Source organism: Pseudogemmobacter sp. W21_MBD1_M6 (genome assembly GCF_052119585.1).
GTDB lineage: Bacteria > Pseudomonadota > Alphaproteobacteria > Rhodobacterales > Rhodobacteraceae > JBGQOJ01.
On sequence record NZ_JBGQOJ010000004.1, the window covers coordinates 1 to 112251 of the forward strand.

At 60.7% G+C, this 112251-nt stretch carries 112 protein-coding genes, 1 tRNA gene and 1 pseudogene (1 of these 114 only partly in view); 54 read left to right on the plus strand and 60 right to left on the minus strand.

Annotated features, from left to right (window positions below):
- Nucleotides 1-68 precede the first annotated feature (68 nt).
- The 3 genes and pseudogenes from ACEN2R_RS06560 to ACEN2R_RS06570 all read left to right on the plus strand — a co-directional run.
- Complete coding sequence (locus tag ACEN2R_RS06560; RefSeq protein ID WP_442040448.1) at nucleotides 69-857, plus strand: RelA/SpoT domain-containing protein; 789 nt, start codon at nucleotides 69-71, stop codon at nucleotides 855-857.
- A gap of 84 nt (nucleotides 858-941) precedes the next feature.
- Nucleotides 942-1097 carry a hypothetical protein gene (locus ACEN2R_RS06565; protein ID WP_442040450.1) on the plus strand — a complete coding sequence of 52 codons (156 nt, stop codon included), beginning with the start codon at nucleotides 942-944 and terminating at the stop codon, nucleotides 1095-1097.
- 93 nt (nucleotides 1098-1190) lie between these two features.
- Nucleotides 1191-1894: pseudogene (locus ACEN2R_RS06570) on the plus strand (DDE-type integrase/transposase/recombinase); the annotation flags it as partial.
- Nucleotides 1895-2143: 249 nt separating this feature from the next.
- On the opposite strand, the gene ACEN2R_RS06575 reads toward ACEN2R_RS06570, so the two are convergent.
- Complete coding sequence (locus ACEN2R_RS06575; protein ID WP_442040452.1) at nucleotides 2144-2653, minus strand: hypothetical protein; 510 nt, start codon at nucleotides 2651-2653, stop codon at nucleotides 2144-2146.
- A 393-nt stretch (nucleotides 2654-3046) separates the two neighbouring features.
- On the opposite strand from ACEN2R_RS06575, the gene ACEN2R_RS06580 reads away from it, so the two are divergent.
- From ACEN2R_RS06580 to ACEN2R_RS06590, 3 genes are all read left to right on the plus strand, one after another.
- Entirely contained in the window at nucleotides 3047-3745 is a 699-nt protein-coding gene (locus ACEN2R_RS06580) for a response regulator (RefSeq protein ID WP_442040454.1), read from the plus strand.
- Nucleotides 3746-3914: 169 nt separating this feature from the next.
- A complete protein-coding gene (locus ACEN2R_RS06585; RefSeq protein ID WP_442040456.1) occupies nucleotides 3915-4955 on the plus strand; it encodes an FIST N-terminal domain-containing protein in 1041 nt (346 codons plus the stop codon).
- Nucleotides 4948-7170: a PAS-domain containing protein gene (locus ACEN2R_RS06590; RefSeq protein ID WP_442040458.1), complete on the plus strand. Its 2223-nt coding sequence runs from the start codon at nucleotides 4948-4950 to the stop codon at nucleotides 7168-7170. Before ACEN2R_RS06585 ends, ACEN2R_RS06590 begins: the two co-directional genes overlap by 8 nt.
- On the opposite strand, the gene uxuA is transcribed toward ACEN2R_RS06590, so the two are convergent.
- Genes uxuA through uxaC form a run of 9 tightly spaced genes read right to left on the minus strand, consistent with a single transcriptional unit; the run spans nucleotide 7167 to nucleotide 15945 of the window.
- Nucleotides 7167-8360, minus strand: coding sequence for a mannonate dehydratase (gene uxuA / locus ACEN2R_RS06595; protein WP_442040460.1), 1194 nt, complete (start codon nucleotides 8358-8360; stop codon nucleotides 7167-7169). The genes ACEN2R_RS06590 and uxuA overlap by 4 nt on opposite strands.
- Nucleotides 8357-9805, minus strand: coding sequence for a mannitol dehydrogenase family protein (locus ACEN2R_RS06600; RefSeq protein ID WP_442040462.1), 1449 nt, complete (start codon nucleotides 9803-9805; stop codon nucleotides 8357-8359). The genes uxuA and ACEN2R_RS06600 overlap by 4 nt, the downstream gene beginning before the upstream one ends.
- Nucleotides 9783-10511, minus strand: coding sequence for a 2-dehydro-3-deoxy-D-gluconate 5-dehydrogenase KduD (gene kduD / locus ACEN2R_RS06605; RefSeq protein WP_442040464.1), 729 nt, complete (start codon nucleotides 10509-10511; stop codon nucleotides 9783-9785). The genes ACEN2R_RS06600 and kduD overlap by 23 nt, the downstream gene beginning before the upstream one ends.
- Nucleotides 10508-11332, minus strand: coding sequence for a 5-dehydro-4-deoxy-D-glucuronate isomerase (gene kduI, locus ACEN2R_RS06610; RefSeq protein ID WP_442040466.1), 825 nt, complete (start codon nucleotides 11330-11332; stop codon nucleotides 10508-10510). The genes kduD and kduI overlap by 4 nt, the downstream gene beginning before the upstream one ends.
- 12 nt (nucleotides 11333-11344) lie before the next feature.
- Entirely contained in the window at nucleotides 11345-11656 is a 312-nt protein-coding gene (locus ACEN2R_RS06615) for a cupin domain-containing protein (RefSeq protein WP_442040468.1), read from the minus strand.
- A gap of 9 nt (nucleotides 11657-11665) precedes the next feature.
- Nucleotides 11666-12946: a TRAP transporter large permease gene (locus tag ACEN2R_RS06620; RefSeq protein WP_442040470.1), complete on the minus strand. Its 1281-nt coding sequence runs from the start codon at nucleotides 12944-12946 to the stop codon at nucleotides 11666-11668.
- A gap of 2 nt (nucleotides 12947-12948) precedes the next feature.
- Complete coding sequence (locus ACEN2R_RS06625) at nucleotides 12949-13470, minus strand: TRAP transporter small permease (protein ID WP_442040472.1); 522 nt, start codon at nucleotides 13468-13470, stop codon at nucleotides 12949-12951.
- Between the two features lie 59 nt (nucleotides 13471-13529).
- Nucleotides 13530-14510: a TRAP transporter substrate-binding protein gene (locus ACEN2R_RS06630; RefSeq protein ID WP_442040474.1), complete on the minus strand. Its 981-nt coding sequence runs from the start codon at nucleotides 14508-14510 to the stop codon at nucleotides 13530-13532.
- Nucleotides 14511-14538: 28 nt separating this feature from the next.
- A complete protein-coding gene (uxaC, locus tag ACEN2R_RS06635; protein WP_442040476.1) occupies nucleotides 14539-15945 on the minus strand; it encodes a glucuronate isomerase in 1407 nt (468 codons plus the stop codon).
- 114 nt (nucleotides 15946-16059) lie between these two features.
- Between uxaC and ACEN2R_RS06640 the strand changes: the two genes are divergently transcribed.
- Both ACEN2R_RS06640 and ACEN2R_RS06645 read left to right on the plus strand, forming a co-directional pair.
- The gene (locus ACEN2R_RS06640; protein ID WP_442040478.1) at nucleotides 16060-16761 is read left to right on the plus strand and encodes a GntR family transcriptional regulator; all 702 of its coding nucleotides are present in this window, start codon (nucleotides 16060-16062) and stop codon (nucleotides 16759-16761) included.
- Nucleotides 16758-17657: a sugar kinase gene (locus tag ACEN2R_RS06645; RefSeq protein ID WP_442040480.1), complete on the plus strand. Its 900-nt coding sequence runs from the start codon at nucleotides 16758-16760 to the stop codon at nucleotides 17655-17657. Before ACEN2R_RS06640 ends, ACEN2R_RS06645 begins: the two co-directional genes overlap by 4 nt.
- Before the next feature lie 94 nt (nucleotides 17658-17751).
- Here the strand turns inward: ACEN2R_RS06645 and ACEN2R_RS06650 are convergent, their stop codons facing one another.
- Nucleotides 17752-18186, minus strand: coding sequence for a c-type cytochrome (locus ACEN2R_RS06650; protein WP_442040482.1), 435 nt, complete (start codon nucleotides 18184-18186; stop codon nucleotides 17752-17754).
- A 267-nt stretch (nucleotides 18187-18453) separates the two neighbouring features.
- Between ACEN2R_RS06650 and idi the strand changes: the two genes are divergently transcribed.
- Nucleotides 18454-18993, plus strand: a complete 540-nt coding sequence (gene idi, locus ACEN2R_RS06655) for an isopentenyl-diphosphate delta-isomerase (protein ID WP_442040484.1) — start codon at nucleotides 18454-18456, stop codon at nucleotides 18991-18993.
- On the opposite strand, the gene ACEN2R_RS06660 is transcribed toward idi, so the two are convergent.
- The 7 genes from ACEN2R_RS06660 to ACEN2R_RS06690 form a co-directional block, all read right to left on the minus strand.
- Nucleotides 18968-21382 carry a GcvT family protein gene (locus ACEN2R_RS06660; RefSeq protein WP_442040486.1) on the minus strand — a complete coding sequence of 805 codons (2415 nt, stop codon included), beginning with the start codon at nucleotides 21380-21382 and terminating at the stop codon, nucleotides 18968-18970. The two genes, idi and ACEN2R_RS06660, sit on opposite strands and share 26 nt — an antisense overlap.
- Nucleotides 21383-21540: 158 nt before the next feature.
- Nucleotides 21541-22854, minus strand: a complete 1314-nt coding sequence (gene hisD, locus ACEN2R_RS06665; protein WP_442040488.1) for a histidinol dehydrogenase — start codon at nucleotides 22852-22854, stop codon at nucleotides 21541-21543.
- 3 nt (nucleotides 22855-22857) lie between these two features.
- Nucleotides 22858-23544 (minus strand): aspartate/glutamate racemase family protein, encoded by a 687-nt coding sequence (locus ACEN2R_RS06670; RefSeq protein WP_442040490.1) that lies wholly within the window; start codon nucleotides 23542-23544, stop codon nucleotides 22858-22860.
- A gap of 3 nt (nucleotides 23545-23547) precedes the next feature.
- Nucleotides 23548-24561 (minus strand): D-cysteine desulfhydrase, encoded by a 1014-nt coding sequence (locus ACEN2R_RS06675; protein ID WP_442040492.1) that lies wholly within the window; start codon nucleotides 24559-24561, stop codon nucleotides 23548-23550.
- 132 nt (nucleotides 24562-24693) lie between these two features.
- Nucleotides 24694-25959 (minus strand): ABC transporter permease, encoded by a 1266-nt coding sequence (locus tag ACEN2R_RS06680; protein ID WP_442040494.1) that lies wholly within the window; start codon nucleotides 25957-25959, stop codon nucleotides 24694-24696.
- A complete protein-coding gene (locus tag ACEN2R_RS06685) occupies nucleotides 25956-26762 on the minus strand; it encodes a taurine ABC transporter ATP-binding protein (protein WP_442040496.1) in 807 nt (268 codons plus the stop codon). The genes ACEN2R_RS06680 and ACEN2R_RS06685 overlap by 4 nt, the downstream gene beginning before the upstream one ends.
- Nucleotides 26763-26865: 103 nt before the next feature.
- On the minus strand, nucleotides 26866-27858 hold the full coding sequence (locus ACEN2R_RS06690; RefSeq protein WP_442040498.1) for a taurine ABC transporter substrate-binding protein: 993 nt from the start codon (nucleotides 27856-27858) through the stop codon (nucleotides 26866-26868).
- Between the two features lie 492 nt (nucleotides 27859-28350).
- On the opposite strand from ACEN2R_RS06690, the gene ACEN2R_RS06695 reads away from it, so the two are divergent.
- A complete protein-coding gene (locus tag ACEN2R_RS06695) occupies nucleotides 28351-29736 on the plus strand; it encodes an aminotransferase family protein (protein ID WP_442040500.1) in 1386 nt (461 codons plus the stop codon).
- A 52-nt stretch (nucleotides 29737-29788) separates the two neighbouring features.
- Here ACEN2R_RS06695 and ACEN2R_RS06700 read toward each other — a convergent pair whose 3' ends face one another.
- Both ACEN2R_RS06700 and ACEN2R_RS06705 read right to left on the minus strand, forming a co-directional pair.
- On the minus strand, nucleotides 29789-30202 hold the full coding sequence (locus tag ACEN2R_RS06700; RefSeq protein WP_442040502.1) for a helix-hairpin-helix domain-containing protein: 414 nt from the start codon (nucleotides 30200-30202) through the stop codon (nucleotides 29789-29791).
- Between the two features lie 224 nt (nucleotides 30203-30426).
- The gene (locus tag ACEN2R_RS06705) at nucleotides 30427-30606 is read right to left on the minus strand and encodes a hypothetical protein (protein ID WP_442040504.1); all 180 of its coding nucleotides are present in this window, start codon (nucleotides 30604-30606) and stop codon (nucleotides 30427-30429) included.
- A gap of 148 nt (nucleotides 30607-30754) precedes the next feature.
- Here ACEN2R_RS06705 and pdxR point away from each other — a divergent pair, with 148 nt between their 5' ends.
- The 3 genes from pdxR to ACEN2R_RS06720 all read left to right on the plus strand — a co-directional run bounded on the left by pdxR (nucleotide 30755) and on the right by ACEN2R_RS06720 (nucleotide 35278).
- Nucleotides 30755-32215: a MocR-like pyridoxine biosynthesis transcription factor PdxR gene (pdxR, locus tag ACEN2R_RS06710; protein WP_442040506.1), complete on the plus strand. Its 1461-nt coding sequence runs from the start codon at nucleotides 30755-30757 to the stop codon at nucleotides 32213-32215.
- 120 nt (nucleotides 32216-32335) lie between these two features.
- Nucleotides 32336-34111, plus strand: a complete 1776-nt coding sequence (xsc, locus tag ACEN2R_RS06715; RefSeq protein ID WP_442040508.1) for a sulfoacetaldehyde acetyltransferase — start codon at nucleotides 32336-32338, stop codon at nucleotides 34109-34111.
- On the plus strand, nucleotides 34112-35278 hold the full coding sequence (locus tag ACEN2R_RS06720) for an acetate/propionate family kinase (RefSeq protein WP_442040510.1): 1167 nt from the start codon (nucleotides 34112-34114) through the stop codon (nucleotides 35276-35278).
- 7 nt (nucleotides 35279-35285) lie between these two features.
- Here ACEN2R_RS06720 and ACEN2R_RS06725 read toward each other — a convergent pair whose 3' ends face one another.
- A complete protein-coding gene (locus tag ACEN2R_RS06725) occupies nucleotides 35286-36149 on the minus strand; it encodes a phosphate acyltransferase (protein WP_442040512.1) in 864 nt (287 codons plus the stop codon).
- Nucleotides 36150-36311: 162 nt separating this feature from the next.
- Here ACEN2R_RS06725 and ACEN2R_RS06730 point away from each other — a divergent pair, with 162 nt between their 5' ends.
- The 3 genes from ACEN2R_RS06730 to ACEN2R_RS06740 are packed head-to-tail and all read left to right on the plus strand — an operon-like array spanning nucleotide 36312 to nucleotide 40776.
- Nucleotides 36312-39155, plus strand: a complete 2844-nt coding sequence (locus ACEN2R_RS06730; protein WP_442040514.1) for a molybdopterin oxidoreductase family protein — start codon at nucleotides 36312-36314, stop codon at nucleotides 39153-39155.
- Nucleotides 39152-39901: a 4Fe-4S dicluster domain-containing protein gene (locus ACEN2R_RS06735; RefSeq protein WP_442040516.1), complete on the plus strand. Its 750-nt coding sequence runs from the start codon at nucleotides 39152-39154 to the stop codon at nucleotides 39899-39901. Before ACEN2R_RS06730 ends, ACEN2R_RS06735 begins: the two co-directional genes overlap by 4 nt.
- A complete protein-coding gene (locus ACEN2R_RS06740; RefSeq protein ID WP_442040518.1) occupies nucleotides 39901-40776 on the plus strand; it encodes a dimethyl sulfoxide reductase anchor subunit family protein in 876 nt (291 codons plus the stop codon). The genes ACEN2R_RS06735 and ACEN2R_RS06740 overlap by 1 nt, the downstream gene beginning before the upstream one ends.
- Here the strand turns inward: ACEN2R_RS06740 and ACEN2R_RS06745 are convergent, their stop codons facing one another.
- The 3 genes from ACEN2R_RS06745 to ACEN2R_RS06755 are packed head-to-tail and all read right to left on the minus strand — an operon-like array spanning nucleotide 40777 to nucleotide 42853.
- Nucleotides 40777-41574, minus strand: coding sequence for a metal ABC transporter permease (locus ACEN2R_RS06745; RefSeq protein ID WP_442040520.1), 798 nt, complete (start codon nucleotides 41572-41574; stop codon nucleotides 40777-40779).
- Nucleotides 41574-42365 carry a metal ABC transporter ATP-binding protein gene (locus ACEN2R_RS06750; protein WP_442040522.1) on the minus strand — a complete coding sequence of 264 codons (792 nt, stop codon included), beginning with the start codon at nucleotides 42363-42365 and terminating at the stop codon, nucleotides 41574-41576. Before ACEN2R_RS06750 ends, ACEN2R_RS06745 begins: the two co-directional genes overlap by 1 nt.
- Entirely contained in the window at nucleotides 42362-42853 is a 492-nt protein-coding gene (locus tag ACEN2R_RS06755) for a transcriptional repressor (protein ID WP_442040524.1), read from the minus strand. The genes ACEN2R_RS06750 and ACEN2R_RS06755 overlap by 4 nt, the downstream gene beginning before the upstream one ends.
- Before the next feature lie 72 nt (nucleotides 42854-42925).
- On the opposite strand from ACEN2R_RS06755, the gene ACEN2R_RS06760 reads away from it, so the two are divergent.
- From ACEN2R_RS06760 to ACEN2R_RS06785, 6 genes are all read left to right on the plus strand, one after another.
- Entirely contained in the window at nucleotides 42926-43840 is a 915-nt protein-coding gene (locus tag ACEN2R_RS06760; RefSeq protein ID WP_442040526.1) for a zinc ABC transporter substrate-binding protein, read from the plus strand.
- Nucleotides 43841-43933: 93 nt separating this feature from the next.
- Entirely contained in the window at nucleotides 43934-44713 is a 780-nt protein-coding gene (locus tag ACEN2R_RS06765) for an SDR family NAD(P)-dependent oxidoreductase (protein ID WP_442040528.1), read from the plus strand.
- Nucleotides 44713-45627 (plus strand): 2-dehydro-3-deoxygalactonokinase, encoded by a 915-nt coding sequence (locus ACEN2R_RS06770; protein ID WP_442040530.1) that lies wholly within the window; start codon nucleotides 44713-44715, stop codon nucleotides 45625-45627. Before ACEN2R_RS06765 ends, ACEN2R_RS06770 begins: the two co-directional genes overlap by 1 nt.
- Nucleotides 45624-46223 (plus strand): 2-dehydro-3-deoxy-6-phosphogalactonate aldolase, encoded by a 600-nt coding sequence (locus ACEN2R_RS06775; protein WP_442040532.1) that lies wholly within the window; start codon nucleotides 45624-45626, stop codon nucleotides 46221-46223. Before ACEN2R_RS06770 ends, ACEN2R_RS06775 begins: the two co-directional genes overlap by 4 nt.
- 2 nt (nucleotides 46224-46225) lie before the next feature.
- The gene (locus ACEN2R_RS06780) at nucleotides 46226-47086 is read left to right on the plus strand and encodes an SMP-30/gluconolactonase/LRE family protein (RefSeq protein ID WP_442040847.1); all 861 of its coding nucleotides are present in this window, start codon (nucleotides 46226-46228) and stop codon (nucleotides 47084-47086) included.
- Nucleotides 47087-47103: 17 nt separating this feature from the next.
- Nucleotides 47104-48063, plus strand: a complete 960-nt coding sequence (locus ACEN2R_RS06785; RefSeq protein WP_442040534.1) for an aldose epimerase family protein — start codon at nucleotides 47104-47106, stop codon at nucleotides 48061-48063.
- Between the two features lie 46 nt (nucleotides 48064-48109).
- Here ACEN2R_RS06785 and ACEN2R_RS06790 read toward each other — a convergent pair whose 3' ends face one another.
- Nucleotides 48110-49330, minus strand: a complete 1221-nt coding sequence (locus ACEN2R_RS06790; protein WP_442040536.1) for a urate hydroxylase PuuD — start codon at nucleotides 49328-49330, stop codon at nucleotides 48110-48112.
- 100 nt (nucleotides 49331-49430) lie between these two features.
- On the opposite strand from ACEN2R_RS06790, the gene ACEN2R_RS06795 reads away from it, so the two are divergent.
- Nucleotides 49431-50423, plus strand: coding sequence for a LysR substrate-binding domain-containing protein (locus ACEN2R_RS06795; protein WP_442040538.1), 993 nt, complete (start codon nucleotides 49431-49433; stop codon nucleotides 50421-50423).
- On the opposite strand, the gene uraH is transcribed toward ACEN2R_RS06795, so the two are convergent.
- Nucleotides 50347-50712, minus strand: a complete 366-nt coding sequence (uraH, locus tag ACEN2R_RS06800; protein WP_442040540.1) for a hydroxyisourate hydrolase — start codon at nucleotides 50710-50712, stop codon at nucleotides 50347-50349. The genes ACEN2R_RS06795 and uraH overlap by 77 nt on opposite strands.
- 170 nt (nucleotides 50713-50882) lie before the next feature.
- On the opposite strand from uraH, the gene puuE reads away from it, so the two are divergent.
- The 4 genes from puuE to ACEN2R_RS06820 are packed head-to-tail and all read left to right on the plus strand — an operon-like array spanning nucleotide 50883 to nucleotide 55025.
- Nucleotides 50883-52301: an allantoinase PuuE gene (gene puuE, locus ACEN2R_RS06805; protein WP_442040542.1), complete on the plus strand. Its 1419-nt coding sequence runs from the start codon at nucleotides 50883-50885 to the stop codon at nucleotides 52299-52301.
- Complete coding sequence (locus tag ACEN2R_RS06810) at nucleotides 52298-53119, plus strand: bifunctional allantoicase/(S)-ureidoglycine aminohydrolase (protein WP_442040544.1); 822 nt, start codon at nucleotides 52298-52300, stop codon at nucleotides 53117-53119. Before puuE ends, ACEN2R_RS06810 begins: the two co-directional genes overlap by 4 nt.
- Nucleotides 53116-53619, plus strand: coding sequence for an ureidoglycolate lyase (locus tag ACEN2R_RS06815; RefSeq protein ID WP_442040546.1), 504 nt, complete (start codon nucleotides 53116-53118; stop codon nucleotides 53617-53619). The genes ACEN2R_RS06810 and ACEN2R_RS06815 overlap by 4 nt, the downstream gene beginning before the upstream one ends.
- A 47-nt stretch (nucleotides 53620-53666) precedes the next feature.
- Complete coding sequence (locus ACEN2R_RS06820) at nucleotides 53667-55025, plus strand: uracil-xanthine permease family protein (protein WP_442040548.1); 1359 nt, start codon at nucleotides 53667-53669, stop codon at nucleotides 55023-55025.
- Nucleotides 55026-55114: 89 nt separating this feature from the next.
- On the opposite strand, the gene ACEN2R_RS06825 is transcribed toward ACEN2R_RS06820, so the two are convergent.
- From ACEN2R_RS06825 to bhcA, 5 genes are all read right to left on the minus strand, one after another.
- Complete coding sequence (locus tag ACEN2R_RS06825; protein WP_442040550.1) at nucleotides 55115-56101, minus strand: type I glyceraldehyde-3-phosphate dehydrogenase; 987 nt, start codon at nucleotides 56099-56101, stop codon at nucleotides 55115-55117.
- A gap of 72 nt (nucleotides 56102-56173) precedes the next feature.
- The gene (gene bhcD / locus ACEN2R_RS06830; RefSeq protein ID WP_442040552.1) at nucleotides 56174-57139 is read right to left on the minus strand and encodes an iminosuccinate reductase BhcD; all 966 of its coding nucleotides are present in this window, start codon (nucleotides 57137-57139) and stop codon (nucleotides 56174-56176) included.
- A 52-nt stretch (nucleotides 57140-57191) separates the two neighbouring features.
- A complete protein-coding gene (gene bhcC / locus ACEN2R_RS06835) occupies nucleotides 57192-58355 on the minus strand; it encodes a 3-hydroxy-D-aspartate aldolase BhcC (protein ID WP_442040554.1) in 1164 nt (387 codons plus the stop codon).
- Between the two features lie 13 nt (nucleotides 58356-58368).
- The gene (gene bhcB, locus ACEN2R_RS06840) at nucleotides 58369-59340 is read right to left on the minus strand and encodes a beta-hydroxyaspartate dehydratase BhcB (protein WP_442040849.1); all 972 of its coding nucleotides are present in this window, start codon (nucleotides 59338-59340) and stop codon (nucleotides 58369-58371) included.
- Complete coding sequence (gene bhcA / locus ACEN2R_RS06845; RefSeq protein ID WP_442040556.1) at nucleotides 59340-60530, minus strand: L-aspartate--glyoxylate aminotransferase BhcA; 1191 nt, start codon at nucleotides 60528-60530, stop codon at nucleotides 59340-59342. The genes bhcB and bhcA overlap by 1 nt, the downstream gene beginning before the upstream one ends.
- A 191-nt stretch (nucleotides 60531-60721) precedes the next feature.
- Between bhcA and bhcR the strand changes: the two genes are divergently transcribed.
- Nucleotides 60722-61540 (plus strand): HTH-type transcriptional regulator BhcR, encoded by an 819-nt coding sequence (gene bhcR / locus ACEN2R_RS06850; protein ID WP_442040558.1) that lies wholly within the window; start codon nucleotides 60722-60724, stop codon nucleotides 61538-61540.
- Here the strand turns inward: bhcR and ACEN2R_RS06855 are convergent.
- From ACEN2R_RS06855 to ACEN2R_RS06875, 5 genes are all read right to left on the minus strand, one after another.
- Entirely contained in the window at nucleotides 61537-65130 is a 3594-nt protein-coding gene (locus ACEN2R_RS06855) for a hydantoinase B/oxoprolinase family protein (protein WP_442040560.1), read from the minus strand. The genes bhcR and ACEN2R_RS06855 overlap by 4 nt on opposite strands.
- Before the next feature lie 51 nt (nucleotides 65131-65181).
- Complete coding sequence (locus ACEN2R_RS06860) at nucleotides 65182-65817, minus strand: nucleoside/nucleotide kinase family protein (protein ID WP_442040562.1); 636 nt, start codon at nucleotides 65815-65817, stop codon at nucleotides 65182-65184.
- On the minus strand, nucleotides 65814-66584 hold the full coding sequence (locus ACEN2R_RS06865; protein WP_442040564.1) for an ATP-binding cassette domain-containing protein: 771 nt from the start codon (nucleotides 66582-66584) through the stop codon (nucleotides 65814-65816). The genes ACEN2R_RS06860 and ACEN2R_RS06865 overlap by 4 nt, the downstream gene beginning before the upstream one ends.
- A 14-nt stretch (nucleotides 66585-66598) precedes the next feature.
- Nucleotides 66599-67678, minus strand: a complete 1080-nt coding sequence (locus ACEN2R_RS06870) for an ABC transporter permease (RefSeq protein ID WP_442040566.1) — start codon at nucleotides 67676-67678, stop codon at nucleotides 66599-66601.
- A gap of 108 nt (nucleotides 67679-67786) precedes the next feature.
- A complete protein-coding gene (locus ACEN2R_RS06875; protein WP_442040568.1) occupies nucleotides 67787-68812 on the minus strand; it encodes a substrate-binding domain-containing protein in 1026 nt (341 codons plus the stop codon).
- A 189-nt stretch (nucleotides 68813-69001) separates the two neighbouring features.
- Here ACEN2R_RS06875 and ACEN2R_RS06880 point away from each other — a divergent pair, with 189 nt between their 5' ends.
- Nucleotides 69002-70201 (plus strand): ROK family transcriptional regulator, encoded by a 1200-nt coding sequence (locus tag ACEN2R_RS06880; RefSeq protein ID WP_442040851.1) that lies wholly within the window; start codon nucleotides 69002-69004, stop codon nucleotides 70199-70201.
- 49 nt (nucleotides 70202-70250) lie between these two features.
- On the opposite strand, the gene proB is transcribed toward ACEN2R_RS06880, so the two are convergent.
- Nucleotides 70251-71411 carry a glutamate 5-kinase gene (proB, locus tag ACEN2R_RS06885; RefSeq protein WP_442040570.1) on the minus strand — a complete coding sequence of 387 codons (1161 nt, stop codon included), beginning with the start codon at nucleotides 71409-71411 and terminating at the stop codon, nucleotides 70251-70253.
- A gap of 289 nt (nucleotides 71412-71700) precedes the next feature.
- Between proB and ACEN2R_RS06890 the strand changes: the two genes are divergently transcribed.
- The 3 genes from ACEN2R_RS06890 (at nucleotide 71701) to ACEN2R_RS06900 (ending at nucleotide 72927) form a co-directional block, all read left to right on the plus strand.
- A complete protein-coding gene (locus ACEN2R_RS06890) occupies nucleotides 71701-72129 on the plus strand; it encodes an RbsD/FucU family protein (RefSeq protein WP_442040572.1) in 429 nt (142 codons plus the stop codon).
- A 112-nt stretch (nucleotides 72130-72241) separates the two neighbouring features.
- Nucleotides 72242-72433, plus strand: coding sequence for a PLD nuclease N-terminal domain-containing protein (locus ACEN2R_RS06895; protein WP_442040574.1), 192 nt, complete (start codon nucleotides 72242-72244; stop codon nucleotides 72431-72433).
- Nucleotides 72434-72543: 110 nt separating this feature from the next.
- Nucleotides 72544-72927: a response regulator gene (locus ACEN2R_RS06900; RefSeq protein ID WP_442040576.1), complete on the plus strand. Its 384-nt coding sequence runs from the start codon at nucleotides 72544-72546 to the stop codon at nucleotides 72925-72927.
- Nucleotides 72928-72977: 50 nt separating this feature from the next.
- On the opposite strand, the gene ACEN2R_RS06905 is transcribed toward ACEN2R_RS06900, so the two are convergent.
- The 4 genes from ACEN2R_RS06905 to ACEN2R_RS06920 all read right to left on the minus strand — a co-directional run bounded on the left by ACEN2R_RS06905 (nucleotide 72978) and on the right by ACEN2R_RS06920 (nucleotide 76633).
- Entirely contained in the window at nucleotides 72978-74054 is a 1077-nt protein-coding gene (locus ACEN2R_RS06905; RefSeq protein WP_442040578.1) for an AI-2E family transporter, read from the minus strand.
- Between the two features lie 127 nt (nucleotides 74055-74181).
- On the minus strand, nucleotides 74182-75894 hold the full coding sequence (locus ACEN2R_RS06910; RefSeq protein WP_442040580.1) for a sensor histidine kinase: 1713 nt from the start codon (nucleotides 75892-75894) through the stop codon (nucleotides 74182-74184).
- A gap of 26 nt (nucleotides 75895-75920) precedes the next feature.
- Entirely contained in the window at nucleotides 75921-76478 is a 558-nt protein-coding gene (locus tag ACEN2R_RS06915; protein ID WP_442040582.1) for an RNA polymerase sigma factor, read from the minus strand.
- The gene (locus tag ACEN2R_RS06920) at nucleotides 76475-76633 is read right to left on the minus strand and encodes a NepR family anti-sigma factor (protein WP_442040584.1); all 159 of its coding nucleotides are present in this window, start codon (nucleotides 76631-76633) and stop codon (nucleotides 76475-76477) included. The genes ACEN2R_RS06915 and ACEN2R_RS06920 overlap by 4 nt, the downstream gene beginning before the upstream one ends.
- 107 nt (nucleotides 76634-76740) lie before the next feature.
- Between ACEN2R_RS06920 and ACEN2R_RS06925 the strand changes: the two genes are divergently transcribed.
- The gene (locus ACEN2R_RS06925) at nucleotides 76741-77553 is read left to right on the plus strand and encodes a response regulator (RefSeq protein ID WP_442040586.1); all 813 of its coding nucleotides are present in this window, start codon (nucleotides 76741-76743) and stop codon (nucleotides 77551-77553) included.
- A gap of 80 nt (nucleotides 77554-77633) precedes the next feature.
- Here the strand turns inward: ACEN2R_RS06925 and ACEN2R_RS06930 are convergent, their stop codons facing one another.
- A complete protein-coding gene (locus tag ACEN2R_RS06930) occupies nucleotides 77634-77804 on the minus strand; it encodes a DUF1328 domain-containing protein (RefSeq protein WP_442040588.1) in 171 nt (56 codons plus the stop codon).
- Nucleotides 77805-77973: 169 nt separating this feature from the next.
- On the opposite strand from ACEN2R_RS06930, the gene ACEN2R_RS06935 reads away from it, so the two are divergent.
- From ACEN2R_RS06935 to ACEN2R_RS06960, 6 genes are all read left to right on the plus strand, one after another.
- Nucleotides 77974-78279, plus strand: coding sequence for a DUF883 family protein (locus ACEN2R_RS06935; protein ID WP_442040590.1), 306 nt, complete (start codon nucleotides 77974-77976; stop codon nucleotides 78277-78279).
- Nucleotides 78280-78289: 10 nt separating this feature from the next.
- Nucleotides 78290-78643 carry a hypothetical protein gene (locus tag ACEN2R_RS06940; protein WP_442040592.1) on the plus strand — a complete coding sequence of 118 codons (354 nt, stop codon included), beginning with the start codon at nucleotides 78290-78292 and terminating at the stop codon, nucleotides 78641-78643.
- Between the two features lie 116 nt (nucleotides 78644-78759).
- The gene (gene ltnD / locus ACEN2R_RS06945; RefSeq protein WP_442040594.1) at nucleotides 78760-79662 is read left to right on the plus strand and encodes an L-threonate dehydrogenase; all 903 of its coding nucleotides are present in this window, start codon (nucleotides 78760-78762) and stop codon (nucleotides 79660-79662) included.
- Nucleotides 79662-80912, plus strand: coding sequence for a 3-oxo-tetronate kinase (gene otnK / locus ACEN2R_RS06950; protein WP_442040596.1), 1251 nt, complete (start codon nucleotides 79662-79664; stop codon nucleotides 80910-80912). Before ltnD ends, otnK begins: the two co-directional genes overlap by 1 nt.
- Complete coding sequence (otnC, locus tag ACEN2R_RS06955; protein WP_442040598.1) at nucleotides 80909-81556, plus strand: 3-oxo-tetronate 4-phosphate decarboxylase; 648 nt, start codon at nucleotides 80909-80911, stop codon at nucleotides 81554-81556. Before otnK ends, otnC begins: the two co-directional genes overlap by 4 nt.
- Nucleotides 81556-82320, plus strand: coding sequence for a hydroxypyruvate isomerase family protein (locus ACEN2R_RS06960; RefSeq protein ID WP_442040600.1), 765 nt, complete (start codon nucleotides 81556-81558; stop codon nucleotides 82318-82320). Before otnC ends, ACEN2R_RS06960 begins: the two co-directional genes overlap by 1 nt.
- A 15-nt stretch (nucleotides 82321-82335) precedes the next feature.
- On the opposite strand, the gene ACEN2R_RS06965 is transcribed toward ACEN2R_RS06960, so the two are convergent.
- The 3 genes from ACEN2R_RS06965 to ACEN2R_RS06975 form a co-directional block, all read right to left on the minus strand.
- Complete coding sequence (locus tag ACEN2R_RS06965) at nucleotides 82336-83409, minus strand: 2Fe-2S iron-sulfur cluster-binding protein (protein WP_442040602.1); 1074 nt, start codon at nucleotides 83407-83409, stop codon at nucleotides 82336-82338.
- A 3-nt stretch (nucleotides 83410-83412) separates the two neighbouring features.
- Nucleotides 83413-84648: an aromatic ring-hydroxylating oxygenase subunit alpha gene (locus tag ACEN2R_RS06970; protein ID WP_442040604.1), complete on the minus strand. Its 1236-nt coding sequence runs from the start codon at nucleotides 84646-84648 to the stop codon at nucleotides 83413-83415.
- 181 nt (nucleotides 84649-84829) lie between these two features.
- Nucleotides 84830-86863 (minus strand): oxidoreductase, encoded by a 2034-nt coding sequence (locus ACEN2R_RS06975; protein ID WP_442040853.1) that lies wholly within the window; start codon nucleotides 86861-86863, stop codon nucleotides 84830-84832.
- Nucleotides 86864-87025: 162 nt separating this feature from the next.
- Here ACEN2R_RS06975 and ACEN2R_RS06980 point away from each other — a divergent pair, with 162 nt between their 5' ends.
- The 3 genes from ACEN2R_RS06980 (at nucleotide 87026) to ACEN2R_RS06990 (ending at nucleotide 88635) form a co-directional block, all read left to right on the plus strand.
- A complete protein-coding gene (locus ACEN2R_RS06980; protein WP_442040606.1) occupies nucleotides 87026-87679 on the plus strand; it encodes a TetR/AcrR family transcriptional regulator in 654 nt (217 codons plus the stop codon).
- A gap of 207 nt (nucleotides 87680-87886) precedes the next feature.
- Nucleotides 87887-88213 (plus strand): arsenate reductase family protein, encoded by a 327-nt coding sequence (locus ACEN2R_RS06985; protein ID WP_442040608.1) that lies wholly within the window; start codon nucleotides 87887-87889, stop codon nucleotides 88211-88213.
- 95 nt (nucleotides 88214-88308) lie between these two features.
- Nucleotides 88309-88635, plus strand: a complete 327-nt coding sequence (locus ACEN2R_RS06990) for a ribonuclease E inhibitor RraB (protein WP_442040610.1) — start codon at nucleotides 88309-88311, stop codon at nucleotides 88633-88635.
- A gap of 62 nt (nucleotides 88636-88697) precedes the next feature.
- Here the strand turns inward: ACEN2R_RS06990 and ACEN2R_RS06995 are convergent, their stop codons facing one another.
- Complete coding sequence (locus ACEN2R_RS06995; RefSeq protein ID WP_442040612.1) at nucleotides 88698-89549, minus strand: fumarylacetoacetate hydrolase family protein; 852 nt, start codon at nucleotides 89547-89549, stop codon at nucleotides 88698-88700.
- A 263-nt stretch (nucleotides 89550-89812) separates the two neighbouring features.
- Here ACEN2R_RS06995 and ACEN2R_RS07000 point away from each other — a divergent pair, with 263 nt between their 5' ends.
- The 5 genes from ACEN2R_RS07000 to ACEN2R_RS07020 are packed head-to-tail and all read left to right on the plus strand — an operon-like array spanning nucleotide 89813 to nucleotide 93628.
- Complete coding sequence (locus ACEN2R_RS07000; RefSeq protein ID WP_442040614.1) at nucleotides 89813-90526, plus strand: GntR family transcriptional regulator; 714 nt, start codon at nucleotides 89813-89815, stop codon at nucleotides 90524-90526.
- A 43-nt stretch (nucleotides 90527-90569) separates the two neighbouring features.
- Nucleotides 90570-91622: an aldo/keto reductase gene (locus ACEN2R_RS07005; protein WP_442040616.1), complete on the plus strand. Its 1053-nt coding sequence runs from the start codon at nucleotides 90570-90572 to the stop codon at nucleotides 91620-91622.
- Nucleotides 91612-92043: an RbsD/FucU family protein gene (locus ACEN2R_RS07010; RefSeq protein ID WP_442040618.1), complete on the plus strand. Its 432-nt coding sequence runs from the start codon at nucleotides 91612-91614 to the stop codon at nucleotides 92041-92043. The genes ACEN2R_RS07005 and ACEN2R_RS07010 overlap by 11 nt, the downstream gene beginning before the upstream one ends.
- The gene (locus ACEN2R_RS07015) at nucleotides 92040-92885 is read left to right on the plus strand and encodes an amidohydrolase family protein (RefSeq protein WP_442040620.1); all 846 of its coding nucleotides are present in this window, start codon (nucleotides 92040-92042) and stop codon (nucleotides 92883-92885) included. The genes ACEN2R_RS07010 and ACEN2R_RS07015 overlap by 4 nt, the downstream gene beginning before the upstream one ends.
- A complete protein-coding gene (locus ACEN2R_RS07020; RefSeq protein WP_442040622.1) occupies nucleotides 92882-93628 on the plus strand; it encodes an SDR family NAD(P)-dependent oxidoreductase in 747 nt (248 codons plus the stop codon). Before ACEN2R_RS07015 ends, ACEN2R_RS07020 begins: the two co-directional genes overlap by 4 nt.
- A gap of 64 nt (nucleotides 93629-93692) precedes the next feature.
- Here ACEN2R_RS07020 and ACEN2R_RS07025 read toward each other — a convergent pair.
- Nucleotides 93693-93769: transfer RNA gene (locus ACEN2R_RS07025), tRNA-Met, on the minus strand.
- A 151-nt stretch (nucleotides 93770-93920) separates the two neighbouring features.
- Here ACEN2R_RS07025 and ACEN2R_RS07030 point away from each other — a divergent pair.
- Both ACEN2R_RS07030 and ACEN2R_RS07035 read left to right on the plus strand, forming a co-directional pair.
- Nucleotides 93921-94076, plus strand: a complete 156-nt coding sequence (locus ACEN2R_RS07030; protein ID WP_442040624.1) for a hypothetical protein — start codon at nucleotides 93921-93923, stop codon at nucleotides 94074-94076.
- 147 nt (nucleotides 94077-94223) lie between these two features.
- Complete coding sequence (locus ACEN2R_RS07035; RefSeq protein WP_442040626.1) at nucleotides 94224-96230, plus strand: bifunctional DedA family/phosphatase PAP2 family protein; 2007 nt, start codon at nucleotides 94224-94226, stop codon at nucleotides 96228-96230.
- Here ACEN2R_RS07035 and hemC read toward each other — a convergent pair.
- On the minus strand, nucleotides 96227-97174 hold the full coding sequence (gene hemC / locus ACEN2R_RS07040; protein ID WP_442040628.1) for a hydroxymethylbilane synthase: 948 nt from the start codon (nucleotides 97172-97174) through the stop codon (nucleotides 96227-96229). The two genes, ACEN2R_RS07035 and hemC, sit on opposite strands and share 4 nt — an antisense overlap.
- Before the next feature lie 104 nt (nucleotides 97175-97278).
- Here hemC and hemE point away from each other — a divergent pair, with 104 nt between their 5' ends.
- Nucleotides 97279-98310 carry a uroporphyrinogen decarboxylase gene (hemE, locus tag ACEN2R_RS07045; protein ID WP_442040630.1) on the plus strand — a complete coding sequence of 344 codons (1032 nt, stop codon included), beginning with the start codon at nucleotides 97279-97281 and terminating at the stop codon, nucleotides 98308-98310.
- 67 nt (nucleotides 98311-98377) lie between these two features.
- Here hemE and hemF read toward each other — a convergent pair whose 3' ends face one another.
- Nucleotides 98378-99271 carry an oxygen-dependent coproporphyrinogen oxidase gene (gene hemF, locus ACEN2R_RS07050; RefSeq protein WP_442040632.1) on the minus strand — a complete coding sequence of 298 codons (894 nt, stop codon included), beginning with the start codon at nucleotides 99269-99271 and terminating at the stop codon, nucleotides 98378-98380.
- A 129-nt stretch (nucleotides 99272-99400) separates the two neighbouring features.
- Between hemF and ACEN2R_RS07055 the strand changes: the two genes are divergently transcribed.
- Entirely contained in the window at nucleotides 99401-99772 is a 372-nt protein-coding gene (locus tag ACEN2R_RS07055) for a hypothetical protein (protein WP_442040634.1), read from the plus strand.
- On the opposite strand, the gene ACEN2R_RS07060 is transcribed toward ACEN2R_RS07055, so the two are convergent.
- Genes ACEN2R_RS07060 through clpS form a run of 3 tightly spaced genes read right to left on the minus strand, consistent with a single transcriptional unit; the run spans nucleotide 99769 to nucleotide 101972 of the window.
- Nucleotides 99769-100578, minus strand: a complete 810-nt coding sequence (locus ACEN2R_RS07060) for an SDR family NAD(P)-dependent oxidoreductase (protein WP_442040636.1) — start codon at nucleotides 100576-100578, stop codon at nucleotides 99769-99771. The genes ACEN2R_RS07055 and ACEN2R_RS07060 overlap by 4 nt on opposite strands.
- A 40-nt stretch (nucleotides 100579-100618) precedes the next feature.
- Nucleotides 100619-101626 (minus strand): class I SAM-dependent methyltransferase, encoded by a 1008-nt coding sequence (locus ACEN2R_RS07065; RefSeq protein ID WP_442040638.1) that lies wholly within the window; start codon nucleotides 101624-101626, stop codon nucleotides 100619-100621.
- Between the two features lie 22 nt (nucleotides 101627-101648).
- The gene (gene clpS / locus ACEN2R_RS07070; protein WP_442040855.1) at nucleotides 101649-101972 is read right to left on the minus strand and encodes an ATP-dependent Clp protease adapter ClpS; all 324 of its coding nucleotides are present in this window, start codon (nucleotides 101970-101972) and stop codon (nucleotides 101649-101651) included.
- A 131-nt stretch (nucleotides 101973-102103) separates the two neighbouring features.
- Here clpS and ACEN2R_RS07075 point away from each other — a divergent pair, with 131 nt between their 5' ends.
- From ACEN2R_RS07075 to ACEN2R_RS07085, 3 genes are all read left to right on the plus strand, one after another.
- The gene (locus ACEN2R_RS07075; RefSeq protein WP_442040640.1) at nucleotides 102104-102802 is read left to right on the plus strand and encodes an HAD family hydrolase; all 699 of its coding nucleotides are present in this window, start codon (nucleotides 102104-102106) and stop codon (nucleotides 102800-102802) included.
- Between the two features lie 249 nt (nucleotides 102803-103051).
- A complete protein-coding gene (locus ACEN2R_RS07080) occupies nucleotides 103052-104566 on the plus strand; it encodes a D-alanyl-D-alanine carboxypeptidase family protein (RefSeq protein WP_442040857.1) in 1515 nt (504 codons plus the stop codon).
- Nucleotides 104567-104624: 58 nt separating this feature from the next.
- Entirely contained in the window at nucleotides 104625-105314 is a 690-nt protein-coding gene (locus ACEN2R_RS07085; RefSeq protein ID WP_442040641.1) for a fumarylacetoacetate hydrolase family protein, read from the plus strand.
- On the opposite strand, the gene ccoS is transcribed toward ACEN2R_RS07085, so the two are convergent.
- The 8 genes from ccoS to ccoN all read right to left on the minus strand — a co-directional run.
- A complete protein-coding gene (ccoS, locus tag ACEN2R_RS07090) occupies nucleotides 105311-105469 on the minus strand; it encodes a cbb3-type cytochrome oxidase assembly protein CcoS (protein WP_442040643.1) in 159 nt (52 codons plus the stop codon). The genes ACEN2R_RS07085 and ccoS overlap by 4 nt on opposite strands.
- Before the next feature lie 4 nt (nucleotides 105470-105473).
- Entirely contained in the window at nucleotides 105474-107639 is a 2166-nt protein-coding gene (locus ACEN2R_RS07095; protein WP_442040645.1) for a heavy metal translocating P-type ATPase, read from the minus strand.
- Nucleotides 107640-107642: 3 nt separating this feature from the next.
- Nucleotides 107643-108095: a FixH family protein gene (locus ACEN2R_RS07100; RefSeq protein ID WP_442040647.1), complete on the minus strand. Its 453-nt coding sequence runs from the start codon at nucleotides 108093-108095 to the stop codon at nucleotides 107643-107645.
- Between the two features lie 2 nt (nucleotides 108096-108097).
- Nucleotides 108098-109519, minus strand: a complete 1422-nt coding sequence (gene ccoG, locus ACEN2R_RS07105; protein WP_442040859.1) for a cytochrome c oxidase accessory protein CcoG — start codon at nucleotides 109517-109519, stop codon at nucleotides 108098-108100.
- Nucleotides 109520-109760: 241 nt separating this feature from the next.
- On the minus strand, nucleotides 109761-110624 hold the full coding sequence (gene ccoP, locus ACEN2R_RS07110; protein WP_442040649.1) for a cytochrome-c oxidase, cbb3-type subunit III: 864 nt from the start codon (nucleotides 110622-110624) through the stop codon (nucleotides 109761-109763).
- A complete protein-coding gene (locus ACEN2R_RS07115; RefSeq protein ID WP_442040651.1) occupies nucleotides 110621-110848 on the minus strand; it encodes a cbb3-type cytochrome c oxidase subunit 3 in 228 nt (75 codons plus the stop codon). The genes ccoP and ACEN2R_RS07115 overlap by 4 nt, the downstream gene beginning before the upstream one ends.
- Nucleotides 110849-110857: 9 nt before the next feature.
- The gene (gene ccoO / locus ACEN2R_RS07120) at nucleotides 110858-111583 is read right to left on the minus strand and encodes a cytochrome-c oxidase, cbb3-type subunit II (protein WP_442040653.1); all 726 of its coding nucleotides are present in this window, start codon (nucleotides 111581-111583) and stop codon (nucleotides 110858-110860) included.
- Nucleotides 111584-111596: 13 nt separating this feature from the next.
- A protein-coding gene (ccoN, locus tag ACEN2R_RS07125) for a cytochrome-c oxidase, cbb3-type subunit I (RefSeq protein ID WP_442040655.1) crosses the window boundary here: on the minus strand, nucleotides 111597-112251 show its final stretch. Its footprint extends 938 nt past the window's final position; the window shows 655 of its 1593 coding nt (coding positions 939-1593); its start codon lies beyond the right edge, outside the window; it ends in the stop codon at nucleotides 111597-111599.

Below are 112251 nucleotides of genomic sequence, written 5' to 3' on the forward strand. Positions count from 1 at the left end.
GGCTCTAAGGAGGACAATAAGCGAGATGACTGGGAGGTGTTGGCGAATGGGCTGGACTTCGGCTTGCTATGACCGTGCATGATGTAGTAGGTTGCCGCGTAATTTTTGATGACCTAGAGAGCTTGTACAAGTTCAGAAGTGCTTTTAATCGTTCAAGATTTTACCATAAACGGCGACAGAAAGCCCGTCACGACGGTTCCAAAGTGGATGCATATAATTACATAGAAACCCCCAAGGCCTCGGGATACAGGGGAATTCATGATGTATTCGAATATCGTGCGAAGCAGTCTGGGCCAAGCCGAGCTGTGGGTGGTGAAAAATGGAATGGCTTACACATCGAGATCCAGTATCGGACGCGGGTCCAACATGCTTGGGCAACGGCAGTTGAAATATGTGATAATTTTACTGATAATCACGGGAAGTTCTCGAATGCTCCTGAAGATTATCTAAGGTACTTCATCCTCGCGAGCGAAATCTTGGCCCGTCATTTCGAGCCTACTGCATCTCGGCAGCTGAATTTGACTGATGTGGAGCTCAAGAGCGAGTTTTTGGTGCTTGAGGGTCAGCATGGTATGCTGCGGACGCTTGTGGGTGTACAGCCATCTCAAGCGGAGTTTTCATTTAGTAAGCACACTTTGCTCATTTTTAACGAGGGCTCCGATGGAACGGAAGTCCGAACCTACCCAGATTTCCGGGCGGCTATCAAGGCATATTTTGAGCTGGAAAGAGTAAAGTCAGATGGCGTTGATGTCGTTCTTGTCGCGGCGGACGACCCGGAAAGTGTTCGATTTGGATTTCGAAATTATTTTTCCGATGCTCGTGAATTTGTCAGCATGATGGATGCAGCAATGGCCTAAATTGCCCCTATCACAACAGCCCCCCTACCCAGAAAACTGAGGAATTCCATGCATCTAAAATGATGTCATAAAAGGAGTTTCATCATGTTGCCTACCGCAGTCATCTGGGTCCTGAGGGCCTTGATCGTCAATCCAGTATCAGCCCACTTTTCAATCAAGCGACGCGCCTTCAACCTTGGCTGGAAGGGGGAGGTCACCCTGTGCATCGTCCTTGCCATCCTGCTCTCTCGGGCGGGGTAACCGTCATGGACAACCTCAAGCTTACAATCGGGGACACCGTGACGATCGCGGCCTTTGATGACGTCCCGGAACACCTCTTTACGATCCAAACCCTATGGCCGCCCACGGATGACGGAGGAACTGAAGGAAGTCGGCATCGATGTGGGCCATCCGTTGCCCGGCAGCGGTCTGCCTGCAAACCGCGAGAGGGGGCGTGTCGGACGCCCCCTCTCGGCAGAATGCTTCGCAGTCGCCTGCCGGGCAATGGATGCGTGACAACGGGATCTCCGTTGAAAGAACGCGCAAGTTCAAGGCGACCACCGACAGCGATCACACGTTCAACATCGCCCCGGACCTGCTGAAACACGACTTCAGTGCGGCCGGGCCGAACCAGAAATGCCCTCTCATGGTTTGCAGGCAAACCATTGCCGGGTAGCAGGCGGGCGACATCAGCTACATCTGGACCCGCGAGGGGTGGCTGTATCTCGCGGTGATCCTCGACCTGCACTCCCGCCGCGTGATCGGTTGGGCTGTCAGCAACCGGATGAAGCGTGATCTGGCGATCAGGGTCCTGAAAATGGCCATTGCCTTCCGAGCTCCGCCCAAGGGCTGCATCCATCACACCGACAGAGAATGCGGCAGTCGAGACGTTCTTCAAGAACATCAAAGCAGAGCTGATCTGGCGACGGTCATGGGAAACCCGGCGGCAGGCTGAAATGGCAATCTTCGAATACATCAATGGCTTCTACAATCCACGCCGACGACACTTAGCATTGGGTTGGAAAAGCCCTGTCGCCTTCGAACGGAAAGTGGCCTAAACGAGCACTTGGAGCGGCGCTAAAGCGTGACAGGTCCACTCTTGCGCGGTCTTGTCACCACGCAGCGCCTCAAGCGCTAGTGTGGCCTAAAACTTGCCTGAAAATCTACGTCTCGTCATCACCTGTGTATCCTGTCTTCATGATTAGATACATCTTGGCACGCTGCCCAGTTTTGCCGGAGCACTTCAAATAGACCGAACACCTATTTGCCCAAAAGTTGGGGAAATTCAGGGATTTCGCGCTGTGCGATCAATAGTTGTATTTACCGTCGCTCTTGCCGTGACCCTTTCCCTTTCCTTCGTTTTCGGTCCCGTTCCCGCCGCCTTTGCCTTTGCCGACACCGCAATTCCCGGTGCAAGCATCGCCGTTGTCGCCACCGTTGTCGTCGCCATTGCCATTCCCGCTATCGCCCGCTCCGCTGTCGCCTGAGCCGCCGCCATCCGAACCGCTGTCGCCGCTATCGCCCGAACCACTTGCAGAACCGCTCAAGTCGAAGTTCGCATCGTGCATACCATCACCGATATCGCGGGAAAGTGACCATACGCCGCCGCTGACGGATGCGACAATGGCCAGCGAAAGCGCGACAGCGCCAAAGACCACGACAACATACTCTACAGTGACGGCACCGTCCTCGTTTCGGAAAAACCCGGGGCGGCGGGCCGTGCCGGACAGCCGATTTTCGACACTGGGCCGGGCATCGCTGTCGCCTGTGCGCACACTGCCCCCACCCGCAAAAAATGCCCGCCCGATGTGTCGCATGATAGTCGTGCCTTCCGCTTGATCGAGAGGGCGCCTGTGTGACGCAGCCAACCACAACCGACGATCAACGCGGCTGCGGGCAGACTTGAAAACATCATGACTCTTTAAACAGACAACCCTCGGGGCGGGTTGAAATGCGATCAGCGCGACGGGTCAAACGACTGGCAAAATGCCGAACCGAAAAGACCGCCACACCATACTATTAACACAACCCTTGGGTTAGCCAAAGTTCCGGGCTTTTCTAGCGCTGGAATATGTTCTAATTTTGTCACCATGCTTTTAGCGCGCGGCGCCAGCACATCGGCGATATTCGCATCTACTGCTTTAGTCGCACTGCCCTGCCCCCAACGATGTGCTAGGATTTAAGGACTTCCAATACGAAAGCCGCCAACAATGCACGTTGCCGCTACGCCCATATGCCCGAAGCTGCGGAATGTTCTGGTGATCGACGATCACCCGTTGTTCTGCGAGGCGTTGTCGATGACCCTGCGGAACGGTCTGGCGGTCGATCGGATATCTGTTGCGAACAATCTGCAGGATGCCCTGTTTCAGTTGCAGGGCGGGCTATCGCCGGATGTGATCCTGCTTGACCTCAATCTGCCTGATGTCGATGGGCTGGACGGGTTGGTCCGGCTGAAAATGGCCAGGCCCGACACACCGGTCGTCGTCGTGTCGTCGCTGTCGGAAAACGCGATGATCACCATGGTGATGCGCGAAGGGGCCGCCGGTTTCATCCCGAAAGATTCACCAAAAGACACGATCACGCAGGCCTTTGCCACCATCTGGAACGGGGGATCGTACACCCCCGATGACTATGTCGCGCCAGATGAAAGCATGATGCAGAAAGACAACCGCGACGCCGTTGCGCGGCTGGTCACCCTGACTCCGCAACAATCGTGCATTCTGCGCCTGATCTGCGAGGGTAAACTGAACAAACAGATCGCCTATGACCTGTCGATCGCCGAAACAACCGTAAAGGCGCATATGACGGCGATCCTGCGAAAGCTGGGCGTGCACAGCCGGACGCAGGCGGTTCTGGTTGCGCAACAAGCAAGGTTCGACACGATCCTGAATACGGGTATACTGGATTAAAGGGTTTGAAAATCTGGCATGGGAGGCGGCGTTGACAGGGGGGGTTGATCCTGTTGGGGCGTTGTCCGGATTTGGGAGTGTTGTTCGACGGGCATCGTCAGGTGCCCCGGATCCGTATGATGCGGTGCGTGACATTCACACTCAACTGGGTAACGCAAAGTTTGCGTTGGTGACGATCTTTCTGTCACCAGCCTATTTCCGGCCGGATACCGCACAGGCGATCAATACGATCTTCGGGTCGACGCCCGTCATCGGCTGCACAACCGCCGGAGAGATCACACCCCTTGGCGTCAAAGACGGGCACATGGTTGCTGTCGGCTTTCCGGACAACTGCTTTTGCGCTGCGACGCGGTTTGTTGTCGAACCCAGAACCACAAGAGACCCCAGTATGACAGAGGTGGTGCTGGAACAGTTGAACGAAGTCGCCCGCAAACAGCCCGATTGGGGCAATGAATTCGCGTTTTTGCTGAATGACGGGCTTGCCCGAAACGAAGACCGCGTTGTCTCGCTGGTCAATCCGGCGCTGGGGATGGTTCCGTTGTTCGGCGGCTCTGCCGGCGACGGGCTCAGTTTTAAAGAGACCGCCGTTTTCGCCAACGGGCAATTCCATCAACATGCCTCGCTTTTGACGGTGTTCCGCACAAGATGCCCGATCAAGGTCTTTCGGTTCGATCACTTCGGGCCGACCGCGACCCGCATGGTCGTGACCAGGGCCGACCCCGAAAAGCGTCTGGTCAGCGAGATCAACGCCGAACCCGCAGCCGCCGAATACGCGCGGATGGTGGGCAAAGACCCCGGTCAGCTTTCGCCCTTCGTCTTTGCGGCCAGCCCGGTGATGGTGCAGGTCGGCGGCCAATATCACGTCCGCGCCATCCAGAAGGTCGAGGACAACGGCGACCTGCGGTTTTTCAGTGCGATCGACGAGGGGCTGGTTCTGACGGTCGCGAAGTCCGAGGACATCGTGCTGCATCTGGAACGGGAACTGGCGAAATTGTCCCAGAACGGTCGCCCCGACGCAATCGTTGCCTGCGAATGTATCCTGCGCAAGCTCGAGATTGACCAGCGTCAGGCCAAGCGTAAAATCTCGGCCATCATGACCGATTACAACGTCATAGGTTTCAACACCTACGGCGAGCAATTCAACATGCTGCACGTCAACCAGACATTCACCGGCGTCGCGATCTATCCTCCGGCAGCGATTGATGACTGACGCGCAATCCATCGTTTCGATCCTGAACCCGGACGACTCTCTGGCACGCCAGAATGTCAAGCTTCAGCGCATTGTCGATGTCCTGATGCAGCGGGTCGAGTCCGGTGGCAGCGACGGGTTCAACAGCTATTCACACTTCCAAACCGCCGTCGCGCTTGAGGCGCAGGTCCGCGCCCGCACCAAGGATCTGGAAGACGCGCTGGCGCAGTTGAACCAGTCTAAGGGCCGGCTGGCCGATGCCAAGCAAGAGGCGGAAACAGCCCGAGAGGATCTTTCCGGCGCGCTGGAAGCCGTGAAAGAGGGCTTTGCCCTGTTCGATGCGGAACAACGCCTGATCATGACGAACAGCCGTTTTGCCCGAATGTTCCCCGATGTGGTCGTCCACATTGCCCCGGGTCTTGATTTTCATCGCTACATCGACCTGATCTCGACCAGTTCCTCGCTGGTTTTATCCGACGGCATGACCCCCGCAGCATGGCGCGCGGCGCGGGTTCTGAAACACAATCTGGCCCATGCGAATTTCATCGTACAACTGCGCGGGGATCGCTGGATTCAAGTCAGCGAACAGCGCACGCCGAACGGCAGCACTGCGGTCCTGCAAACAGAAGTCACCGACATGGTGCGCCTTGAACGGCAGGAACGCGAAAGGCTGCTGGACGATCAGGCCAGGATCGTCCGCGCGACACTGGACCACATCAATCAGGGGGTCTGTATCTTTGACGCAGAGGACCGGCTGGCGGGGTGGAACAATCGTCTGCACGTCCTCATGTCGCCGCCGATGGAGCTGATGCGCGCCGGCACCGGCTTTGCCAGTTTTGTCGAGTATTTCAATTCGTCGCGGATATTCGGGTCCGAAGAGAGGCCGCAAAAGGTCGTCGAATGGGTCAACCAGCGCCGCAAAAGCGGCTCTCTCAGGCTGGAATTAAGCCGACTGGACGGCATCATTCTTGATGTCTTTTGCGAGATGACCCCCGATTTCGGCTTTGTGATCAGCTTTACCGATGTGACGTCCGAACGCGCAACCACCGTGGCCCTGCACGAGGCGAACGAGACCCTGGAACACCGTGTCGTCGAACGCACCACCGAACTGCAACAGGCGCGCGACGCGGCAGAGCGGGCAAACACGTCGAAGTCCAGATTTCTGGCCGCTGCCAGCCACGACCTGCTTCAGCCGTTGAACGCGGCTAAACTGTTCATTTCCTCGCTTGAAGAAACCAGGCTTCTGGCCGGACAAGAGATCATCACAAGCCGCATCAAAAGCGCATTCGACAGCGTCGAGACGATACTGGGCGCGCTGCTTGATATCTCGAAGCTGGATGCGGGCACCTCTGCCACCATTTCCATCTTTCCGCTCAGCAGGCTTTTGCGCCCCTTGGAGGAAGAATTCCAGGCCATCGCCAAGGCAAAAGGGCTAAGCTTTTCAGTGATTGATTGCGGACTGGATGTCGAAAGCGACGCGGCCTACTTGCGCCGGATCATCCAGAATCTTGCGTCGAATGCCATCGCCTATACGGACAGCGGCAAGGTTCTGATCGGCGTGCGCCGACGCGGCACCAACGTCGAGATAGAGATCCATGACACCGGTCCCGGCATTCCCGCAGACCAGCAGGAGCGCGTGTTTCACGAATTCCACCGGCTGACCCGGCAAAAGGACAGCAGCCATGGCATGGGTCTGGGTCTGGCCATCGTGCGCCGCGCCTGTGACCTGCTGCAACACGATCTGAAACTTGAAAGCACCGAAGGGTATGGCACAAAGTTCACAGTCACGGTGCCCTGTCACATGCCAAAGACCGATGGGCATGCGCCCGCGCCCCGCCGCCCGCAATCGCAATCGGCAGATCTGACGGATATGATCACCCTGATCATCGAAAACGAGACCTCTGTGCGGCTGGGTATGACGATGTTGCTGGACAGTTGGGGCGCCAGCCCGATCGAGGCGGCAAACCTGAAACAGGCCGACCGCGTCATCAGCGAACTCGGCGTGACCCCCGATGTCATCCTCGCCGACTATCATCTGGACGAGGGCCTGAACGGCCTTCAGGCCATCAAAGCGCTGCGCATCCGCTACGGCAGCATTCCCGCCGTGCTGATTACGGCGGATCATTCCGCCGAACTTGTGGTCCGCGCAAAGGCCGACGACGTGGTCGTTCTGAACAAACCGCTTCAGCCTTTGCGCCTGCGATCCATTCTAAGCGGGCTTAAGGCACGTATCTAGGCCCAGGACACTTTCGGGTGGGACAATGCGCGGATCACCCCGCGTAACTCTGCCAGACCCCGCATCCGGCCCGCCAAAGGATAGCCGGGATGGGTATCGCGGTCTGCATCCGACAAAATCTCGTGCCCGTGATCGGGGCGGAACGGGATGGCCCAATCGGCGCGGCCCGCCTCATTGCGGCGGCGTTCTTCGGCCAATAGCGCCGCGATCAGATCGACCATATCGGTGTCCCCGTCCAGATGCGCCGCCTCCTCGAATGATCCGTCGGGGTCTTTGGTGACATTGCGCAAATGTGCAAAATGAATGCGCGGCGCGAACTGCCGTGCGATGGCGGGGACATCATTGGCCGGGTTCGCCCCCAAAGAGCCGGAGCACAGCGTCAGACCGTTCGCCGTGCTGTCCACCGCGCCCATGATCCAGCCGATGTCTTCCGCGTTCGACACGATCCGCGGCAAGCCGAGAATGTCGCGCGGCGGATCGTCAGGGTGCACGCACAGGCGCATTCCCAACTCTTCAGCGGTCGGCACGACCTCTTGCAGGAACCGCGCATAGTTGGCCCGCAGTTCGGCGCGGCCAATCCCTTCGTACAGCGTCAACGCCGCCCTTAGCCCGTCAACATCATACCTGTCATAGGCCCCCGGCAAGCCCGACATGATCGACGACAAAAGCGCGTCGCGGTCGGCCTCTGACGATTGCTGGAACCAGATCGCGGCAGCGGTCAGGGTTTCCGGCAGATAATCGGCCTCTGCCCCGGCGCGTTTCAGCATATGCACCTCGAACGCGGCCATGCGCGGCGACGAGAACCGCAAACAGGTGCCCCCGCGCCTGACCGGCGACTGAAGGTCGGTTCGGGTCCAGTCCAGAAGCGGCATGAAGTTGTAGCAGATCACCTTGATGCCTTCGGCGGCAAGGTTCGCCATGGATTGCCGATAGTTGGCAAACAGCGCGACAAGATTGCCCTCGCCGCGCTTGATCCGCTCATGGATCGGCAGGCTTTCCGCCACGTTCCAGTCAAGCCCCGGCGCCGCCTTGCGGATCCCGTCGCGCCGCGCCGCGATGGTGGCACGCGGCCAGACCTCGCCGTAAGGGATTTCGTGCAGGGCAGTCACAATGCCCGTGGCACCGGTCTGTGCGATTTCATCCAGCCCGATGCGGTCGAATGGGCCATACCAGCGCCAGCTTTCGATCATGCCGCGCCCCCCTCTATTGTGCGCCTTGCGCCACTGCGGACAAGCGCAAGATAGGCCTCTGTCAATTCGGGCTTAAGCGCGCGGGCAAGGTCGGATGGGAAAATTTCGGACAGGGACAGCAGCGCCGCAACCTTGCCGCCTGCATCACTTTGCCCGTCAGATACCGCACGCAGCCGCGCCGCTAGCGGGTCTTTCACCTCTATCGGGTTGCCGCCTTCGTCTACACCGCCCACATACCGCATCCACGCCGCCACAGCCAGGATCAGACCGGGGCTTGCACGCCCGGCCTTCAGGTTGTCAGTCAGCGTTCCCAGAATCCGCTGGGGCAACTTCTGGCTGCCATCCATCGCGATCTGCCACGTCCTGTGGCGAATGGCAGGGTTCGAATACCGCTTGAACAGCGCCTCCGCATAGGCGTTCAGGTCTTCGCCCGCAGGCGGGGTCAGCGCGGGAATGATCTCGTTCGCCCAAAGCCGCCGGACATAGGCCTGAAACACAGGATCGGCCATCGCGTCGGAAATCGTCTCGTGGCCCGCCAGATACCCCAGATAGGCAAGCGACGAATGCGTGCCGTTCAACATCCGCAGCTTCATATGCTCGAACGCAGTCACGTCGGGCACCAGTTGCACACCGACAGCCCCCAGATCAGGGCGGGCGTCATTGACGAAATTATCCTCGACAACCCACTGCCGAAATGGCTCTGCCATGACGGGCGCAAGGTCAAGCTGGCCAGTCATCCGCGCCTGCCTATCTATATCGCCAGGTTTTGTCGCAGGAACGATCCGGTCAACCATGGTCGACGGGAACCGCCCTTTGGTCTTTATCCAGTCGGCAAGCGCAGGATCAATCGCGCGGGCAAGGTCAAGAACCACGCCCCGCACCACAGAACCGTTTTCAGGAAGATTGTCGCAGGTCATAACGGTAAAGGGCGGCAGGCCGGCGTCGCGCCGACGCTGCATCCCTCGCACCAGATAGCCAAGCGCCGACACAGGCAGCGGATTGGCGATATCGTGAACAATATCGGGATGCGTCCGGTTCAGCGCACCTGTCGAAGGTTCGTGGCAATAGCCTTTTTCAGTGACGGTCAGCGTGACAATACGGATGCGCGGATCGGCCAGCAGGCCCAGAACCTGTTCGGGGTTCTCGCGCGCGACCAGAACATCCTGCACCGCGTTCATCACCTGCGGCACGTCGCCGTCCGGCCCAAGGGTCAGAACGGTATAGGCGCAGCCCTGCGGCACAAGCGCGTCGCGCATGGTCGGGTTTTGAAGACTGACACCGACAATGCCCCAATCCCCGCCCGAGGCCGCCATCGCCTCGGCGATATAGACCGCGCCATGCGCCCGAAAGAACGCGCCCAACCCAAGATGGACAATGCCAAGGCCGGGGCGGTTTTGGCCGGATGCCGTCAGGCGTGGAAATTCAGCGGGCAAGCCAGCCTCCATCTACGTTAAGAACAGTGCCGTGAATGTATTTCGCGGCGGGCGATGCAAGGAAAACCGCTGCCTCGCCGATGTCGTCCGCCTCGCCCCAGCGACCGGCCGGAATGCGGTCCAGAATGGCAGCATTGCGGGCCGGATCCGCGCGCAGGGCGTCGGTGTTGTTGGTGACGATATAACCGGGGGCAATGGCGTTCACGTTGATCCCCTTTGCCGCCCATTCATTGGCCAGCAGTTTGGTGATGCCCGCGACGCCGTGCTTGGATGCGGTGTAGGACGGCACGCGGATGCCGCCCTGAAACGACAAAAGCGAGGCAATGTTCACAATCGCAGCAGGGCCGCCACGGGCAATGGCCGCCTTGCCGAAGGCCTGACAGGTGAAGAACACCGCCTTCAGGTTTACGTCCAGCACTTCGTCCCAGTCGCTTTCGCTGAAATCAACAGCATCGGCGCGGCGGATGATCCCGGCGTTGTTCACCAGAATGTCGATCTGGCGGTCTGCAAAAACATCCCGCGCCGCCATAGGGTCGGCAAAATCCAGGCGCAGTTCCGTGGCGTTGCCGATCAGCCCGACGGTTTGCGCACAGGACGAACGCCCGGCGCAGATCACATTGGCACCCGCACGGCCCAGTGCCACCGCGATGGCCTGCCCGATGCCGGTATTGGCCCCCGTCACAAGCGCTGTGCGCCCCGCCAAAGAGAAAGCGTTCAACGCAATGTCTCCATGCTGACCATCTCGACATCGCGGTAATCCACGTTGTCGCCCGCCATCGCCCAGATGAACGTGTAGGCACCGGTGCCCGCGCCGCAATGGATCGACCAGGGCGGCGACAGCGCCGCATCCTCGTTCTTCATCAGCAGGTGGCGGGTCTCGTCCGGCTCTCCCATAAAGTGGAAGACGCGGGCATCGGGGGCCAGATCAAAATACAGATAGGCCTCCATCCGGCGATCATGCACATGGGCGGGCATTGTGTTCCAGACAGATCCGGGCGCGAATTGGGTATAACCAACGACCAGTTGGCAGGACTCCATCACATCGGGGTGGACGAACTGGTTGATGGTCCGCTTGTTGCTGCTTTGCGCCTCGCCAAGCTCTAGCTTTTTGGCCTCGGCGATCGGGATCAGCCGCGCGGGAAAGGCGCGATGGGCGGGCGCGGACAGGATATAGAACCGACCCGCGCCGGTAAATTCAACCGCACCGCTTCCCATGCCAAGATACAGCACATCGCCCTTTGACAAGGCGTGCGTCTCGCCCCCCGCCGTGACCGTTCCGTCGTCCCCGATATTGACCACCGCCATTTCGCGACGGTCAAGGATCGACGGCGTGCCGCATTCCTTTACCTCGTCCAGCGTCAGGGACTTGCCCGCAGGAACGGCACCCCCGACGATCATCCGGTCGTAGTGGCTGTAAACCAGCCGCACCTCGCCTTGACGGAACAGGTCGCCGATGTGGAAATTGTCGCGCAGCGCGGTCGTGTCCATCGCCTTGGCGGCATTCGGATCAATGGCGTAACGGGTTTGAACGGTCAGCATAACGGTATCCTTTTAAAGAAAGTCGTCGCGGCGCGGCGTGAAGGTGTCGATCAGAACACCGGCTTTTTCACAGTGGCAGCCGTGTTCGGCATTGGACGGGATGACAAAGCTGTCGCCTGGCCCAACGGTGATTTCCTTGCCCGCAACGGTGAAAACGAATTGCCCCGACTGGACATAGGTGGACTGGATATGCGGATGATGGTGAAGCTTGCCGCGGGCGCCTTCGTCAAAGGTAAATGACACCACCATCAGCTCCGGTGCCTCGGACAGAACCTTACGGATGACACCGGGGTCGGCGGCGACAGCGGGAAATGTGTTCAGCATGGGGTATCCTTAGTGGAACAGGGCTGGCAGCCAAAGCGACAGCGAGGGGATATAGGTGACCAGCATCAGGGTCGCGAAGGCCGCGCCATAGAACGGCCCGATGGTGCGCACCGCCTGCCAGACCGGAATGCGCCCCACCGCACAGCCCACGAACAGCACAGCCCCCACGGGTGGCGTGCACAGGCCGATACCAAGGTTCAGGATCAGGATAACGCCAAAGTGGACCGGATCAATACCGAAGGCCACAGCGACCGGCAGGAAGATCGGCGTGGTGATAACGATCAGCGGAGACATGTCCATAAAGGTGCCAAGGATCAGCAGCACGACGTTCATCAACAAAAGGATCACGATCGGATTGTCCGACACTCCCTGAAGCAGCAGCACCATAGAGGTGGGCACCTTGAGATAGGCCAACAGCCAGCCGAAGGATGCAGCGCATCCGATGACCATCAGAACCATCGCCGTTGTCCGCACCGCAGCCTTTGTTGCCTCGATGAAATCGTGAAAGCTAAGCGACCGGTAGACAAAGAAGGTGACCAGCATCGCATAGACCACCGCGATATTCGAACTTTCCGAGGCGGTGAAGATACCCGACCGGACGCCACCGAAGATGATCGCGATAAGGATCAGACCAGGGGCTGCGGATGCCAGGATTTGCAGCAGGGCACGCCCCCCCGGAAACGGCTCTGTCGGGTAACCGCGCTTGCGGGCCACATACCAGGCGGCGCACATCAGTGACAGCGCAAGGATAAAGCCGGGGATGATGCCTGCGGTAAACAGGTCGGCGATGGAAATCTTCCCCCCCGCCGAGATCGAGTAGATGATCATGTTGTGCGACGGCGGAATAAGTAGGGCGATGATCGACCCCACAACCGTGATGTTCACCGCATAGTCCACGTCATAACCGCGCTCTTTCATCTGCGGCACCATCAGGCCGCCGACAGCGCTTGCATCGGCTGCGGCGGAACCGGACACGCCCCCGAACATAACAGAGGCCAGAATATTAACCTGCCCCAACCCGCCCCGAAGGTGGCCGACCATGGCACCGGCCAACGCCACAAGCCGCCGCGCAATATCGCCCCGCACCATCAGATCACCGGCAAAGATGAAGAACGGGATCGCCATCAATGCAAATACCGACACGCCGGAATTCAACCGCTGGAAAACAACGACCGGCGGCAGTCCCAGATAGGCAACCGTGACAAAGCTGGACACACCCAGACAAAAGGCGACCGGCGTGCCGATCAGCAAAAGAAATACGAATGTTCCGAACAGAACCCAGAGTTCCATGATCAATCCTCCAGCTCTGTTTCGCCAAACCGGGCGGTCGGCAGTCCTGCGGCGCGGCGCGCGACCCGTTCCACCGAGAACAGGATCACCAGAATGCCGCCCGCAACGATGGGAACGAAATCGAACGCGCCCGAAATTCCAAGGCTGGGCAGCTTGTTGCCAGCGGTCTTTGCGGCAAGTTCCCAGCCGAACCAGACCATGCCGCAGCCAAAGCCCGCGACAACAAGGTCCGACAGGGAATGCAGGAACAGTTTCGCTCGTTCGGGAATGACGTACAGCAGGATGTCGAACGACAGATGATACCCTTCGCGGATACCGACCGCGGCGCCCAGAAAGATGAACCACCCCATGATCATCACCGATGCGGGTTCGGTCCAGGGCAGGCTATCGTTCAGGATATAACGCCAGAACACCTGCGCGGCGATAAACACCGTCATCATGACCAGCCCGATGCCCGCGACCCACAACGCGGTCTGCGCAAGGACGCTGGTCGCCCGCGCCACGGTTTTCATTTGATCTTGCACGCCCGCCCCCCATTCATTGAAACGGCCCGCAAGGATATCCCTGCGGGCCGGATGCCAGCCTATTCAGTCGCCTGAATGCGCTTGACCATGTCCTTCAGTTTGTCCGAAGTGACATATTTCTCGTAGACGGGAACCATCGCCTCGATGAACGGGGTCTTGTCGATGTCGGTGATGATTTCGCTGCCCGCAGCGCGGACTTTGTCCTCGGATGCCTTTTCCTGAGCAACCCAGAGATCGCGCATTACCGGCACGGAATCAACCGCCGCCTGCTTGACCAGCACCTGATCCTCTGGCGTCAGTTTGTCCCAGGACTTTTTCGACATCACCAGAACTTCGGGCACGATCAGATGCTGGTCCAGCGTGTAGTATTTCGCGACCTCGAAATGGCCAGAGCTGTCATAGGACGGCCAGTTGTTCTCGGCACCGTCGATAACGCCGGTCTGGATCGAGGAATACACCTCGCCGTAAGGCATCGGGGTCGCATTGGCGCCCACCGCGCTGACCATGTCGACGAACATATCCGACTGCATCACGCGAAACTTCATGCCCTTCAGGTCGGCCATCGATCTGATCGGCTTTTCCGAATTGTAAAAGCTGCGCGAGCCGCCGTCGTAAAAGGCCAGACCGATCAGGTCGTGATCGCTGAACGCATCAAGGATCTGCTGGCCGATGGGGCCGTCCATCACATTGTGCATATGCTCCACCGAACGGAAGATATAGGGCAGCGACGGCACTTGGGTTTCTTCGATGATGTTGTTGAACGGTCCAAGGCTGACGCGGTTCAGGTCGATCACACCGAACTGGGTCTGCTCGATAGTGTCTTTTTCCTCGCCCAACTGGGCAGAATGGAAAACCTCGACGCAGACGCGCCCGTCGGTCCGCTCTTCCAGCATCGCGCCCATGGCATTGACGGCGGCAACCGTCGGATAACCATCGGGGTGCGTGTCGGACGACCGAAGCGTCACTTCGCAGGCCGTCACAGCCGTTGCCATCGCGGCACTGGCGAGAAGGCCCGCCATAATCGTCTTTACATAGCTCATTGTTTATCTCCTCCCAAAGAATGGCCCGTCAGAGCCGGTACGCTTGCTTTGCAAGCCGGTATGCAAGGTCATGTGCGACCTCGAATGCTTCATCCTCTGCCAGCCGCCCTGTCGCGACCAGCGTCGCAAGATAGGCGCAGTCCACCCGCCGCGCGACGTCGTGTCGTGCAGGGATCGAGCAAAAGGCGCGGGTGTCGTCGTTGAACCCGACCGTGTTGTAAAAGCCGGCGGTTTCCGTTGTCGCCTCGCGAAAGCGGCGCATGCCTTCGGGGCTGTCAAAGAACCACCATGCCGGACCCAGCTTCAGCGCGGGATACACACCGGCCAGGGGCGCCAGTTCGCGGGAATAAGCGGTCTCGTCCAGACCGAACAGGATCACGCTAAGGCGCGGGTCGGTCCCCATCGCGTCCAGCAGCGGTTTCAGCGCGCGGACGTAATCGGTGCGGGTCGGAATATCGAACCCCTTGTCGCGGCCAAAGCGGGCCAGCATCGGGGCCGAATGGTTGCGATACGACCCCGGATGGATCTGCATGACCAGCCCGTCATCAAGGCTCATCCGCGCCATCTCGGTCAGCATCTGGCCACGGAACGCATCCGCCTCTTCGGCGGAACACAAGCCCTGCAATGCCTTCGCGAACAATAGCGCCGCCTGATCCTGCGACAGATCCTCGGTCCGTGCCGTAGCATGGCCGTGATCGGTAGAGGTGGCGCCGTAACTTTTGAAAAACGCCCGGCGGGTGCGGTGTGCGGCCAGATAGCCGGCCCATGTTCCCGTATCCTCGCCGGTCAATGCTCCCAGCTGCATGACGTTATCGGCAAATCCGGCAAACTCGGGATCGACCACCGCGTCGGGACGATAGGCGGTCACGACACGCCCCTTCCAGCCAGAGGCGCGGATCATCTCGTGCCACTTCAGATCGTCCAGTGGGCTTTCGGTTGTGGCAATCGCCTCGATCGCGAAACGATCAAACAGTGCACGGGGGCGGAATTCCGGCTTGGTCAGGCTATCGGCGATATGGTCATAGGTGGCGTCCGCCGTGCTGGCCGACAACCGCGTGGTCAGCCCGAACACATCCTGAAACGCATGATCCAGCCACATCTGCGAGGGCGTCGCCCGCAGCAGGTGGAAATTCTCTGCGAACACCCGCCAGATCTTGCGCCCGTCGGTTTCCGTAGCCCCGCCATCCACGCGCGGCACACCAAGCTGTTCCAGCGGAATGCCCTGCGAGAACAACATGCGGAACACGTAATGGTCCGGCGTGACAAACAACTGGGCGGGGTCGGGGAACGGGTTGTTTTCGGCAAACCAACGCGGGTCGGTATGGCCATGGGGGCTGACAATCGGAAGCGCCTTGACGGTGTCATACAAGGCCCGCGCGATTGATCTGCTGCGGTCATCCAGCGGAAACAAGCGGTCCGGATCCAATTGCGCCATTGCCGACATCCCCCCTTTGACATAGCCGATCCACAAATTAAAGTGGAACTGGCTGGCTGGATAATCTAGTATGTTAGAATATCGGATGTGTCAATCGCACCTAGAGGAGTAAATATGTCAGAGAGCCTTCAGCTTCGCACGATAGAGCCGATTGTCAGGGCCTCGGTGTCCGATCAGGTGTTCGATGCCCTTCACAGTCAGGTTCTGTCGCTGGAACTGCCCCCCGGGTCGAAATTGTCCGAGGCCGATGTTGCAAAACAGATGGGCGTGTCACGGCAGCCGGTGCGCGACGCCTTCTACCGCCTGTCAAAGTTGGGGTTCCTGTTGATCCAGCCGCAGCGGGCAACCACCGTCAGCCAGATTTCGGCCCGCGATGTGATGCGGGCCCGTTTTGTGCGCACGTCCATCGAAATCGAGACGGTCCGAAAAGGCTGCGAGGTTCTGACAGAGGCCGACCATGCCGCGCTGGACGCCCTGCTTGATCAACAACAAGCGGCCGTAGACGCCGGTGACAAAAGCGCGTTCCACCTGTTGGATGACCAGTTTCACAAGGAAATCTGCGATCGTACGGGGCTGTCTTTTGTCTGGGACATCATCCGCGAAAACAAGGCCCACACCGACCGCGTCCGGTTTATGTCATTGTCCTTCGCCTCTCAGACCGCGCTGGACGACCACAAGGCCATCCTGAACGCGATGAAAATGCGGGATGTTGAAACTGCCACCAGATCCATGCGAGAGCACCTCTCGCGGATAGAGGGGATCATTGACCGGTTAAGGTCCGAAAACCATTCTTGGTTTCTGGAGGAAGACCTATGACCAAACGTTTGGTTTCAATCGGGGAATGCATGGTCGAACTGGCCCCCTCTGCGGCAGACCAGTTCAAAATGGCGTTCTCCGGCGATACGTTGAATACCGCGTGGTATGCCCGCCGCTTGTTGCCGGCCAGTTGGCAGGTCGACTATGTCACAGCCGTCGGAACCGACGCCATATCCAGCCGGATGGTGGATTTCTTTGCCTCCAGCCGAATTGGAACCGGGCACATCCGGCGCGAACCGGACCGGACAGTGGGCCTGTACCTGATCGAGCTGACAGACGGAGAACGCAGTTTTGCCTATTGGCGCAGCCAAAGTGCCGCACGACTGTTGGCGCAAGATCCGGCGCATCTGGCACAGGCGTTTGACGGCGCCGATGTCCTATACCTGTCCGGCATCACGCTGGCGATTCTCGACGCTGAAGGCCGCAAAACCCTGATGGCCGCGCTGGACGCCGCACGCGCGAACGGTGCCACCGTCGCGTTCGATCCGAACCTGCGCCCACGCCTGTGGCCCGACACCCAAACCATGTGCGATGCGGTCACCGAGGCCTCGATGCGCGCCGACATCGTTCTACCCTCGCACGAGGACGAGGCGAGCTATTTTGCCGATACATCGGTCGAGGCGACCGCAAAACGCTATGCCGCCTGCGGTGCAGGAATCGTCATCGTCAAGAACGGCAGCGGCCAAATTCTGGCGCATGATACCGGCGTCACCACCACCCATGATCCCGTCACCGATGCAAAAGTCGTGGACACAACCGCCGCCGGCGACAGCTTTAACGCGGGATTTCTGGCGGCGTATCTGACGGGCGGGTCATTGGGCGATGCGGTGGACGCAGGCAAGCATCTTGCCGCAAAAGTCATCGGCGGGCATGGCGCGCTGGTTGATATTGCCTGATCCCGGATAACGATCAAAGGCCCCGACTGACGTTCAGAAGGGGCCATTGTATCAGTGTTTCAGATATCTGCCCGCCAAGGGGCGCGCGCCCGAATCAGGACGGGCCGACGCTGGCAAGATAGGCATAGACGTCTTCCATGCCTTTGTTCAGCTTGAACGCCATTTTGCTTTTGGCGCCATCATCGCCGGTCGCCTCTTTCAGAAAGCCGCTTGGGTCCTGAACATATTTCACAAAATTCACCTCATCCCAGACCACGGCCTTTTCACCGGCCGCCGCCATCGAACTGGAATAGCCTTTGAAACCCGGCACCGCGCCCGCAGTCCGGCCTGCGATGCCATACAGGTTCGGGCCAACTTTTCCGCCCTTCACAATGGCTGTGCCGTCATCGGCCGTGACCGAATGACAGGCTTTGCATTTCTTGAAGACATCCTCGCCGGCCTCTGGATCCCCCGATCCAGCATGGCTGTCGGCAAAAGCAGGGGCGGCAAGCAAAGTCGCCGCGACGATAAGAGCAAATTTCGAGGTCATAGACATCTCCATGGGGTATACGATTTCCTTGTTATACATAATCTTACGCAGCAAGAGTCAAATAGGATGAAAGTGGCATAGCCCGAAAACACGCGGCACAGCCAATATTTTCGTTCAGAAACAAAAAGATACAGCGCTCACGTCTTGGTGCGTGACGTTTCGACGCGTAAACCCGCACCAAAAACCCGTTCGCGCCCGCCCCACCGACCATGTTAAAGGCCATCGCAAACACACCGTATCTGACCGAACCAACCATGAACGCATGACATGACCGATATGATTCCGGCCTGGGTGAACGGCACATTGACGCCCGTCGAAAAACTGAAGGTTCATCAAAAGGGCCTGCGGCACAAGGCCGTTTCCGTCTTTGTCATGGCCGGCGACCGTGTGCTGATCCAGCGCCGCGCGCTGTCGAAATACCATACCCCCGGCCTTTGGGCCAACACCTGCTGCACGCATCCGGCATGGAACGAGGCGGCATTGGATTGCGCGGTTCGCCGTCTGCGAGAGGAGCTGGGCATCACCGGCCTTGCCCCCCTGCACCGCGACACCGTTGAATATCGCGCGGACGTGGGCGGCGGGTTGACAGAGCACGAGCTGGTCGAGATTTTCCTTGCCCCCGCCCCTGCCACATTGACGTGGGATCTGAACCCGAACGAGGTCGAGGCCGTGCGATGGATCACTCTGCCGGCGCTGGCGGCAGAGGTCGCCGCCGCACCCGACCTGTTCACCCCCTGGCTGCGGATCTATCTGGACCGGCACCGGGACACCATCTTTGGCCCTAGGCCCGCAGGCGCTCGCCCTTAGGATCGAACGGCGGCTCTGGCAACAACACCGCGCGATGCGGCCTGCCCAGAATGGCGATGCTGACCTCGTCGCCCGCCTTCAGCGCACCCGCCTTGATAAACCCCATCGCCAGCGACTTGCCGACGCAATAGCCGTAAGCCCCCGACGACACCCGCCCCACCGGCGATCCGTCAGGCGTGAAAACCGGCTCGCCGCCCGTGGCATCCGCGTCAACTGCGTCGATCTCGAACATCACCAACTGTTCGCGCGCGGGGCGGTCCATCACTGCGGCGCAGGCCGCCTTGTTCAGAAAGTCCTTTTCCATCCGGATCAACCGGTCAAGCGCCACCTCTTGCGGCCAATACTCCGGCGAATATTCGCGGCCCCAGCTGCCATAGCCCTTTTCCACGCGCAGCGACATCAACGCACGGCTACCGACAGGACCTGCGCCAAACTTTTTTCCCGCCTCCAGCAACGCCTGATACAACGGCACCTGATGGTCGGTATTGCAATGCAGTTCCCAGCCAAGGTCGCCGGTAAACGACACCCGGATCGCCACGACAGGCAGGCCCGCAACCTTGATCCGCGCGGACCGCAGGAACGGAAACGCAGACGTCGCCAAATCCGTATCAGTCAAACCTTGCAACAATTCACGGCTTTTTGGGCCAGCAACATTAAAACCGCACATATCAATGGTTCTGGACGCAAACTGCGTTCCCTCTGGCAAAGGCCGCGCATCGAAGAACCGCTTGTGATAGCGTTCCGCCATGCCCGACCCCACGATCATGAATTCGTCCGCCGCCAGACGCGTCACGGTAAAATCGCCTGCGATGCCGCCGTTCACCCCGATCAAGGGCGTCAGACAGGACCGGCCCACCGCCTTTGGCATCCGGTTGGCGAACAGCGCGTTCAGCCAATCCTCTGCCCCCGCCCCCTTTACCTCGTATTTGGCAAAGTTCGAGATATCGATGATCCCCGCCCTGTCACGCAGCATCCGGCACTCTGCCCCCACAGGCTCGAACCAGTTCTGTCGCGTAAACCCGTGGGTTTCCAGCACGCCGGGTTTGTCCGCGAACCACAGAGGATGCTCCCACCCGTAGTTCAGGCCGAACACGCCGCCCATCGCCGCCTGCACCGCATAAGCGGGGCGCACCCGCACTGGCCGCCCCGCTTCGCGCTCTTCGTGCGGAAAGTGGATCTTGAACCGGTTGGAGTATTGGTCGCGCACCCGCGCCTTGGTGAACGCCTTGTCGGCCCAGTCGCCGAACCGCGCCACTTCCCAGGCGAACATGTCGTATTGGCTTTCGCCCGAGATGATCCATTGGGCAGACATCAACCCCATGCCGCCCGACTGGCTGAACCCCGGAATGATCCCGTTGCAACAGAAATAATTCCTTAGATCGGGGTGCGGCCCGAACAACACATTGCTGTCGGGTGACCAGATCATCGGCCCGTTGATCACCCGCTTGATCCCCGCCGTGCCGACCACAGGCACGCGGTCGATCGCGCGCATCATATTCTCCTCGATCCGCCCCAGATCGTCGGCAAACAGCTCGTGCCCGAACCCTTGCGGCGTGCCGTCCTCGGCCCAGAACTTCATGTTCTTCTCATAGGCGCCCACCAGCAGGCCCTTGCCTTCCTGCCGCAAATAATACTCGCCATCGCGGTCCGCCACCGAAGGTAAACGCCGATCCATCGCCGCAATTTCGGGAATGGTTTCGGTGACGAAATACTGGTGCTCGGTCGGCATCAACGGCAGTTCGATCCCCGCCAGCGCCGCAACCTCGCGCCCCCAAAGGCCCGCCGCATTGATCACCCACAGGGTGTGGATATTGCCGTTCGGTGTTTCGACGATCCAGCTTCCGTCTGGCTGCTGGATCGTCGCGGTCACAGGGCAGAACCGGTGGATTTCCGCACCCTTCGCCCGTGCGCCCGCAGCATAGGCCTGCGTCACGCCGCTGGGGTCCACGTTGCCGCCATCGGGTTCGTACATGATGCAGCGAACCCCGTCGAAGTTCACCAGCGGGTGCAGGCGCTCTGCCTCGTCGCGGCTGACCTCGTGAAAGTTCATCTTGTAGTATTTCGCCTTGGCCGCTTGCAGGCGCAGCTGATGCTCTCGTGCCTCTGTCTGCGCCAGATACAGCGATCCCGGCTGGAACACGCCGCAGCCCTGACCCGTCTCTGCCTCCAGCTGTTTATACAGGGTCATCGTATAGTGCTGGATGCGGCTGATGTTGGTCATGTCATGCAGCCCGTGGATATTCGCCGCCGCGTGCCATGTGGACCCCGACGTCAGCTCTGATCGCTCCAGCAGGACCACATCGGTCCACCCGAGTTTCGCCAGATGGTAAAGGATAGAGCAGCCGATAACGCCGCCGCCGATCACAACGGCCTGTGCATGGGTGCGCATAAACTGGGGCTTCCTTGTGCTGTGTCCCCTGAGCATCGCCCGACCGGGACATCAACTATGGCCAATTAGCGACATCGAACACCACCATCCGCGCCATATCACCGCCGGGATGGCGCAGACACCGCAGGACCGGGATCACAAGGCAGCGCCGTTGCGGCTTAGGGAACCTCTGGCACGCTCAGATCGAACACCCTGTCGGGAAAGAATTTGGCAAGCCGGATGTCGGCACTTCGGGCGTGGCCCTCCATGCCTTCCATCCGCGAAATCCGCGCGGTCGCTTCGGCCAATGGCCCTGCTGCCGCCCGCGTCGCCCGCTGCCAGGTGACGGTTTTCATGAACTTGTGCACCGACAGACCGCCGGTATACCGCGCCGCGCCAGAGGTCGGCAAAACATGGTTCGGACCAGAGGATTTGTCACCAAAGGCAACGGTTGTCTCCTCGCCCAGAAACAGGGAGCCATAGGACTGCAACCGCGCAAGCCACCAATCCAGATCAGCCGCCTGCACATGCAGATGCTCGGGCGCATAGGCGTCGGCCACGCCCGCCATCTCCTCTGGGGTATCGCACAGGATCACTTCGGCATGGTCGCGCCAGGCCAGCCGCGCATTGTCGCCGTTCACCGCAGGAAGCGCGCCGATCAACACGGGCACCCGCGCCATGACCGCCTTTGCCAGGGCGGCGTCGCTCGTGACCAGCCAGACGGGCGAATTATACCCGTGTTCCGCCTGCCCGACCAGATCGCTGGCAACCAGATCCGCATCCGCCGTCGCATCGGCGATGACCATGCTGTCGGTCGGACCGGCGAACATATCGATCCCCACCTGTCCGAACAAAATCCGCTTAGCCTCGGCCACGAACTGATTTCCGGGCCCGACCAGAATATCCGCCCTGGGCAGGCCGAACATCCCCTGTGCAAGCGCCGCCACCCCCTGCACGCCCCCCATGTTCAAGATAACATCGGCCCCGCAAAGGTTCATCGCAAACAGAATGGCCGGCGGTATCCCCACACCCGCCCGCGGCGGCGAACAGGCTGCGATATGCCCGACACCCGCGACCCTGGCCGTGGTCACCGTCATGATCGCCGAGGCGATATGGCTATACCGCCCCCCCGGAACATAACAGCCCGCCGCACGGATCGGAATCTGCCGCTGTCCCGCGACAAGGCCGGGGATAATCTCGACCTCGCAATCGGTGATCGTCGCCTTCTGCGCCTCGGCAAAACGGCGGATGTTGTCACGGGCAAACCGGATATCCGCCTTCAGCCGCTCGGGCACCAGCGCCTCTGCCCGCGCCAGCGCCTCGGGCGAGACCACAACCTCGCCCTCCCAGCCGTCCAGTGTGCGGTTATAGTCGCGCGCCGCTCCCTCTCCGCCCTTCGCCAGCACGGCAAGCATCGCCTCGACGTGGCCGCGCACGTCTTGCTGCCCGCTGTCAGGTTGGCGCACTGCCTGCTTCAGATACGTGACGGCCATGACCTATCCCTTTGAAAACCGGACGATCGCGTCCACCAGAACATCCATCGTGTCGACCGCAGTCGCACGCGGATCGACCGCCTCCGCGACCAGCGAAAATTCGGTGCAGGCGATCAGTTGCACCACCGCCCCCTGATCCGCCAGATCGGCAGAGGCCCTGCGCAGCGCATCCCGCGCGGCATCACTGGCACCTGCAATCTTAAGCCCCCGGATCGCCGCAAGCAGCGCATCCTCGTCCACCGGATAGGCCGCAACCCGCCCCGCCCGCGCCAGTGGTTCGTCGAACAGCCGCGTTTTGCGCAGCGCCGGCGAGCCGATTATGCCGACCTTGCCCGTCGTCATTTCCGAAGCCCTGTCTGCCGACAACCGGACCATATCAAGGAACGGAATATCGACCGCCAGATCAATCTCGTCGGCATAATGGTGCGCCGTGTTACAGGCCATCGCCAGCGCCTCTGCCCCCGCCGCCCGCAAGCGTTCCGCCATCGCAACCAGCACCGGCGCGGGGTCCGCCCCCGTCCCGTCGATCAGCGCCGCGATCCGGCTTGGCACCTGCGTGTTGCTGTCCACGATCAGCGGCACATGGTCGGCGTCGTCAGCCGCATCCACCGCCCGTACCAGCCGCGTCATCAGATCAACGGTGGCCGCCGGCCCCATGCCGCCCAGAATACCGACAACGCGCGGCGCCATGGATCACTGCGCCTGCGCGGTGAAATCGAACTGCGAGGTATAGCCGAACAAACCCGCCGCCCCGCCGGTGTGCAGGAACACGACCCGTTCGCCCTTTTTGAAATGCCCCTTGCGGATCAGATCAATCAGGCCAGCCGCCCCCTTGCCGGAATAGACAGGGTCCAGCAACAGCCCTTCAAGCTGGGCGAACATGTTGATCGCCTCGAAGGTATCTGCGCGGGGAATGCCGTATCCTTCGCCCACGTAATCCGTGTTCGCCACAACATCCTCGCGCTTGACGATGCCCGCACAGCCCATTTTATCGGCGGTCGCACAGGCAAGGTTGAACACGTTTTCCTCTTGCTTGGCCTTTGGCGCGCGCACCCCGATGCCCAGCAAAGGGATATGCGCGTTGATCGCCTTCAGGCCCACGATCAGCCCCGCCTGCGTTCCCGCGCTGCCGGTCGCGGTCACGAAATGGTCGATCACCAGCCCGCGGTCATTGGCCTGTTGCACGGTTTCAAAGGCGCAATTCACATAGCCAAGCGCCCCCGTCGGGTTCGAGCCGCCACCGGGGATGGTGTAGACCGTCTTGCCCTTGGCGCGGAACGCCTCTGCCACGGCTTCCATCTCGGCGTTCATGTCCAGGCCGGGGCCGCGTTTTTCCGATGTCGCCCCATGCAGATAGTCCAGAAAGACGTTGCCCGAATGGTTGTAATTCGGGTCGTTCGATCCGGTGCGGTCCTCTAGCAGCAGATGGCAGTCCACCCCCAGTTTCGCCGCGAAGGCCGCCGTCTGGCGCGCGTGGTTCGATTGGGTGGCCCCCTGCGTCATCACCATATCGGCCCCCATCCGCTCTGCCTCGGCCATCAGGAATTCCAGCTTGCGGGTCTTGTTGCCGCCTGTGCTCATGCCCGTGCAATCGTCGCGCTTTATCCAGATTTCGGGTCCGCCCAGTTCTTTTGTCAGGCGGTCCAGCCGTTCCAGCGGAGTGGGAAGATGGGCCAGAAACAGACGGGGAAAATGGGCAAGATGCATGATGGGCCTCCAAAGGTTTCGCCCGAACCATAGAACCGCAAGCCCTTATTTCAAAACAAAAAAGACGCACCCCCGACAGATGCGTCTTTTCTGAAAAGCCGTTTCGGGATACCCGAAATCTGCGCCCTGAAATCAACCCTTGCCCTTCCACGGCACCAGCCATTTTTCCGCCATCCGCATCAGAATATCGATGCTGTAACCGACCACGCCGATCAGGATAATCCCCATGATCACGATATCCGTAAGCTGGAACTTGGACGCGACCATAATCATCATCCCCGCCCCGGTCTGCGCCGCCACCAGTTCGGCCGCCACAACCGTGCCCCAGCACACCCCCATCGCCACCCGTGCGCCGGTGAATATCTCGGGCAAAGAGTTCGGGATGATGACGTGCCGCAATATCTGCCACTTGCTGGCGCCCAGCGAATAGGCGGCGTGCACCTTGGAAATATTCACACCCGAGACACCCGCACGCGCCGCAATCGTCATGATCCAAAGCGCGGCGAGAAACAGCAAGATGATCTTTCCCGTCTCGCCGATGCCCGCCCAGATGATGACCAGCGGGATCAGCGCCAGGGGCGGCACGGGGCGCATGAACTCGACGATCGGGTCGAACCATCCGCGAAACCACGACGACAACCCCATGGCATAGCCCAGCGGGATACCCACGATGGACCCCGCCAGAAATCCCCCGATCACCCGCATCAACGACGCGCCAAGGTGCTGCATCAGGGTAAAGTTCTGATAACCCTCGCGCGAAATCTCGATCAACCTCGCCCAGACCGCCTCTGGCGCGGGCAGCCAGATCGGCTCCATCTGCCATCCCTTCGCGGGGGTAAAGTTCAGCGTGCCCTTGGGCGTCATGCTGATTGTGCCATCCGCGACCGTGACCGCCCCGCCGGGCTCAATCGCCTGCCCGTCCACCGCTGTGACGCGGTATCCCGCATCTGACCCGCCCTCGTCATTTGTGTTCACCCTGATCAATCCGCTGCGCCACGCCACCGCATCCACGCTGTCGTCTTTCGCAAACCCGTCGCCGGCGGCCACCGCGGGAATCGCGGGCGTCTCGCCCAGCCTGTGGACCAGAACGCGCACCGTCGCATCATCGGTCTGGCCCGCCGCATTGGTCGCGGTATAGGTAAAGGTGGTCGCGCCCATGAACGGTCCCGGCGCGTGGATCGGCGTCAGTTTCGACCCCGTGAACGCACCCCAGATCAAAAAGATCGACACGACCGAAATAACCGACGCCGCGCGGTTCGGGGTGACCGCGCTTTCGTCGCCGAAGGTCACCGTTTTCAGGCTGGTAAAATCCGAAACCCGCGTCATGCGCCGCGCCAGAAACTTGACCGAAAAGAAGGCGATCACGAAAATCGCGATATACATCAGCAGGATAATCATGCGGACACCTCGGTGCGGCCCATGATTTCCTCCTCCATTTCCCAGATCATCGACAGGATCTCCTCTCGTGTCTCGGCAAACCCTTCGGACTTTTTTACGCTTCGCAGATCGGCATTCACACCCCGTTCTGCGAAAGGCAGGCGGTATTCCTTGTGGATGCGGCCCGGTCGCGGGGCCATCACGATCAGCCGTTCACCCAACAACAGCGCCTCCTCGACGGAATGGGTAATCAGGACAACGGTTTTCCCGGTCTCTTTCCACAGCTTCAGGACCAGACCCTGCATCTTTTCGCGGGTCAGCGCGTCCAGCGCGCCCAGCGGTTCATCCATCAAAATCACATCGGGTTCATTGGCAAGGCATCGGGCCAGTGCCACGCGCTGCTGCATGCCGCCCGACAGTTCGTACACCGCCTTGTCCTTGAAATCCTGCAGGCCGACGACCTCCAGCAGATGGTCCACAATCGCATCGCGGTCATTGCGCGGCATGCCCTTCATCCGGGGGCCGAACGCCACGTTTTCGCGCACATCCATCCATTCGAACAGCGCCCCCTGCTGGAACACCATGCCGCGTTCGGCCGCAGGGCCGGTCACGGTGCGGCCGTTCAGAACGATGCGCCCCTCGGTCGGGGCCAGAAACCCCGCAAGGATGTTCAGCAAGGTCGTCTTGCCGCAGCCCGAAGGCCCAAGAACGGACAACAACTCGCCCTCCACCAACTCCAGCGAGACGTTCTGCAATGCCTGCACCGATGCGCCGTTGGGCAGATCGAACCGCATGGATATATTGTCGATGATAAGCCCTGACATGGACGCTCCCCCATTTGGCCCCAATTTGGCCCCCGATTGGATCGTTACAGGATGTCACGAAAAGGGCGGCCCACCTGCGCAAGCCGCCCCGTTTCGGTCGGGGTTACATACCCATCGCCGCCGTCAGGCCGGCGGTGTTCACCGCGCTGTCATAACTGTCACGGGCGGCAGGGATATTGCCGGTGGTGACAAAGAAGTCCGCCACTTCCTTCAGGAACTTCTGCGACCCGCCGCCCAGCCATTTCTCTGACAGCTGCTCTTCGATGGTCGGGAAGGTGAAGGTTGCCAGCGAATCCGCCGCGTCCGCCTCGCTCATGCCAGCGTCCTTGGCAATCACCGGCAGCATCTCGGCGGACTCCGTCAGGTATCTGGCGTTCATATCCGCCGTGACCTTCAGGAACTTCGCCAGAACGTCGGATTGTTCGGCTGCGAAATTGGCCGGAACAGAGGTGACGTCGAACACCTGAATGCCCAGCGCCTCTTTCTCGGCACCTGTCAGCAGGACATTGCCGTGCTCTTTCATCCGGCGCAGGCCGCCGCCATATCCGCAGGCCATGTCGACACTGCCCTGCGCCAGCGCCGCCGCCCCATCCGACGGGGCCATATCGACAACCTCCAGACTGGACACATCAACGCCGAAATGCTCCATCTGCTTCAGGAAACCGTAGTGGGCAGCGGTTCCAATCGGCACGGCCACCTTTTTGCCAGCCAATTCGCCCGCGCTGCTTTTGTCGATTTCCAGCGCGGTCGCGACAACGCAGTTGTCATTGTCGGAATAGGACACGGCCACATCGGCGATCTGCAAATCCTGACCAGCAGAGGTGGCAACCACAAACGGCGGCACCCCTTGGGACACGGCAATCTGCACATCCCCCGACGCCATAGCCGCCGACATCGCAGTGCCTGTATCGAAGGCGCGCCAGTTCACCGTCACACCCAGCGCCGTGTCATAAAGGCCGTTGGCCTTGGCATACTGGAACGGCATCGGCCATTCGGTGAAATAGGCCACGGTAATCTCTTCAGCGACTGCAGTCTGTGCGCCCGACAAAAGGGCAAGCCCCGCAACCGCGTTCAAAAGTGAAATCTTCAGTGTCATGCTATAGCTCCCGTGTTGGCAGTTCCGGAACGGAACCGTTTTTCGGCAGATGGTCATTGGTGCCACCTGTCCAAATCGCCTTTGCATCCGCCCGTCGAATCGGCGCACGCATCTTTTCATGTTAGGACATCATCCAAGCTTGCGCCTAATGCTGTTGCGCCAAGCCGCCTGACATCACCACGCATAAATGAAATCCAAGGAAATTAACGCCAGTCCGTCAAGCATTAGATCGGCACGGAACCTTGCGGTTTTCTGCACCGGGCAGTCACGGACCAATTGCGGGGCATCAGATATTTGTGATACTTATGAATGCACTACACACATTTCCCCGACCACGAAGACCGGGCATCGCCCTGCGACTGGACTTAACGCAATACCGTCTCTGGCCCTATCTGATTGCCCGAACTTTCGGCAACGTATGAAGGATGGGGATTCCGGCCCGCGCGCCTTTGGCCTATAGTCCCGACACTCCCGCATAAATGGAATACCCGAATGGATGTCAGCACACTTACCAATGATCCCCGTGGCGTTATCGAGGCCGATCGCGCCCATGTCTGGCACCATCTGTCCCAGCACAAGCCCTACGAAACGGTAGATCCCCGCATTATTGTCGAAGGCAAAGGTAACCGCGTCTGGGACATCAACGGCAAAGAGCACCTTGATGCGGTGTCCGGCGGCGTCTGGACGGTCAACGTCGGCTACGGCCGCGAAAGCATCGCCAACGCCGTGCGCGACCAGTTGATCAAACTGAACTATTTCGCAGGCTCCGCTGGCTCTATCCCCGGCGCAACCTTCGCCAAGCAATTGATCGAGAAAATGCCGGGCCTGTCCCGTGTCTATTACTGCAACTCCGGCTCGGAGGCGAACGAGAAAGCCTTCAAGATGGTCCGCCAGATCGCGCACAAACGCTATGGCGGGAAAAAGCACAAGGTTCTGTACCGCGACCGCGACTATCACGGCACCACCATCGGCTGTCTGTCCGCAGGCGGTCAGGACGAGCGGAACGCGCAATACGGGCCGTTCGCGCCCGGTTTTGTCCGCGTGCCGCATTGTCTGGAATATCGTGCCCAATGGGATCTGACCGGCGAGGCCTATGGCATCGCCGCCGCCAACGCGATCGAAGAGGTGATCCTGCGCGAAGGCCCCGACACCGTTGGGGCGCTGTGTCTGGAGCCCGTCACCGCCGGTGGCGGCGTCATTACCCCGCCAGAGGGCTACTGGCCCCGCGTACAAGAAATCTGCGCGAAATATGACATCCTGCTGCACATCGACGAGGTCGTCTGCGGCGTTGGCCGCACCGGCACATGGTTCGGTTACCAGCACTACGGCATCAAGCCGGACATGGTGACAATGGCCAAGGGCGTCGCCTCCGGTTATGCCGCCATCGCCTGCCTTGTCACGACAGACGGCGTTTTTGATCTGTTCAAGGACGATGCCGCCGACCCGATGAACTATTTCCGCGATATCTCTACCTTTGGCGGCTGCACTGCTGGTCCCGCCGCCGCAATCGAGAACATGCGCATCATCGAGGACGAGAACCTGCTGGAGAACACGACCCTGATGGGGCACTACATGCTCGATCTGCTGAACGGACTGATGGACAAGCACCGCGTCATCGGCGACGTGCGCGGCAAGGGTCTGTTCCTTGGCGCCGAACTGGTCGCGGATCGCGGCACCAAAGAACCGGCGGACGAGAAGAAAGTGCAAGCCGTTGTGGCCGATTGCATGGCGCAGGGCGTCATCATCGGGGCCACCAACCGCTCGCTGCCCGGCCTGAACAACACGCTATGCCTCAGCCCCGCGCTGATCAGCACCAAGGACGACATGAACCAGATCGCCCACGCCATCGACAAGGCGCTGACCAAAGTGTTCAGCTAGGCGAAAACGGGGTGGGCCTTGGTCCACCCCGACGCCAGATCAGCCCACAGGACTATTTTTTCTTGCTTTTGCCCTTTGCCTTTTTCGACGCCTTGGCGGGCTTGGCCGCCTTGTTTTTACCGCCTGCCTTGGCCTTCTTTTTCGGCTTTTTGGCAGATTTGGTCTTGCCCGCGTCTTTTTTAGTCGATTTCTTCTTGTCGGTCTTCTTCTTGTCGGCCTTCTTCGCCTTTGGCGCAGCCGCAGCGACCTCCGGTTTCGGGGTCTGCGGTTCTGGCACCTCGGGCACGGCCAACAGGCCTTGCGCTGCTGCGATCAATGCCGCCGCGCGCGCCTCTTTGATCCCCGGAACCCGCATAAGATCTGCCGCCGCAATAGCGCCCAGTTGCGGGACGGTTTCGATTCCATGATCGACCAATGCGATGGCAAGCATCGGTCCGATCCCTTTGACATCAGTGATGACGGGCATTTCTGTTTCCTTGGGCTGTTGAACGAAGGCCGGCGCACGGCCCGCCTTCGTTAGGTCATGAAAGGGCTCAGGCCGCCTTTTTAAGGGCCTTTTTTGCCGATTTCAGCTTGGCTTCTTGCTTGGCCACTTTCGCCGCCCGCAATTTGACTTCTTTTTTCAGGTCTTTGATGTTTGATTTCTTAGACATGGTAGTTTTCCTTTTTTGGTCAGTTTCGCCAAAGGCCCTAAACCTTGTCGCCACGTTCTTTGATAAACTCCCGAATGAAGCGCCTGATTTCACGCGCCGCACTTGTGTCCAGCGCGTCACACAAGGCAACGAACGCGTCACGCTCTGCGCCATTGATGCGAATGATCAACTGGCTGTCCTTCAGTTCTTTCTTCTTCGGTTTATCTTGTGATGCCATGGTCCGGGATACTCCTTCGGCCACTTACCTGTATATCAAACGCATATATTTTGTATATACAATTTTTGTCTTTTTGAGTTTCGCCGTCTCTGCGCCGCCGAAAATAATGCCAGTTTACCCTCGCAGTTAAGGCCAGTATACTGCCCCCATGTCGATCCCCGTGGAAACCTTTTTTCTCGATCCCGAAGCACAGGGCACCCTTCAGGCACAAATCCAGCAGATGGTGGCCTCGGGCATCCTGTCGGGCCGTTTCCGCCGAACGGAAAAGCTGCCCTCCTCGCGCAAACTGGCGCTGCATCTGGGGGTCAGTCGGATCACCGTAACGCTGGCCTATACCGAACTTCTGGCCGATGATTACCTCTCTTCCAAGGGCCGGTCCGGCTATTATGTCTCTGAAAACGCGCCAGAACCGCCCGCCTTTGCCCCCCCGCCCCCGCGCGAGGATACGGTAGACTGGTCACGGGCCATCGGGCAGAAATTCTCGGACGGAATCACGCTGGACAAGCCGCAGGATTGGCGCAGCTATCGCTACTCGTTCATCTACGGACAGGCGGACGAAACCCTGTTCGACCGCGCCAACTGGCGGTTGTGCGCCTTGCAGGCATTGGGTCAAAAGGACTTTGCCGCACTCACCGCCGACTATTACGATCAGGACGACCCCAGACTGATCGAGTTCATCGCCCGCCATATTCTGCCCCGCCGCGGCATCATCGCCCGACCGGGGGAAATCCTTGTCACCCTTGGCGCGCAGAATGCGCTTTGGCTGACGGCGCAGGTGCTTTTGACGCAGCGCAGAACCGCCGCAATCGAAGACCCCTGCTATCCCGGCCTGCGCAATATCCTGAACCAGTCGCGCTGCCACCTGCACCGCGTTCCCGTCGATCAGGACGGCCTGATCCCCGACGCCCTGCCGCCCGATGTCGATGTGGTCTTCACCACCCCCAGCCACCAATGCCCGACCAGCGCAACCTTGCCACTGGACCGTCGCCACACCCTGTTGACCCGCGCCAGAACCGACGATTTCCTGATCGTCGAGGATGACTACGAATTCGAGATGTCGTTCCTGAAACCGCCGTCGCCCGCGCTGAAATCGTTGGATCGGGACGGGCGGGTGATCTACGTCGGCTCGTTCTCTAAATCCCTGTTTCCGGGTCTGCGCCTTGGCTATCTTGTCGGCCCCGAACCCTTCATCCGCGAGGCGCGCGCGCTGCGGTCCGCCGTTCTGCGCCACCCGCCCGGACACATCCAGCGCACCGCCGCCTATTTCCTGTCGCTGGGTCATTACGACGCTTTGGTCCGCCGCATGGGTCTGGCCTATCACGAGCGGCGACAGGTCATGGATAAAGCCCTGCGCGCGCAGGGATTGACCATCGCCGGACGCGGTGCCTTTGGCGGGTCCAGCTTCTGGATGGAAGGACCAAAAGGCATGGACACGCGTCAGCTTGCCCTGACCCTGCGCACAAAGGGCGTGCTGATCGAACCGGGCCGCGCATTTTTCGGCGCCGAAAACCCGCCCGACAATTTTTACCGCCTCGCCTATTCCTCTCTTCCGGCAAGCCGCATTCCCGAAGGCGTTCGCCTGATCGCAGAAACCATTGCCACGCTATGATATCTGGCCCTAACGTGGCAAAACAACTGGCCCTATCTGCCGCCGGACCTTATCCTTAGTTTAGGCGTAACGCGCGACGGCAGACCGGATGCGCCCCATTCCATCCAGCGGAGCGACCCCATGAAAATGACCACCGAAGAGGCCTTTGTCAAAGTCCTTCAAATGCATGGAATCCAACATGCTTTCGGCATTATCGGCTCTGCTATGATGCCGATTTCGGATCTGTTTCCGGTTGCCGGAATCAAGTTCTGGGACTGCGCCCATGAATGCAACGCGGGCATGATGGCTGACGGCTACACCCGCGCCACCGGCAAGATGTCGATGATGGTCGCGCAAAACGGCCCCGGCATCACCAATTTCGTCACCCCCGTCAAAACCGCCTACTGGAACCATACGCCGCTGCTGCTGGTCACACCGCAGGCCGCAAACAAGACCATCGGTCAGGGTGGCTTTCAGGAGGTCGAACAGATGGCCCTGTTCGAGGATATGGTCGCCTATCAGGAAGAGGTCCGCGACCCGTCCCGCATCGCCGAGGTTCTGAACCGCGTGATCCTGCAAGCCAAACGCGCCAGCGCCCCCGCCCAGATCAATGTGCCGCGAGATTACTGGACGCAGGTGATCGACATCACCCTGCCCGCGATCGTCGAATTCGAACGCCCCTCGGGTGGCGAGGACGCGTTGCAACGCGCCGCAGACCTGCTGTCATCCGCCACATTCCCCGTCATCCTGAACGGCGCGGGCGTCGTGATCGGCGGCGCGATCGCCGCTTCGATGGCGCTGGCTGAACGGCTGGATGCGCCTGTGTGCTGTGGCTATCAGCACAACGATGCTTTCCCCGGCTCTCATCCGCTGTCGGTCGGCCCGCTGGGCTATAACGGCTCCAAGGCCGCGATGGAGCTGATCTCGAAGGCCGATGTCGTGCTGGCGCTTGGCACGCGGCTGAACCCCTTCTCGACCCTGCCGGGTTACGGCATCGACTATTGGCCCTCGAACGCGGCGATCATTCAGGTCGACATAAACCCCGACCGCATCGGCCTGACCAAACCTGTGACCGTGGGCATCGTCGGGGACGCCAGAAAGGTGGCGCAGGGCATCCTGTCGCGCCTGTCGGGCGCTGCCGGGGACGCAGGCCGCGCCGACCGTCGGGCACTGGTGTCGCAGACCAAATCCGCATGGGCGCAGGCGCTGACGTCGATGGACCACGAGGACGACGACGCAGGCACCACCTGGAACGCGCGCGCCCGCGACCGCGAACCGGAAAAGATGTCGCCCCGCATGGCATGGCGCGCGATCCAGTCGGCCCTGCCCAAGGATGCGATCATCAGTTCCGACATCGGCAACAACTGCGCCATCGGCAACGCCTACCCGACATTTGAGGAGGGGCGCAAATATCTGGCCCCCGGCCTGTTTGGCCCCTGCGGCTATGGGTTTCCGGCCATCACCGGCGCCAAGATCGGCAGGCCCGATACCCCCGTTGTGGGGTTCGCAGGCGACGGAGCCTTCGGCATTTCGATGAACGAGATGACCGCCATCGGGCGCGGCGACTGGCCCGCAATCACCATGGTGATCTTCCGCAATTACCAGTGGGGCGCGGAAAAGCGGAACACGACTTTGTGGTTCGACGACAACTTTGTCGGCACCGAACTGAACCAAAGCGTCAGCTATGCCGCAATTGCGCAGGCCTGTGGGCTGAAGGGCGTTCAGGTCAGCACAATGTCCGGCCTGACAGATGCTTTGGCCACCGCGGTCACGGCCCAGAATGACGGCGTGACAACCTTCATAGAAATCCTTCTCAATCAGGAACTGGGAGAGCCGTTCCGCCGCGACGCGATGAAAAAGCCGGTCTCTGTCGCGGGCATCGACCCCGCCGACATGCGCGTTCAGGCGGCCGGATAAGTGACAAACAAGGCGGATATCCTGGTTATCAACACGGGGTCCTCCTCGATCAAATTCGCTATTTTTTCGGATGAGCTGACCGAAAAACTTAAGGGAAGCGCCGTCGAGATTGGCGGCGCCTCGCATTTTTCCATCACGGGTCTGGAACAGGCGGGCACGAAACAGGATGTCGATCTGCCCGACCATCGCGCCGCCCTGTCCCATATCCTGAACGCCCTGACATCGCGGGGCATAGCACCGGCGCACTTGCGTGCCGCAGCGCACCGCGTCGTGCATGGCGGGCCGCATCTGACCGCCCCCATGGCGCTGACACAGGACGCGTTGACCAAAATCGCCGCGTGCTCTGCGCTTGCGCCGTTGCACAACCCGCACCAACTGGGCGCGATCCGCGCCCTGTCCGATCTGGCGCCGGACCTGCCGCAATACGCCAGCTTCGACACCGCCTTTCACGCGACCAATTCCGCCGTCGCCCGCCGCTATGCCATCCCCGACACCGCCGAAACCGACGGCATTCTGCGCTACGGCTTTCACGGGCTAAGCTACGCCAGCCTGTGCCATGCCCTGCCCCGGATCAGCGGTGCCGCCCTGCCCGCGCGCGTGCTGGCGTTTCATCTTGGAAACGGTGCCAGCATCTGCGCGATCCGACACGGAAAATCCGTGGCCACGACAATGGGATACTCGCCGCTGGAAGGGCTGACCATGGGCACCCGCGCAGGCAGCATCGACGCCAATGCCGCCCTGAAACTGGCACAGGATCACGGCATCCCCCGCGCCCGCGCGATCCTGAACAACGAAAGCGGATTGCTGGGGTTGTCCGGCTTGACCTCGGATATGCGCGCCCTGATCGCCGAAGGGTCAAGCGCCAGCGCCTTTGCGATCGAGCATTTCATCTACTGGGCCATCCGCCACGCAGGGTCCATGATCGCCGCCATGGGCGGGGTAGACGCGATGGTTTTCACCGGCGGCATCGGCGAACACGCGGCCCCCGTGCGCAGCGGCATCGCCAGGGGCTTCGGCTGGCTGGGCGCACAGATCGACGACGCGGCGAACGCCGCGCACCGGCAGCAGCTTCACGCGCGCGCGTCTGGAATCGGCATCTGGATCGTCCCCGCGATGGAGGAACGCCAGATCGCAAGCGACGCCCTGACCCTGATGGGCGGGCCATGACGCACGCTTACCCCATTGCCAATGTCAGCACCGTAGCCGCCACAATATCGTCCACCGCAGCCCCCCGCGACAGATCGCACACCGGACGGCGAAAGCCTTGCAGCATCGGCCCGACCGCTTGTGCGCCGGCCAGTTGCTGGCACAGCTTGTATCCGATGTTTCCCGCATCCAGTGTCGGAAAGATCAGCACATTCGCATCGCCGCCGCGCACGCCCTTCTTCACCGCAATGCCCGCAGACAATGCCGCATCCGCCTGCACCGGCCCGACCACGTCCAGCCCGTCCAGTAAGGCCACCGCGTCACGCACAAGATCAACGCTTGGTCCGGCACCGGAGTCCAACGTCGAGAACGACAGCATCGCAACCCGCGCCGCGCCCAACAATGCCTGCGCCGACCGCGCCGAGGCCCGCGCAATGCCCGCCAGCTCTGCCGCGTCGGGGGCCACATTGACCGCGCAATCGGCAAAGACCAATTCGCGCCCGTCCGGAAACACCATCAGAAAGAACGACGAAGGCGCGGCAACGCCCTGTGCCATGCCGATGACGATCCCTGCCGCCTCGATCACGCGGCGCGTCGGGTTGGCCGCCCCTGCGACCATGGCGTCCGCCTCGTTTGCCGCGACCATCGCCGCCGCGCGAAACAGCGGTTTTTCCAACATCCTGCGCGCCAGACTTTCCTTGATGCCCCGCACCGACATCAACGCCGCGACATGCGCCGCACTGGCCACATCCGGTATCCTGACCGGCGTCGCCAGACCCTGCGCCGTCAATCGGCGGGCGGCTTCAATGATCCGCTCATCCTGCGCCTCGGGGAAAACGACGCGCCGGGGTGCGGCACGCGCCGCGTCATATGCTCTGTCCAGAACGGTCATGCGATCCTCTCCCGTGCAGGGTATATCACGTCAACCATCCGCCGCCGCGTCAACCCCTGCCGGTCGAACCCCTGACCGAAAACCGGAAAATCCGGCAACTGCACACTGGCAATCCCGCGCGAAATTGATACACAATAGATACACTTCAACCCGAGGGGTCGCATGACGCATCACCAGCCGCAAATCGACACCTCGCCAAGCGTCTCGGACGAGATCCGCAAGACGACCTGCTATATGTGCGCCTGCCGTTGCGGCATCAACGTCCATATGAAGGCACAGCCCGATGGCAAGATGAAGGTCGCCTATATCGAGGGCAACCGCGACCACCCCGTGAACAAGGGCGTCCTGTGCGCCAAGGGCAGCGCCGGCATCATGCAGGTCAACGCCCCCTCACGGCTGCGGGCACCGCTGAAACGGGTCGGGCCGCGCGGGTCGGGCGAGTTCGAGGAAATCTGCTGGGACGAGGCGCTGGACATCGCGCAGGGCTGGCTGGAACCGATCCGCCGCAACAATCCCGAAAAGCTGGCGTTCTTTACCGGCCGCGACCAGTCGCAATCCTTCACCAGTTTCTGGGCGCAGGGCTTTGGCACCCCGAACTATGCCGCGCACGGTGGGTTCTGTTCGGTCAACATGGCCGCCGCGGGCATCTACACCATGGGCGGCGCATTCTGGGAATTCGGCCAGCCCGACTGGGACCGGACCAAGCTGTTCATGATCTTCGGCGTGGCCGAGGATCACGACAGCAACCCGATCAAGATGGGGCTGGCAAAGCTGAAGGCACGCGGCGCAAAGGTCATTGGTGTCAATCCGATCCGGTCGGGCTATAATGCCATTGCCGACGAATGGGTCGGCATCACCCCCGGCACCGACGGGCTGCTGATCCTGGCCCTGATCCACGAGCTGATGAAGGCGGGTAAGGTCGACCTTGACTATCTTGCGCGGCTGACCAATGCGCCGGTGCTGGTCAACGGCGACGCCAAATCCCCCGACCACGGGCTGTTTCTGAAAGACGACCACGGCAAGCCGCTGGTCATTGACCGCAACACGGGCAAACCGGCACCGTTCGATCGGCAGGGCATCAAACCCGACCTTGCCGCGACCTATCGCAAGGCAGGCGTCACGCACCGCCCCGTGTTTCACCTGATGGCCGACCGCTATCTCGACCCGCGATATGCCCCCGAGGCCGTGGCGGACCGGTGCGGTATCAGCGCTATCCGCATCAAACGGCTTGCCGCCGAAATCGCCCGCGTCGCCTTTGACGAAGCGATAGAGATCGACCAGCCCTGGACCGATTTCCGCGGCGAACGGCACGAAAAGATGACAGGTCGCCCGGTCAGCTTTCACGCCATGCGAGGGATCAGCGCCCATTCCAACGGCTTTCAGACCGCACGCGCCCTGCATGTCCTGCAAATCCTGCTTGGCACGGTCGAGGTTCCGGGCGGCTTCCGCTTTAAACCGCCCTATCCAAAACCGCCGTCCGCCCACCCCAAGCCGCATTGCAAGGTCACCCCCGGTGGCCCGCTTGACGGTCCGCACCTGGGCTTTGTCGATGGCCCCGACGATCTTGCGCTGAAGGACGACGGCACACCGGCCCGCATCGACAAGGCCTTCACCTGGGAAAACCCGATGTCGGCGCACGGGTTGATGCATATGGTGATCTCGAATGCCCACGCGGGCGATCCCTACAAGATCGACACCTTGTTTCTGTATATGGCGAACATGTCGTGGAATTCGTCGATGAACACCGGCGGTGTTGCCAAAATGCTGACCGACACCGACAAGAACGGTGATTATGTGATCCCGCGCATCATCTACTCCGATGCCTATAGCTCGGAAATGGTGGCCTACGCCGACCTGATCCTGCCCGACACCACCTATCTGGAACGCCATGACTGCATCAGCCTGCTGGACCGCCCGATATCCGAGGCCGACGCCGTTGCCGACGCCATTCGCTGGCCGGTGGTCGAACCGGACCGCGACGTGCGCGGCTTTCAGTCGGTGCTGGTCGATCTGGGGGCGCGGCTGAAATTACCGGGCTTCGTGAACGAGGACGGCAGCGCCAGATACAAAGACTACGCCGACTACATCGTGAACCACCAACGCCGCCCCGGCATCGGGCCACTGGCCGGTTGGCGCGTCGGCGAAAAAGGCCCGCAGGGCGGGCGCGGCGAACCGAACGAGGCGCAACTGGACAGCTATATCGCCAACGGCGGTTTCTGGGTGGAACATGTCCCGACCGAGGCGGCGTTCTACAAACCGTGGAACATGGCCTATCAGACCTGGGCCGTCGAAAAAGGCTTTTATGACGCGCCCCGACCCTACATCTTTCAGCTTTATGTCGAACCGATGCGCAAGTTCCAGCTGGCCGCAGAAGGCCACGGATTGCGCCAGCCTCCCGACCATCTGCGCGAACGGATAAAAGCCACCCTTGACCCCCTGCCGATCTGGTATCCGCCATTCGAGGACGGCCACGTCGATCCGGTTGAATATCCCATCCACGCGCTGACCCAGCGCCCCATGGCGATGTATCATTCGTGGGGCGGACAGAACGCGTGGCTGCGCCAGATCCACGGACATAACCCGCTTTATATCCCCACCGGGTTATGGGCGGAAAACGGGTTTACGGACGGTGACTGGGCCGAGGTCACATCGACGCATGGCAGCATTACCGTGCCCGTCGCCCTGATGGACGCGCTGAACGCGAATACGGTCTGGACCTGGAACGCCATCGGCAAACGCAAGGGCGCCTGGGCGCTGGACAAGGACGCGCCCGAGGCCACAAAGGGCTTTCTGCTGAACCATCTGATCCACGAATTGCTGCCGCCCAAGGGCGACGGGTTACGCTGGGCCAACTCTGACCCCGTGACGGGACAAGCCGCGTGGTTCGACCTGCGCGTCAAGATCAGGAAAGTTCCCGCACCGGCGGAATCGCATCCGGTGCTGCCCGAACTGAAGTCCCCCGTCGGCAAAGGCCCCGACAGTCTGGAATGGAAGGTTGGCAAATGACCCTGCTACCGGACCACACCACCAAAAAGCTTGGCCTTGTGATCGACCTTGATACTTGCGTCGGGTGTCATGCCTGCGTGATCAGCTGCAAGGGGTGGAACACCGAAAACCACGGCGCGCCCCTATCCGATCAGGAGCCTTATGGCGCCGATCCGTCCGGCACGTTTCTGAACCGCGTCCACAGCTATGAGGTGACGCCGGACACGGGCGCGGCTCAGCTTGTCCATTTTCCCAAATCCTGCCTGCATTGCGAAGACGCGCCCTGCGTCACCGTCTGCCCCACCGGGGCCAGTTATAAACGCGTCGAGGACGGCATCGTTCTGGTGAACGAGGACGCCTGCATCGGCTGCGGGCTTTGCGCCTGGGCCTGCCCCTATGGCGCGCGCGAAATGGACGCGGCGGCGGGCGTGATGAAGAAATGCACACTGTGCGTCGACCGCATCTATAACGAAAACCTGCCAGAGGTGGACCGCGTGCCCGCCTGCGTGCGCACCTGTCCCGCAGGCGCGCGGCACTTCGGCGATCTGGGCGACGAGGACAGCGATGTGTCAAAACTCGTCGCATCGCGCGGCGGCTTTGACCTGATGCCGGACCTCGGCACAAAGCCCGTCAACAAATACCTGCCCCCCCGCCCGAAAGACGCGTGGAGCGGCGAGATCGACATCCTGGCCCCCCTGCTGGACCCCGTCGCCGCGACGCCAAAGGGCTTTCTTGGCTGGCTGGACAAAACACTGGACCGCCTCTGATGCATCCCGCACCGTCGATTATCCTGTTCACCGTCCTTTCGGGCCTTGGCTTCGGCCTTCTGGCGTTTCTCGGGCTGGGGTTTCCCCCTGTCACCGGGGGCGTGGCCTTTGCGTTTTTCACCATTGCCTATCTGCTGGCGCTCGGCGGGCTTGCCGCGTCGGCGTTCCACCTTGGCCACCCCGAACGCGTGCGTCTGGCCTTTTCGCAGTGGCGCACAAGCTGGCTCAGCCGCGAGGCATGGCTGTCGGCCATAACCCTTGTGGTCATGGCGATCTATGGCGCGGGCACGGTGTTCTTCGACACAGCCCTTGCCCCGCTTGGCTATCTTGGCGCGGCGCTGTCGCTGACCACCGTCTTTGCAACGTCCATGATCTACGCCCAGCTGAAAACCGTGCCGCGCTGGAACCACTGGACCACGCCTGCGTTGTTTCTGGCGATGTCGCTGGCAGGCGGCGCGGCGTTGTCCAGCAAAACAACCGTTGCGGGCGCTTTGCTGCTGGTTGCGGGCGGGGTGCAAATCGCCGCTTGGGTGATCGGTGACACTGCCTTCAAATCGCGCGGGCCGACCATCGAATCCGCAACCGGACTGGGCCACATGGGCCGCGTTCGCGCGTTCGAGCCCCCCCATACCGGCACCAATTACCTGATGCGCGAAATGATCCACCAGATCGGCCGCAAGCACGCGCGGAAACTGCGCATCATCGGTGCCACACTGGGCTTTGCCCTGCCTGCGGCCCTTCTGCTGGGGTTTCCGGCCAGCCATATTCTGGCCGTGCCCGCCCTGATCAGCCACATCGCCGGGGCCGTGACCCTGCGCTGGTTGTTCTTCGCAGAGGCCGAACATACGGTCGGGCTGTATTACGGCAAACGCTAACTAGCGCCTTTGGGGCCGCAGCACGCGCAGCACCGTCGCCGCCGAAAAGGCAAGCGCCGCCACCGACACGATGCCGGGGCCGGCAGGCGTATCGAACGCCAGCGAGACCCACAGCCCCCCGGCCACGGCCACGGCCCCTATCGCGACGGCAAGACCCGCCATCGCCTCTGGCGTGCGGGAAAACCCGCGCGCGGTGGCAGCGGGAATGATCAACATCGCGGCAATCAGCAAGGCGCCGACAACCTTGATCGCCACGGCCACCACAACCGCCAGCGCGACGGTCAGAACCAGCCGTTCCCTCTTGGGGTCTATGCCCGACGCATGGGCCAGATCCTCGTTCAGCGTTGAGGTCAACAGCGCGGACCAGCGCCAGACCAAAAGCGCGGCGACCGAAATCGCCCCGCCCCAGATCACCGCCAGATCCCCCTTGGACACGGCAAGGATGTCGCCGAACAAAAACGCAGACAGATCCACCCGCACCCCGTGCAGGAACGACACCGCAACCAGCCCTAGCGCCAATGCCGAATGTGCCAGCACCCCCAGCGTTGTGTCCATCGCATGGCCGCGCCCCGCCAGCGTGGACACAACCAACGCCATCAACAACGCCACCGCCAGCGTCCCCCAGATGATCGACACCCCGAACCCCAGCGCCAATGCCACCCCAAGGATCGACGCATGCGCCGTCGCGTCGCCGAAATAGGCCATCCGCCGCCAGACTACAAAGCAGCCCAAAGGCCCCGCCGCCAGTGCAACACCAAGCCCGGCAAGTCCGGCACGGATCAGAAAATCGTCCAGCATCAATGCGCTTCCTCGTGGTCGTGGTGATCATGGTGCCCTGCGGCGTGCGGCTCGTGGCCGGGGTGGGCATGGTCGTGCGTGTGGTCGTGATCGTGGTCATGGGCATGCTGATACAACGCCAGTGCCCCGCCCGTTCCCAACCCAAACAAGGCCCGGTATTCGGGCGCCGCCGACACCACCGTCGGCGCGCCTTCGCAACAGATATGGCCGTTCAGACAGATCACGCGGTCGGACGCGCTCATCACCACATGCAGATCATGGCTGACCATCAGAACCGCGCAGCCGGTGTCGCGCCGCACCTCTTCGATCAAACGATAGAACGACGCCACACCGGGTTGATCCAGCGCCTGCGTCGGTTCGTCCAGCACCAGAATTTCGGGGTTCGCCAACAGGGCGCGCGCCAGCAGAACACGCTGGAACTGCCCGCCGGACAGCGCCGTCATCTGGCGGTCTTCCATGCCGTCGACACCGACACGGCCCAACACCTTTGCCACAACCCGATCGGTTTGCCGCACCGGCAATGACAGAAACCGCCGCACGGGCATCGGCAGGGTCGCGTCGATCGTCAAACGCTGGGGCACATAGCCCACCCGCAACCCGGCCTTGCGTAAAATCCGCCCGCCGCTTGGCTTTTGCACCCCCAGAAGCGCCCTTAGAAAGGTCGACTTGCCAGAGCCGTTGGGGCCGACCACGGTCACGATCTCGCCTGCGGAAATCGCGAAATCCACATGCGACAGAACCGGCGTCCCGCCATAGCTGACGCTCATATCCTGCGTTGAAATCAGGCTCATGCGCTGCGCTCCCGACAGGCGGGGCAGGTGCCCAGCGCCTCGATGTTCACCCGCTCTATATTGAAACCGACGGCATCTGCGGCAACCTCCATCGCGTAGCGCACAGCATCTGCGGGGGCCTCGGCGACGGCATTGCACCCGCCGCAGATAAAGAACGCCGGGGAATGCGCTTCTCCGGGATGCATACAGGCGGCAAAGGCGTTCAGGCGACGGATGCGATGGGCAAACCCGTTCTCGACCAGAAATTCCAACGCACGATAGGCGACAGGCGGCTGGTTCCCGAACCCGTCCTCGGCCAAACGCTGCAAGACATCATAGGCCCCCATCGCCTTATGGCCCTCCAGCAGGATTTCCAGCGCGCGCCGTCGCACCGGCGTCAGCCGTATACCCTGCGTTTTCGACAGCGCATCGGCGCGGGCAAGAACATCGCCAGAGCAATGCCCGTGGTCATGATCGTGAAACGCCAAAGCGCCGGAAGGATCGGTCATGCATTTTTACTCTTGTTATAATATCACATGTTATAATATACTATATCTTGAACCAAAACAAGGACCAGACCCATGCGCCAACTTACAATTCTTTCGGCCCTCTTTTTCAGCACTGCCGCCCTTGCGGATGCGCCACGCGTTGTGACCGATATTCCCGCAGTCCACTCCCTTGCGCAGCAGGTCATGGGGGACGCCGGTCAGGTTGAAATTTTGCTGGATCAGGGCGCGGATGCGCATAATTTCCAGATGAAGCCCTCTCAGGCCCGCGCTTTGGCCGATGCGGACCTGGTGTTCTGGGTCGGCCCCGAACTGACCCCCTGGCTGGACCGCGCGCTTGCCGGTATCGGGACACAGGGAACCGTCGTGTCGCTGTTGCACGCCAATGGCGTTACAGAACGGGCCTTCGACGCCCCCCCCACCGACGCGGCCCCGACCGCCGGTGAAGACCATGACCATGACCACGAAGGCATCGACCCCCACGCCTGGCTCGATCCCGAAAATGCCAGGGTCTGGGTGTCGCTGATCGCCGATCAACTGGCCGCAAAAGACCCCGACAACGCCGCCGCCTATCGCGACAATGCCGCCGCCGCCACGATGCGCATCGACGCGCTGATCAACGAGGTCATGGTGACCCTGAAAACCGCCCATCAACCGCCCATCATCGTCTTTCATGATGCCTACGGCTATTTCTCCGACCGTTTCGACCTGAACATTGTCGGCAGCATCCGCCTTGGTGATGCAACCGCCCCCGGTGCCGCCGGACTTGTCGCGCTGCGCGACACCATGCGCACCCAAAAGGTCGCCTGCGTTTTCACAGAGGCGCAGCATGATCCGGCACTGGCCGAGACTGTGATCGAAGGGACCGACATCCGCACCGCACCGCTGGACCCTTCGGGCAGCACGCTTCCCTTCGGACCGGACCTTTACACCGACCTGATCCGCAACCTTGCCAATACCATTGCCGACTGCACCAGCGGCAAGGGCTGACCCCCGCGATCCCGGGGGTCAAGAAAGATGGGCTTTCTCCACTTTGTTCTCTAAATACTCATTATCCAACCCTGTGGAAAAGGATCACCGCACATGACCCCCGAACCCGAAACAGCCACATTCCACGATCTGAATGGCGCGTCGGTGTTTATCACCGGCGGCGGCTCGGGTATCGGCGCCTTCCTGACCAGGGGCTTTTTGGCCCAGGGGGCGAATGTCGCCTTTGTCCAGCGCACTGACGCGACGGCCTTCTGCGACGCGATGCAGGCACAGCACGGCAAGCGCCCGTTGTTCCTGCCCTGTGACGTGACCGACACCCCGCGGTTGCAGGCCTGCATCGCACAGGCCGCCGCCGCCCACGGGCCGATCACCGTCATGGTGAACAATGCCGCCAACGACAAACGCCACAGCACCGAAGAAGTGACAGAGGACTTCTGGGACCGTATGCTGGCGATCAACCTGAAATCCTATTTCTTCGGGTGTCAGGCGGTGATCGACGGGATGCGCAAGGCGGGCGGCGGGTCGATCATCAACATCTCGTCAATCAGTTACATGATGGGCAATGCCGGCTACCCCGTCTATACCGCCGCCAATTCGGGGATCAACGGCCTGACCCGCAGCCTTGCGCGGGAATTCGGCCCCGACAGGATCCGCGTCAACGCCCTGGCCCCCGGCTGGGTTCTCACGCAAAAGCAAAAGGACATGTGGGTCACCCCCGAAGGCCTTGCCGCGCATATCGACCGTCAATGCCTGAAAGACCCGCTGGAACCACAGGACATCGTTGACGGCGTGCTGTTTCTGGCATCAAACACCAGCAGGATGATGACAGGTCAGGCGCTTGTCATTGATGGCGGCGTGGTGGTGACAGGATAATGACGGACACACAAAACCCAAACTGGGTCGCGGTAGACTGGGGCACAACGCATCTGCGGGCATGGCACCTGACGGCAAGCGGCACGGAACTGGCCAGCGCCAAATCGGACAAGGGCATGGGCAGGCTGTCGCCCGACCAGTTCGAGGCCGCCCTGCTGGACCTGATCGCGCCCTGGCTTGGCGACCATATGACCACGGTCATCGCCTGCGGCATGGTCGGCGCGCGTCAGGGGTGGGTCGAGGCCCCCTACCGCACCGTGCCCTGCACGCCCTTCGACGCGGGCCTGATCCAGGCCCCGACCCGCGACCCGCGCCTTCGGGTGTTTGTCATTCCGGGCCTCTGCCAGACCACCCCCCCCGACGTGATGCGGGGCGAGGAAACACAGGTCGCGGGGTTCCTGTCCCTGAACGCGGATTTCGACGGCATCCTCTGCCTGCCCGGCACCCACACCAAATGGGTCCACGTCAGCGCAGGCGAGGTCGTCAGCTTTCAGACCTTCATGACCGGAGAGCTGTTCGCCCTCCTCGCCGACCACTCCGTCCTGCGCCACTCTGTGCTCTCCGAAAACTCGGACGACGCCGCATTTGCAGACGCCGTGGCCGATGCAATCGCCACCCCCCAGACCCTTGCCGCGCGGCTGTTTTCCATTCGCGCCGACGGCCTGCTGAACGGGCTGGAACCGGCCACCGCCCGCGCGCGCCTGTCGGGCCTTCTGATCGGCGCCGAACTTGCCGCCGCCCGCCCCTATTGGCTGGGTCAACAGATTGCAGTGATCGGCTCGGCGGCCCTTGCCCGCGCCTATGTCGATGCACTAGGCCAACAAGGCGCCCCCGCCATTCTGGCCGCAGGGAACGCCATGACCCTTGCCGGTCTGACCGCCGCCCGCGCAACCCCGAAGGATCCAAGCCAATGACACGCCCCCTGATCGCCATCCTGCGCGGCATCACCCCGTCCGAGGCCCCGGCCATTGCCGCCGCCCTGATCGAGGCTGGCATCACCCGGATCGAGGTGCCGCTGAATTCCCCCGACCCGTTCGACAGCATCGCCGCGATGGTCAACGCCCACGGCCCCCACGCGCTGATCGGTGCGGGCACCGTTCTGACCCCCGCCGATGTCGCCCGCGTCGCCGCGTCCGGCGGGCGCCTGATCGTCTCGCCGAATGCCGACCCCGACGTGATCCGCGCCACCAAGGACGCAGGCCTTCTCAGCTTTCCGGGCGTCCTGACCCCCACCGAATGCTTTGCCGCGCTAAAGGCGGGCGCGGACGGGCTAAAGGTGTTTCCCTCGTTCCTCTTGGGCATCGACGGGCTAAAGGCAATCCGCGCCGTCCTGCCCCCCGCCACACAGGTCTATATGGTCGGCGGCGTTGGCCCCGACAATTTCGCCGCATGGACAGCCGCCGGTGCCAATGGGTTCGGCATCGGAACCGGCCTGTTCAAACCGGGCTTTACCGCCGCTGACGTCGCCGCGCGCGCGCGCGACATTGTTTCAGGATTTGACACGATATGAGCATGTTCCACATTTTTGACGACCGCATCTGCACCCTTGGCGAAGGCCCGTTATGGCACCCCGAACGCGGCCAGCTGTTCTGGTTCGACATCGTCGAAAAACGCCTGATGACCCGCACGCCCGACGGCCCCCGCCACTGGCAGTTCGACGAACATGTCAGCGCGGCTGGCTGGATCGACCACACCACATTGCTGATCGCCTCGGAAACGGCGCTGATCCGGTTCGACATCGAAACCGGCACGCAACAGATCATAACCCCGCTAGAGGCCGACACCCCCACCACCCGGTCCAACGACGGGCGGGCCGACCCCTGGGGCGGGTTCTGGATCGGCACCATGGGCAAGAATGCCGAAGAAGGTGCCGGCGCGATCTACCGCTATTATCGGGGCGAACTGCGCCGCCTGTTCCACGACATCACCATCCCCAATGCCATCTGCTTTGGCCCCGATCGCGACTGCGGCTATTTCACCGACACCGGAACCGGCCTGATCATGCGACAGGATCTGGACGCCGAAAACGGCTGGCCCACGGGCGACCCCGAGGTCTGGCGCGACTTCTCCTACAAGAAATGGGGCGTCGACGGCGCGGTCATCGACGCCGAGGGCAATATGTGGAACGCCCAGTGGGGCGGCGGACGCATCGCCAGCTATGGCCCCGACGGAGAGTTTCTCGAGGTGCACGACGTTCCCGCGCGGCAGGTCAGCTGCCCCGCGTTCGGCGGCTCCGATCTGACCACGCTCTATGTCACATCCGCGACGCAGGGCCTGACACAGGCGCAGCTCGACGCCCTTCCCGACAGCGGCAAGGTCTTTGCCCTGCACGGCGTCGCACAAGGGCAGGCCGAACATCAGGTGATCCTGTGAGCCAGGCTGGCACATCCATGACCGACCGCATCCACCTGTCCCACGGCGACCTCTCGGTCAGCATCCTGCCGCGCGGCGCAACCCTGGCGGATGTGCGCCTTGCGGGCGTCCCCCATAGCCTGACGCTGGGCGGGGCCGATGATGCCGCCTACTCCGGCCCGATGCGCTGGTTCGGTGCGGTTGTCGGCCCTGTTGCCAACCGGATCAGCGGCGCGCGCGCGCAGATCGGCGGCGTGACCTGCCATTTCCCCGCGAACGAGGGCGCGAACACCCTTCACGGCGGGCCAACCGGTACCAGCGGCGCGACGTGGCGCGTGGCAAACCACGACGCCTCCAGCGCGTGCTTCACCCTTGATCTGCCCCACGGCACCGATGGTTTCCCCGGCAATCGCCATCTGACGGCCCGCTTCGTGCTGACGGGCAAGGCTACCATGACCCTCACGCTCTCCGCCGTGACCGATGCCCAAACGCTGATCAATCTGGCCAACCACAGTTACTGGAACCTCGACGGCACCGCGACCACGGTGGGCCACAGGCTGCGCGTGGCGGCGGATCACTATCTTCCCGTCGACGCCCGGTGCCTGCCCACAGGTGAAATCGCCCCCGTGGATCACACCCCCTTCGACTTCCGGCAGCCGCGCCTTTGGCGTGCCGACGGGTCCGAACCGATCGACCATAATCTTTGTCTCGCACGGAGCCGCCGCGCCCTGACGCCGGTCGTGCAACTCACCGGCGCGGGCGGCATTTCGATGGACATCGCAACAACCGCCCCCGGCCTTCAGGTCTATGACGGGCGAACCATCGACACCGGACAGACCATCGGTCATCAAGGCGCACCTTACGGCCCCTACGCGGGTATCGCGCTGGAAACGCAGGACTGGCCCGACGCCGCAGCCCATCCGGCCTTCCCCGACATCCGGTTGCAGCCGGACGCGGCCTACAACCACGTCACCGCCTACAGCTTCTCGAATTACTGACCGCCCCTTGCCATTCTTCTCGGCACAAATACTCTCTTGCTGCCCCTCAGCTGCCAACCGCCGCGCGATACCACGCCACAATCTTGGCCCGCTCCTCCTCCTCAATGTAGGACAGGTTGGCGGGGGGCATCGCATGGGTTACGCCGGCTTGGATATAGATCGCGCGCGCCATCCGCGCGACCTGTGCCTCGGTCTCGAACTTCACTCCCTTGGGGGCCCATAACACCCCCTCGTAAGACGGCTCTTCGGCGTGGCACATCGAACAGCGGCCCAGAACGATGTCATGCACATCACTGAATCCCTCTGCCTGCGCGAATTTCAACGCCCCGCCCGACAGCGCCGCCTCCTCGCGCTGGAACTTGGGCGCGGTGGACAGCCAGGCCACCAGAATGAACAACACCAGCGTGACAATCCACGTCCAGGTCGGGTTGCCTTTGCGCGCATGGACTGTGTTGAAATAATGCCGGATCGTGACGCCCATCAGGAACACCAGACTGGCGATGACCCAGTTATACTCGCTGGCAAAGGCAAGCGGGTAGTGGTTGGACAGCATCAGGAAGATCACCGGCAGCGTCAGATAGTTGTTGTGCGTCGACCGTTGCTTGGCGATCTTGCCGTATTTCGGGTCGGGCTTACGCCCCGCCTTCAGATCCGCGACCACAATCCGCTGGTTCGGCATGATGATGAAGAACACGTTGGCCGACATGATCGTCCCCGTGAACGCCCCCAGATGCAGCAACGCGGCACGCCCCGAAAACACTTCGGTATAGCCCCAGGCCATCACCACAAGAATGATGTACAGCAGAACCATCAACCGCGTATTGTCATCGCCGAACTTCGATTTGCACAGCAGGTCATAGACAACCCAGCCAAACGCCAGCGATGCCAGCGAAATCGCGATCGCCTGCCAGATCGCCAGATCCATCACCGCAGGGTCGATCAGATAGAACTCTGCCCCCATGTAATAGACCAGCCACAGCATGGCAAAACCCGACAGCCAGGTCGCATAGCTTTCCCATTTGAACCAGACCAGATGGTCGGGCATCTCGGCAGGGGCCACCAGATACTTCTGCACATGGTAGAACCCGCCCCCGTGCACCTGCCATTCCTCGCCATCGGCGCCGCTGGCCAGGTTGCGGTCGCGGTGCAAACCAAGGTCCAGCGCGATAAAATAGAACGACGACCCGATCCAGGCGATCGCCGTAATCACATGCAACCAGCGCACCGCGAATTCCAGCCATTCGCCCATCACCGCAAAATCATACATCGCTTTCTCCCCTTGCTTTGAACAAACCCTATCCTGCGCGGCACCTTTTTGTTAATTCTGTAAATAACGACAGACTTTCAAAAGAAACCGGAAAATAGACATGTCCTATGTGAACACCCTGAAAATGTTCGTCCGTGTCTATGAATTAGGCAGCATGAGCGCCGCGGCCCGCGATCAGCGCACGTCGCCCGCCGTCGCCTCCAGCCGGATATCGGAACTGGAAAAGCATCTGGGCGTGCGCCTGTTCAACCGCACCACGCGCGCCCTGCAACCCACCGAACACGGCTCGTTGTTCTACGACGGGGCGCAAAAGATCCTTGATGCCATCGCCGAGGCAGAGGCCGCCGTGGGTGATGCCACGCAGAACCCGCGCGGCACGGTCTTTGTCGGCGCGCCGCTTGGCGTCGGGCGGCGGTTCATCGCGCCCCATGTGCCCGCGTTCAAGGCGCAGTATCCGCAGATCGACGTGCGCCTGCGGATGTCCGACCGGATCATCGACGTGACAGCCGAGGGGCTGGATGTCGCCTTTCACCTTGGCATCCTTGACGACAGCACCCTGAAACTGCGCACCATCGCCGATTGCCCGCGCATCCTCTGCGCCTCGCCAGACTATATTGCGCGGCGCGGAATGCCCCACAGCGGCACGGATATCGTGGGCCAGAAACACGATTGCCTGAACCTGCGATTCCCCGGCGCGAAAGAGTTCCAATGGACGCTGGACACCGCCGAAGGCCCGCGCCGGTTCGACATCAGCGGCCCGTTTGAATCGGACGACGGCGATGTCCTGACAGGTTGGGCGCTTGATGGTCATGGGATCGTGATGAAACCGGTGTTCGAGGTGGTCGAGCATCTGACCTCGGGCGCCTTGGTGCCGGTGGCCCGCGCCACCCCGCCGATGCCGATCCAGCTGTCCTGCCTCTATCCGCACCGGCGGTTCAAAGACCCCAAGATTCGGCTGTTTCTGGATTTCATGATCGGCCGCTGCAAGGCAGAACTGGCCGCGCGCATGGATGGCGTCAGCTTCCCCGGTATGTCGAATACCCGAAAGGAGAGATCAGCAGAGGCACATGATAGTGGCTATCCGCCTGACTGATCCCGAACCGGATCGGGATCTCGTCCAGAAAGCGCGGCGTCTCGGGGGCGGCACCGCTGGCGTCCAGATAGGCACCGGCATGGAACACCAGTTCATAGGTGCCGGTGGTGAATTCCGCCGCCGGCAGGATCTGGCCATCGGTGCGGCCATCGTCATTGGTGACCATATGGCGCAGATGCCTGTGCTGGCCGTCCTCGATCCGGTAAAGGTCGATGTCCATCCCCTGCGCGGGCACACCGCGCGCGGTGTCCAGAACATGGGTCGTCAAAAATCCTGTGCCGCTGCTCATCCCGATTCCAATCCTGCATCTATCCGCATCGTTTCTGCATTCATTGTGCATGGTTTGTGCATCCCGCGCGACTGCATTCCTTGCGCATAGGTCTTTCAAGTATTTCTTGACAATCCCGTGGCGTCATATGGTCTAGGCTGAAAATAGAGTATCGCTTGGGGATGAAAAATTTGAACCGCTATCCACGTGACATGCTGGGCTACGGCGCCACGCCACCCGATCCGAAATGGCCGGGCGGCGCAAAGATCGCCGTTCAATTCGTGGTCAATTACGAAGAGGGCGGCGAGAACAACATCCTGCACGGCGATGCCGCGTCAGAGGCATTCCTGTCAGAGATCGTCGGTGCCGCCGCGTGGACCGGCCAGCGTCACTGGAACATGGAATCGATCTATGAATACGGGGCGCGCGCGGGCTTCTGGCGGTTGCACCGTCTGTTCACCGAACAGGGCGTTCCTGTCACGGTTTATGGCGTCGCGACCGCGCTTGCCCGCTCTCCCGAACAGGTGGCGGCCATGCAATCCGCCGACTGGGAAATCGCCAGCCACGGCCTGAAATGGGTCGAATACAAAGACGCCACACCAGAGGCAGAGCGCGCCGATATGATCGCCGCAATCGCCCTGCACACCGAGGTGACAGGCACCCGCCCGCGCGGCTGGTATACGGGGCGCTGTTCCGTCAACACCGTCGATATTGTGGCAAAGGAAGGCGGGTTCCACTACATATCCGATACCTATGCCGATGATCTGCCCTATTGGGTGCGCCTGCATGACCGTGACCAGCTGATTATTCCCTACACGCTGGACGCCAATGACATGCGGTTCGCAACGCCGCAGGGGTTCAACTCGGGCGACCAGTTTTTCACCTACCTCAAGGACAGCTTTGACGCGCTTTATGCCGAAGGTCAGGCCGGTCAGGCCAGAATGATGTCGATTGGTATCCACTGCCGTCTTCTCGGGCGTCCGGGCCGGATACAGGCCCTGCGCCGCTTCATCGACTACTGCAAAACCCATGACGCGGTCTGGTTTGCCCGCCGCATCGACATCGCGCGGCACTGGCACGAGACCCACCCCGCCCCCGCCCCGTGGGACCGTCCGTCGCAGATGGACCGCGCCGCCTTTGTCGCCAAATTCGGCAGCGTGTTCGAGCATTCCCCATGGATCGCCGAACGCGCCTGGGACGACGAGCTGGGCATGGCCCATGACACCGCCACCGGATTGCACAGCGCCCTGTTCCGCAAGTTCCGCAGCGCCTCCGGGGTCGAGCGGCTGGCCGTCCTCACCGCCCACCCCGATCTTGCCGGAAAGCTGGCCGCAGCCAAACGCCTGACGGCCGAAAGCACATCGGAACAGGCCGGCGCGGGTCTGGACGCCCTGACGGCTGACGAACACGCAACCTTCACCACGCTGAACACGCGCTATACCGAAACCTTTGGTTTTCCTTTCATAATCGCCGTCAAAGGGTTGTCGAAAGACGATATCCTGACCGCCTTCAAGGCCCGCGTCGACAATGACCGCGACACCGAATTCGCCACGGCCTGCGCGCAGGTCGAACGCATCGCGCTGCTGCGCCTCAAGGATCTTCTGCCATGACCAGCTACTATGCGCCCAAGGGCGGACTGCCGCCACAGACCCAGCTGACAACCGACCGCGCCACATTCACCGAAGCCTATGCGGTGATCCCGAAAGGCACGATGTCGGACATCGTCACCTCGTACCTGCCGCATTGGAACAAAACCCGCGCATGGATCATCGCGCGGCCCTTGTCGGGCTTCGCCGAAACCTTCAGCCAGTATATCGTCGAGCTGTCCCCGCAGGGTGGTAGCGACCGCCCCGAAATGGACCCGGCGGCAGAGGGCGTCGTGTTCGTGGTCGAAGGGCTGCTGACCCTGACCCTTGACGGCGAGCGGCACCACATGGCCGAGGGCGGCTATGCCTTCCTTCCGCCGGGAACCGTCTGGACCGTCGAAAATACCAGCGCCGAAGCGGTGAAATTCCACTGGATCAGAAAGGCCTACGAGGCGGTCGATGGCATCCCCGCACCCAAGGCCTTTGTCACCAACGAGCAGGACATTGCCCCGACCGTCATGCCCGATACCAATGGCGCATGGGCCACGACGCGCTTTGTCGATGTCACGGACCTGAGCCACGACATGCATGTGACCATCGTCACCTTCCAGCCCGGCGGGGTCATCCCCTTTGCCGAAACCCATGTGATGGAACATGGGCTTTATGTGCTGGAAGGAAAGGCCGTCTACCTGCTGAACCGCGACTGGGTCGAGGTCGAGGCGGGCGATTTCATGTGGCTGCGCGCCTTTTGTCCGCAGGCCTGTTACGCAGGCGGGCCGGGGCCGTTCCGCTATTTGCTGTACAAGGACGTGAACCGCCACGCCAGGTTGGGCCGCCCGTGACCGGCGCGCGGATCATATACACCGAACCCCTGACCGCCGCGGCCTTTGCGCCGTTCGGCGACCTGCTGGATACGCAGGGCAAGCCCGACAAGATCATCAATCAGGGGTTCTGTGGCCGCTACCACGACCGCGCAACGCTGGACTTCGGGCCAGAGGGTCGTGCGGGCATCAGCCTGTTCAAGGCAGAGCCCCGTGCCCTGCCCCTCACCCTTGATCTGGTAGAGCGGCACCCCGAAGGAACGCAGGCCTTCATTCCGATGAGCATGGACCCGTTCCTGATCATCGTCGCCCCCGACATGGGCGGCACCCCCGGCACCCCGCGCGCGTTTGTCAGCGCGGCAGGGCAGGCCATCAATTACCACCGCGCCATATGGCACGGTGTCCTGACCCCGCTGCACGCGCCGGGGTTGTTTGCCGTGGTGGACCGCATAGGGGCCAGCCCGAACCTGGAAGAACACTGGTTCGAGCCCCCCTACGAGATCCGCCAAAACCGGGAATGACCGCCAATAAAAGAAGCGGTCGAACCTTCCAACAAAGGGACAGAAGAATGAGTGACGCATCCATTGGAACGCCAGAGCAACTGCGCGATCCTGACTATATGCCGCCTTTGGGCACCGCAATTCCGCTGGGTATCCAGCATGTGCTGGCGATGTTTGTGTCGAACGTGACACCTGCCATCATCGTCTGTGGCGCAGCCGGTATCGGCTTCGGGTCCGATCAGGGGGCCCTGGGCTTTCCCGATATGAACTACATGATCCAGATGTCGATGCTGTTCGCAGGTATCGCCACGCTGTTTCAAACCATAGGGATTGGCCCCGTCGGTGCCCGCCTGCCGATCGTGCAGGGAACCTCCTTTGCCTTTATTCCGGTCATGATCCCTGCGGTCGCGGGTCTTGGTTCTGCCGGTCTGGCCGGTTTGATGACCGGCGTGTTGATCGGTGGCCTGTTCCACTTTTGCCTTGGCTTCTTTATCGGGCGCATCCGCTTTGCCCTGCCGCCACTTGTCACCGGCCTGATCGTTCTGATGATCGGTCTGGCACTGGTCAAAGTCGGCATCCAGTATGCAGCCGGCGGCGTGCCCATGATGGGAAAACCTGAATTCGGCTCGCTGGCCATGTGGTTGCCGGCGCTTGTGGTGGTTGTCGTCACCCTTGCGGTCAAGTTCTTTTCGCGTGGATTTACCGCCGTCGCAGCCGTCCTGATCGGGATCATCGCCGGATATATCGTCGCCTATTTCATGGGTCAGGTCAATTTCGGCAATGTCGGTCGCGCCAGCATGTTCGCGCTGCCGATGCCGTTCAAATGGGGCTTTGAGTTCAACACCGCCATCATCCTTGGCATGTGTTTCATGGCCATCGTTTCGGCCATCGAGACTGTCGGCGACACCTCGGGCATCACCAAGGGCGGCGCGGGCCGCGAGGCGACCGACAAAGAGATCACCGGCGCGACCTTCGCCGACGGGCTTGGGACAGCGATCGCCGGTGTGTTCGGCGGCCTTCCCAACACATCCTTCAGCCAGAACGTCGGCCTTGTCGCAATGACGGGCCTGATGAGCCGCCACGTTGTGACCATCGGCGCGATCTTTCTGATCGTCTGCGGGTTTATCCCGAAGGTCGGCGCGATCATCAATACCGTGCCGATCAACGTGTTGGGGGGCGGTGTGATCGTCATGTTCGGCATGGTGTGCGCATCTGGCATCAACATGCTGTCCGATGTGAACTGGAACCGCCGGAACATGGTGATCTTTGCGGTTGCCCTGTCTGTCAGCCTTGGCCTGCAACTGGAGCCATCCGCGTTGCAGCACGTCGGCAAGACCGCACAGATCCTCCTGACATCGGGCCTGCTGCCCGCGGCGTTCATCGCGATTGTTCTGAACCTGATCCTGCCAGAAGACTTGCCGGAATAAACGCTCCATTCCGCACAAAACAAAGCCCCTGCAGAGTGATCTGCGGGGGTATTTTTTCGAGTATTTTTGCCGAGAAGATGAACGAAGGGCTAGCCCGCCATTTTCGCCGCGACATCCAGCATGCGGCAGGAAAACCCCCATTCATTGTCATACCAGCCAAAGACGCGCAGCAGGCCACCGTCCGTGACCCGTGTCTCGATTCCGGCCATGATGATCGACTCGGGTCTTTGACGCAGGTCGGATGAGACAAGCGGATCGTCCTCGTATCCGATCACACCACCCGCGCCCTGCATCAGGGCATTGACCGCATCCGCCGTTACAGCAGTGTCCGTCATGACCGCCAGATCAACCGCGCTGACGCTGGCCACGGGCACGCGCACGGCGCTGGCTTGAATGCGGCCTGCCAGATGCGGCAAGACCAGATCGGTCAGATGACCCGCGCTGGTCGTCGTTGGCACCATCGACAAGGCGGCGGCGCGGCTGCGTACCAGTTCTCCGCCGGTGGGCGCATCGACTGTCGGCTGGCTGCGGGTGTAGCAATGGATGGTTGTCATGGACCCAGTGGTGATTGCGTAGGCGTCATCCAGAAGGCGCATCAGCGGGGCCAGCGCATTTGTCGTACAACTGGCGTTGGACACGATGGGCTGGTCCGACAGCGCGGTGTCATTGGCCCCAAGGACCAGCGTCAGATCCGCATCGGGGCAGGGCCCCGAGATCAGCACCCGCTTTGCCCCGCCCGCAATGGCCCGCGCCGCGAATGCGCGATTCCGCGCCTTGCCGGTGCAGTCCAGCACAAGGTCGATGTCTGTCAGATCAAGCTGAGACAGGTCGGGGGCTGCACTGAACCGAAGCCTGTGCCCGTTGACAATCAGGGCATCCTGCGCGGTTTCCACGTGTCCGCGGAACGGCCCGAAAACGGAATCGTATTTGAAGAGATAGGCACAGGCCTCGATCCCCGCGATGTCGTTCACGGCGACGATGTCCAGAGTTGGCCAGCGATTGTCTTCGGCCCATGCCCGCAGAACCGAACGGCCGATCCGGCCAAATCCATTGATAGCAATCCGCAACTTTTTCATTCTCTGCTCCGCAACGCAAACGGCGGCGGACATGATGCCGCCGCCGCTTAGGTAATCAGGTATTTCGGGCGTCTACAACGCCACCTCGATCGCCACACCTTTTGTCAGGGCAAGGTCCACCGCCTTTTTGGCAACCGCCAGATCCTGAAGGCCAACGCCGGTTCCATCAAACAGCGTGATTTCGGTGTCCGAGGTGCGGCCCGTGTGGGTGCCGTTGATGACGTCGCCGATCTGAATGATATCGGATGCCGCGATCAGCCCCTGCGCGACGGCATGCTGCGCCTCGCCGATTGTGACCGATTGCGCGATCTCGTCGGTAAAGACGGTGGCCCTGGCGACAAGCGCTGCGTCCACCTCCTGTTTGCCCTTCGTGTCGGTGCCCATGCAGGCAAGATGCGTGCCGGGCCTGACCTGCCCCGCCATGATGATCGGATCAAAGCTGGAGGTGATCGTGATAATCACATCGGCCTGCGCCCCGAGTTCATCAAGCGAGACCGACTCGAATGGCAGCCCCAGTTCTGCGGCGGTCTCGGCCAGACGCGACAACATTTCGGGGTGAAGGTTCCAGCCGATGACTTTCTGAAAGTCGCGTTGTTTCACTGCGGCCCTCATCTGGAAGGCTGACTGATGGCCCGCACCGACCATACCCAGAACGCGGGCATCCTTGCGCGCCAGATGCTTGATCGACACCGCCGAGGCAGCAGCGGTGCGCAGCGCGGTCAACAGGTTGCCCCCCACCATCGCGCTGGCCTGCCCCGTGTCCGCGTCGAACAGGAAGACCGTGGACTGGTGGTTCGTCAGCCCCTTGGCCATGTTGCCCGGCCAGTAGCCCCCCGATTTCAGACCCAGCGCCAGACCGGCACGGTCAAAGCCCGACTTGAACCCATACAGAGCGTCCGCATGGCCGATAGATTCGCGGATGACGGGAAAGTTGTAGGCGTCGCCCTTTGCCATGGCGGCAAACACCGCCTCGACCGCGTCGAAAGCGGCCTCTGGTGTGATCAGGCCTGCGATTTCCTTTTCGGGAACGATAATCATTCTGGGTATCCGATATTTCAAGAGGGTTTGGCGGGCGCACCCGCCATTTGACTTAGTAGGCCTTGCCGCGCGCCGAGACCGGCCAAAGCGTTTCAACCTTGCCGTTGCGCACGCCCACATACCAATCGTGGACGTTGCAGGTCGGATCACAGTGGCCCGGCACCAGCTTCAGCTTGTCGTTCACTTTCAGCACGCCATCCGGGTCCTCGACCACGCCGTGTTCATCCGAGCATTTGGCGTATTTCACATCCGTGCGGCCAAAGATGATCGGCAGACCGCTGTCGACCGACTGCGCCTTGAGGCCAGCATCGACAATGGCCTTGTCCGCCTTTGTGTGGCTCATGACAGAGGTCAGGATGAACAATGCGTTCTCCCACTCTCCCTGATCGATCCGCTTGCCGTCCTTGTCAAGAATGCGGCCATAGTCGGCATCCATGAAGGCATAAGACCCACACTGAAGCTCGTTATACACACCCGATGCCCCCTCGAAGTAATAGCTGCCCGTGCCGCCACCGCCGACGATGTCGCAGTCCAGCCCTTCGGCCTTTAGCCCGTCCACCGCATCACGCACCATGGCGACGGAAATGTCGATCTTGGCTTTGCGGTCGTCATAGCTGTCCATGTGCTGCATCGCGCCCTGATAGGCCTGAATGCCGGCGAACTTCAGTCCCTCGGCGGCGTGGATCGCCTTGGCAATCTCGATGACGGCGGGGGTGGTCGTCACACCACAGCGCCCCGCGCCGCAGTCGATTTCGACCAGACATTCGATCTGCGTTCCATGCCTGACCGCCGCCGCCGAAAGGTCGGCAACATTGGCCAGATCATCGACACAGCAGATCGTGCGCGCCCCCAGTTTCGGCAGCCGCGCCAGACGGTCGATCTTGGCCGGATCACGCACCTGATTGGACACCAAGACATCCTTGATGCCGCCACGGGCAAAGACCTCTGCCTCTGATACCTTCTGGCAGCACACACCGCACGACCCGCCCAGCCTTTCCTGAAGCAGGGCCACATCGACGGATTTATGCATCTTGCCGTGGACACGGTGGCGCACGCCCATTTGCGCGGCGAAATTGCCCATTTTGGTGATGTTGCGTTCCAGCGCGTCCAGATCAAGGACCAGACAAGGGGTCTGGATGTCGGCCTCGTCCATGCCGATCGCAGCGGGAATATCATAGCCGACTTCGAGGTCGTCGAATGTCACAGGTGCGTTCATCGTCTTGTCCTTCTCAGCGCTGCATCCAGGGCAGCTTGTCCAAATCCACGTTGCCGCCAGTGATAATCACGCCAACGCGCTTGCCACGAAACAGCTCTTTGTTCTTCAGGATGGTAGCCAGCGGCGGGGCGCAACTGGGTTCCATCACGATCTTCATGCGTTGCCATGTCAAACGCATCGCGGCGACGATCTCTTCCTCTGTCGCGGTCAGAACGTCGGTCACATGGGTCTTGACGAAATGCCATGTCAGGTCTTTCAGCGGCACTTTCAGGCCGTCGGCGATTGTATCGGGGGCATCATCCGCGATGATATGGCCCGCGCGGAACGACCGCGCCGCATCGTCGGCATTCAGCGGCTCTGCGGCATAGACTTTGATCTGCGGCGCGATGTTCGACAAGGTCAGGCAGGTGCCAGAGATCATGCCGCCCCCCCCGATCGGCGCAACCATCGCATCCAGACCTTCGACCTGCTCGTTGAATTCAAGGCTACAGGTGGCCTGTCCGGCAATGACGCGCGGATCGTTGTAGGGATGCACGAAATCTGCGCCCGACCGGGCGACAACCTCTGCAAACACCGCCTCGCGGCTGCTTGTCGACGGCTCGCATTCGACAATTGTGCCGCCATACCCGCGCACCGCGTCCTTTTTGGCCTGCGGGGCGGTGCGCGGCATAACCACGGTCACCGGAATTCCGCGACGGCCCGCCGCATATGACAGCGACAGCGCATGGTTTCCCGACGAGTGCGTGGCAACCCCGATTTGGGCCTTTTCGTCGGACAGACCAAAGACCGCATTGGATGCGCCGCGCACCTTGAACGCGCCGGCCTTCTGAAAGTTCTCGCATTTGAAGAACAGCTCTGCGCCGGTCAGCTCGTTCAGATAGCTGGAGGTCAGAACAGGGGTGCGATGGATGTAGGGCTTGATCCGCTCGTGCGCTTCAAGAACGTCGTCGTAAGTGGGGATATACATCTCGGACAGGTCTTTCATCATTCTGCTGCCATTTGCGCCGCATCGGCGGCCTTGCGGTAATAGTCCTGCGCGGCGGCAACTCCTGACCCAAGCGTGACCGGATAGCCCAGATCCTTCATCGCCATTTCAGCGGTGGCCAGCCCCGACAGCATCATAACATCCGTCAGACTGCCAAGGTGACCGATGCGGAACACCTTGCCTGCGACCTCTCCAAGGCCGACACCGAAGGCGACGCCGTATTTCGTGGCGGCAACATTCACCACATCGGTACCGTTGAAACCCTCGGGCACGACAACCGCAGTGACCGTGTCGGAATACAGATCAACGCTGTGGGCGCAGGGGGTCATGCCCCAGGCCGCGATCGCACGGCGCACCCCCTCGGCAAGGCGATGATGGCGGGCAAAGACGGTGTCCAGCCCTTCGTCCAGCAGCATCCCCACCGAGGTCGCCAGACCGTTGATCAACCCGACGGGCGGCGTATAGGGAAACCCGCCGTTCGCATAGCTGTTCCGCATATCGCGGAAGTCAAAGAAGGTGCGCGGCAGTTTCGCACTGTCCATCGCGGCAATCGCCTTTGGGCTGATCCCGACAATCGCAAGGCCAGCGGGCAGCATGAACCCCTTTTGCGAACCCGCAATCGCAAGGTCGACGCCCCATTCATCCATCCGGAAATCCATCGACCCGATAGAACTGACGCCATCGACATACAACAATGCAGGGTGGCCTGCGGCATCCAGCGCACGGCGGACACCGGCAATATCGGATTTGACGCCGGTCGCGGTTTCGTTGTGGGTGACCAGCAATGCCTTGATCTTGTGGCCGGTGTCAGCCCGCAGTGCGGCCTCGAATGCGGCAACGGGTGCCCCCGCGCCCCACGGCGCCTCGATGACCTGCACGTCAAGCCCGTGGCGTTGACACATGTCGATCCAGCGGTGCGAGAACATGCCGTGGCGTGCGGCAAGAACCGTGTCGCCAGCGGACAATGTATTGGACAGGGCAGCCTCCCAGCCGCCGGTGCCGGTGGACGGAAACAGAATGACCTCGCCTGTCGTCGTCTTCAGGATTTTCCGCACACCCTCGATGGCGGGGACAAAAAACTGGGCGAACAGGCTGGACCGATGGTCGATCGTCGGCATGTCACATGCCTTGCGGATCACATCCGGTATGTTCGTCGGGCCTGGAATGAAAACCGGGTTCTGAAATGACATCTGTTTGACCTCCGCTTTGTGTTTGATCCTTTCTAAAGGGCACGCCGTTATTTTCCAATTTTTTTGAAAATGGTTTTCATTTCTGAAAATTATGAATTATTTTATTTATTTTCATGGTCTTGCATTTTTTCATTCAATGAATGGATTTTTCATTTAAGTTACCGGAACGGAAACACGATCAGGAGTCGCAGATGCAACCCCCCCGCCCCCGTGGCCGCCCCAAGGCGTTCAATGACAAGACGGACCAGAACACAATCCAGTCGCTTGACCGCGCAATGGTCATCTTGCGCGCCGTGTCAGAGCATGACGGCCTGTCCCTGACCGATCTTTCGATCCATACAGACCAGGCCGCCGCCACGGTCTACCGTGTCCTGACAACGCTGCAATCGCACGGGATTGTGGAAACCGAGGGCGACAGCCAGTTGTGGCATGTGGGCAGCGGCGCGTTCCGGATCGGTACAAAGTTCCTGCGCCGAACAAAGCTGGCGGAACGCAGTCGCGAGCCGATGCAGGAGCTGATGCGGCAGACGGGGGAAACGGCAAATCTGGGTGTCGAAAAACAGGACGAGGTGCTGTTTCTCAGTCAGGTCGAAACGCATCAGACGATCCGCGCCTTCTTTCCACCGGGCACACAAAGCCCGATGCATGCGTCGGGCATCGGCAAGGCGCTGCTGGCGTTCTACACGCCGGATCAGGTGTCACGGGTGGTGCAGACACGCGGCCTTGCGGGCTTTACCAAGCTGACCATCACGTCAGAGGCACTGCTGACCGATGATCTGGCGCGGACGCGGCTGCGCGGATATTCCATCGACGATCAGGAACGCGCCGACGGCATGCGGTGCATCGCCGCGCCGATTTTCGACGCCTATGGCGCGCCTGTCGCGGGCGTGTCGGTATCGGGGCCGTCGTTCAGGATACCGCTTTCGTCGGCAGATCAAATCGGGCGGATGGTGCGGGGCGCAGCAGAGGCGATCACCACCGCGATCGGGGGCACATCGCCCACCGGCTAGGGTGCACCCCACCCACCGCCACCGGGCGTCTGCATTTCGAACAGGCCGCCGGCGGGCAGGTCAATCTCGGCGTTGCCCTGCAACGCAATGTGCGTTCCGTCAGGCAGTTCGGCGGCATTCAGCCCCACTGCCCCCCCCTGCCCGCCATCCACGCCAAAGGGCGGAATATCGCGGTGCGAACACAGTGTCGTCACCGTCACCGGTTCCAGAAACCGCATGCGCCGGATCACGCCGTTGCCACCGTGCCACCGGCCCGCGCCACCGGACCCGGGCCTGATCCCGAAGACCTCCAGCCGGACCGGAAAGCGCTTTTCAAGGATTTCAGGGTCGGTCATGCGGGTGTTGGTCATATGGCTTTGCACCGCGTCACAGCCGTTGAACCCCGGACCCGCACCGGTGCCGCCCGCGATGGTCTCATAGTTTTGGAAGGTCTCGTTGCCCCAGACAAAATTGTTCATCGTGCCCTGACTGCCCGCAATCACATGCAGCGCCCCGTATAGTGCGTTGCACGTCGCCTGCGACACCTCGGTATTCCCCGCGATCACCGCCGCAGGATAGGCGGGGTTCAGCATTGATCCTTCGGGGGCGATGATGCGCAGCGGCTTCAGACACCCCTCGTTCAGGGGAATATCGGCCCCGACCATCGTGCGGAACACATAAAGGACCACGGCGCGGCAAATCGAATAAGGGGCGTTGTAATTCCCGTGACTTTGGTCGCTGGTGCCGGTGAAATCAATCACCGCAGAGCGGCCTTCGGGATCGACCCGCACTGCCACCTTGATCACGGTGCCGGTGTCCATCGGATAGGTGAAACTGCCATCCTTCAGCCGTCCGATGACCTGCCGCACGCTTTCCTCGGCATTGTCCTGCACATGGCCCATATAGGCCTGCACCACGTCCAGACCGTAGGCATTGACCACTTTCAACAGCGCGCGCCGCCCCGTTTCGTTGGCGGCAACCTGGGCCTTTAGATCTGCCATGTTCTGCGGGATGTTCCGGCAGGGATAGCGGCAAGAGGACAGCACCCTTGTCGCCTCGCCTTCCAGAAAGTTCCCCTGATCGACAAGGCGGACATTGTCGATCAGCACACCTTCCTCGTCGATGTGGCTGCTGTCGGGCGGCGCCGATCCGGGCGTCCGTCCGCCGATATCCGCGTGATGCCCCCGCGAGCCAAGCCAGAACGCGGGTTCATCCCCCACGAAGACCGGCGTCACGACGGTGACATCGGGCAAATGCGTGCCGCCGTTGTAGGGGCTGTTCAACATAAAGGCATCGCCCGCATGGATCGCGCCTGCGTTTTCCCGCATCACCGTTTTGATGCTGTCGGACATCGAGCCCAGATGCACAGGCACATGGGGCGCATTCGCCACCAGATCGCCCGCCCTATCAAAAATCGCGCAGGAAAAATCCAGCCGTTCCTTAATGTTCACCGACCAGGACGTATTGGCAAGCGTCGCCCCCATCTGGTCTGCAACAGACATGAACAAGTTGTTGAACACCTCGAGCAGCACCGGATCGACACTGGTGCCCGCCGCATGGAGCCGGGCCTTTTCGGTGGTGCGTTCAAGGATCAGGTTGCCCATCCCGTCCAGATGCGCCTGCCAGCCGGGTTCGACGATATTGGTGCCGGTGGGTTCGGTGATGATGGCGGGGCCGTCTATGCGGGCCGCTGCATCCAGTGCCGTCCGGTCGAACAGCGGCACCTGTTGCCAATCGCCTGCAAACATCGGCACCTGCGCGACCGCATTGGTGCTGCCGGTCGCGGGATGACCCGTGGGCACCTCTCCGGTTTCACCGATCGCCTCGGCGCTGACCATATCAAAGAACAGCGCCCGTTCGGGAGAGGTGAAACCGAACCGCTGGCGGTGGACATCCTCGAATGCGGATTGCATGTCAACGATGCTGCCAAAGGGCACCTCCAGCGTCTGGTGCGATCCGTCATAACGCAGATGCGCGCGCGCCTCGGTGCGGATTGCGGTGGCGGGCACGCCCTGCGCTTCGACCTCGGCGCGGGCCTCGGCCTTGATCCCGTCCAGAATGGCCTGTGCCACGTCAAGCTCGGCCAAAGGCGCATCGACCTGTCGTTCCCGCAATGCGCGGATCTCAGCAAGGCCCATGCCATAGGCCGACAGCACACCGGCGAAGGGATGCAGAAACACCCGCCGCATGCCAAGGGCGTCGGCCACAAGACAAGCGTGCTGCCCCCCCGCGCCACCAAAGCAGTTCAGGGTGTATTGCGTCACGTCATGGCCGCGCTGGACGCTGATCTTCTTGATCGCGTTGGCCATGTTATCGACGGCGATCCGAAGAAAGCCTTCGGCGACGGTTTCGGGCGTTTCCGGCGCGGCACCGGTCGCCGCCGCGATATCCTGCGCCATGGCTGCGAATTTGGCCCGCACGATGTCCGCATCCAGCGGCTGATCGCCACGCCGCCCGAAAACCGGCGGGAAGTGATCCGCGTTCAGCTTTCCCAGCATGACGTTGCAGTCGGTCACGGTCAGGGGGCCGCCGCGGCGATAGCACGCCGGCCCCGGATCGGCGCCCGCACTTTCCGGCCCGACCTGATAGCGCCCGTCGCGGAAGGTGCAGATTGACCCCCCGCCCGCAGCCACCGTATGAATATCCATCATCGGGGCGCGCATCCGCACACCTGCCACTTCGGTCTCGAAACTGCGCTCAAAATCGCCCGCGTAATGCGACACATCGGTAGAGGTGCCGCCCATGTCAAAACCGATCAAACGGTCGAAACCAGCCGCACGGGCGGTTTTGACCATGCCGACGATTCCGCCCGCCGGACCCGACAGAATGGCGTCCTTGCCCTGAAACAGGCTTGCGTCGGTCAGGCCACCGTTCGACTGCATGAACAAAAGCCGTTCGCATCCGCCCTGCCCGACAGCCAAGGCCGTGGCAACCTGGCGGACATAGCGCGCAAGGATCGGCGACAGATAGGCATCGACCACCGTTGTGTCGCCCCGTGCCACCAGCTTCGCCAACCGCGAGACCTGATGGCTGGCGCTGATCTGGGTGAACCCGATATCACGCGCAATTGCGGCCACGCGGGTCTCGTGGTCGGGGTTCAGATAGCCGTGAAGGAACGCGATCGCGACGGCCCGGATACCGGCGTGATAGCCGGATTGAAGCGCCGCGCGCGCTGCGTCTTCGTCCAGTGGCCGGATCACATTGCCATCGGCATCCAGTCTTTCGGGCACTTCGTCCGCGTGTTCGTACAGCAGGTCGGGGCGCTTGATCTCGAGGTCGAACAGGCGCGGTCTGGCCTGATATCCGATGCGCAAAAGGTCACCGAACCCGTCGGTGATCAGCAAAAGCGTCCGCTCTCCCTTGCGCTCCAACAGGGCGTTCGTGGCAACGGTTGTGCCCATCTTGACCGCGCCGATCACCCCATCGGGCAGCGGGGCCTCAGCGTGCAGCCCCAGCAGATCACGAATGCCCTGCACAGCGGCATCGGGGTAGCGTTCCGGATTTTCCGACAGCAGTTTATGGGTGGCCAGGGTGCCATCGGGGCGCCGCGCGACCACGTCGGTGAATGTGCCGCCGCGATCAATCCAGAATTCCCATTGTGCCACCGACATTCCGCACCCCCTGTTTTGGACCCTATTCAGTCCGGTATGGGGCCTTGATTGTCAACGCGCGGCGTCACCCGGCAGGGTGATATCGGGCGTGATAGCCGCGTTCAGCACGCGGGTGGCATTGGGAAGGTCGTTCAGTTCTGCCCGAAGCGTTGCAGCGGCCAGATCCAACCCGTGGTCCTGCCACCGCCTGATCAATCGGCGGCGCAATTCGGGCAAGCGCACATCCAGCAGCACGGACAGATCCCACACCGGCGCCAGATCGCGCCAAGGGGCCTCGTCGAACAAAAGGTAATTGCCCTCGACAAGGATCAACCGGCAATCGGCGCTGACAATAGCGGCACCGGCAACCGCGATGTCGCGGCTGCGGTCAAAGACGGGGATGACGACCTCACCTCCTGCTTTGAGACGCCCAATCAGGGTGATAAAGCCCTTCGCGTCAAAGGTTTCCGGCGCGCCTTTGCGGTGAAGCATATCGCGCGCCGCAAGAACGGCATTATCCAGATGAAAGCCATCCATCGGCACGACCAGCGCGCGCGTGCCTTCGTTGTTCAACCGCTGTGCAAGCGCCTCCGCCAGCGTGGATTTTCCGCTGGCGGGGGGGCCTGCAATTGCAACAACCATGCGCCGGTCCTTGGGCAGCGCAGCAAGCCGCGCGAACAGGTCATCATGGCTGTGCAACCGGCTCACGCAGTCGCAACGCCCGGTTCGCCCGGCACTTTCGCACCGGTCATGAAGGCCACCGCATCTGACATGGTGTAGTCGCCCGGCTTGATAACGCACAGGCGCTTGCCCAGACGGTGGATATGGATCCGGTCCGCCACTTCGAACACATGGGGCATGTTGTGGCTGATCAGCACGATCGGAATACCACGGGACCGGACGTCCTGGATCAGCTCCAGCACCTTGCGGCTTTCCTTGACCCCCAGCGCCGCTGTCGGCTCGTCCAGAATGATGACGCGGCTGCCAAAGGCGGCGGCCCGTGCAACGGCCACACCCTGACGCTGGCCACCGGACAGCGATTCAACCGCCTGATTGATGTTCTGTATCGTCATAAGCCCCAGTTCCGACAGCTTGTCGCGGGCGAACTGCTCCATCCGGGGGCGGTCAAGCTGACGCAGCACCTTGCCCATGAAACCGGGTTTGCGCAGTTCGCGCCCCATGAACATGTTGTCGGCAATCGACAGCGCCGGTGACAGAGCCAGGTTCTGATACACGGTCTCGATGCCGGCTTTGCGGCCTTCCTCGGGCGAGCGGAAATGCACCGGCTTGCCGTCCAGTTCGATGGTGCCATGATCCGGGGTGACCGCGCCGCTGATCGCCTTGATCAGCGTGGACTTTCCCGCACCGTTGTCGCCGATCACCGCCAGAATTTCACCGGGGTAAAGATCGAAGTCAGCGCCATCAATCGCAACCACAGTGCCGTAGCGCTTCATCACGCCGCGTGCTTTTAGCATTGGCTGGACATCACTCATTTCGAAGCCCTCCGGAGCTGTTGGTCAAGCGATACGGCAACGATCACGAGGATGCCTGCCGCGAATTGCTGCCAGTAGTCATCCACCCGCGCCAGTGACAGACCGGTGGTGAACACCTGAACGATGAAAGCGCCCAGAACCGACCCGATGATCGAACCGCGCCCCCCGAACAAGGACGTGCCGCCAATCACCACGGCGGTGATGGATGCCAGGTTGATCGTGTCGAACGAGATCGGGTTGACCGACCCCACCCGCCCGATAGACACCCAGGCGGCAAAGCCGAGGATCACACCGGCGACGACATAGACGGAAATCAGGATACGGTTGGTCTTGATACCGGACAGCATCGCTGCCTCCGGGTCGTCGCCCACCGCATGCACATGGCGGCCCCACGCGGTATGGTTCAGGACATACCACAGGATAAAGGCGAGAACGAGGAGCGCCACAACGCCATAGGTGATCGTGGCCCCCATGAACTTTATATCCGTGCCGAACCACAACAGCATCGGCGCCTTTTCCTCGATGTCGATGTTGCGGATGGATTCCGAATGTGAATACCAAAGCTTCAGCGCCGAAAACACACTTAGCGTGCCAAGCGTCACGATGAACGGCGGTAGCTTGACCAAGGCGACAAGAGCACCGTTGACCCAGCCCATCACCCCGCCCATGAACATGCCGATCAGGATGGCGAAGGGCACCGGAACACCGGTCAGCACCGCCAGCCGCCCCATGACCAGCGACGAGATGACCATGATCGCACCGACGGACAGGTCGATGCCCGCCGTCAGGATGATCAAGGTCTGCGCAAGGGCCACGAAACCGGTCACAGTGACCTGCTGCATGATGGTCGACAACACTCCGGGCGTCATAAAGCGCGGCGCGATAAGGCCAAAGCACAAGACGCTTAGAACCAGCACCAAAGCCGGCACAAGTGTTGGATTTTTGCGGAGGAATGTCCGCACGATATGCCCAAGAGTATGATCATCCCTGACGAAGCTTGCGACGGCCGCATCGGCCTGATCGAGTTTTGCTTCGAAGTCGGAGATTGTCTTGCTTGGCGTTGGTTGGTCGGTCATTCCGCCTCTGGCCCCCCGCAAAATATGGTGGGGCAACCCTAGCCCCGGATATATGAAGGGCAGCTTACGCCGCCCTTCGCTTAGTCACGCATGGCTATTTGCCGTGCATCAGCCCCAGCACAGCTCTGTGCCTTTGGCCGAGTCGATCGACGGCACGCCCTCGGCAGGCTGGTCGGTGACCAGATTCACGCCGGTGTTGAAGAACGTCAGGCCTTCGGATGCTGTTGGCTTGGTGCCGTCAGCGGCAAAAGCAGCAATTGCCTCGATGCCCTTGGATGCCATCAACAGCGGATACTGCTGCGATGTCGCGCCGATCACGCCGGATTTCACGCTGGCGATGCCGGGGCAACCGCCGTCAACAGAAACGATCAGCACGTCCTTTTCTCTGCCGGCCTTCTTCAGCGCCTGATAGGCACCTTCGGCGGCTGGCTCGTTGATCGTGTAAACCACGTTCAGCTCAGGGTCCTTGGCAAGCAGATTCTCGACAGATGTCACGCCGCCTTCGGGGTTCGCACCCGAGGATTCGTGACCGATCACGCGTGGATCGGTTTCCGACCCCATCACGGTCAGGTCGGGCACTTCGATACCGAAGCCAACGAGGAAGCCGGTGTCGCGTGCAACATCAACCGAGATGTTGTCCTTGTTGATGTCGAGCATACCGATGTGCGCATTGGCAGCGGCGTCGCCCAGGGTTGCCTTGGCCCATTTGCCAATCAGCAGCCCTGCTTCGAAGTTGTCAGTCGCAAAGGTCATGTCCTGTGCGTCCGCGTCGGCAAGCGGCGTGTCGAGTGCAATCACCAGAATGCCTGCTTCGCGGGCTTTCTTGAGAGCTGGCCCGACCGAGTCATTCGAGGGGGTGATCAGGATGCCCTTCGCACCAGCCGCGACGCAGTTTTCGACGGCAATGATCTGGGGCGATGCGTCGCCATCTTTTTCACCGGCGAACGCCTGGAAATCCATACCCATTTCGGCGGCCTTGGCGGCTGCGCCTTCCTTCATTTTCACGAAGAACGGGTTGGTGTTGTTCTTGGTGATAAGGCACGCGCCTGCGCCTGTGTGGGACGCGGCAAAAGCTGTGGATGCGGCGGCGATGCAAATTGCGCTGACCGCAGCGGTTGTGAACAGTTTCTTCATGTGGTCCTCCCTGACCGATGTTCGGGCGTGACGGAAAAAGTCTGGCGCCCAATATCGCGACATGCCCATTCTGCAATGCCGTTGTGGCTGTATAAAGACCGAGTCGGGTGGCAGTTGTCAATAAATAAATAAACTTGATTTATTAATTAGACATAGGGCATCCTCAGGGGGAATAGATCATTGGATAACATGTCAGATATGGGCGACACCGCCATCCGAGACCCCATGGGAGGGGTGAATCAATCCGGGGTTCGGGACCACAACGAAAGACTGGTTCTTTCGCTGATCCAACGGCATGGCGGACTGGCAAGTGCCGAGATCGCGCGGCGGTCGAACCTGTCGGCGCAGACTGTTTCCATCATCATCAGGGCGCTTGAAAAAGACGGGCTGCTGAGTCGTGGCGAGCCGGTGCGCGGCAAGGTGGGAAAACCCTCTGTCCCGATGACGCTGAACCCCGACGGCATCCTGTCTCTTGGCCTGAACATAGGCCGGCGCAGCGCCGATCTGGTGCTGATCGACGTCACGGGCACGGTGCACGGACAGCTGAAAAAGACCTATGCCTACCCGACCCCGCACGTCGTCATGCAGTTCCTGACAGAGGGGATGACAAAGATCACCGGCGGGTTAACGAAAAAGCAGCTGGGATGCATTGCGGGGATCGGCGTTGCGGCCCCGTTCGAGCTGTGGAACTGGCTGGACACAGTGAATGCGCCAAAAGAGGCGATGCAGCTTTGGAAGGACTTTGACCTTAAATCAGCCGTCGAAAACCGGACAGGTCTGCCCGTTGTCGTCCAAAATGACACCACATCGGCCTGCACGGCCGAGCATATCTTCGGGCGTGGCCGCGAATTCGCCGATTATGCCTATTTCTTTATCGGGTCGTTTATCGGCGGCGGGGTGGTTCTTAACGATACGGTTTATTCAGGCCGAACCGGAAACGCCGGCGCGTTCGGGACGATTCCAGTGCGATATGGCACCGCGCAAAGCTCTCAGCTTATTCACAATGCGTCGATCTATCTTTTGGAAAAACGGTTGGAAAAAAGCGGCAATGACGCATCGGTGATCTGGAATCCGGACCACAACTGGGAAGGATTCGAGGACATTCTGTCCGACTGGATCGAACAGACAGCCAGGCACCTTGCCGTTGCCGTCGTTGCCGTCTCTTCGGTCATCGACTTTCAGCGGATTCTGGTCGATGCCAACTGTCCGCAGCCCATCCGTGAGCGAATCGTCGATCTGACCCGCCTGGAGATCGCGAAACTCGACACTCAGGGCATCGCTGACCCGATCGTATCAGAGGCGTCGATCGGCCGGAATGCCCGCGCGATCGGTGCCGCGTCTCTTCCTGTGATTGAGCGGTATTTCCTGAGCCAACCCAGCTTTGCGTGATGTGTCAGGCCCGCCACGCAATCAAGGCGGACCCGATACACCCTGATGCTCAGGTCGGCATAACGATCTTTTGCGCATCCATCGGGGCATCCCACTGAAGATGCCGGTCTTCGAGAACAAGCATGTTCTCTGATCCGACGATGTCGCTTTTTGTTTTGTAGCCGATCACATCCTCGATCGACATATCCAGATTGCGCGCCAGCAGCATGGTCTCTTCCGAGGAAAAGTTGGTCAGTCCACGGGCGCATTCATCGCCTTTTTCGTTGTAGATATGCAGAACGTCACCTTTGGTGAAATCCCCCTGAATCGAGATGATATCCGTGCGACGAACACCGCGTGTTCCCTCGACGATTTCCTGGGCCACGTCGTCGGACACAACGAGCGTGCCCCCGACCTGAAGCCGGTTGCTGAGCCATATTTCCAGAGGCGACGATGCAACGCCGGTGACGAGGCATTTCGTGTGGCGACGCTCGTTCTTCAGAACCGACGACACGGGACGATCTATTATACCTTCGGCGATGATCGTTTCGCATCCGGCATTCTGCGCCATGTTGGCTGCTTTCATTTTCGTCAGCATACCGCCGCTGCCCAGTTCACTCGTGCCGGTCGTTGACAGCAGGTGGTCCGAAACGTCGCTGATTTCCGAAATGAACACCGCCTCGGGGTCCGAAGGATCCCTGTCATACAGGCCCTCGACACTGGTCAGAATAATCAGGCGGTCGGCCTGAATCATCTGCGCAACCTTTGCGGCAAGCCGGTCGTTGTCGCCCACGCGCAACTCCCGCGTCGCAACGGTATCATTTTCATTGATGATCGGAAGAATGTCATTTTCGAACAACCGCAGCACTGTATTCTTGATGTTCAAGAAGCGCCGGCGCTCTTCCATATCATCCACGGTCACCAGCACCTGGGCAACATTCATCCGGTGTTCGGATGCGACCTGACGGTAGGCATTCATCAACAAGGGCTGGCCGCATGCGGCGGCGGCCTGCTTATCCAGAACGCCGGCATCTTCGGGCCGTTTTCCGATCATGTTCAGCCCCAGCGCGACAGAGCCAGAGGACGTCAGGACGATGTCATATCCCTCGGATTGCAATTGCGCCAAATCGCTCATCACGCCATGCAGAAACGCGTATCTCAGGGTCAGCCGATCACTATTGGCAAGCAGACTTGATCCGATTTTAACAACAATTCTTTTTCGTTTCGACATGGGAAACTCCTGTAACGCATTGTATTAATTTGACTCTTATAGCGCATGTTCACGAAAACATGCGCTTTGCTTCAGCAATTCGAGCCTGATGATTCGCTGTTGTATAACACGCAAAGCACCAAGGGGTTCAAATGGAAGGCCGACGGGCGCGGACAGGCGGGCCATAAATGCGTTTGTTGCGGTCCCCCGGCATTAACCAGTTTACTGTCTGGCGAAGGCGTGTAACTCCAGCCTGAATGCAGGCCCGATCTGTCTGCGGCGCTGGACACGGAACAAACGGAGACACCCGATGCTCAAGGGCATTAACCCAATTCTTGGACCTGATCTGCTTTACACGCTTCGCGCGATGGGGCACGGCGACGAAATCGCGCTGGTCGACGGCAATTACCCCGCGCTGGAACATGGGCGCCGCGTCATCCGCGCCGATGGGCTGCATCTTATTCCCGTGCTTGATGCGGTTCTGTCGGTCATGCCGATTGACGACTTTGTCGCTCAATCCATCTTTAGATCGGTGAAAATGGGCGATGTCGCACACAGGGAACCGGTGCATGTCGAGATCGACCAATGCTGCCACGACCATGCGCCGGAAAGACCGATGACTCCGTTGGCCGGTGATATTTTTTACAGCCGCGTCCGTGCCGCGCACACGATAGTCGCGACAAGCGAGCCACGGCTTTTCGCCAATGTCATTCTGCGCAAAGGTGTGATTTCGCTTTGACCAACCGGCCTTGAAAACGGCCATCAGGGAACCAAATGTCCAGCAATGCGTTTGGGTATCATGGCGCGTGTGAAAATGCACATGGCGCGATGAAACAACGGAGTGTTGGATAATGATGGAAGTCAGTGGCCTTGGCGGCTTGATCGTTCTTGTTCTGGACCTATGGGCGATTGTGTCGATCATCGGATCGAACCGCTCTACCGGCGCAAAGGTCGGCTGGACAGTGCTTGTTCTGGTCCTGCCGATTCTCGGATTCCTGATATGGCTACTGGCAGGACCGCGCAGTCCGGGGCGCGGCCCGTAGGCCTTAATCCGCCAATCGCACCTGTTGCCAACGGGCAACGGACCACCACGGAAAACATTTGTTCCGAACCATATGCGTATTTGATTGTTCGCCTGCACGAATAAGTGCGCATGATCCAGAAATGCGAAGGGCAGGAAATGCTGAGCCGGAAGAAAATTCTTATCGTTGAAGATGACGCCATGATCGCAATGGATCTGGAGTATCTGTTCACGGATTCCGGTTGGGATGTCATCGGCCCTGTGGCCAGCACAAAGAAAGCCATCGCACTTTTGCAGGTCGAAACCCCTGACGTCGCGACGCTGGATTACAATCTGGGCGGCGAGACGAGCGCCGAAATCGCGGCTATTCTGTGCAAGAAAGACGTGCCTTTCTTTTACCTGACTGGCAGGGCACAGGCCATTATCGACGACGAAGCACCCGTTGCACCCATTCTGGAAAAACCCGCATCGCATGCTGTGCTTTTGAAGTTCGCAATCCGCACGCTTGGAAAGTAGGGTGCCCCAAGGCCAACGCGGCAGCTTATAACCGCGCCTTTATGGGTCTGTTATCTGACACCAAGGAACCTGCCCGGCACTTTCAACGCATCGACATTGTCGCATATCACCTTTAGGCAGACCAGAAACGGCACCGCCATCAGTGCGCCGGCAATGCCCCACAACCAGCCCCAGAACACGACCGTCAGAAACACCGACACCGTGTTCATTTCCAATCGGCGCCCAAGAATGGTTGGTGTTACGAACTGTCCCTCGAGCGAATTGAGGACCATGTAGAACACCGGCGCCAGCAGCGCATAGGACAACTGATCATAGGTGACGATGGAAAAGCCTGCGATCAGGCACGTCCCTATGATCATCCCGAGGAACGGAAGAAAGTTGAGGAAGAACGCAAGTGCCCCCCAGATAAACGGGTGCGGGAAATCGATTATCAGCAACGACACCGCGAGAACCATCCCCAGAACAGCGTTGATCACCGTGATCGTGAAAAGATAACGAGAGATGCTTCTCTCTATCGTGTAAACGGTCGAAAGCGCGCGCTTTTTGTCGGAAAGTTTCGGGAATGCCTCTACGAGTTTCACATAGAACAGATCACCGGATGCCAGCAGAAGAAGTGCAAAGACCATGGCGACGATGATGGTTGTGCCCAGTCCTGCAAGGTTGCTGACGGCGGAACTTAACAGTCCGGGTTGCTGTATGGTCACCTTTTGAACCGAGGGTTCCGCCGCCGGTTCCGCCAGTTTTTCAACCTGCGCCGACGCCCCCTGCACCGCCTCTACAGAGGTCGTGATGTCCCGCAGCTTGTCTTTCAGCTTCTCGCCGAACGCTGGCACTTCGGCGGCCCAATTCGACGCAGGGCCGCTCATTGCGTAGCCCCCCAAAAGGACGCTGAACGCCAGAACGGTCACCAGAACCGTCGCACTGACCGGTGCGGGGATGCCCGCCTTTGAAAGGACGCGCAACAGGGGGCTAAGGGTCAACGAGACCAGCACCCCGATCATGATCGGAAGCAGAACATCCTTTGCAAAGAAGATCGCGATCGTTGCCAGAATCAGCAAAATCGCCACCAGCACCTTTCGGATGGCCACGATCTCTCTCAGGTGCAGAGCGGGTGCAGTATCCAACATAGGGTTCCTTGTTGCGGCGTTCGGACGCCTTGCTCATAATAACGCCAGATCATCGGCAAGGTTCCGGCCCCAGATCAAAAGGCCGTGTCGACTGCGCGGCCAGCGGATGCCGCAGGGCGGTGCGGGATCAGGTTTTGACAGGCTCCGGCACAAAGTCGGTGACCTTGACTGCAAGTTTAAGGGAATACCGGTCGGCGCTGTCCTCGATCTCGACTTGCGATGAAAGCTGTGTCGCGAAGGCCTTTATCAGTTGGTTTCCCAACCCGGTGCTGATCGCGTCAATTCCCCGGTCGTCCAGACGGGTTCCTTTCGAATTTTCCACCGAAAGCACAAAGGTATTGTCCTTCATGTCGCGAAGGCGGAATTTGATCCAGGGGGCGCTGCCATCTGTCGGTCGTCCGATATATTTCACCGCATTCGTCGCGGCTTCTGTTGTCAGCAGCGACACAGGGACCGCCTGATCGGGCACAAGAATAACCTTGTCTATCTCGACACTGACCTTCACGCCACTGCCGGACGGAAGCGCCGACACCATCGTATGCTTGATGATATCGTTCAAAAGCTTGTCTGCACGCACGCTGGCCAGACTGGACGTATGATAGAGATTGCTGTGCACGGTCGCCAACCCCATCACGCGGTCTTGCACCCGCCGAAGCGTGTCACGGGCCTCGGGGGCCTTGGCCTTGCGCATCTCCATGTTTATGATCGACGCAATCAATTGCAGATTGTTTTTGACTCTGTGGTGAACCTCTTTCAACAGGACGTTCTTCTCACGGATGCTGTCTTCCAGATCGGCCTCGTCCTGCGCGATTGTCTGCGCCATCGCGTTGAACGTTTCCTCCATCTGGCGCAGTTCCAGCGGCGCGGGGCTGGTGCTGCCCGGTGAAAAGCCCCGGCTGCCGCTTGCAAATTGCTGCATCTTCCAGCGCAGGTCTTTGACATGGCGGATGACCAGACGGTGCACCGCGACATAGGCGACCAGCAGACTGATAACCCACATCACAACGGGAAACAGAATTGCGGTGTGGCCAAAGCGGGTTTCAAACTTTGTGCCTTGCCCCGCATCCCAGGTTGCAAAAGTATAGACGACACCCGGAATAATCGCGACGACGGAATAGACCCGAGCGTTTTTTCCGTGGTCCTCAGACAGGAAAATGGTCGAGCTGCCGTTTGCCAGCGCCTTAAGATCGCGCCCCATGGGCAACGTGGCCTCTACATTCTCCATGCCCAATGCCGACAGCAAAACCTGCCCTTCGGCGTTGAAGGTGACAAGGTCAACCGGCTGGGTGTCGTCATCCTTGAGCCGCTCAAGATAGAAATTCACTTTGGGAGCAGAGAGCGAAACAAACCCGATATAGGTATCATCGACATAGACGGGCTGGGCGATGACGACCACGGATTGACCACTGATCGCCCCCCTGTTCAACGCCGAAACACGCGGCTTGGGCTGGTCTTGAAAGCTTTTGTAAACCGGGCTTTCTCGCAGATCCGTAATCCGGTTTGCAGAATTGCACGTCGAAATCCCGTTCTTGGGAACAAAGGTGGCCAGAATGTAATCCGGTGTCGTTCGCACAAATTGCCTCAGTAGATCAACACAGGCCTCGGAATCGTCCAACAAAGGCAAAAGCGCAGACCCCAACACACGCGCCGAGGCAAAGCCGCCGTGCATTACATCGCGCTGCGGCTCTACCGCGACCAAAGTTCTGCCAAGCAACGCGGAATAGCGCAGTTCTTCGGATTGGCGGACAACGTTGCTGGTTTGGTAAAGCGCAATAAGACCCACCGGCAACAAAGCCACGGACAGCATCACGCCCACCCTGAACGCAAGACCTTGATACACGCGCAGCCCCAAATTCATAACGCCCATCACCGCACAGAGGCAGTGTTGCCGGCCATCACAGCTTTTGTCGCCTGATCGGTCATTTCAAGCTCGTCCGCGCCGTCCAGTTGCAGAATGTCGATAAGGCGAAGCCTGGCGCGGTTCACCCGGCTTTTGATGGTGCCGACAGCACAACCACACATCCCCGCCGCTTCCTCGTAGGAAAAGCCGGATGCCCCGACAAGGATCAACGCCTCGCGCTGCTCATCGGGAAGCGTGATGAATGCCTTCTGGAAATCCTGCAATGCCAGCCGTCCGTCGTGGTCCGGCTTGGATGCCAGCCGTCCTGCGAATATCCCGTCGACATCGGCAACCTCGCGGCTGACCTTCCGGCGGCTGGAATAGAATGTATTGCGAAGAATCGTGAACAACCAGGCGCGCAGGTTGGTCCCTTCCTTGAACATCGCGAATTTGCTCCAGGCCTTTACGACCGTATCCTGTACCAGATCGTCCGCCGCTGAACCATTGCGGGTCAAACTCATCGCGAAAGCACGCAGAGCCGGTAAATGCTCTATGATCGCGTCTCTCGGGTCAGGGGCGTTCATTTTTCGCCCTCTTTTGCCTTTTCCTGCTCCTTTAGCTGCTGCAACAGCTTTTGAAACCGATCCGGCAATGCCTCTTCGACTTTTTCCTGATACACTTTGCGAAGGTTTTCGTCGATTTGACGCTGAACATTCTGGTTCGGTTTTTTCTGGGCCATGGTGCTTTCTGCGCGATTTATTTTTCAGGTGTCCGAATATAATTCGGAACTCAACGTGATAGTCGTGCGTTTGGTTCCAAGATAAAGTGAAAAAGGTAAAAATAATCATGCCCAACGCCTCTACGACCGAGGGTTTCGTCGCATCCGTGGCGCAGGAATTGCCGTTTCTTCGCCGTTACGCCCGCGCCCTGACCGGAAATCAAGACTCAGGTGACGCCTATGCAATCGCGACGCTGGAAGCGATCATCGAAGATTCCAGTGTCATGGATCGCACGAAATCAGCCCGAATTGCGCTTTTCTCGGCCTTTCACGCAATCTGGAACAGCTCTGGCGCCCCGATCGCGGGCGCAGAAACCAAAATTGCGGCCAAGGCCCAGATGCACCTGAGCAAACTGACCAGAAACACCCGTGAGGCCCTGCTTTTGCACACGATCGAAGAATTCCGTTATTCCGAGATCGCCGAAATCATGAATGTCCCTCAGGACGAGGCCGAAGATCTGGTCAGAATTGCGCAGCAAGAGCTTGCCAATAGCATCCTCGGAAAAGTGATGATTATCGAAGACGAGGCGATCATCTCGATGGACCTTGAAAGCATTGTCTCGGACATGGGTCATGCGGTGACCGGCGTTGCCCGCACCCGGACAGAGGCGGTGAAACTGGGAAAATCAGAGCGCCCCGACCTGATCCTTGCCGATATCCAGTTGGCTGACAATTCGTCTGGGATTGATGCGGTCAACGACCTGCTAGGGGCCCTCGGCGACCTGCCGGTGATATTCATCACCGCCTTTCCCGAACGGCTGCTGACCGGGGAAAAACCGGAACCCGCCTTCCTGATCACAAAGCCATACACGGAAGAGCAGGTAAGAATTGCGGCGTCACAGGCAATGTTCTTTTCGTCGACCGAACCCCTGTTCTCCTGATCGCAACCGCAGATCTGCAAAAAAATGGCGCCCGCATCTTGCAGGGCGCCATTTTTCATCACGAATCAGTGGCACGGAAATTACGGTGTGCGCCCCTTGAACGCCCGCGCAATCATGGCGATGGCGAACAAGACCAGGAAAATCACAAACAGAATTTGCGCAACACCGGCAGAGGCGCTGGCGATACCGCCAAACCCAAAAACACCGGCGATAATCGCGACAACAAAGAATACTAAGGCCCAATACAGCATTGTTTCTTCCTTCAGTTTCACTTGCGCTCATTTGCGCTTCTGCCGGATCAACACGGAATTACGGCGATTGGTTCCACATTTAAAGTTCAGGAATTTGCCCTTTGCGACGGAACAATTAACGCCCACGGATGTTGAACTGTAATCCGAGTATCTTAAAAGGAGGCATAAAATGGCCACGGCGACAAAAGACAAATTCACCGGAACAACCACCGAGGATCTTGCTGCGCAGGTCGACGCGTTGAAGGCCGATATCGCGGCGTTGACGCAAAGCCTTGGCGACTATGGGCGCACCCAAAGCGCCCATCTGGCCGAGAGCGCCCGCGCATCTGGCGAGGCCGAGTATGAGCATCTTCGGTCCAAAGTGGCCGACCTTGGCAATCAGGCCGAAGACTTTGTTGTGCAAAAACCCGGGGTGGCGCTTGGCATCGCGGCGGGCATCGGCTTTCTGGCCGGTCTTGTCATTTCGCGCCGTTAGGACGGTGCCGATGTTTCCGTCCCTGCGACGAACAGCCGTCCGGACAGCGCGCAGAACCGCGCTGTCACTTGGTGCCGGTATCGCCTTCATTGTCGGCGCAGTCTTTCTGACCATTGCCGCCTGGATTTTTCTGGTGGCCGCTCATGGCGCGCTGGTCGCTGCCTTTATTCTGGGGCTGATCTATCTTGGCCTTGCGGCGATCCTGCTTGGAACCGCCATATCGCACGCCGCCCCGGATCATCCGCACAGCGCGTGCGACTGCGACGCCACCCGGTCGCAACCCACCCCGCCAGAGGGCATGCCACCCCTGGTCGAGGCATTCATTTTCGGCCTGAGTGCTGCTTTGAAATCGGGCAAGTCGTGATCCGGCCCAAGGGCGCAATCCCGCTTTTTCACGCATTTAGCTTCACGACCTCGATCTGGTATGCCATTTAGTTCCCAAAGGGTCTTTATGCCCCGCGACTGATGGGAGACTTCGGAATGAGCAACAGCCAGACATTAGCGGTGATCGGCCTTGGGTCCATGGGCTACGGCATAGCCGCCTCGTTGCTGCGGGCAGGCAATACGGTTTACGGCTTTGACGTCAACGAGGACGCGATGCGCCGGTTTCAGGCAGAGGGCGGCGTATCGGGCACCCTGAGCGAGGTTGCGCAAAAGATCGACACCCTTGTTGTCGTGGTCCTGAATTCGGCCCAGACAGAGACGGTTCTATTCGGGGACGCCGGCTGGGTGCCTGCTCTGCGGCAGGGCGCAACCGTGATCGCCTGCGCCACCGTCGCCCCGTCTTTCGCCCGCACCATGGCTGCGAAATGCGCGGCACTTGGCATCCACTATCTCGACGCGCCGATTTCCGGCGGCGCGGGAAAAGCCGCCGCAGGCAAGCTATCCGTGATGGCCTCGGGAGCGCCCGAGGCATTCAGCGGTGCGCAAGGGGCACTGGACGGCATGGCCGAAACAGTGTTCCGTCTTGGTGACGCTGCGGGTGCAGGCAGCGCGATGAAGGCCGTCAATCAGCTGTTGGCCGGTGTTCATATCGCCGCAATGGCAGAGGCCGTGACATTCGGCATGACCCAAGGGGTCGATCCCGCACAAACAGTCGAGGTCATCTCGAAATGCGCCGGCACCAGCTGGATGTTCGAAAACCGCGCGCCCCATATTGTCGATGGCGATTACACGCCGCATTCCTCGGTCGATATCTGGCCCAAGGATCTGGGCATTGTTCTGGACATCGCCCGCGAGGCCAGGTTCAGCGCGCCGCTGACCGCCGCAGCCTTGCAGCAATTCATGGCAGCGTCAGGGTCGGGATTGGGCAAAGAGGACGATGCCGCCGTGGCCAAGGTTTACGCCCGCAATGCCGGATTGACGCTGCCGGAGGCAAAGTAATGCGGCTGGGCTGTATCGGCGACGACTTTACCGGCTCCAGCGATCTGGCCAATACACTGGCCAAGCAGGGCATGCGCGCCACGCAATACGTCGGGGTGCCGGACCGGCCCGCCGATCCATCAGTCGAGGCGGGCGTTGTCGCGCTGAAGTCCCGTTCGCTTCCGGTATCCGAGGCGATCCGCCTGTCCCTCGACGCGCTTGACTGGCTGAAGGCGCAGGGCTGCACACAGTTCCTGTTCAAATATTGCTCAACCTTCGACAGCACCGACGACGGCAACATCGGCCCCGTGGCAGAGGCGCTTGCCGCAGCGCTTGAGGCACGTCAGGTCATCGTCTGTCCGGCGTTTCCGGCAGCGGGGCGCACATTGGTGCATGGTCATCTTTTCGTCGGCGACCATTTGCTGAACGAATCCGGGATGGAAAACCACCCCCTGACCCCGATGAAGGACCCCGATATCCGGCGCGTTCTGGCGCGACAGTCCAAAGGAGCCGTGGGGCATGTTTCCTACACCGACGTGCACAAGGGCGTCGATGCGATCAAGGCACGCCTTGCATCCGAGGCAGAAGCAGGCCGCAACCTGATCGTCGTGGACGCGCTGTCGGACAATGACCTGATGGTGATCGGCGCGGCGGCGGCGGACTTGCCGTTGATCACGGGCGGGTCCGGTATCGCCATGGGCCTGCCCGCCAATTTCCGCGCCAAAGGGCTGATCGCGGACGATAGTTCCACGTGGCACGGCGAAACCGGCCCTGTTGTCGCGGTCTGCGGCTCTTGCTCGGTGATGACGCAGAAACAGGTGGCGTTTCACAAGGCGCTGCATCCGACCTTTGAAATTGACGCAGAGGCGGTGATGACCGAAAAACTGACCGCAGCGGATGTGGCCGAATGGTGTCTGGCGCAAACCGGGCTGCCCTTGGCCTATTCCTCGGCGGATCCGGCCAGCGTGGCGGCGACGCAGAAACGGTTTGGCCGCGACGCTACGGCAGCAAAGCTGGAGAGCTTGTTTGCAGAGCTTGCACGCCTTCTGGTGGCGGGCGGCGTGCGGCGGCTGATTTCGGCAGGCGGCGAGACATCCGGCGCCGTGGTCGAGGGGCTGGACCTGTCGGACCTGCAAATCGGGCCGGAAATTGCACCCGGCGTTCCGGCCATGCGCGCCCGTGAGGGGCTGGTGATCGCGCTTAAATCCGGTAATTTCGGGTCAGAGGATTTCTTTGTAAAGGCCGCAGCACGGCTGGCAGAGGGCACATGACAGAGACCCGGCTACGTGAACAGATCTGCGCCATGGCCAAGTCGATATTCGACCGTGGCCTGACCGGCGGCGCATCGGGCAACATCTCGGTCAGGACCGGGGACGGCGGCCTTTTGGTGACGCCGACGGGGTCCAGCTTTGGTGCGCTTGACCCGGCGCGGCTGTCTCGGTTCGACGCAGCGGGGCGTCTGGTGTCGGGCGACCAGCCGACCAAGGAAATGCCCCTGCACAGCGCCTTTTACGAGACGCGCAGCGTGACGGGGGCGGTTGTGCATCTGCATTCCTGCCATTCCGTCGCGCTGTCGATGCTCCCCGAAACCGACCCCGACAACATGCTGCCGCCCCTGACGCCCTATTCGGTCATGCGGCTGGGCAAGGTGCTGTTGCTGCCCTATTTCCGTCCCGGCGACCCCGCGATGGGCGATGCGGTGCGTGGGTTGGCGGGCAAACGAAGCGCTGTTGTTCTGGCCAACCACGGGCCTGTCGTGGCGGGCAAGGATCTGGAGGCCGCCGTATACGCGATGGAAGAGCTGGAAGAGACCGCAAAGCTGGCGATGCTGTTGCGCGGCGCGAACCCGCGCATGCTGGATGCCGCACAGGTGCAGGATCTGGTGCGCACCTTTGATATCGAATGGGACGACTGATGCCAAAACTCTCTGCCAACCTTGGGTTCCTGTTCACCGAATACACCCTGCCCGATGCGATACGTGCCGCCGCCGCTGCGGGTTTCGACGCGGTTGAATGCCACTTTCCCTATGATGTTCCGGTGGATGATGTCCGGGCTGCGATGGCGCAAACCGGCCTGCCGATGCTGGGACTGAACACAGAGCGGGGCAACCTTGCCGCAGGCGACTTCGGTCTAGCCGCGATTGCAGGCAGAGAGACAGAGGCGCGCGCGCTTATAGATCAGGCAGTGACCTATGCTGCCGCCGTTGGCGCAGGTGCCGTTCACGTGATGGCGGGCAAGTCGGGTGGTGGCGCGCAGGCAGAGGCCACGTTCCGCGCCAACCTGACCTATGCCTGCCAACAGGCCGCGCCGCATGACCTGACCATCCTGATCGAGCCGATCAACCAGATCGACGCGCCGGGGTATCATATCTCGACCATCGAGCACGGCGCAGAGATCATTGATGCGCTGGGTCTGCCCAACCTGAAGCTGATGTTCGACTGTTATCATACCCAGATCATGCAGGGCGATCTGACCCGCCGCCTGACGCGGTATATCAGCCTGATCGGCCACATCCAGATTGCCGCCGTGCCCGACAGGGGTGCGCCCGACCATGGCGAGGTCAATTACCCCGAGATCATGCGCGTGATCGACGATCTGGGCTGGACGGGTTATGTGGGGGCCGAATACCGCCCCGGCACCAAAACCGAAGACACGCTGCGCTGGATGGAGCGCTACTAGCCGCCGCAGGCTCTGTTAAACCTCGATCTCGACGCGCCCGATCGCATGCGAACAACAGGCCAGAACATAGCCCGCCTCGATGTCATCCTCGCTGATGCCGCCGTTGTGCACCATATGCACCTGCCCCGCGCGTTTCCTGACCTTGCAAGTGCCGCAAACGCCAAAGTTGCAGCCGTTCGGAATGTTCAATCCGGCGGCCTTCGCGACAGTCAGGATCGTATCGGTCTCGGCACACAGGCTCGTGACGCCCGAGAGCACGAAATCCAACTCTGCCGTTTCGCGGTCCTGCGGAATAACGTCGTCGATTTCCTCGATGTCCTCGACCCGCTCGACAGGCGCGTGGAACGTTTCCTGATGATAGCGCGACATGTCATAGCCAAGCCCGTTCAGCATATCGCGCACGGATTGCATAAAACTGTCAGGCCCGCAGCAATAGACATCGCGGTCCAGATAATCGGGCGTCATCAGGCCCAGCATCAACTGGTTGAACCGCCCGCGATACCCTGTCCAGACCTCGTAAGGCTCATCCTGCCCCACGACGAAATGCAGCTTTACGCCCTGAATCCGCCCTGCCATATATTCCAGCCGCTTGCGGAAAATCAGTTCCGACGGGCGACGGGCGCAGGTGACAAAGCTGAGGTCGGGTTCTTCGCCACGCTCGAACAGGAATGCCGCCATCGACATCATCGGCGTCACGCCCGACCCCGCCGAAATGAACAGATATTTCCCGTCGGGCTGGCGCGGCAGGTGGAACACGCCGCCGGGGCCATGCGCGCGCAATCGCATCCCCGGCACCAGATTTTCCATCATCCAACGCGAGCCGATGCTGTCAACCTGCGCCTTTACCGTAACGGTCAGATAGGCGTTGCTGGCCGGGCTGGACGATATTGTGTAGGTCCGGCTGACCACCCCGCCCGGCAACGGCAGGTCAAGCGTTATGAATTGACCCGCGCGAAACAGGAATGTCGCGCCCGAGGGCGGACGAAACACAAAGCTTTTCACGTCAGGCGCCTCTGGCACCACCATGACGCATTCCAGAACTTCGCTGTCATCCCAAAGGGGTGTATCTTCGCGGGGCATCGGGATCATGGATTACTCCGCCGCCATCATCTTGCGGCCCGTCAAACGGTCCTGCACCGTGCGCGTATACCAGTCGACGAACTGGATGACGCCGCTTTCCTGAAGCTCTGAATAGGGGCCGGGGGTATAGGCGGGGCTGTTGATGCCAAGCTGGTTCTGCTCGACCACGATGCGGTCTTCATCATTGGTGTGCATCCAGACCTCTGTCAGGCGGTCAAGGTCGTAATCCACCCCTTCCACCGCGTCCTTGTGCACCAGCCATGTGGTTGTCACCTGCGTTTGGGTGGCGTTCAGCGGCAGCACGCGGAACGTCAGGATATGGTCCGACAGAAAGTGGTTCCATGTGTTCGGGTAATGGAAGAACAGCAACGTGCCCGCGTTCTTGATCGGCATATTCGGCAGCAGCTTTTGCACGGCAACCTTGCCATCCATCGTATAGCTTTCTGCGGTGCCAAGCAGCGGCACGCGGACGAACCGCCATTGTTCGGACGGATCTATATGGAACTCTGACGGCAGCCCCGCCGCTTCGCAGCGGTCGCGGTGGGCGGTAATGGCGGGGTCTTCGATCCCATCGCCATTTCCCGCAATATTCGGATTGTCGTCGAATGTGCGGCACAGCGACGGGTGCGAGCCGGAACAATGATAGCATTCGCGGTTGTTTTCCAGCACCAGCTTCCAGTTGCCCTGTTCGATGATGCTGCTTTGATAGGCGACCTTCGTATCCTCAAGGTGGTGCGGCCCCATATAGCGCGCGGCCATATCGGCGATCTTGTCAAAGGCGGGGGCAACATCGGCCAGACAAAGAAACACCATGCCCGACGCATTGCGGCAATGCACCGTTTTCAGCCCGTGTTTCGACGGATCAAAATCCGCGCCCATATCGCGCGCCCACAGTAGGCGACCGTCCAGCTCGTATGTCCACTGGTGGTAGGGACAGACCAGTTTCGGGTTCGATCCCTTCGATGTCTGGCAAATACGGCTGCCGCGATGGCGGCAGGAATTGTGGAACGCACGAATGACATTGTCATTCCCGCGCACGACGATCACCGAATAGTCGCCGATTTCCAGCGTAACATAGTTGCCGGCCTTCGGGATTTCGACCGATGGCAGCGCATAGATCCAGTCCTGCGCCCAGATTAACCTGATATCGGCATCAAAGACCTCGGCCGAGGTGTAGAAATCGCGCGCCAGCGAGGTTTTGGGCGCGCGCGACATAATTTGCGAAAGGATGTCAGAGTCACGTAGCATCGGCTGGGGTCCTTGAGAGGAGGAACGACTGTTAGAAAACCTTGGGTCTGCCCATGGCAGGCCTATCCGTGAACATGATCCCTAACCGTCGTTTCCGAAGCATCAAAAACGGCGATTTTCGCGCGAATCCAGACCTTGCCTGTTTTCATCGCATGATAAGGCTGCAAATGACCCGGTTGCATCAGATGTCTTTCATCAGACGCAGCGCGTCATAGATTGCGGCATGGGTGTTCCGCGCCGACACCGCGTCGCCGATGCGGAACAGTTTAAAGCCGGCAGGACCACCGTTCAGCGTTTGCGCGCGCCCCGCGATCAGCGCGTCATAGTCCACCTCGCCTTTGTTCGACGATAGCGGCTTCAGCGCGAAATACAGGTCGTCCAGTGGCAAGGTGCCGTGGTTCACGACAATCTGGTCATAGATCCGCGTTTTGGCCAAAGGCATGTAGTCGCTTCCGATCGTCGCCTTCAACTGGTTGCCGTCTTTTGCGACAGAGGTCAGACGGTAGGTGACCGTGAACGTCACGTCCTTAACCTGCAAAGACCGCATGTAGGGAACAAGGTTCATCGCCATTACATCGGGGGCAAAGCTGCGGTCGGGGGTCATGATCTCGACCGTCGCGCCCGCCATTGCCGCGACTTCGGCTGCTTGCAGTCCGGCATGGTCGCCCGCGTCGTCATAGATCAGAACGCGGGTTCCGGGTTTGACATCGCCGCTGATCAGATCCCAGCTGGACACAACCAGATCATTGCCACCGTCCAGAACATCCGTATGGGGCATGCCGCCGGTTGCGATAATCACCACATCGGGGTGTTCTGCCGCGATGTCTTCGGCTTCGGCCCATGTGTTGAACCGGAACTCTACATCGCGCGCCGCGCATTGCGCCATGCGCCACTCGATGATGCCGATCATCTCTTTGCGGCGCTGGTTCCGGGCCGTCAAACGGATCTGCCCGCCAGCCTCTGCCGCCGCCTCGAACAGGGTCACGGCATGGCCCCGCTCTGCTGCGACGCGGGCGGCCTCCAGCCCTGCGGGTCCGGCACCGACAATAACCACCTTTTTCCGCTCGGTCGCCACAGGGATCACATGCGGCATCGTCAGTTCGCGCCCCGTCGCCGCGTTGTGAATGCACAGCGCGTCCCCCGCCTGATAGATCCGGTCAAGGCAATAGGTGGCCCCGACGCAGGGGCGGATCTCATCCTCGCGCCCCTCGATGATCTTTTTCACCACATGCGGATCGGCCATATGCGCCCGCGTCATCCCGACCATATCCAACTTGCCCGAGGCCACGGCATGACGCGCGGTCGCGACATCAGGAATGCGCGAGGCATGGAACGTGGGCAAGCCCACCTCGGCCTTGATCCGGCCTGCGAAATCCAGATGCGGCGCGGATTTCATCCCCTGAACAGGGATCACATCGGTCATCGCCGGATCAGTATGGATTTGCCCGCGAATGACGTTCAGGAAATCCACGTTGCCCGAAGCTTTGAACAGATGGCCGATGGCAATGCCCTCGTCAATTGTGGTGCCGCCACTGGCCGTTTCATCCGCCGTATAGCGGACGCCAACCAGCAGCCGGTCGCCGCATCGCGCCTTGATTGCGGCCAGAACTTCCAGCGCGAACCGCGCGCGGTTCTCAAGGCTTCCACCATAGGGGGCGTCCAGCTCATTCGTCAGGGGCGACATGAACTGGTCCATCAAATGGCCGTAACATTCCAGCTCGATCCCATCGAGCCCCGCATCGGCCATCCGCTCGGCGGCATCGGCATAATCCGTGATGATCCGCGCGATATCCCAGTCTTCCATCTTTTTGGGAAAGGCACGGTGCGCGGGTTCGCGCTGGTGGCTGGTGGTCAGCGCGGGCAGCCAGTCGCCCTTGTTCCAATGGGTGCGTCGACCCAGATGGGTCAGCTGGATCATCACCGCGCAGCCATGATCGTGGCATTCATCGGTCAGCTTTTTCATCCATCCGACAACCTCGTCCTTATAGGCGAGCACGTTGTTGAACACCGGCGGGCTGTCCCTGGACACGGCCGCCGAACCCGCCGTCATCGTCATCGCAACCCCCGCCTTTGCCCGCTCGACGTGATAGGCGCGGTAACGGTCCTTGGGCATGCCCGCCTCGGGGTAGGCGGGTTCATGACTGGTGGTCATGATCCGGTTTTTCAGGGTCAGATGCTTTAGCGTGTAGGGCTGCAAAAGAGGATCGTTCGACACCATGGGATATTCCTGCAAGGACGCGCCAGATTGGCGGATGATCCGAACGTATCGACAAGGGGCGAAGGCCACTTTCGAAAATTCGACATCTGGATCGGCAAAAAACGACATATGTGTCGATTTTTATGCGGCGTCGCAAAACAAGGGTGGTAAAATGTTTTGATGAAGACACAGACACTTTCATTGGGGCACGGCTGGCGCGGGTCCGAAACGACATGGCTTGATGCCGCCTATCAGGCGCTGATTACCGGCGGGGTCGATGCGGTCAAGATCATGCCCCTGGCCCAGTCCCTGCGCCTGTCACGCACCAGTTTCTATTACCATTTCACCGACCGCGAGGCGCTTTTGGATGCGCTGATCCACATGTGGCAAAACAAGAATACCGGCAACCTTGTCCGTCAGACCGAACGCCCCGCCGACGACATTGTCGAGGCGGTTCTGAACCTGTTCGATTGCTGGATCACCCCTGCCCTGTTTGACGCGCATCTTGAATTCGCGATGCGCAACTGGGCCAGAACGAACCCCGCGCTTCAGTCTGTGTTCAAGGACACAGATCTGACACGCATCGCCGCGATCAGGGATATGTTCATCCGTCACGGCTATGACGCGCAGCAGGCCGATATCCGCGCGAATACGATTTACCTGACGCAGGTCGGCTATATCGCGATCGGCAGCACCGAAACATTGGCCGAACGCATCGACCGCATTCCAACCTATGTCGAAACCTTCACCGGACGCGCGCCCGATCCTGCAACACTGCGGGCTTTTGTGACACGCCATCAAGCCAAGGCGAGCGCAGAAACCGGCACCCCCTAAAAGGTCACGTTTCGCGCCCCGACAGCATCAATTCGGGCCGGAAGTGCACCGTCGGTGGTCTCAACGACACCGCCTTGTCCGGCGCGAGGCCGACAAGACCTTTGCGGAATTCGCCGTTTTTCCTGTCTTAAGGCCGGCGGGCGGGTTAGGATCGCACAATAGCGCAGACTATACCTCTGCCGAAACGCTCACCACGGGACAGTTTCCATGATCCTTTACGGCCTTCCCACATGTTCGCTTTGCAAAGTCGCCCAAAAGGCGCTTGAGGCGGCGGGGCACAAGGTCACTTTCCGCGACATTCGTATGGACCCGCTGTCCGATGCGGAACGCGACCTGCTTATCGCCGAATTCGGAAGCCGGATCATCGACCGCACCACGCCTGTCTGGCGCGGGCTGACCGTTTGGCTGCGAGAGGCCGAAGCGGATGCGCAGCTTGCGTCGAAACCGGCGCTTATGGTCAGACCCGTTATTCAGGACGGCAGCATCTTTACCCTTGGCTGGGGCGCAGATGCGCAGGCTGTCTGGGGGTTTTGACCCCTGCGCTGTCATTGAAACGACAGAATAACTGGCGCGAAACATGCTGTGGTGATACCCAGCGGCATTCACGTTTGACCCTGCACGGAGACCACATGTCCCATAATTATGACGCGCAACGCCGCGAAACCTTTGAGACGTTTGCCGAAGCCGGGCGCGGCGAGGTCCTGCCGAAAACCGCCGTGGTGGATTATCTGTTCTTCCTGGAAGAAACAGATGCCAATTGGGATGCGCTGGAAAAAGCGCTGCGTGCAAAGGGCTTCAAGACCAGGCGCAAACGCGACGGCGAGTCGCTTGTGGCCAGCATCGGCCCGATACCGGTGACGCCCGACAGCATCTGGACGCAAGAGCGGGTGGCGACAGAAATCGCGCTGAAGTATGACTTCTATCCCGATGGCTGGGATCTGAGCACCCAAGGCTGACAGGCGGCCAAACGGCGCCCCCATCCATGTGGAGGGACGCCGAAGTGGTTGCCGGTCTGCTCTTAAGCGCGCACGTTCTGCCGCTGTTCCCCAAGCCCGTCGATCCCGAGGCGCATCACTTCTCCGCCTTTCAGAAACTTCGGCGGCTTTTGCCCAAGACCCACACCCGGAGGCGTTCCGGTCGAGATGATGTCGCCCGGTTGCAGGCTCATGAACCGGCTGCAATAGGACACAAGGAACGGCACCTTGTAGACCATGGTTGCCGTCGTGCCGTTCTGGTAGCGGTGCCCGTCGACATCCAGCCACATCCGCAGATTGTCGTAATCGCCAACCTCGTCCGGCGTGACAAGCCATGGCCCGGTCGGCCCGAAGGTGTCGCAGCCCTTGCCCTTGTCCCAGGTGCCGGACCGTTCGATCTGGTACTCGCGCTCTGACACGTCGTTGATCACACAGAAACCGGCGATATGGTTCATCGCGTCGGCCTCGTCGATGCAGACACCGCCGGTGCCGATAACGATGCCCAGCTCGACCTCCCAGTCGGTCTTGACCGAACCGCGCGGGATCTGAACGTCATCATCAGGCCCGACAATGGCCGATGTCCATTTGTTGAAAATCACTGGCTCTGGTGGCACGGGCAGGCCGGATTCCTCGGCGTGATCCGCATAGTTCAGGCCGATGCAGATGAACTTTCCCACCCCGCCAACACAAGGCCCAAGGCGCAGGTCGGATTGCGGCGTGCCGTCGACAACCGGCAGCGACGACAGGTCAAGCGCTTTCAGGCGCGCCAGACTGTCCTGCGAAAGCGCCTCGCCCGAGACATCGGAAATGACATTGGAAAGATCCCTGACCCGACCGGAGTCATCAAGGGCGCCGGGTTTTTCCTGGCCGACCGGCCCGTAACGAAGAAGCTTCATAAGTGTGTCCTATTTGTAAAACGGGATTTGATCCGGCAAACGGGTGCCGGGCCAAAATTGTGGAATAGATCAGTCGTAAAGAACAGGTGCGATTTTCGGATGATGGATATTGCCGTCCGCCCGAAGGTGGGTCACCTTTTCAGCCAGTTCCATATCGTTTCCCCCCTCGTGTTTTCAGTGCAAGACCGGCAGCAAAACACCCGATGTCTTTAGGTTGACTTGCCGCACCTGTCAACTAACATGTCAGTTGAAAGGACGCCCCGATGCCCGACCAGAACACCGCAGAGCGTGCTTCCCAGACCGACATCACCGTCCTGAACGGGTCTTTGGCACAGCGCGTTTACCACTCTTTGCGGGATGCAATTCTTTCGATGACCTACACACCCGGAACAGTGCTGCGCAAAGGCCTGATCTGCGAACAGCTCAGCGTGTCGCGATCACCTGTGTCAGAGGCAATCGCCCGTCTTGCCGCCGAAGGGCTGGTTGATGTCATTCCGCAATCCGCGACCAAAGTGTCGTGCTTTTCCATGGACGAGATCCGCGAGGCATCGTTTCTGCGCGAGGCGCTGGAACTTGCCGCCGTAGCAAAGGTTGCCGCCAGCCGCACCGACGACCAAGTTGCACAATTGGCCCGCAACCTGCGGCTTCAGCACCTGTTGGCCGAAGATGACGACTTTGACGGGTTCCACAAGGCTGACGAAGAGTTCCACGCGCTTCTGCTCGATTTCACCGGGTTTCCCGGTGTGGCCGCCGTTGCGTCGAATGTGTCGCTGCAATTGCAACGCGCGCGGATGCTGATGTTGCCCGAACCGGGGCGCCCGCAGGCGACAATTGACGAGCATATCGCGATCCTCGATGCCATTCGCGCCAAAGACCAGACGGCGGCGCAGCGGGCGATGAAATATCATCTGGGCCAGCTTATCAACCGGATCGAACCTCTGGAACGGCAACATCCGAATTTCTTTTTCAAACGCTGACAACCGCGGGCCAATGGGGCCGCACACCCTGAAAAGGATCCGCATGAAAGTCACTGACACCGCAGTGTTGACCCCCAACACAAAGATCCCCGTGCCCCTGACGCGCATGGGATTTGGCGGCGCGACGCTCGGCAACCTCTACCGCAAAGTCACCGACGAGGCGGCACAAGAGGCCATTCAGGCCGCCTTTGACGCTGGCATTCGCTATTTCGATACGGCGCCTCAATACGGGCTTGGCCGCTCGGAGATGCGGATCGGCACCGGGATCGCGCGGATCGGGCGCGACACCATCTGCCTGTCGACCAAAGTGGGGCGGCTTTTGGTCGACTGCGAACCGCATCAGGTCACGCCAGAGTCATTTGTCGACGTGCCGCAAAAGCGGATCGTGTTCGACTATACCTACGACGGCGTCATGCGCAGCTACGACGCCAGCAAAACGCGCCTTGGGGTTCGCAATGCCGATATTTTGCTGGTGCACGATGTCTGTGCCTTTTCGCAAGGATCGCAAGCGGCCAGTGATGCGAAACTGCGCGAACTGTTCGACGGCGGCGGCTACCGCGCCCTGATAGAGCTGCGCGACGCCGGAGAGATCGCCGCCATCGGTGCCGGCGTCAACGAATGGCAGGTCTGCGAAAGGCTGCTGGGTCTTGCAGATTTTGACGGCTTCCTTCTTGCCGGTCGCTACACCCTGCTGGAACAGGACGCGCTGGAGACCTTTCTGCCGCTATGCGAGGCGCGCGGCGTGGGGATTCTGCTGGGTGGCCCTTATAATTCCGGCATCCTTGCGACGGGCGCGATCGAAGGCGCGCGCTATAATTACGCCCCTGCCCCTGACACCGTGCTGGACCGGGTGCGCAGGATCGAAACAGTCTGCGCGGCACATGACACCCCGCTGATCGCTGCCGCGCTGCAATTCGTCATGGGACATCCAGCGGTGAAATGCGTGGTGCCGGGCGCAATGTCTGCGGCAGAGATGAAGGCCAACGTTGCACTTTTCGAAACACCGATCCCGGCCGCGTTATGGTCCGATCTGCGGGCAGAGGGGCTGATCCGGCCCGATGCCCCATTGCCAAAGGACGCCCCCGATGCTGCGTAACGTGCCTGCCATCCTGTCGCCCGACCTGCTGCATGCGCTGCGGGCAATGGGCCACGGTGACGACATCGTCATCGCCGATGCCAACTTTCCGGCGGAAAGTGCGGGCCCGAAATGCATCCGGCTGGACGGCGTGTCGGCAAGTGACGCCCTGCGCGCGATCCTGACCGTGATGCCGCTGGACAGCTTTGTGCCCGACCCCGCGCTGACAATGCAGGTGGTGGGCAATCCTGACGCCGTGCCCGACGTTGTGGCTGATTTTCAGAGGATCATAAACGAGGCGGCAGACACGCCTGCCCCTCTCGGCCAGCTGGAACGGTTTGCCTTCTACGACCGCGCCCGCACGGCCTTTGCTGTCGTCCAAACCGGAGAGACGCGGCTTTACGGCAATATCATTCTGAAAAAGGGCGTTATTGGGTCATGAGGATTGACGCCCATCAACATTTCTGGAGAATCGACAGGGGCGACTACGGCTGGCTTACGCCAGCGCTTGGCGCGCTCTATCGGGATTTCGGGCCGGACGACCTGCAACCCTTGCTTGCCGCCCACGGCATCGAGGGAACCATTCTGGTGCAGGCGGCACCGACCAGTGCGGAAACCGGATACCTTCTGCGCCTTGCCGAAACGCATGGGTTCATAAAGGGTGTTGTGGGCTGGGTCGATTTTGAAAGCTCTGACGCCCCCGCAGACATTGCACGTCTGGCCAGAAACCCCGCATTGGTCGGCCTGCGCCCGATGATCCAGGACATTCCCGACCCCGACTGGATGCTGCGCCCCAACCTGACCCCCGCTTTCGAGGCGATGATCGCGCATGACCTGACGTTCGATGCCCTGACCCTGCCCCGGCACCTGCCCCCGCTGCGGCGTCTGTTGGCGCGACACCCGGACCTGCGGGCGGTCATCGACCATGCCTCGAAACCGCGCATCGGCAAAGGTGTGGCGCGGGACTGGGCCGACAACATCGCCGCCCTCGCACGGGATACGCAGGCCTATTGCAAGATGTCTGGCCTGGTGACAGAGGCCCCGGCCCCCTGGGCAGTCGAAGGTTTGCGCCCCTTCGTCGATCATCTTTATGCAACCTTCGGCGCGGCGCGTCTGGTCTGGGGCAGCGACTGGCCCGTTTGCACCCTTGCGGCGCCATACAGGGAATGGTGGGACGCCACACAGCACCTGTTGGGCAGGGCTGGTGGGGACGAAGACGCAGCGATTCTTGGCGGCAATGCAATGCGGGCGTACCGCCTTGAAGAAAAGGGAAGATCTTTATGATATTGGCAGGAAAAGTGGCAATCGTAACAGGCGCGACACGCGGCATCGGCAAGGCCATCGCGCTGACGCTGGCGCACAATGGTGCGGCGGTTCTGGCACATGGCACCAATGCGGACCTGCTGGACGGAGTGACCGCAGAGATCAGGGAAAACGGCGGTCGGGCCCTTGCGTTTGCGGGGGATGTCGTCGATCCCGAAACGGCAGCACATGCCGTGCGTTTGGCCAACGAAACCTTTGGCGGCGTCGATATTCTGGTCAACAACGCCGGAATAAACCTGCGCGCCTCGACGCTGGAAATGCGTCTGGAAGATTGGCAGCGGGTGATGGATGTGAACCTGAACGGAACCTTGCATTTTTGCCGCGCCGTTCTGCCCGATATGATCGCCCGCGGGGGCGGCCGCATTGTCAACGTCAGCTCGACCACAGCAAAGACCGCGCATCGCAATGCCGCCCCCGCCTATGGCGCATCCAAAGCGGCTGTGAACTATCTTACAATGCATCTGGCGACCGAAATGGCCGCACATAACATCATCGTCAACGCGATCTGTCCCGGCCCCGTCGAAACAGACATGAGCGCGCAATGGTCCGATGACTACCGTAAGGCGGTTGTCGGGCGCGTGCCCCTGAAACGGCTGGGCACCCCGCAGAATATCGCCGATGCGGTATTGTTTCTGGCATCAGAAATGTCCGGCTTCATCACGGGCGAGACCATCAACATCAACGGCGGCACCTACATGAACTAAGGTGCGCGGCGAAACGGGCCAAGGCCCAGGGCATATGTGTCGGATAATTTATAAAGGGGGGCTATGGTAGCGGAGGAGGGATTTGAACCCCCGACACGCGGATTATGATTCCGCTGCTCTAACCAACTGAGCTACTCCGCCATAAGCGTAGGTCCGATTAAGGGAGACAGCCCGAGGCGTCAAGGTCGAAATGAACACAATCGACGTCAAATATTCGCCAAGACATCCGACAGCCTTTTTTACGCCGCAGTTTTGCGGGACGCTGACCTTTGACGACAAAAGGACAGACACTATGAACTGGATCACCTCGATATCCTTCGATGACATCGCGCTTAGCGTTCTTGCCTGTTGCGGCCTTCGCAGTCTGATGATTCTGACCCTGCCTGACCACATCGCCGGCCCCGGCGGTCGGTTGATCGACACCGGTGAAGAAAACGAAAACGCCTGAGGCAATCACCCGTAATTCTTACAGGCGGGCCACACTTAGGCACTTCACCCCATAGCCAAGGCGGCTTTGCGCTCTTAGATAGAGGCGTGTTGGATTTGCCCCGACACAGCGCCTTTGCCGGAGACGAGTGCCCCTATGGGAGAATATTTGACCGCATTGACCGCGTTCCTTCAGGCGCATCCCGAATTGACGCTTTTGATGGTGTTTCTGGTGTCCTTTGGCGAAGCGCTTTTGTTGGTCGGGCTGTTCATGCCGTCAACGGTCGTTCTGGCCGGCGCGGGCACACTGATCGGCATGGGCCAGATCGCGTTCTTGCCGGTCTTTCTGTTGACCACCCTTGGCGCGGTTTTCGGCGATGCTTTTGCGTTCTGGCTGGGGTGTCACTACCGCGACAGGCTGCGTGGCATCCGGCCATTCAGTGGCTACCAGTCCTTGCTGGCCGTCGGTGAAGCTTTTTTCACCAAGCACGGCAAAAAAAGCATCTTCATCGTCCGGTTCATTCCCGGTGTAAAAGCGGTCGTTCCCAGTATCGCGGGTATGGTCGGAATGTCCGCCGTGCAATTTTCAATCATCAACATCGTGTCGGCCTTTGCCTGGGCGGCGGCGCATCTGTTGCCTGCCACCGCATTGGGGCGCGGCATCAAAGTCACGCAAAGCACAAACCCCCGACTGATGGTTCTTCTGTTCACTCTGGCTGTCCTGCTGTTCGTCGCCAGCTATATCACGCGCATCGCCTATGCGCTGTTACTGCCCCGCGCAGAGCGGTTGCGGTTTCGCACCGCCCTGCTTCTTTCGAAAAGCCGCTTGCCCGGCATGCGTCGCCTCGCGCGGCTGCTGACAAACGAGAGCGGCATGCTACTGCCCGTCTTTTATCTTATCCTCGCGCTTCTTACCTTCTGGGGTTTTGTGCTTTTGGCGGGGTATGTTCTGTTCGACCCTTCCATGCTGCGCTCTGACGAGGCGATCAGCGCCTTTATCCAGATGCTGCGGAACGACATGTTCACGCGGATCATGGTGATTGCCACAATGATGGGTGACATGGCGGTGTTGCTTCCGGCGGCGGTGTTGTTGATCGGCCTGTTCGTCGCGTATCGCCACTGGAACATAGCCGGATCACTGGCGCTTGCCTTTATCGGAACATCAATTTTCGTGCCACTGACCAAGTCGGTTCTACATCGCGCGCGACCCATGTCGCTGTATGACGGGGCCGATGGATTCAGCTTTCCAAGCGGGCATTCCACGTTTTCCGCCGTCATATTCGGATTGCTGGCGCTGTCCTTTGCGGCATCGGTTGCGCCGGTCTGGCGGCGCAAAATCTATCTGGCGGCGGCGATTGTCATTGTGACGATCGGGTTCTCGCGGGTCTACCTGATGGCGCATTGGCCCACCGATGTCGCCGCCGGATTTCTGTTTGGCGCGGGCCTGATCTTTATCGTTGCAGTCTTTTTGCACAATCGCCACCTCAGGGTTCCGACCTCGGCGTTCGCGGCGGTTCTGGCTGTGGTTTTCATCGGTATCTATCCGGTTCACGCCTATTTCGGTTACGCTGATCAGGCCGCGCAATACCGTGTCACACCGCAAGACACGGTGATGACACATGACGCATGGATCAAGGGCGGGTGGCAAAACCCGCCGGCAGCGCGGGTTCTGCTTGGCGGTGATCTGGGAGAGCCGATGCTGCTTCAGACAGATATACCCCTGCCGGACCTTATCGCGAGCTTTCAACAACACGATTGGCGGCAGACGCGCGCTAGCCGCATCGACGCGATGATTGCGGCGATCTTGCCGGCGGCCGGCGGTCTTGACAACAGGCCGCCCTTTCCCTTGACCAACATCGGGCAAAAACCGCTGGCAACGCTTGTCAAGATCGACCCCGACGGACAGGGCCGAACCGCGCTTCGGATCTGGAAGACCGACGTCTTGCTACAAAATGGATCGGGCACGCAGCGCTTGCTGCAAATCTCTGCCGCACGGGATCATCTGGACCCCGTTTTCAGGGACTATTCGTTGATCGAAGAGCTGGACATGACCATCATCCAGACCGACGCGGTCCGCGCCGAAATCCTTGCGGCCTTACCCGCAGATCTTGCCACGCGCATCGACCGCTTCGGGACAGCAGTGCTGGCCTCTGAATTCGCGCCAAAAGACCCCTAGCTTACCCAGCTAAAGAACCCCTCGGGGGCCTTGGCCCGAAGCCGCAGCGCAACCTCGCGCCCCATCGCGGCGCCGTCTTCGACGGTCGCCGTTTCGGCGTCGAACAGGCGCTGCGTCCCGTCGGGCCGCAAAATCTCGCCGCGCAGATGAACACGGCCACCGTCCAGAACCGCCAGTCCCGCAATCGGCGTCTCGCAGGATCCGTCCAGCGCCAGAAGGAATGCGCGTTCGCAGGCAAGGCGGTGGCCGGTGTCGGTGTCATGGATCGCGGCGAGCATTTCAGCCACGCGGCTGTCGTTCGCGCGCCGCTCGATCCCGATGGCCCCCTGCGCTACGGCGGGTAGCATCTCGTCCACTTCGATGGCGCTGTGCGGCACATCAGTCATGGCAAGCCGGTTCAGCCCCGCCTTGGCCAGAAACGTCGCTATTGCCACCCCGTCCGCCAGTTTCTTCAACCGCGTCTGGACGTTGCCGCGAAACTCGACAACCTGCAAATCGGGTCTGCGATTCAAAAGCTGTGCCCGCCGCCGCAGGCTGGAGGTGCCCACAACCGCGCCCTTGGCCAGATCGGCCAGCCTGGCCACGCCAAGGGACACAAACGCATCCCGCACATCCTCGCGCGGCAGATAGGTATCCAGCAGCAACCCCTCGGGCTGAAGCGTCGGCATGTCCTTCATCGAATGCACCGCGATGTCGATCTTGCCCGCCAACAGATCATCCTCGATCTCGCGGGTGAACAGGCCCTTGCCGCCAATCTCTTTCAACGGGCGGTCCAGAATGGCGTCGCCTGTGGTTTTGATCACCACGATCTCGAACGCCTCGTCGGGCAGGCCAAAGGCCGCGCCAAGCCGTCTGCGCGTCTCAAAGGCCTGCGCAAGCGCAAGCGGCGAACCACGGGTGCCTATTTTCAAGGGTGAAGCGGGGGATGGAAGTGTGCTAGCCATGCACAACTCTCTATATGCGTCACTTTGGTCTGACAACTGCGGTTGTCTTGACAAGATGCCGCTGACGGGGGACCACCTGCTTTCAGAAATAGATGAGGACCGACATGGCGCATACGAAAAAATTGCTGAGATCGCTGGCTGGCGAAACGCAGACCGTGCCGCCCGTCTGGATGATGCGGCAGGCGGGGCGCTATTTGCCCGAGTATCGCGCGACCCGCGCCAAGGCCGGTGATTTCCTGTCGCTGTGCTATAATCCCGAACTCGCGGCAGAGGTGACATTGCAACCGATCCGCCGCTACGCCTTTGACGCGGCGATCCTGTTTGCCGACATTCTGCTGGTGCCTCAGGCGCTTGGTGCCGATCTGTGGTTCGTCACCGGCGAAGGCCCGCGCCTGTCCACGATCACAAATGCCGAGGGTTTCGCCAAGCTGAAACGCGCCGATGACATCCACGACCATCTGGCCCCCGTCTATGAAACCGTCAAGATTCTGGCCCGCGAACTGCCGAAGGACATCGCGCTGATCGGCTTTGCCGGTGCGCCCTGGACCGTCGCGACCTATATGATCGCCGGTCAAGGCACCCCCGATCAGGCCCCCGCGCATAAATTGCGCATTGAAAACCCCGCCGTATTCGACGCGCTGATGGACCGGATCACGCAGGCCACAATCGCCTATCTTCTGATGCAGATCGAGGCGGGCGCGGAAGTTGTGAAAATTTTCGACAGTTGGGCCGGGTCGCTCAAGGGCGAGGCCTTCACGAAATACGCGCTTCAGCCGACCAAGGCAATCATCACGGCGCTAAAGGCAAAGTATCCCCATATTCCCGTCATCGCCTTCCCGCGCGAAGCAGGCGACGGTTATATCGGTTTTGCCAAGGCAACCGGCGCGGATTGCGTCGCGCTGGACAATTCCGTCAGCGCGGACTGGGCCGCTGCAAATGTGCAGATCGACGGTTGCGTGCAGGGCAATCTGGCGCCGCGCCACATGGTGACCGGCGGTCAGGATCTGATCGACGAGACTAAGCGCATCGTCAAAGCCTTTTCCGGTGGCCCGCATATCTTCAACCTTGGCCACGGAATTACCCCCGATGCCAACCCCGACAATGTGCAGGTGATGCTGGACGCGATCCGGGGCTAGACCCCGATCAATCCGAAATCAGGGCGCGTGGCCAATCCGGCCCGCGCCCTTTTTTTCTGGCCTCGGGTCAGTACCATTTCGCCTCGGGCGGCAGACTCATCAACACGGCATTGGCATCATGGCCGGTTTCAAGGCCAAATTTGGTGCCGCGGTCATAGACAAGGTTGTATTCGGCATAAAGCCCGCGATGGATCAGTTGCGCCTCTTTGTCGGCCTCTGTCCACGGCTCGTTCCGGTGCTGTTTCGTCACGCCCACAAATGCGGGCAGAAACGCGCGGCCCACATCCTGCGTAAAGGCAAAGTCCGCCTCCCAGTCGCCGGTATTGTGGTCGTCGAAAAAGATGCCGCCCACGCCCCGCGCCCGTTTGCGGTGGGGAATATAGAAATATTCATCCGCCCAGTCCTTGTAACGCGGGTAATATCCGGCGTCGTGCTTGTCGCAGTAGTCCTTCAGCACCGCGTGAAAGAACGCCGTATCCTCGGCCCGCTCGATGCAGGGGTTCAGGTCTGACCCGCCGCCAAACCACCACGCATGGGGCGTCCAGAACATACGCGTATTCATGTGAACCGCAGGCGTCATAGGATTGCGCATATGCGCCACAAGGGACACGCCCGACGCCCAGAACCGCGGATCATCGGCCATTCCGGCGATGTCCTTGCGCGCTGCCATCGCCTTTTGCGCACGCGGCTCCAGCACGCCATAAACCGCCGACACGTTCACCCCGACCTTCTCGAACAGACGGCCACCGCGCATCACGCTCATCAGTCCGCCACCGGCATCCGACCCGTCCGCTGCGGCACGCTTTGTTTCTGTCAGCTCGAACCGGCCTGCGGGCAAATGTGCAAAGGGGCCGCTGTCCTGTTCGTCTTCCAGCGTCTCGAAGGCGGCGCAGATGTCATCGCGCAACTGGCGGAACCAGCTCGCGGCGCGGGCCTTTTCAAGGTCGAATTCTGTCGTCATCGTCGGTTTCCTTTTTCACTGCGCGAAATCTATCAGTTTTGGCCAAGCGGTGTCACCCGCCCTTGTCAGAATTGCGCAATGTCGGGAAACCGAATATGCTGGGCGCTCTGCCCAACATAAGAGTTCGCCATGCGCCACCTTGCCCTTTTGCTGATCCTGCCGCTTGCGGCCTGCGCCACCCCGCGCGACCAGTGCATCGGATCCTTGCCAAAGGATACCCGCGTGCTGGACACCCTGATCGCCGAAACCGCCGGGAACATCGCGCGGGGCTATGCGGTTGTCGAAACCCCGCAGTTCACCACGGGCCTGCGCACCTGTTTTGGCGATGCAGGTGTCACGCTGTGCACGGGCACCGAAACCACAATGAAACGCAAACCGGTTGCGATTGATCTGGCGGCGGAAAAGGCAAAGCTGGCGTCGATGCAGGCGGATCGCGCCGCAAAGCTGCAAGAGCTCAGCCTGCGCACCGCCCAATGCACGGCGCAAAACCCCGCGACCTAATGCGCGGCAGAGGCAACCGGATCAATCAGTGTGCGCCCGCCATCAACGGTCAGAACCTGCCCCGTGATAAACCCCGCCGCGTCCGAGGCCAGAAACTGCACCGCTTCAGTCAACTCGTTCGCGCCCGCGATCCGCGCCATCGGCGTGTGCCCGGTGATGTCGTCGCGAAATTCCGAATGGTCCTTTAGCGCGGTTTGCAGGCTTGCGCTCATCATGCTGCCAAAGGCAACCGCGTTTACCCTGATCCGCTCGGGGGCAAGGGCCACCGCCAATGATCGCGTCATCTGGTCCAAGGCTGCACAGCTGATCGAATAGGCCAACAGACAAGGGTTTGTCCGCCGTGCCCCGATTGAGGAAATATTGACGATGGATCCGATGATCCCGTCTTCGGTGCCGTCCTTTTCCGCCTGCATGATCATGCGGCGCGCAACGTATTGCGACAGGCGCAGGCTGGTCATCAGGTTTTGCTGCAACATGACCTCGACCGCATCATCCTCGGTATTTAACGGATCGCCGGTCAGGATCTGACGGCTGGCGTTGACCAGAATGTCCACCCGGTCGAAGGCGTCGATGGTCGCCGACAACAGGTTCGCAAGTGTCAGCTTCTGCCGCAGGTCACCGGCGAAATATCGGATATTGCTGTCGTCGCCCGACTGCTCGCCGACCTCTTCGGCCAAACGGTCTTCGTCGATATCCGCGAACATGACATTCGCGCCGTTCTGGGCAAAGTGCCGCGCGATGGCAAGTCCGATGCCGTTCGCTGCTCCGGTCACAATAACGGTCTTACCTGCGATAGAAAAAGACATGCACAGATTCCTTGATTTGATCCGGACCCGGTATCAGAATTTAGCGCGGCGCGCGAGCATGACGCAACGGATGCGTGGCGCGCAGCACCTTGAACGAGGCGTCTCCAGCGATTTCATCGACCGTGCGGAACATCTCGGCAAGGGTTTTCTCGTAGGGCAGATGGCGGTTCGCCACCAGCAACAGGTGCCCCGGCAAGGACAGCATTTCCGCCGCCGCGTTGATAAAGGCACGACCGATGTTGGGGTCTGCGGCCCGCGTCATGTGGAACGGGGGATTGGTCACAACCATATCCACCGGCTGGCGAGGAAGCTTGAAGCCGGTGCCGTCGGCCCAGTGAAACTGCGCACGTGGGTCGGTGATATTGGCGCGGGCACATTCCAGTGCGGCATGTTCTGCCTCGACCAGATGCAATTCCTTCACGCCGTCACGCTTCAGTATCTCTGACGACAGATAGCCCCATCCGGCCCCCAGATCGACCACGCGGTTCGGCAGCTTGTCGGGCAAGGCGGCGGCAAGGGCGGCAGACCCGCGATCAACGCCATCGGCGGAAAACACACCGGCAGCGGTCTGAAAGCCGCCCGCCACGATGTTCACCCCGTGCGCGCGCCACTCGACAAAGCCTGTCCCCGCGGGGAACCAGAACAGTTTGCCATGCGCCTTTGACAGTGCCGCAGAAACGGCTGCGTGTTTGCGGCAGTCCTTGAACACACTGTCGATGCCATCTGTTTTCTGACCGTCAACGATGACCAGACCGTCCACACCGACGCGATCTGCGGCCTCTGCGATCAGGGCGCGGGCCTCGGCCTTGGCGCGGGGCACGAACACAACCGCAACGGAATAGTCGCCCGTGGGCGCGACGCCGGTGTCATAGCCCTGCGCGACAAAGGCATCGTGATCGGGCTTGAACCCCTGGATCACATGCACACGGTCCTGCGGCAGACCGGACAGGTCTTCGTCGCTGCGCGGACGGAAAACTGCGATACGCCCGGCATCGGGCAGGATCAGCGCGCCGGTGTCCAGCGCCAAAGAAATTCGGGATATTTTCATAGGGGAAAGCCGGGCCTGCGCCCTATTCCTTTTCCATGGTGCATTGCAAAGGATGCTGGTGCCGCCGCGCAAAATCCATCACCTGCGCGACCTTGGTTTCCGCAATCTCGTAAGAGAATACGCCGACAACAGCCAGCCCTTTTTGATGCACGGTCAACATGATCTCGAAGGATTGGGCATGGCTGAGGCCAAAGAACCGCTCCAGCACGAGCACGACAAACTCCATCGGGGTGTAATCGTCATTCAACAGCATGACCTTGTACATCGGCGGGCGTGCTGTTTTCGGTTTGGTTTTCGTCGCGATGCCGACTTCGCCATCGCCCTGACCGTCTTTGTCAGACATCATGAAAGGCAGTGAGGTCAAATCGCGCACTCCAAAGGTTTTCGCTGCTCGTGTTCCGATCTGACTATATAAGGCCTGTAATCCCTGTGAAAAGGGGGGCACGGGGTTACAACGGTCTGCAAGGGGCAACTAAGATGGCTAAACTGACAACAATCGCCTTCGATGCGGATGATACGCTGTGGCAGAACGAACAGTTCTTCCGCATGACCCAGGACCGATTCGCGCGGCTTCTGGCGGATTATGCGGAACCGGACCACCTGCAAGAGCGGCTATTGGCGGCGGAGCGGCGCAATATCGGGCATTACGGGTTCGGCATCAAAGGCTTTGTGCTGTCGATGATCGAAACCGCGATAGAGATCACCGAAGACCGCGTGCCAGCCGCAATTATCCGCGAGCTGATGGAGGCGGGGCGCGACATGCTGGAGCATCCGATCCACCTGTTGCCCGATGTCCGCGAAACGGTGCAGTCGCTTGCGGGCGACTTCCGGCTGCTGGTGATCACCAAGGGCGATCTGCTGGATCAGGAACGCAAAGTCGCGCAATCGGGTCTGGGCGATCTGTTCGACGGGGTCGAAATTGTCAGCGACAAGACGCCCGCGATCTATACCGAGATATTCGCCCGCCACGGCACCGGTGCGTCAGAGGGCATGATGATCGGAAATTCGCTGAAGTCCGACATCATTCCCGCCATCACCGCCGGAAGCTGGGGCATATTCGTGCCCCATGCGATGACATGGGAACTGGAACATGCGCTGGCACCGACAGACCATCCCCGATTTAAAGAACTGCAAAACCTTGGCGGGCTAAAGCCCTTGTTGACGACAATTCTTTAGGCCCCACCACCTTCAACTGAATATCTAGATACAAAAGAGCACCTACCCCCTACATATGGACTATCCACCTGAACTCATTCCGGAAAGTCTATGAATTTAAGGTGTTTTCTCATTTCACCTGCTGTGTTACCCTCGGGACAAAGCAGTAATAAGTTGACCGAAACATCGGCAACACGAGGCAGTATAAGGGCAAGCGACGTGAAACATCGTCTGGGGCAGTGTGTCCATACAATTCTATTCCTGGCCATTATGGCGTGCGTATGGGTTTTGACACCGATCGCCGCCCTGTCCGCACCCTATGCAGCCTATGTCATTGATGCCCGTTCGGGCGAGGTGCTATACGAACGCAACGCCAAAACCCGGCTGCATCCCGCCTCTCTGACCAAAATGATGACGCTTTACATCACCTTCGAGGCGATCAAGCGCGGCGAGATCTCTTTGGACACGGTTGTTACCGTTTCCAAGAACGCCGCAGCGCAGCCGCCGTCAAAACTGGGACTGAAAGCCGGTCAAAAAATCAAACTGCGGTATCTGATCCGCGCAGCCGCCGTGAAATCCGCCAATGATGCGGCCTCGGCCATCGGTGACTTTCTGGAAGGGTCGGAACCAGCATTTGCCAACCGGATGAACCGCACGGCCAAGGCCCTTGGCATGACGCAGACGGCATTCAAGAACGCCAACGGCCTGACGCGCGACGGGCATCTGTCAACGGCCCGGGATATGACGCTGCTTGGGCGGCACCTGTTTTACGATCACCCCGATTACTACAACCTGTTCTCGCGCCGCACGGCGGATGCCGGAATGGCGCAGGTCAACAACACCAACCGCCGTTTTCTGGACGCCTACAAAGGCGCCGACGGGATCAAGACCGGCTATACCAACGCGGCGGGATTCAATCTTGTCGCCTCTGCGGAACGCGGCAACGAGCGGATTATCGCGACGATCTTCGGGGAACGGTCCACCGCGATGCGCAACGCGAAAATGGCAGAACTGCTGGATCTCGGGTTCCGGAAGGCCCCGAATAATGCGGCAACGCGAAAGCCCAATCCGCCAACCTATGACGCCACAGACGAGGGCGAGCTGATTGCCTCCTCGACCGCTGGCGGCATTCCAGAGCGCGCCGGAAAGACCATTCGCTTGAGCGGTGTGGTCCAGAAAAGCCTGCGCCCGCTTGCCCGCCCGCGCAAAGAGACACCAGAACCGCCGACAGAATTGTTGCTGGCGATGAAGGACGACATCAAGGACGCGCTGGCCGAGGCACAACAGAGTGTCGTCGTCGAGGCCGCCCCGGCACCGGAGCAGAAACCGGAGCCGCCCGTCGTTGTGGCCGAGGCAACGCCCGCCGAAGCCGTGTCTCCGATTCTTGTTCCCAAGGCCAGGCCAGACACCCCAAAGATGCAGCCTGACTCGATCATCCTGACATCCGCATCGACCACCGCGACCGCAACGCCCAAAATCCGCATGATCAATCTGGTGCCCGTCCCCGAAGAAAAGTTAGAGGTCGTCACACGCCTTTCGACATCCGGGGGGCGGCATTGGGCGATCTCTGTCGGGCGCTACAATTCCAGTTACGAGGCCGAGAAGGTGCTGTTGAAAACGGCGCTGAAGGAACTTGAAACGCTGGATGGCACGCTGCGCAAAGTGGTCAACACAAACCGCGGATACGATGCGCGGTTTCTTGGCATGACCGAAGACGGTGCCAATATGGCCTGCCGCCGCCTGATGGCCCGGAATGTCGAGTGTTCCCCGATCGGCCCGTCTTGATCTGACCCCTTGCCGCGCCTGATGAACACAGGCACAACCTTGGCAAAGGGAGATTCCGATGACCACATTCGCACTGCCTGCCATAGTCCAACCCAGCGTTGCCATTCAGGGCAGCGATGCCCGTTTCCCCGTGCGCCGCATCTTTTGCGTCGGTCGCAATTACGCCGACCATGCACGCGAAATGGGCAATGACCCGGACAAGGAACCGCCGTTCTTTTTCACCAAACCGGCAGACGCGGTGGTCGACCACGGTGCGACAATCCCGTTTCCGCCCGAAACAGGCAACCTGCACCACGAGGCCGAACTGGTCGTGGCGATCGGCACGGGCGGCGCGGATATCGCCAAGGAAAACGCGCGGGATCACATCTGGGGCTATGCCCCCGGAAACGACCTGACCCGCCGCGACCTGCAAAACGATGCCAAGGCAACGCGGCGTCCCTGGGACATGTCGAAAGGGTTCGATAACTCCGCCGTCTGCGGTGCGATTTGCCCGGTGTCGGCGGTCGGGCACCCTGCGCACGCCCGCCTGACCGCCTCTGTGGACGGCGCGATCCGGCAGGACGGCGACATTGCCGATATGATCTGGCCCGTCGATGACATCATCGCCTATCTTTCGCGTTTTGTGCGGCTGGAGGCGGGCGATCTGGTCTTTACCGGAACGCCTGCGGGCGTTGGTGCGATCATGCGCGGTCAGACCTGCACCGTCGCGATCGAGGGACTGGGCGAGGCCACCGTCACCCTTGCCTAAGTCCGCGGGTGGTCGTCGTAATCCGGATTGAGAAAGCGCTGACCATCCCCTTCGGGGTCTTCATATTGTTTGGACTTCAGCGCCCAGAAAAAAGCGACAAGCCCAAGCCCCCCAAGGAACAGGGAAATCGGGATCAGGAAGGTCAGTATTTCCATAATATCACCGTAATCTAAGGGCGTTCAGGGACACCATAATAGATGACCCCGACATCGCCAAGGCCGCGGCCAGTGGCGTCGCAAAGCCGGACAGGGCAATCGGCACCGCGATCAGGTTATAAATCACGGCGACGCCAAAGTTTTCCTTGATCCGGCGGGTCGCCTTTTGCGCGGTCAAAACCGCGTCCGGCAGCACCGACAGGTCATTGCCCAGCAACACGATGTCCGACGCGACCCGTGCCGCGTCCAATGCCTGTGCCGGCGAAATCGAAACATGCGCCCCCGCAAGCGCCGCCGTATCGTTCAGGCCATCGCCCACCATCAGAACCCGCGCCCCGGCGGCGGTCATCGCCGCGATGCGGGCGGCCTTGTCGGCAGGCAATGCGCCCGCCGTCCAATCCTTAATTCCCAAACGCTGTGCCATGTCGGCCACCGGCCCTGCTGTATCGCCGGAAATCAGATGCACCGTCTTACCCTGTGCCATCAGGCCCGAAACGGCCTCTGCTGCACCCTCCCGCAGGTGGTCACTGAAGGTGAACTCTACCGGCGGTTCCTGACCCGTTTTCAGAAAGGCGGCGGTCGTCGGTCCGGCCTTTGCCCCGACCCATTCCGCGCGGCCAAGGCGCACGGGCCGCCCGCGCCATGTTGCCGTAACGCCGTAGCCGGGCACCTCTGTCACGTCGGTCAGAGGTGCGGGTGTGATACCGGCGGACTTGCCCGCCAATGCCAGTGCTTTTGCCAAGGGATGCGACGATGCCTCTGCCAAGGCCATCGCGACCTCCAGATCCGCGCGGCGATGCGCGCCGGGGTTGGTCAACGCCGGTGTGCCCTGGGTCAGCGTTCCGGTCTTGTCGAACACAACATCGGTGATCTCTGCCAGACGCTCCAGCGCGGTGCCGTCCTTGATCAGCAGCCCTTTGCGGAACAGGTTGCCCGAGGCCGCCGTGGTCACCGCAGGAACCGCCAGCCCCAAGGCGCAGGGGCAGGTGATGATCAGCACGGCGACCGCGATGTTCAGCGCGAACCGCAAATCGCCCCCCGTTGCGACCATCCAGCCAAGGAACGCAGCCAGCGCCAGAAGATGCACACCCGGCGCATAGATCTGCGCGGCACGATCCGCCAACGAAGTATAGCGGTTGCGGGAACTTTCAGCGACCGCCACAAGATCTGCCATACGGTGCAGCGAGCTGTCCTCGCCCGCTGCGGTCACACGGACGGTCAACGGGCCGGTCAGATTGACCTCTCCGGCGCAGACAGCGGTGTCGGGACCGGCGAACACGGGCAATGTCTCGCCCGTTAGCAGGGACCGGTCCAATTCACTTTTACCGGCGGTCACAATACCGTCCACGGGCATCCGCCCGCCTGGCTTCACAAGCACCAGATCGCCAACGCAAAGCGCCGAAATGGCAACGACGGTTCCGTCGGGCCGCGTCGCACGCGGCACCTCAAGTGCGGCCAGTTCTTCGGCGGCAGACCGGGCAATGGCGCGCGTGCGGTGATCCAGATAGCGGCCCGCCAGCAAAAAGAATGTCAACGATAGCGCCGCGTCGAAATAGGCGTGGTCCCCCCGCATCACTGTCTCGTATAGCGACATGGCCGAGGCCAGAAGGATCGCCAGCGAAATCGGCACATCCATGTTCAAGCGCCGCGCGGCAAGGGCTGTCCAAGCATGGCGGAAAAACGGCTGGGCGGAAAACGCGATGGTCGGCAGGGCAATCATCGCAGACACCCAGTGGAACATGTCACGCGTGGCGTCCGCAGCCCCCGACCAGATCGCAACCGACAGCAACATGACGTTCATCATTGCAAAGCCTGCCACGGCAAGCCGCATCAGAAGATCACGCCCGGCGCGGTCATTCTGGGTCGCGGACAAGGTGCCCGCATCCAGTTCATACGCCTCAAATCCAAGCCCCGCCAACCGCGCCACCAGATCGGCGGCCTCGACCCCTGCATCCACCTCGACGCTGGCGCGGCGCAAGGTCAGATTCACGCGGGCTGACCGAACCTGCGGCACGGACAACAGCCCGCGCTCTACCCCGGATATACACCCGGCACAGTGGATCTTGGGCAGCGACAACAGAAGGCGAACCTCGCCCTTACCCGCACGCGCGGCAATGTCTTCGGCCAATGGGGCCGCGACACAGGCGGGGCAGGCAGAGACGGCGGCCATGGATCAACCTTTCAGGTGCAAAATGACGCGCTGCTGGAACAAGGTGCCATCGGGGGCCGTCGCCACAAGCCGCAGGTTCCAGTTGCCCGACGTCGCGGCAACCGGTGCGGTGAAGGCGCGGTCGCGGTAAACGAAATCGGGGAATTCATCATCCTTGACCTCTGTCGCACGGCCCAGAGTCGCAGTCATATCGGCAACCTCGACCCGCGCCCCGTCCTTGTCGACAAACGCCACCGTCAGCACGCCGCCGGTGACATCCGCCTCAACGGTCCAGCCCAAGGCCTCCTGCGCAGATTTGCGGACATTGAACTCCTGACTTGCGACATAGCTGTTCTTGACCTCTAGCCCCGGAAAGGTGTGAACCGCCTGATACGCCAGCGTCAGGTTCACACCGATAATCACCGCAAAGGCCGACGCGGTAAAGGCAAAGACCTTGCGGCCTGTAAAGGGTTTCATGGTCAATTCTCCTTGCCGTTAAAGACGGTATCGGTATAGGCACGGTCGCCGCTGACCGTATCCTCGACCCAGAACCGGAAGTTGGTGCGATCGCGGTGCGCCGCCTCTGACTCGGGCTTTGCGATAACATAGACGCGCTGTAGCTTTGTCTGGTTCGCGGGCACGGTAACGATATGTTCCAGCGTCCCCTCCAGTTCGATCCGCAAGATGTCTTCGGACACCAGAGACAGCCGGAATGGCCGGTCCTCGCCATGCTTGTTCAACAACCGCACATCATAGGTGTTGCGGATCGAGCCATCCGACATTGTCACATAGGTGGGGTTGCGGATCGGCGCCACGGTCATGTCAATATCGGCCTGGATGAACAGCGCATAGACAAGGCCCACCCCCACAAGCGACCAAAGCGCGGTATACATCAGGGTGCGCGGGCGCAGCACATGCTGCCAGATCGGGCGGGGCGAGCCACCTGCACGTTCCATCGGTTCGTCCGAAAGCGCCATGTAGTCGATCAGCCCACGTGGCTTTCCGATCCGCTCCATGACGTCGTCGCAGGCGTCGATGCACAAGGCGCAAGTGATGCATTCCATCTGTTGCCCGTCGCGGATGTCGATGCCCATAGGACAGACATTGACGCAGGCCATGCAGTCGATGCAGTCGCCCGCACCTTCGGTTCTGGCCTTGCCGCGCGGCTCTCCGCGCCAGTCGCGGTAGGCAACAGTCAGCGTATCCTCGTCCATCATCGCCGCCTGGATGCGCGGCCAGGGGCACATGTAGATACAGACCTGCTCTCGCATGAAGCCGCCGAACACAAAGGTCGTCGCGGTCAGGATTGCGATGGTCGTATAGGCGACAGGATGCGCGGTGAAGGTCGCCAGCTTGCCCAAAAGCGCGGGCGCGTCGGTAAAATAGAACACCCAGGCCCCGCCGGTCGCCACGGCGATCAACAGCCAGACCGTCCATTTCACCAACCGCAACCGGATCTTTCGCGCATCCCAATTGGCGTTATGCAAGCGCACCCGCGCGTTGCGGTCACCTTCGATCCAGCGTTCGACAAGGATGAATAGGTCGGTCCAGACCGTCTGCGGGCATGTATACCCGCACCAGACCCGGCCAAGGGCCGATGTGAACAGGAACAACCCCAAGCCTGCCATGATAAGAAGGCCCGCGACGAAATAGAATTCATGCGGCCAGATTTCGATCCAGAAGAAATAGAACCGCCGACCGGCAAGGTCGATCAACACCGCCTGATCTGGCAGTTGCGGCCCGCGGTCCCATCGTATCCACGGCGTCAGATAATAGACGCCCAGCGTCAAGGCCATGATCCACCATTTCAGGTTCCGGAACCGGCCCGAAACACGGCGCGGAAAAATCGGCTCGCGTGGGGCATAAAGGCTTGGGGGGGCGTCAGGTGAACTCACGGAAATACTCCGGCCAGGAAAGGGATTGCGTCCCGGCCTGTCTTGCAGGTCGGCACATCAGGCACTTTGACTTGGATCAAGCCTGATACATATTCCAAGGTATCACGCAAAACGTGATCGAGGGAAGGCAGGGTCGCAGCCCGCCTTCCCTCTGAAAAAGTGACACCGGCCCCCGAAGGAAACGCGCGAACATTGGTCGGGCGCCGGTGTCCTCTCAATCGGGAGATCGCTCTCCCGAAAGCTCTTGCTACTCGCCACCGCCCAGCTGGTGAACGTAGGTCGCCACGGCGCGGATGTCGGATTCCGACAGGCGGGTGTTCCAGGGCGGCATGACGCCAAAGCGGGCCTTGGCCACGGTTTCGGTCAGCGTTACCTCGTCCCCGCCATAAAGCCAGATCGCGTCGGTCAGGTTCGGCGCGCCCAGTTCGCGCATCCCCTTGCCATCATCGCCATGACAGGCGGCGCAGTTGTCTGCAAAGACCGTCGCCCCCGTCGCGGCACGTGCAGCATCTGCCTGCTGTCCCGATATCGCCAGAACATGGTTCACCACGGCTGTGATTTCTTCAGGCTCCAGGATGTCGGCAAAGGCTGGCATCTGGCTAAACCGGGCATCGGCGTCTTGCGTGTTGCGGATACCGTGGCTGACCGTGGCGTGGATCGCTTCGATATCGCCGCCCCACAGCCAGTCGTCGTCCAGCAGGTTGGGATAGCCTTTGGCCCCGGCCGCACCTGACCCGTGGCATTGCGAGCAGTTGGTGCGGAACACCGCCGCCCCGCCTGCGGTTGCATAGCGGTTCAGCTCTGGATCCTGCGCGATCGAGGTCAGCTCGACCGAGGCCAGCTTTGCATCGAGCGCCGCGTTGGCATCTTCAAAAAGCTGGATCTCCTGCGCGACCTCGGCACGGGTGGAATACCCCAGCAAACCGGCGGTTGCGCCTTTGACCAGCGGCCAGGCAGGATAGGCGATACTATAGCCGATCCCCCAGACGATGCAGGCGTAAAAGGTCCATAGCCACCAGCGCGGCAAAGGGTTGTTGAATTCCTCGATGCCATCCCAGCTGTGGCCGGTGGTGGACGGATCAACATGTTTCTTGACGGGTTTCTTGGTCATTTCCGCGCCTCCTTGAACGTTGCGTCGTTGCTGCATTGGCATGTGCCGCAGTCACCATCGCAGGCGGGTTTGTCATCATTGCGGAACGGGATGTTTGCCGTGTCGCTATAGGTCCGTGTGCTGCCGGGGCGAAAGGCCCAGACAATGACGCCCAAAAAGAATAACGTCATCGCCAAAAGCACCCAGCTGTCGGCAAATTCACGCAACAGGGAATAGGTTTCCATCTGCGGCTCCTATCGGCTTGCGTCGGGTGTGAAGGTCGAAAAATCGACCAGCGTGCCCAGCATTTGCAGGTAAGCAATCAGTGCATCCATTTCCGACACACCCGCCTGCCCGTCAAAATTCCGCACCTGCGCGTTCGGATAGCGTTCCAGAAACGCGTCAATGTCGCCATCGGGGTCGACCTGCACCGCAAAGTCGGCCGAGGCGTTCTCGATCATCTCGTCGGTATAGGGCACACCCACCATACGGTGCGTATTCAACAGGTCGGCGGTATAGGTCGCGTCGATCCGCTTGTCCGTCAGGAACCCGTATTTTGGCATGACCGATTCAGGCACAACCGATTGCGGGTCTGTCAGGTGATCCACATGCCATTCATCCGAATAGCGCCCCCCCACACGGGCCAGGTCGGGGCCAGTGCGTTTGGACCCCCACTGGAACGGATGGTCATACATGGATTCCGCCGCAAGGCTGTAGTGCCCGTAACGCTCGACCTCGTCGCGCATCGGGCGGATCATCTGGCTATGGCAGACATAGCAGCCCTCGCGCACGTAGATGTCGCGGCCTGTCAGTTCCAGCGGGCTGTAGGGGCGCATCCCGTCCACGTCTTCGATGGTGTTCTGAAGATAGAACAGAGGGGCGATTTCCACGATCCCGCCGATCGTGACAACCAAAAGGCTGAGCACCATCAACAGGGTCGCGTTTTTCTCGATGACGGAGTGTTTGTCCAAAAGTGCCATTTGTCCGGCCCCCTTATTCAGCCGGAGCCATGACAGTGGCCTTTTCAGGGGCCGACCGCACAGTCATCCAGAGGTTATAGCACATGATAATCGCACCGGTCAGGTACATGACCCCGCCCAGCCCGCGCACAACATACATCGGGTATTTGGCCGCAACCGTGTCCGCGAAAGAGTTCACAAGGAAGCCCTGCGCATCGACTTCGCGCCACATCAGGCCTTCCATGATTCCGCTGACCCACATCGACGACGCGTAAAGAACGATGCCGATGGTCGCCAACCAGAAATGCCAGCTGACAAGACTGAGGCTATACAGCCGCTCGCGGTTCCACAGCTTGGGCGTCAGGAAATACAGCGCGCCAAAGGTAATCATCCCATTCCAGCCAAGCGCACCGGAATGCACGTGACCGATGGTCCAGTCGGTATAATGCGACAGGCTGTTGACTGCGCGGATCGACATCATCGGACCCTCGAAGGTAGACATGCCGTAGAAACCGATCGAGACAACCATCATACGGATGATCGGATCGGTGCGCAGCTTGTCCCAGGCCCCCGACAAGGTCATCAGGCCGTTGATCATGCCGCCCCAGCTTGGCATCCACAGGATGATTGAAAAGACCATGCCCAATGTGCCCGCCCAGTCCGGCAAGGCCGTGTAGTGAAGGTGGTGC

Bases quoted from the DNA above. Each gene is read 5' to 3' on its own strand.
- ACEN2R_RS06695 (WP_442040500.1), top strand. From the start codon at position 28,351: ATGGATGTCAGCACACTTACCAATGATCCCCGTGGCGTTATCGAGGCC.
- ltnD (WP_442040594.1), top strand. From the start codon at position 78,760: ATGAGCAACAGCCAGACATTAGCGGTGATCGGCCTTGGGTCCATGGGC.
- ACEN2R_RS06985 (WP_442040608.1), top strand. From the start codon at position 87,887: ATGATCCTTTACGGCCTTCCCACATGTTCGCTTTGCAAAGTCGCCCAA.
- ACEN2R_RS06575 (WP_442040452.1), bottom strand. From the start codon at position 2,653: ATGCGACACATCGGGCGGGCATTTTTTGCGGGTGGGGGCAGTGTGCGC.
- ACEN2R_RS06760 (WP_442040526.1), top strand. From the start codon at position 42,926: ATGCGCCAACTTACAATTCTTTCGGCCCTCTTTTTCAGCACTGCCGCC.
- ACEN2R_RS07060 (WP_442040636.1), bottom strand. From the start codon at position 100,578: ATGTCTTTTTCTATCGCAGGTAAGACCGTTATTGTGACCGGAGCAGCG.
- ACEN2R_RS06865 (WP_442040564.1), bottom strand. From the start codon at position 66,584: ATGCTAAAAGCACGCGGCGTGATGAAGCGCTACGGCACTGTGGTTGCG.
- ACEN2R_RS06970 (WP_442040604.1), bottom strand. From the start codon at position 84,648: ATGCTACGTGACTCTGACATCCTTTCGCAAATTATGTCGCGCGCGCCC.
- otnK (WP_442040596.1), top strand. From the start codon at position 79,662: ATGCGGCTGGGCTGTATCGGCGACGACTTTACCGGCTCCAGCGATCTG.
- ACEN2R_RS06965 (WP_442040602.1), bottom strand. From the start codon at position 83,409: ATGATCCCGATGCCCCGCGAAGATACACCCCTTTGGGATGACAGCGAA.
- idi (WP_442040484.1), top strand. From the start codon at position 18,454: ATGACCGATATGATTCCGGCCTGGGTGAACGGCACATTGACGCCCGTC.
- ACEN2R_RS06645 (WP_442040480.1), top strand. From the start codon at position 16,758: ATGACCAAACGTTTGGTTTCAATCGGGGAATGCATGGTCGAACTGGCC.
- uraH (WP_442040540.1), bottom strand. From the start codon at position 50,712: ATGAGCAGCGGCACAGGATTTTTGACGACCCATGTTCTGGACACCGCG.
- ACEN2R_RS06895 (WP_442040574.1), top strand. From the start codon at position 72,242: ATGATGGAAGTCAGTGGCCTTGGCGGCTTGATCGTTCTTGTTCTGGAC.
- ACEN2R_RS06745 (WP_442040520.1), bottom strand. From the start codon at position 41,574: ATGCTGGACGATTTTCTGATCCGTGCCGGACTTGCCGGGCTTGGTGTT.
- ACEN2R_RS06740 (WP_442040518.1), top strand. From the start codon at position 39,901: ATGCATCCCGCACCGTCGATTATCCTGTTCACCGTCCTTTCGGGCCTT.
- ACEN2R_RS06670 (WP_442040490.1), bottom strand. From the start codon at position 23,544: ATGGCGCCGCGCGTTGTCGGTATTCTGGGCGGCATGGGGCCGGCGGCC.
- ACEN2R_RS06890 (WP_442040572.1), top strand. From the start codon at position 71,701: ATGCTCAAGGGCATTAACCCAATTCTTGGACCTGATCTGCTTTACACG.
- bhcB (WP_442040849.1), bottom strand. From the start codon at position 59,340: ATGAAAGACCTGTCCGAGATGTATATCCCCACTTACGACGACGTTCTT.
- ACEN2R_RS07020 (WP_442040622.1), top strand. From the start codon at position 92,882: ATGATATTGGCAGGAAAAGTGGCAATCGTAACAGGCGCGACACGCGGC.
- proB (WP_442040570.1), bottom strand. From the start codon at position 71,411: ATGTCGAAACGAAAAAGAATTGTTGTTAAAATCGGATCAAGTCTGCTT.
- ACEN2R_RS07095 (WP_442040645.1), bottom strand. From the start codon at position 107,639: ATGGCCGCCGTCTCTGCCTGCCCCGCCTGTGTCGCGGCCCCATTGGCC.
- ACEN2R_RS06780 (WP_442040847.1), top strand. From the start codon at position 46,226: ATGTTCCACATTTTTGACGACCGCATCTGCACCCTTGGCGAAGGCCCG.
- ACEN2R_RS07115 (WP_442040651.1), bottom strand. From the start codon at position 110,848: ATGGAAACCTATTCCCTGTTGCGTGAATTTGCCGACAGCTGGGTGCTT.
- ACEN2R_RS06920 (WP_442040584.1), bottom strand. From the start codon at position 76,633: ATGGCCCAGAAAAAACCGAACCAGAATGTTCAGCGTCAAATCGACGAA.
- ACEN2R_RS06880 (WP_442040851.1), top strand. From the start codon at position 69,002: ATGTCAGATATGGGCGACACCGCCATCCGAGACCCCATGGGAGGGGTG.
- hemF (WP_442040632.1), bottom strand. From the start codon at position 99,271: ATGACGACAGAATTCGACCTTGAAAAGGCCCGCGCCGCGAGCTGGTTC.
- ACEN2R_RS06765 (WP_442040528.1), top strand. From the start codon at position 43,934: ATGACCCCCGAACCCGAAACAGCCACATTCCACGATCTGAATGGCGCG.
- ACEN2R_RS06770 (WP_442040530.1), top strand. From the start codon at position 44,713: ATGACGGACACACAAAACCCAAACTGGGTCGCGGTAGACTGGGGCACA.
- ACEN2R_RS06735 (WP_442040516.1), top strand. From the start codon at position 39,152: ATGACCCTGCTACCGGACCACACCACCAAAAAGCTTGGCCTTGTGATC.
- ACEN2R_RS06685 (WP_442040496.1), bottom strand. From the start codon at position 26,762: ATGTCAGGGCTTATCATCGACAATATATCCATGCGGTTCGATCTGCCC.
- ACEN2R_RS06680 (WP_442040494.1), bottom strand. From the start codon at position 25,959: ATGATTATCCTGCTGATGTATATCGCGATTTTCGTGATCGCCTTCTTT.
- ACEN2R_RS06990 (WP_442040610.1), top strand. From the start codon at position 88,309: ATGTCCCATAATTATGACGCGCAACGCCGCGAAACCTTTGAGACGTTT.
- ACEN2R_RS06700 (WP_442040502.1), bottom strand. From the start codon at position 30,202: ATGCCCGTCATCACTGATGTCAAAGGGATCGGACCGATGCTTGCCATC.
- ACEN2R_RS06980 (WP_442040606.1), top strand. From the start codon at position 87,026: ATGAAGACACAGACACTTTCATTGGGGCACGGCTGGCGCGGGTCCGAA.
- ACEN2R_RS06725 (WP_442040512.1), bottom strand. From the start codon at position 36,149: ATGACCGTTCTGGACAGAGCATATGACGCGGCGCGTGCCGCACCCCGG.
- ACEN2R_RS06930 (WP_442040588.1), bottom strand. From the start codon at position 77,804: ATGCTGTATTGGGCCTTAGTATTCTTTGTTGTCGCGATTATCGCCGGT.
- ACEN2R_RS06750 (WP_442040522.1), bottom strand. From the start codon at position 42,365: ATGAGCCTGATTTCAACGCAGGATATGAGCGTCAGCTATGGCGGGACG.
- ACEN2R_RS06630 (WP_442040474.1), bottom strand. From the start codon at position 14,510: ATGAGCTATGTAAAGACGATTATGGCGGGCCTTCTCGCCAGTGCCGCG.
- ACEN2R_RS07005 (WP_442040616.1), top strand. From the start codon at position 90,570: ATGAAAGTCACTGACACCGCAGTGTTGACCCCCAACACAAAGATCCCC.
- ACEN2R_RS06790 (WP_442040536.1), bottom strand. From the start codon at position 49,330: ATGTATGATTTTGCGGTGATGGGCGAATGGCTGGAATTCGCGGTGCGC.
- bhcA (WP_442040556.1), bottom strand. From the start codon at position 60,530: ATGTCATTTCAGAACCCGGTTTTCATTCCAGGCCCGACGAACATACCG.
- ACEN2R_RS06935 (WP_442040590.1), top strand. From the start codon at position 77,974: ATGGCCACGGCGACAAAAGACAAATTCACCGGAACAACCACCGAGGAT.
- uxuA (WP_442040460.1), bottom strand. From the start codon at position 8,360: ATGATCGAAAGCTGGCGCTGGTATGGCCCATTCGACCGCATCGGGCTG.
- ACEN2R_RS06600 (WP_442040462.1), bottom strand. From the start codon at position 9,805: ATGGAGGCTGGCTTGCCCGCTGAATTTCCACGCCTGACGGCATCCGGC.
- ACEN2R_RS07065 (WP_442040638.1), bottom strand. From the start codon at position 101,626: ATGAAAATATCCCGAATTTCTTTGGCGCTGGACACCGGCGCGCTGATC.
- clpS (WP_442040855.1), bottom strand. From the start codon at position 101,972: ATGATGTCTGACAAAGACGGTCAGGGCGATGGCGAAGTCGGCATCGCG.
- ACEN2R_RS06960 (WP_442040600.1), top strand. From the start codon at position 81,556: ATGCCAAAACTCTCTGCCAACCTTGGGTTCCTGTTCACCGAATACACC.
- kduI (WP_442040466.1), bottom strand. From the start codon at position 11,332: ATGCTGACCGTTCAAACCCGTTACGCCATTGATCCGAATGCCGCCAAG.
- xsc (WP_442040508.1), top strand. From the start codon at position 32,336: ATGAAAATGACCACCGAAGAGGCCTTTGTCAAAGTCCTTCAAATGCAT.
- ACEN2R_RS07075 (WP_442040640.1), top strand. From the start codon at position 102,104: ATGGCTAAACTGACAACAATCGCCTTCGATGCGGATGATACGCTGTGG.
- ACEN2R_RS07085 (WP_442040641.1), top strand. From the start codon at position 104,625: ATGACCACATTCGCACTGCCTGCCATAGTCCAACCCAGCGTTGCCATT.
- bhcD (WP_442040552.1), bottom strand. From the start codon at position 57,139: ATGATTATCGTTCCCGAAAAGGAAATCGCAGGCCTGATCACACCAGAG.
- ACEN2R_RS06855 (WP_442040560.1), bottom strand. From the start codon at position 65,130: ATGTCGGTGGCACAATGGGAATTCTGGATTGATCGCGGCGGCACATTC.
- ccoS (WP_442040643.1), bottom strand. From the start codon at position 105,469: ATGGAAATACTGACCTTCCTGATCCCGATTTCCCTGTTCCTTGGGGGG.
- ACEN2R_RS06875 (WP_442040568.1), bottom strand. From the start codon at position 68,812: ATGAAGAAACTGTTCACAACCGCTGCGGTCAGCGCAATTTGCATCGCC.
- ACEN2R_RS06870 (WP_442040566.1), bottom strand. From the start codon at position 67,678: ATGACCGACCAACCAACGCCAAGCAAGACAATCTCCGACTTCGAAGCA.
- ACEN2R_RS06795 (WP_442040538.1), top strand. From the start codon at position 49,431: ATGTCCTATGTGAACACCCTGAAAATGTTCGTCCGTGTCTATGAATTA.
- pdxR (WP_442040506.1), top strand. From the start codon at position 30,755: ATGTCGATCCCCGTGGAAACCTTTTTTCTCGATCCCGAAGCACAGGGC.
- hisD (WP_442040488.1), bottom strand. From the start codon at position 22,854: ATGGCCGTCACGTATCTGAAGCAGGCAGTGCGCCAACCTGACAGCGGG.
- ACEN2R_RS07080 (WP_442040857.1), top strand. From the start codon at position 103,052: ATGGCGTGCGTATGGGTTTTGACACCGATCGCCGCCCTGTCCGCACCC.
- ACEN2R_RS06905 (WP_442040578.1), bottom strand. From the start codon at position 74,054: ATGTTGGATACTGCACCCGCTCTGCACCTGAGAGAGATCGTGGCCATC.
- ACEN2R_RS06620 (WP_442040470.1), bottom strand. From the start codon at position 12,946: ATGGAACTCTGGGTTCTGTTCGGAACATTCGTATTTCTTTTGCTGATC.
- ccoP (WP_442040649.1), bottom strand. From the start codon at position 110,624: ATGACCAAGAAACCCGTCAAGAAACATGTTGATCCGTCCACCACCGGC.
- ACEN2R_RS06900 (WP_442040576.1), top strand. From the start codon at position 72,544: ATGATCCAGAAATGCGAAGGGCAGGAAATGCTGAGCCGGAAGAAAATT.
- hemC (WP_442040628.1), bottom strand. From the start codon at position 97,174: ATGGCTAGCACACTTCCATCCCCCGCTTCACCCTTGAAAATAGGCACC.
- ACEN2R_RS06940 (WP_442040592.1), top strand. From the start codon at position 78,290: ATGTTTCCGTCCCTGCGACGAACAGCCGTCCGGACAGCGCGCAGAACC.
- ACEN2R_RS06640 (WP_442040478.1), top strand. From the start codon at position 16,060: ATGTCAGAGAGCCTTCAGCTTCGCACGATAGAGCCGATTGTCAGGGCC.
- ACEN2R_RS06705 (WP_442040504.1), bottom strand. From the start codon at position 30,606: ATGGCATCACAAGATAAACCGAAGAAGAAAGAACTGAAGGACAGCCAG.
- ACEN2R_RS06560 (WP_442040448.1), top strand. From the start codon at position 69: ATGACCGTGCATGATGTAGTAGGTTGCCGCGTAATTTTTGATGACCTA.
- ACEN2R_RS06810 (WP_442040544.1), top strand. From the start codon at position 52,298: ATGACCAGCTACTATGCGCCCAAGGGCGGACTGCCGCCACAGACCCAG.
- ACEN2R_RS06925 (WP_442040586.1), top strand. From the start codon at position 76,741: ATGCCCAACGCCTCTACGACCGAGGGTTTCGTCGCATCCGTGGCGCAG.
- bhcC (WP_442040554.1), bottom strand. From the start codon at position 58,355: ATGAACGCACCTGTGACATTCGACGACCTCGAAGTCGGCTATGATATT.
- ACEN2R_RS07010 (WP_442040618.1), top strand. From the start codon at position 91,612: ATGCTGCGTAACGTGCCTGCCATCCTGTCGCCCGACCTGCTGCATGCG.
- ACEN2R_RS06580 (WP_442040454.1), top strand. From the start codon at position 3,047: ATGCACGTTGCCGCTACGCCCATATGCCCGAAGCTGCGGAATGTTCTG.
- ACEN2R_RS06565 (WP_442040450.1), top strand. From the start codon at position 942: ATGTTGCCTACCGCAGTCATCTGGGTCCTGAGGGCCTTGATCGTCAAT.
- uxaC (WP_442040476.1), bottom strand. From the start codon at position 15,945: ATGGCGCAATTGGATCCGGACCGCTTGTTTCCGCTGGATGACCGCAGC.
- ACEN2R_RS07100 (WP_442040647.1), bottom strand. From the start codon at position 108,095: ATGAAACCCTTTACAGGCCGCAAGGTCTTTGCCTTTACCGCGTCGGCC.
- ACEN2R_RS06660 (WP_442040486.1), bottom strand. From the start codon at position 21,382: ATGCGCACCCATGCACAGGCCGTTGTGATCGGCGGCGGCGTTATCGGC.
- ACEN2R_RS06915 (WP_442040582.1), bottom strand. From the start codon at position 76,478: ATGAACGCCCCTGACCCGAGAGACGCGATCATAGAGCATTTACCGGCT.
- ACEN2R_RS07015 (WP_442040620.1), top strand. From the start codon at position 92,040: ATGAGGATTGACGCCCATCAACATTTCTGGAGAATCGACAGGGGCGAC.
- otnC (WP_442040598.1), top strand. From the start codon at position 80,909: ATGACAGAGACCCGGCTACGTGAACAGATCTGCGCCATGGCCAAGTCG.
- ACEN2R_RS06785 (WP_442040534.1), top strand. From the start codon at position 47,104: ATGACCGACCGCATCCACCTGTCCCACGGCGACCTCTCGGTCAGCATC.
- ACEN2R_RS06690 (WP_442040498.1), bottom strand. From the start codon at position 27,858: ATGACACTGAAGATTTCACTTTTGAACGCGGTTGCGGGGCTTGCCCTT.
- ACEN2R_RS06590 (WP_442040458.1), top strand. From the start codon at position 4,948: ATGACTGACGCGCAATCCATCGTTTCGATCCTGAACCCGGACGACTCT.
- hemE (WP_442040630.1), top strand. From the start codon at position 97,279: ATGGCGCATACGAAAAAATTGCTGAGATCGCTGGCTGGCGAAACGCAG.
- ACEN2R_RS07000 (WP_442040614.1), top strand. From the start codon at position 89,813: ATGCCCGACCAGAACACCGCAGAGCGTGCTTCCCAGACCGACATCACC.
- ACEN2R_RS06820 (WP_442040548.1), top strand. From the start codon at position 53,667: ATGAGTGACGCATCCATTGGAACGCCAGAGCAACTGCGCGATCCTGAC.
- ACEN2R_RS06615 (WP_442040468.1), bottom strand. From the start codon at position 11,656: ATGCTGAACACATTTCCCGCTGTCGCCGCCGACCCCGGTGTCATCCGT.
- ACEN2R_RS06995 (WP_442040612.1), bottom strand. From the start codon at position 89,549: ATGAAGCTTCTTCGTTACGGGCCGGTCGGCCAGGAAAAACCCGGCGCC.
- bhcR (WP_442040558.1), top strand. From the start codon at position 60,722: ATGCAACCCCCCCGCCCCCGTGGCCGCCCCAAGGCGTTCAATGACAAG.
- ACEN2R_RS06675 (WP_442040492.1), bottom strand. From the start codon at position 24,561: ATGCATCTTGCCCATTTTCCCCGTCTGTTTCTGGCCCATCTTCCCACT.
- ACEN2R_RS06825 (WP_442040550.1), bottom strand. From the start codon at position 56,101: ATGAAAAAGTTGCGGATTGCTATCAATGGATTTGGCCGGATCGGCCGT.
- ACEN2R_RS06650 (WP_442040482.1), bottom strand. From the start codon at position 18,186: ATGACCTCGAAATTTGCTCTTATCGTCGCGGCGACTTTGCTTGCCGCC.
- ACEN2R_RS07030 (WP_442040624.1), top strand. From the start codon at position 93,921: ATGAACTGGATCACCTCGATATCCTTCGATGACATCGCGCTTAGCGTT.
- ACEN2R_RS06755 (WP_442040524.1), bottom strand. From the start codon at position 42,853: ATGACCGATCCTTCCGGCGCTTTGGCGTTTCACGATCATGACCACGGG.
- ACEN2R_RS06730 (WP_442040514.1), top strand. From the start codon at position 36,312: ATGACGCATCACCAGCCGCAAATCGACACCTCGCCAAGCGTCTCGGAC.
- ccoO (WP_442040653.1), bottom strand. From the start codon at position 111,583: ATGGCACTTTTGGACAAACACTCCGTCATCGAGAAAAACGCGACCCTG.
- ACEN2R_RS07055 (WP_442040634.1), top strand. From the start codon at position 99,401: ATGCGCCACCTTGCCCTTTTGCTGATCCTGCCGCTTGCGGCCTGCGCC.
- ACEN2R_RS06775 (WP_442040532.1), top strand. From the start codon at position 45,624: ATGACACGCCCCCTGATCGCCATCCTGCGCGGCATCACCCCGTCCGAG.